Annotated in this window: 108 protein-coding genes and 11 tRNA genes (1 of these 119 only partly in view); 64 read left to right on the top strand and 55 right to left on the bottom strand. The window is 63.7% G+C overall.

Features of this window, described 5'->3' with window-relative positions:
• On the bottom strand, positions 1–685 hold the 5' portion of the coding sequence (locus ABDB87_RS00820) for a heavy metal translocating P-type ATPase (RefSeq protein ID WP_345923200.1). It extends 1,682 nt beyond the left edge of the window; 685 of the gene's 2,367 nt are visible here — the first part of the coding sequence; its start codon is at positions 683–685; the stop codon falls past the left edge of the window.
• Between the two features lie 215 nt (positions 686–900).
• Between ABDB87_RS00820 and ABDB87_RS00815 the strand changes: the two genes are divergently transcribed.
• A complete protein-coding gene (locus ABDB87_RS00815; protein ID WP_345923198.1) occupies positions 901–1,092 on the top strand; it encodes a heavy-metal-associated domain-containing protein in 192 nt (63 codons plus the stop codon).
• A 4-nt stretch (positions 1,093–1,096) separates the two neighbouring features.
• On the opposite strand, the gene ABDB87_RS00810 is transcribed toward ABDB87_RS00815, so the two are convergent.
• From ABDB87_RS00810 to ABDB87_RS00795, 4 genes are all read right to left on the bottom strand, one after another.
• Positions 1,097–1,618, bottom strand: a complete 522-nt coding sequence (locus ABDB87_RS00810; protein ID WP_345923196.1) for an RBBP9/YdeN family alpha/beta hydrolase — start codon at positions 1,616–1,618, stop codon at positions 1,097–1,099.
• 129 nt (positions 1,619–1,747) lie between these two features.
• Positions 1,748–2,239, bottom strand: coding sequence for a copper chaperone PCu(A)C (locus ABDB87_RS00805; RefSeq protein ID WP_345923194.1), 492 nt, complete (start codon positions 2,237–2,239; stop codon positions 1,748–1,750).
• 50 nt (positions 2,240–2,289) lie between these two features.
• Complete coding sequence (locus ABDB87_RS00800) at positions 2,290–2,814, bottom strand: YcnI family copper-binding membrane protein (protein ID WP_345923192.1); 525 nt, start codon at positions 2,812–2,814, stop codon at positions 2,290–2,292.
• Between the two features lie 111 nt (positions 2,815–2,925).
• The gene (locus ABDB87_RS00795; protein WP_345923190.1) at positions 2,926–3,345 is read right to left on the bottom strand and encodes a DUF2946 family protein; all 420 of its coding nucleotides are present in this window, start codon (positions 3,343–3,345) and stop codon (positions 2,926–2,928) included.
• Between the two features lie 58 nt (positions 3,346–3,403).
• Between ABDB87_RS00795 and pap the strand changes: the two genes are divergently transcribed.
• The 3 genes from pap (at position 3,404) to ABDB87_RS00780 (ending at position 7,682) form a co-directional block, all read left to right on the top strand.
• Positions 3,404–4,885: a polyphosphate:AMP phosphotransferase gene (pap, locus tag ABDB87_RS00790; protein ID WP_345923189.1), complete on the top strand. Its 1,482-nt coding sequence runs from the start codon at positions 3,404–3,406 to the stop codon at positions 4,883–4,885.
• A gap of 104 nt (positions 4,886–4,989) precedes the next feature.
• Positions 4,990–6,072 (top strand): 3-deoxy-7-phosphoheptulonate synthase AroG, encoded by a 1,083-nt coding sequence (aroG, locus tag ABDB87_RS00785; RefSeq protein ID WP_345923187.1) that lies wholly within the window; start codon positions 4,990–4,992, stop codon positions 6,070–6,072.
• Between the two features lie 173 nt (positions 6,073–6,245).
• Complete coding sequence (locus ABDB87_RS00780; RefSeq protein ID WP_345923185.1) at positions 6,246–7,682, top strand: tetratricopeptide repeat protein; 1,437 nt, start codon at positions 6,246–6,248, stop codon at positions 7,680–7,682.
• Positions 7,683–7,688: 6 nt separating this feature from the next.
• Here ABDB87_RS00780 and ABDB87_RS00775 read toward each other — a convergent pair whose 3' ends face one another.
• Positions 7,689–8,273 (bottom strand): hypothetical protein, encoded by a 585-nt coding sequence (locus tag ABDB87_RS00775; protein WP_345923184.1) that lies wholly within the window; start codon positions 8,271–8,273, stop codon positions 7,689–7,691.
• Entirely contained in the window at positions 8,270–9,892 is a 1,623-nt protein-coding gene (gene pgi, locus ABDB87_RS00770) for a glucose-6-phosphate isomerase (protein WP_345923182.1), read from the bottom strand. The genes ABDB87_RS00775 and pgi overlap by 4 nt, the downstream gene beginning before the upstream one ends.
• A 246-nt stretch (positions 9,893–10,138) precedes the next feature.
• Here pgi and ABDB87_RS00765 point away from each other — a divergent pair, with 246 nt between their 5' ends.
• Entirely contained in the window at positions 10,139–11,392 is a 1,254-nt protein-coding gene (locus ABDB87_RS00765) for an ankyrin repeat domain-containing protein (protein WP_345923180.1), read from the top strand.
• Positions 11,393–11,407: 15 nt separating this feature from the next.
• Positions 11,408–12,631 carry a hypothetical protein gene (locus tag ABDB87_RS00760; protein ID WP_345923179.1) on the top strand — a complete coding sequence of 408 codons (1,224 nt, stop codon included), beginning with the start codon at positions 11,408–11,410 and terminating at the stop codon, positions 12,629–12,631.
• Positions 12,632–12,661: 30 nt separating this feature from the next.
• Here ABDB87_RS00760 and panB read toward each other — a convergent pair whose 3' ends face one another.
• The 9 genes from panB to hda all read right to left on the bottom strand — a co-directional run bounded on the left by panB (position 12,662) and on the right by hda (position 20,145).
• Positions 12,662–13,477, bottom strand: coding sequence for a 3-methyl-2-oxobutanoate hydroxymethyltransferase (gene panB / locus ABDB87_RS00755; protein WP_345923178.1), 816 nt, complete (start codon positions 13,475–13,477; stop codon positions 12,662–12,664).
• Between the two features lie 91 nt (positions 13,478–13,568).
• Entirely contained in the window at positions 13,569–14,204 is a 636-nt protein-coding gene (locus ABDB87_RS00750; RefSeq protein ID WP_345923177.1) for a deoxynucleoside kinase, read from the bottom strand.
• 37 nt (positions 14,205–14,241) lie between these two features.
• Positions 14,242–14,583 carry a DMT family protein gene (locus tag ABDB87_RS00745; RefSeq protein WP_345923176.1) on the bottom strand — a complete coding sequence of 114 codons (342 nt, stop codon included), beginning with the start codon at positions 14,581–14,583 and terminating at the stop codon, positions 14,242–14,244.
• An 8-nt stretch (positions 14,584–14,591) separates the two neighbouring features.
• On the bottom strand, positions 14,592–15,083 hold the full coding sequence (gene folK / locus ABDB87_RS00740) for a 2-amino-4-hydroxy-6-hydroxymethyldihydropteridine diphosphokinase (RefSeq protein WP_345923175.1): 492 nt from the start codon (positions 15,081–15,083) through the stop codon (positions 14,592–14,594).
• Between the two features lie 3 nt (positions 15,084–15,086).
• The gene (pcnB, locus tag ABDB87_RS00735; RefSeq protein ID WP_345923174.1) at positions 15,087–16,433 is read right to left on the bottom strand and encodes a polynucleotide adenylyltransferase PcnB; all 1,347 of its coding nucleotides are present in this window, start codon (positions 16,431–16,433) and stop codon (positions 15,087–15,089) included.
• A 79-nt stretch (positions 16,434–16,512) separates the two neighbouring features.
• Complete coding sequence (locus ABDB87_RS00730; protein WP_345923172.1) at positions 16,513–18,231, bottom strand: NAD-binding protein; 1,719 nt, start codon at positions 18,229–18,231, stop codon at positions 16,513–16,515.
• A gap of 10 nt (positions 18,232–18,241) precedes the next feature.
• Positions 18,242–18,625, bottom strand: coding sequence for a DUF6394 family protein (locus ABDB87_RS00725; protein WP_345923170.1), 384 nt, complete (start codon positions 18,623–18,625; stop codon positions 18,242–18,244).
• 65 nt (positions 18,626–18,690) lie between these two features.
• Positions 18,691–19,401 (bottom strand): histidinol-phosphatase, encoded by a 711-nt coding sequence (locus ABDB87_RS00720; protein WP_345924651.1) that lies wholly within the window; start codon positions 19,399–19,401, stop codon positions 18,691–18,693.
• Between the two features lie 57 nt (positions 19,402–19,458).
• Positions 19,459–20,145 (bottom strand): DnaA regulatory inactivator Hda, encoded by a 687-nt coding sequence (gene hda / locus ABDB87_RS00715; RefSeq protein ID WP_345923168.1) that lies wholly within the window; start codon positions 20,143–20,145, stop codon positions 19,459–19,461.
• 237 nt (positions 20,146–20,382) lie between these two features.
• Between hda and ABDB87_RS00710 the strand changes: the two genes are divergently transcribed.
• The 3 genes from ABDB87_RS00710 to ABDB87_RS00700 all read left to right on the top strand — a co-directional run bounded on the left by ABDB87_RS00710 (position 20,383) and on the right by ABDB87_RS00700 (position 23,640).
• On the top strand, positions 20,383–21,492 hold the full coding sequence (locus tag ABDB87_RS00710) for an AIR synthase-related protein (RefSeq protein WP_345923167.1): 1,110 nt from the start codon (positions 20,383–20,385) through the stop codon (positions 21,490–21,492).
• A 5-nt stretch (positions 21,493–21,497) separates the two neighbouring features.
• Positions 21,498–22,580, top strand: a complete 1,083-nt coding sequence (locus ABDB87_RS00705; protein ID WP_345923165.1) for an alpha/beta hydrolase family protein — start codon at positions 21,498–21,500, stop codon at positions 22,578–22,580.
• A 130-nt stretch (positions 22,581–22,710) separates the two neighbouring features.
• On the top strand, positions 22,711–23,640 hold the full coding sequence (locus ABDB87_RS00700; protein ID WP_345923163.1) for an amino acid ABC transporter substrate-binding protein: 930 nt from the start codon (positions 22,711–22,713) through the stop codon (positions 23,638–23,640).
• Positions 23,641–23,709: 69 nt separating this feature from the next.
• On the opposite strand, the gene ABDB87_RS00695 is transcribed toward ABDB87_RS00700, so the two are convergent.
• The 17 genes from ABDB87_RS00695 to ABDB87_RS00615 form a co-directional block, all read right to left on the bottom strand.
• A complete protein-coding gene (locus ABDB87_RS00695; protein ID WP_345923160.1) occupies positions 23,710–24,384 on the bottom strand; it encodes a S1C family serine protease in 675 nt (224 codons plus the stop codon).
• On the bottom strand, positions 24,384–24,998 hold the full coding sequence (locus tag ABDB87_RS00690) for a hypothetical protein (RefSeq protein WP_345923159.1): 615 nt from the start codon (positions 24,996–24,998) through the stop codon (positions 24,384–24,386). The genes ABDB87_RS00695 and ABDB87_RS00690 overlap by 1 nt, the downstream gene beginning before the upstream one ends.
• 194 nt (positions 24,999–25,192) lie before the next feature.
• Positions 25,193–25,903, bottom strand: coding sequence for a S1 family peptidase (locus ABDB87_RS00685; RefSeq protein ID WP_345923157.1), 711 nt, complete (start codon positions 25,901–25,903; stop codon positions 25,193–25,195).
• Positions 25,900–26,502, bottom strand: a complete 603-nt coding sequence (locus tag ABDB87_RS00680; RefSeq protein WP_345923155.1) for a hypothetical protein — start codon at positions 26,500–26,502, stop codon at positions 25,900–25,902. Before ABDB87_RS00680 ends, ABDB87_RS00685 begins: the two co-directional genes overlap by 4 nt.
• A gap of 49 nt (positions 26,503–26,551) precedes the next feature.
• On the bottom strand, positions 26,552–27,928 hold the full coding sequence (locus ABDB87_RS00675; RefSeq protein ID WP_345923154.1) for a DUF58 domain-containing protein: 1,377 nt from the start codon (positions 27,926–27,928) through the stop codon (positions 26,552–26,554).
• 16 nt (positions 27,929–27,944) lie between these two features.
• A complete protein-coding gene (locus ABDB87_RS00670; protein ID WP_345923151.1) occupies positions 27,945–28,916 on the bottom strand; it encodes an AAA family ATPase in 972 nt (323 codons plus the stop codon).
• On the bottom strand, positions 28,913–30,172 hold the full coding sequence (locus ABDB87_RS00665) for a DUF4350 domain-containing protein (RefSeq protein ID WP_345923149.1): 1,260 nt from the start codon (positions 30,170–30,172) through the stop codon (positions 28,913–28,915). Before ABDB87_RS00665 ends, ABDB87_RS00670 begins: the two co-directional genes overlap by 4 nt.
• Positions 30,169–31,692 (bottom strand): DUF4129 domain-containing protein, encoded by a 1,524-nt coding sequence (locus tag ABDB87_RS00660; protein WP_345923147.1) that lies wholly within the window; start codon positions 31,690–31,692, stop codon positions 30,169–30,171. Before ABDB87_RS00660 ends, ABDB87_RS00665 begins: the two co-directional genes overlap by 4 nt.
• The gene (locus tag ABDB87_RS00655; RefSeq protein ID WP_345923144.1) at positions 31,682–32,668 is read right to left on the bottom strand and encodes a stage II sporulation protein M; all 987 of its coding nucleotides are present in this window, start codon (positions 32,666–32,668) and stop codon (positions 31,682–31,684) included. Before ABDB87_RS00655 ends, ABDB87_RS00660 begins: the two co-directional genes overlap by 11 nt.
• Entirely contained in the window at positions 32,665–33,351 is a 687-nt protein-coding gene (locus ABDB87_RS00650; protein ID WP_345923143.1) for an RDD family protein, read from the bottom strand. The genes ABDB87_RS00655 and ABDB87_RS00650 overlap by 4 nt, the downstream gene beginning before the upstream one ends.
• 34 nt (positions 33,352–33,385) lie before the next feature.
• Entirely contained in the window at positions 33,386–34,177 is a 792-nt protein-coding gene (locus ABDB87_RS00645; RefSeq protein WP_345923142.1) for a BPSS1780 family membrane protein, read from the bottom strand.
• A 132-nt stretch (positions 34,178–34,309) separates the two neighbouring features.
• The gene (locus ABDB87_RS00640) at positions 34,310–35,212 is read right to left on the bottom strand and encodes a 5'-nucleotidase (protein ID WP_345923140.1); all 903 of its coding nucleotides are present in this window, start codon (positions 35,210–35,212) and stop codon (positions 34,310–34,312) included.
• Positions 35,213–35,247: 35 nt separating this feature from the next.
• Positions 35,248–36,954, bottom strand: a complete 1,707-nt coding sequence (locus ABDB87_RS00635; protein ID WP_345923138.1) for a putative bifunctional diguanylate cyclase/phosphodiesterase — start codon at positions 36,952–36,954, stop codon at positions 35,248–35,250.
• Positions 36,955–36,994: 40 nt separating this feature from the next.
• Positions 36,995–37,420, bottom strand: a complete 426-nt coding sequence (locus ABDB87_RS00630; protein WP_345923136.1) for a response regulator — start codon at positions 37,418–37,420, stop codon at positions 36,995–36,997.
• Complete coding sequence (locus tag ABDB87_RS00625) at positions 37,389–38,879, bottom strand: sensor histidine kinase (RefSeq protein ID WP_345923135.1); 1,491 nt, start codon at positions 38,877–38,879, stop codon at positions 37,389–37,391. The genes ABDB87_RS00630 and ABDB87_RS00625 overlap by 32 nt, the downstream gene beginning before the upstream one ends.
• Positions 38,880–39,144: 265 nt before the next feature.
• Positions 39,145–40,056, bottom strand: coding sequence for a ribosome small subunit-dependent GTPase A (rsgA, locus tag ABDB87_RS00620; RefSeq protein WP_345923134.1), 912 nt, complete (start codon positions 40,054–40,056; stop codon positions 39,145–39,147).
• Positions 40,053–41,303 carry a M48 family metallopeptidase gene (locus ABDB87_RS00615; protein WP_345923132.1) on the bottom strand — a complete coding sequence of 417 codons (1,251 nt, stop codon included), beginning with the start codon at positions 41,301–41,303 and terminating at the stop codon, positions 40,053–40,055. The genes rsgA and ABDB87_RS00615 overlap by 4 nt, the downstream gene beginning before the upstream one ends.
• A gap of 72 nt (positions 41,304–41,375) precedes the next feature.
• Between ABDB87_RS00615 and orn the strand changes: the two genes are divergently transcribed.
• The 11 genes from orn (at position 41,376) to ABDB87_RS00560 (ending at position 49,737) form a co-directional block, all read left to right on the top strand.
• Positions 41,376–41,927 (top strand): oligoribonuclease, encoded by a 552-nt coding sequence (gene orn, locus ABDB87_RS00610; RefSeq protein WP_345923130.1) that lies wholly within the window; start codon positions 41,376–41,378, stop codon positions 41,925–41,927.
• Between the two features lie 45 nt (positions 41,928–41,972).
• Positions 41,973–42,049 (top strand) — tRNA-Val (locus ABDB87_RS00605).
• Between the two features lie 158 nt (positions 42,050–42,207).
• Positions 42,208–44,124 carry a threonine--tRNA ligase gene (gene thrS, locus ABDB87_RS00600; protein ID WP_345923128.1) on the top strand — a complete coding sequence of 639 codons (1,917 nt, stop codon included), beginning with the start codon at positions 42,208–42,210 and terminating at the stop codon, positions 44,122–44,124.
• A gap of 11 nt (positions 44,125–44,135) precedes the next feature.
• Complete coding sequence (gene infC / locus ABDB87_RS00595) at positions 44,136–44,675, top strand: translation initiation factor IF-3 (protein WP_428715113.1); 540 nt, start codon at positions 44,136–44,138, stop codon at positions 44,673–44,675.
• A gap of 147 nt (positions 44,676–44,822) precedes the next feature.
• Positions 44,823–45,020, top strand: a complete 198-nt coding sequence (rpmI, locus tag ABDB87_RS00590; RefSeq protein ID WP_345923127.1) for a 50S ribosomal protein L35 — start codon at positions 44,823–44,825, stop codon at positions 45,018–45,020.
• 18 nt (positions 45,021–45,038) lie between these two features.
• Entirely contained in the window at positions 45,039–45,398 is a 360-nt protein-coding gene (gene rplT, locus ABDB87_RS00585; RefSeq protein WP_101944211.1) for a 50S ribosomal protein L20, read from the top strand.
• A 96-nt stretch (positions 45,399–45,494) separates the two neighbouring features.
• Complete coding sequence (gene pheS / locus ABDB87_RS00580) at positions 45,495–46,529, top strand: phenylalanine--tRNA ligase subunit alpha (RefSeq protein ID WP_345923123.1); 1,035 nt, start codon at positions 45,495–45,497, stop codon at positions 46,527–46,529.
• 6 nt (positions 46,530–46,535) lie between these two features.
• Positions 46,536–48,911, top strand: coding sequence for a phenylalanine--tRNA ligase subunit beta (gene pheT / locus ABDB87_RS00575; protein WP_345923121.1), 2,376 nt, complete (start codon positions 46,536–46,538; stop codon positions 48,909–48,911).
• Positions 48,912–48,915: 4 nt separating this feature from the next.
• Positions 48,916–49,236, top strand: coding sequence for an integration host factor subunit alpha (locus ABDB87_RS00570; protein ID WP_345924647.1), 321 nt, complete (start codon positions 48,916–48,918; stop codon positions 49,234–49,236).
• On the top strand, positions 49,217–49,594 hold the full coding sequence (locus ABDB87_RS00565; RefSeq protein ID WP_345923119.1) for a MerR family transcriptional regulator: 378 nt from the start codon (positions 49,217–49,219) through the stop codon (positions 49,592–49,594). Before ABDB87_RS00570 ends, ABDB87_RS00565 begins: the two co-directional genes overlap by 20 nt.
• Positions 49,595–49,660: 66 nt before the next feature.
• Positions 49,661–49,737, top strand: a tRNA-Pro gene (locus tag ABDB87_RS00560).
• 558 nt (positions 49,738–50,295) lie between these two features.
• On the opposite strand, the gene add is transcribed toward ABDB87_RS00560, so the two are convergent.
• Positions 50,296–51,348, bottom strand: a complete 1,053-nt coding sequence (gene add, locus ABDB87_RS00555) for an adenosine deaminase (RefSeq protein WP_345923116.1) — start codon at positions 51,346–51,348, stop codon at positions 50,296–50,298.
• A 177-nt stretch (positions 51,349–51,525) separates the two neighbouring features.
• On the opposite strand from add, the gene ABDB87_RS00550 reads away from it, so the two are divergent.
• From ABDB87_RS00550 to ABDB87_RS00475, 16 genes are all read left to right on the top strand, one after another.
• Positions 51,526–52,503, top strand: coding sequence for a BMP family lipoprotein (locus ABDB87_RS00550; protein ID WP_345923114.1), 978 nt, complete (start codon positions 51,526–51,528; stop codon positions 52,501–52,503).
• Between the two features lie 52 nt (positions 52,504–52,555).
• Positions 52,556–53,566 (top strand): LacI family DNA-binding transcriptional regulator, encoded by a 1,011-nt coding sequence (locus ABDB87_RS00545; protein ID WP_345923112.1) that lies wholly within the window; start codon positions 52,556–52,558, stop codon positions 53,564–53,566.
• Between the two features lies 1 nt (position 53,567).
• Entirely contained in the window at positions 53,568–55,163 is a 1,596-nt protein-coding gene (locus ABDB87_RS00540; RefSeq protein ID WP_345923110.1) for an ABC transporter ATP-binding protein, read from the top strand.
• On the top strand, positions 55,160–56,320 hold the full coding sequence (locus ABDB87_RS00535) for an ABC transporter permease (protein ID WP_345923108.1): 1,161 nt from the start codon (positions 55,160–55,162) through the stop codon (positions 56,318–56,320). The genes ABDB87_RS00540 and ABDB87_RS00535 overlap by 4 nt, the downstream gene beginning before the upstream one ends.
• Positions 56,313–57,263, top strand: coding sequence for an ABC transporter permease (locus tag ABDB87_RS00530; protein ID WP_345923106.1), 951 nt, complete (start codon positions 56,313–56,315; stop codon positions 57,261–57,263). The genes ABDB87_RS00535 and ABDB87_RS00530 overlap by 8 nt, the downstream gene beginning before the upstream one ends.
• Positions 57,264–57,267: 4 nt before the next feature.
• A complete protein-coding gene (locus ABDB87_RS00525) occupies positions 57,268–57,693 on the top strand; it encodes a cytidine deaminase (protein ID WP_345923104.1) in 426 nt (141 codons plus the stop codon).
• Complete coding sequence (locus ABDB87_RS00520) at positions 57,690–58,493, top strand: purine-nucleoside phosphorylase (protein ID WP_345923102.1); 804 nt, start codon at positions 57,690–57,692, stop codon at positions 58,491–58,493. The genes ABDB87_RS00525 and ABDB87_RS00520 overlap by 4 nt, the downstream gene beginning before the upstream one ends.
• Positions 58,494–58,510: 17 nt before the next feature.
• The gene (gene deoC, locus ABDB87_RS00515; RefSeq protein ID WP_345923100.1) at positions 58,511–59,293 is read left to right on the top strand and encodes a deoxyribose-phosphate aldolase; all 783 of its coding nucleotides are present in this window, start codon (positions 58,511–58,513) and stop codon (positions 59,291–59,293) included.
• A gap of 10 nt (positions 59,294–59,303) precedes the next feature.
• Positions 59,304–60,629, top strand: coding sequence for a thymidine phosphorylase (deoA, locus tag ABDB87_RS00510; protein WP_345923098.1), 1,326 nt, complete (start codon positions 59,304–59,306; stop codon positions 60,627–60,629).
• Between the two features lies 1 nt (position 60,630).
• On the top strand, positions 60,631–61,851 hold the full coding sequence (locus ABDB87_RS00505) for a phosphopentomutase (RefSeq protein ID WP_345923096.1): 1,221 nt from the start codon (positions 60,631–60,633) through the stop codon (positions 61,849–61,851).
• A 34-nt stretch (positions 61,852–61,885) separates the two neighbouring features.
• Complete coding sequence (locus ABDB87_RS00500; protein WP_345923095.1) at positions 61,886–62,254, top strand: hypothetical protein; 369 nt, start codon at positions 61,886–61,888, stop codon at positions 62,252–62,254.
• Positions 62,255–62,275: 21 nt separating this feature from the next.
• A complete protein-coding gene (locus ABDB87_RS00495) occupies positions 62,276–62,689 on the top strand; it encodes an ExbD/TolR family protein (RefSeq protein WP_345923093.1) in 414 nt (137 codons plus the stop codon).
• The gene (locus ABDB87_RS00490) at positions 62,689–63,384 is read left to right on the top strand and encodes a TonB family protein (protein ID WP_345923091.1); all 696 of its coding nucleotides are present in this window, start codon (positions 62,689–62,691) and stop codon (positions 63,382–63,384) included. Before ABDB87_RS00495 ends, ABDB87_RS00490 begins: the two co-directional genes overlap by 1 nt.
• A gap of 74 nt (positions 63,385–63,458) precedes the next feature.
• Positions 63,459–65,774, top strand: a complete 2,316-nt coding sequence (locus ABDB87_RS00485; RefSeq protein ID WP_345923089.1) for a TonB-dependent receptor — start codon at positions 63,459–63,461, stop codon at positions 65,772–65,774.
• A gap of 28 nt (positions 65,775–65,802) precedes the next feature.
• Entirely contained in the window at positions 65,803–66,450 is a 648-nt protein-coding gene (locus tag ABDB87_RS00480) for a MotA/TolQ/ExbB proton channel family protein (RefSeq protein WP_345923087.1), read from the top strand.
• Between the two features lie 14 nt (positions 66,451–66,464).
• Positions 66,465–69,233 (top strand): S1/P1 nuclease, encoded by a 2,769-nt coding sequence (locus ABDB87_RS00475; RefSeq protein WP_345923085.1) that lies wholly within the window; start codon positions 66,465–66,467, stop codon positions 69,231–69,233.
• Positions 69,234–69,453: 220 nt separating this feature from the next.
• On the opposite strand, the gene ABDB87_RS00470 is transcribed toward ABDB87_RS00475, so the two are convergent.
• A complete protein-coding gene (locus tag ABDB87_RS00470; protein WP_345923083.1) occupies positions 69,454–69,729 on the bottom strand; it encodes a hypothetical protein in 276 nt (91 codons plus the stop codon).
• 49 nt (positions 69,730–69,778) lie between these two features.
• Between ABDB87_RS00470 and ABDB87_RS00465 the strand changes: the two genes are divergently transcribed.
• A complete protein-coding gene (locus ABDB87_RS00465; protein WP_345923081.1) occupies positions 69,779–72,199 on the top strand; it encodes an ExeM/NucH family extracellular endonuclease in 2,421 nt (806 codons plus the stop codon).
• A 159-nt stretch (positions 72,200–72,358) separates the two neighbouring features.
• Here the strand turns inward: ABDB87_RS00465 and ABDB87_RS00460 are convergent, their stop codons facing one another.
• The 8 genes from ABDB87_RS00460 to ABDB87_RS00430 form a co-directional block, all read right to left on the bottom strand.
• Positions 72,359–73,147 carry a hypothetical protein gene (locus tag ABDB87_RS00460; RefSeq protein ID WP_345923080.1) on the bottom strand — a complete coding sequence of 263 codons (789 nt, stop codon included), beginning with the start codon at positions 73,145–73,147 and terminating at the stop codon, positions 72,359–72,361.
• A 1-nt stretch (position 73,148) separates the two neighbouring features.
• Complete coding sequence (locus tag ABDB87_RS00455) at positions 73,149–73,670, bottom strand: GNAT family N-acetyltransferase (protein ID WP_345923079.1); 522 nt, start codon at positions 73,668–73,670, stop codon at positions 73,149–73,151.
• A gap of 145 nt (positions 73,671–73,815) precedes the next feature.
• On the bottom strand, positions 73,816–74,427 hold the full coding sequence (locus ABDB87_RS00450; RefSeq protein ID WP_345923078.1) for a hypothetical protein: 612 nt from the start codon (positions 74,425–74,427) through the stop codon (positions 73,816–73,818).
• 71 nt (positions 74,428–74,498) lie between these two features.
• Positions 74,499–74,933 carry a hypothetical protein gene (locus ABDB87_RS00445; RefSeq protein WP_345923076.1) on the bottom strand — a complete coding sequence of 145 codons (435 nt, stop codon included), beginning with the start codon at positions 74,931–74,933 and terminating at the stop codon, positions 74,499–74,501.
• Between the two features lie 106 nt (positions 74,934–75,039).
• A complete protein-coding gene (locus ABDB87_RS00440; RefSeq protein ID WP_345923074.1) occupies positions 75,040–75,396 on the bottom strand; it encodes a hypothetical protein in 357 nt (118 codons plus the stop codon).
• A gap of 356 nt (positions 75,397–75,752) precedes the next feature.
• On the bottom strand, positions 75,753–76,085 hold the full coding sequence (locus tag ABDB87_RS20545; RefSeq protein WP_428715118.1) for a DUF6980 family protein: 333 nt from the start codon (positions 76,083–76,085) through the stop codon (positions 75,753–75,755).
• A 152-nt stretch (positions 76,086–76,237) separates the two neighbouring features.
• Positions 76,238–76,600, bottom strand: a complete 363-nt coding sequence (locus ABDB87_RS00435) for a hypothetical protein (RefSeq protein ID WP_345923072.1) — start codon at positions 76,598–76,600, stop codon at positions 76,238–76,240.
• Between the two features lie 378 nt (positions 76,601–76,978).
• Positions 76,979–77,350, bottom strand: coding sequence for a hypothetical protein (locus ABDB87_RS00430; RefSeq protein WP_345923070.1), 372 nt, complete (start codon positions 77,348–77,350; stop codon positions 76,979–76,981).
• Here ABDB87_RS00430 and ABDB87_RS00425 point away from each other — a divergent pair.
• Both ABDB87_RS00425 and ABDB87_RS00420 read left to right on the top strand, forming a co-directional pair.
• On the top strand, positions 77,328–78,014 hold the full coding sequence (locus ABDB87_RS00425; RefSeq protein ID WP_345923068.1) for a DUF6250 domain-containing protein: 687 nt from the start codon (positions 77,328–77,330) through the stop codon (positions 78,012–78,014). The two genes, ABDB87_RS00430 and ABDB87_RS00425, sit on opposite strands and share 23 nt — an antisense overlap.
• 83 nt (positions 78,015–78,097) lie before the next feature.
• Positions 78,098–80,212, top strand: a complete 2,115-nt coding sequence (locus ABDB87_RS00420; RefSeq protein WP_345923066.1) for a rhamnogalacturonan lyase family protein — start codon at positions 78,098–78,100, stop codon at positions 80,210–80,212.
• Positions 80,213–80,520: 308 nt separating this feature from the next.
• Here the strand turns inward: ABDB87_RS00420 and metC are convergent, their stop codons facing one another.
• Positions 80,521–81,750: a cystathionine beta-lyase gene (gene metC, locus ABDB87_RS00415; RefSeq protein ID WP_345923065.1), complete on the bottom strand. Its 1,230-nt coding sequence runs from the start codon at positions 81,748–81,750 to the stop codon at positions 80,521–80,523.
• 137 nt (positions 81,751–81,887) lie between these two features.
• On the opposite strand from metC, the gene ABDB87_RS00410 reads away from it, so the two are divergent.
• The 3 genes from ABDB87_RS00410 to ABDB87_RS00400 all read left to right on the top strand — a co-directional run bounded on the left by ABDB87_RS00410 (position 81,888) and on the right by ABDB87_RS00400 (position 85,271).
• Positions 81,888–82,349: an Lrp/AsnC family transcriptional regulator gene (locus ABDB87_RS00410; RefSeq protein WP_345923064.1), complete on the top strand. Its 462-nt coding sequence runs from the start codon at positions 81,888–81,890 to the stop codon at positions 82,347–82,349.
• A 133-nt stretch (positions 82,350–82,482) separates the two neighbouring features.
• Positions 82,483–83,448: a TonB-dependent receptor plug domain-containing protein gene (locus ABDB87_RS00405; protein ID WP_345923062.1), complete on the top strand. Its 966-nt coding sequence runs from the start codon at positions 82,483–82,485 to the stop codon at positions 83,446–83,448.
• Positions 83,448–85,271, top strand: a complete 1,824-nt coding sequence (locus tag ABDB87_RS00400; RefSeq protein ID WP_345923060.1) for a M24 family metallopeptidase — start codon at positions 83,448–83,450, stop codon at positions 85,269–85,271. The genes ABDB87_RS00405 and ABDB87_RS00400 overlap by 1 nt, the downstream gene beginning before the upstream one ends.
• 335 nt (positions 85,272–85,606) lie before the next feature.
• Here ABDB87_RS00400 and ABDB87_RS00395 read toward each other — a convergent pair.
• The 3 genes from ABDB87_RS00395 to pgl all read right to left on the bottom strand — a co-directional run bounded on the left by ABDB87_RS00395 (position 85,607) and on the right by pgl (position 87,382).
• Positions 85,607–85,683 (bottom strand) — tRNA-Met (locus ABDB87_RS00395).
• 66 nt (positions 85,684–85,749) lie between these two features.
• Positions 85,750–86,721 carry a glucokinase gene (locus tag ABDB87_RS00390; RefSeq protein ID WP_345923058.1) on the bottom strand — a complete coding sequence of 324 codons (972 nt, stop codon included), beginning with the start codon at positions 86,719–86,721 and terminating at the stop codon, positions 85,750–85,752.
• On the bottom strand, positions 86,702–87,382 hold the full coding sequence (gene pgl / locus ABDB87_RS00385) for a 6-phosphogluconolactonase (protein ID WP_345923056.1): 681 nt from the start codon (positions 87,380–87,382) through the stop codon (positions 86,702–86,704). Before pgl ends, ABDB87_RS00390 begins: the two co-directional genes overlap by 20 nt.
• A 155-nt stretch (positions 87,383–87,537) precedes the next feature.
• On the opposite strand from pgl, the gene edd reads away from it, so the two are divergent.
• On the top strand, positions 87,538–89,364 hold the full coding sequence (gene edd / locus ABDB87_RS00380; RefSeq protein WP_345923054.1) for a phosphogluconate dehydratase: 1,827 nt from the start codon (positions 87,538–87,540) through the stop codon (positions 89,362–89,364).
• A 22-nt stretch (positions 89,365–89,386) separates the two neighbouring features.
• Here edd and ABDB87_RS00375 read toward each other — a convergent pair whose 3' ends face one another.
• The 5 genes from ABDB87_RS00375 to ABDB87_RS00355 all read right to left on the bottom strand — a co-directional run bounded on the left by ABDB87_RS00375 (position 89,387) and on the right by ABDB87_RS00355 (position 94,705).
• Entirely contained in the window at positions 89,387–90,139 is a 753-nt protein-coding gene (locus ABDB87_RS00375; RefSeq protein WP_345923052.1) for a hypothetical protein, read from the bottom strand.
• Positions 90,136–91,212: a hypothetical protein gene (locus tag ABDB87_RS00370; RefSeq protein ID WP_345923050.1), complete on the bottom strand. Its 1,077-nt coding sequence runs from the start codon at positions 91,210–91,212 to the stop codon at positions 90,136–90,138. Before ABDB87_RS00370 ends, ABDB87_RS00375 begins: the two co-directional genes overlap by 4 nt.
• Before the next feature lie 5 nt (positions 91,213–91,217).
• Positions 91,218–92,606: a glycosyltransferase gene (locus tag ABDB87_RS00365; RefSeq protein ID WP_345923048.1), complete on the bottom strand. Its 1,389-nt coding sequence runs from the start codon at positions 92,604–92,606 to the stop codon at positions 91,218–91,220.
• A 209-nt stretch (positions 92,607–92,815) separates the two neighbouring features.
• Positions 92,816–93,643, bottom strand: a complete 828-nt coding sequence (gene panC, locus ABDB87_RS00360) for a pantoate--beta-alanine ligase (RefSeq protein WP_345923046.1) — start codon at positions 93,641–93,643, stop codon at positions 92,816–92,818.
• Between the two features lie 294 nt (positions 93,644–93,937).
• On the bottom strand, positions 93,938–94,705 hold the full coding sequence (locus ABDB87_RS00355; RefSeq protein ID WP_345923044.1) for an outer membrane protein assembly factor BamD: 768 nt from the start codon (positions 94,703–94,705) through the stop codon (positions 93,938–93,940).
• Here ABDB87_RS00355 and rluD point away from each other — a divergent pair.
• Positions 94,692–95,681 (top strand): 23S rRNA pseudouridine(1911/1915/1917) synthase RluD, encoded by a 990-nt coding sequence (gene rluD / locus ABDB87_RS00350; protein ID WP_428715117.1) that lies wholly within the window; start codon positions 94,692–94,694, stop codon positions 95,679–95,681. The genes ABDB87_RS00355 and rluD overlap by 14 nt on opposite strands.
• 7 nt (positions 95,682–95,688) lie before the next feature.
• On the opposite strand, the gene ABDB87_RS00345 is transcribed toward rluD, so the two are convergent.
• Positions 95,689–95,907 carry a hypothetical protein gene (locus tag ABDB87_RS00345; protein ID WP_345923042.1) on the bottom strand — a complete coding sequence of 73 codons (219 nt, stop codon included), beginning with the start codon at positions 95,905–95,907 and terminating at the stop codon, positions 95,689–95,691.
• A 139-nt stretch (positions 95,908–96,046) separates the two neighbouring features.
• On the opposite strand from ABDB87_RS00345, the gene ABDB87_RS00340 reads away from it, so the two are divergent.
• The 16 genes from ABDB87_RS00340 (at position 96,047) to ABDB87_RS00265 (ending at position 106,220) form a co-directional block, all read left to right on the top strand.
• Positions 96,047–97,777 (top strand): PHA/PHB synthase family protein, encoded by a 1,731-nt coding sequence (locus ABDB87_RS00340; RefSeq protein WP_345923040.1) that lies wholly within the window; start codon positions 96,047–96,049, stop codon positions 97,775–97,777.
• Positions 97,778–97,869: 92 nt separating this feature from the next.
• A complete protein-coding gene (gene phbB / locus ABDB87_RS00335; RefSeq protein WP_345923038.1) occupies positions 97,870–98,610 on the top strand; it encodes an acetoacetyl-CoA reductase in 741 nt (246 codons plus the stop codon).
• 87 nt (positions 98,611–98,697) lie between these two features.
• A complete protein-coding gene (gene phbB, locus ABDB87_RS00330; protein ID WP_345923036.1) occupies positions 98,698–99,438 on the top strand; it encodes a beta-ketoacyl-ACP reductase in 741 nt (246 codons plus the stop codon).
• A 116-nt stretch (positions 99,439–99,554) separates the two neighbouring features.
• On the top strand, positions 99,555–100,103 hold the full coding sequence (gene phaR, locus ABDB87_RS00325) for a polyhydroxyalkanoate synthesis repressor PhaR (protein WP_345923035.1): 549 nt from the start codon (positions 99,555–99,557) through the stop codon (positions 100,101–100,103).
• A 130-nt stretch (positions 100,104–100,233) separates the two neighbouring features.
• The gene (gene rimO, locus ABDB87_RS00320) at positions 100,234–101,583 is read left to right on the top strand and encodes a 30S ribosomal protein S12 methylthiotransferase RimO (protein ID WP_345923033.1); all 1,350 of its coding nucleotides are present in this window, start codon (positions 100,234–100,236) and stop codon (positions 101,581–101,583) included.
• 2 nt (positions 101,584–101,585) lie between these two features.
• Entirely contained in the window at positions 101,586–101,963 is a 378-nt protein-coding gene (locus ABDB87_RS00315; protein ID WP_345923031.1) for a DnaJ family domain-containing protein, read from the top strand.
• Between the two features lies 1 nt (position 101,964).
• Entirely contained in the window at positions 101,965–103,374 is a 1,410-nt protein-coding gene (locus ABDB87_RS00310) for an FAD-binding oxidoreductase (protein ID WP_345924643.1), read from the top strand.
• A 114-nt stretch (positions 103,375–103,488) separates the two neighbouring features.
• Positions 103,489–103,564: transfer RNA gene (locus ABDB87_RS00305), tRNA-Ala, on the top strand.
• A gap of 23 nt (positions 103,565–103,587) precedes the next feature.
• Positions 103,588–103,663: transfer RNA gene (locus tag ABDB87_RS00300), tRNA-Glu, on the top strand.
• Positions 103,664–103,732: 69 nt separating this feature from the next.
• A tRNA-Asp gene (locus ABDB87_RS00295) sits at positions 103,733–103,809 on the top strand.
• A gap of 76 nt (positions 103,810–103,885) precedes the next feature.
• Positions 103,886–103,961, top strand: a tRNA-Glu gene (locus tag ABDB87_RS00290).
• 69 nt (positions 103,962–104,030) lie between these two features.
• A tRNA-Asp gene (locus ABDB87_RS00285) sits at positions 104,031–104,107 on the top strand.
• A gap of 43 nt (positions 104,108–104,150) precedes the next feature.
• A tRNA-Ala gene (locus tag ABDB87_RS00280) sits at positions 104,151–104,226 on the top strand.
• Between the two features lie 23 nt (positions 104,227–104,249).
• A tRNA-Glu gene (locus tag ABDB87_RS00275) sits at positions 104,250–104,325 on the top strand.
• Positions 104,326–104,394: 69 nt separating this feature from the next.
• Positions 104,395–104,471 (top strand) — tRNA-Asp (locus tag ABDB87_RS00270).
• 123 nt (positions 104,472–104,594) lie between these two features.
• Entirely contained in the window at positions 104,595–106,220 is a 1,626-nt protein-coding gene (locus ABDB87_RS00265) for a DUF6538 domain-containing protein (protein ID WP_345923029.1), read from the top strand.
• Between the two features lie 232 nt (positions 106,221–106,452).
• On the opposite strand, the gene ABDB87_RS00260 is transcribed toward ABDB87_RS00265, so the two are convergent.
• Both ABDB87_RS00260 and ABDB87_RS00255 read right to left on the bottom strand, forming a co-directional pair.
• A complete protein-coding gene (locus ABDB87_RS00260; RefSeq protein WP_345923027.1) occupies positions 106,453–107,010 on the bottom strand; it encodes a cyclin-dependent kinase inhibitor 3 family protein in 558 nt (185 codons plus the stop codon).
• Between the two features lie 136 nt (positions 107,011–107,146).
• On the bottom strand, positions 107,147–107,395 hold the full coding sequence (locus ABDB87_RS00255; protein WP_345924641.1) for a helix-turn-helix domain-containing protein: 249 nt from the start codon (positions 107,393–107,395) through the stop codon (positions 107,147–107,149).
• Positions 107,396–107,485: 90 nt separating this feature from the next.
• On the opposite strand from ABDB87_RS00255, the gene ABDB87_RS00250 reads away from it, so the two are divergent.
• From ABDB87_RS00250 to ABDB87_RS00235, 4 genes are all read left to right on the top strand, one after another.
• Positions 107,486–108,004: a hypothetical protein gene (locus ABDB87_RS00250; RefSeq protein WP_345923026.1), complete on the top strand. Its 519-nt coding sequence runs from the start codon at positions 107,486–107,488 to the stop codon at positions 108,002–108,004.
• Between the two features lie 1,020 nt (positions 108,005–109,024).
• Entirely contained in the window at positions 109,025–110,023 is a 999-nt protein-coding gene (locus ABDB87_RS00245) for a hypothetical protein (RefSeq protein ID WP_345923025.1), read from the top strand.
• Between the two features lie 149 nt (positions 110,024–110,172).
• Positions 110,173–111,552, top strand: coding sequence for a glycosyltransferase family 4 protein (locus ABDB87_RS00240; protein ID WP_345923023.1), 1,380 nt, complete (start codon positions 110,173–110,175; stop codon positions 111,550–111,552).
• Between the two features lie 196 nt (positions 111,553–111,748).
• The coding region (locus ABDB87_RS00235; protein WP_428715112.1) for a calcium-binding protein at positions 111,749–111,967 on the top strand (219 nt) is incomplete at its 3' end.

Here is a 111,967-nt window from a genome sequence, read left to right as displayed (position 1 = left end):
CGCTGGTGCCCAGGGCTACGAGCAGGTCCATGTTGCCGCTGCCCGCCTTGAGCGCCGGCCAGGCCGCGCGATAGAAACGCGCGCCGAAGACGAACTGCACCGGTGCGGCGAGCAGGAGCTGCAGCCATGCGGGCAGCATCCAGTGGATGCCAAAGAGGTCCAGCAGCATGGGGGCGACCAGGGGCAGGCTCAGCAGCGCACTGCAGACCAGCGCCAGTGTCTGCCGGCGCTGGCGGTCGGTCTGCTCGCGCTCGACTTCTTCCCGCGCCGGGCCGGTCAGCAGGCTGGCGTCAAACCCCGCGCGGGCGAGGGCGGCAACCAGCGCATCGGTGTCGGCATCCAGCCTGGTCTGGACGCGGGCGCTCTCGCTCGCCAGACTGACTTCCGCCTCGCTGACGCCTTCGACCTTGCGCAGGGCTTTTTCGGCGCGTGCCACGCAGCTCGCGCAGGTCATGCCCTGCACCGAGAGCTTCAGCGTGCGCAGCGGAACCTCGAATCCGGCTCGCCTGACGGTCGCCAGTACGCTGTCGAGCGGTGCGTCGCCGCGGACGCTGGCGCGCTCGCTGGCCAGATTCACCGAGGCTTCCGCAACGCCCGGCGTGGCCCGCAGCATTCTTTCAAGCCGGCCCGAGCAGGCGGCGCAGGTCATGCCTTCGATGGCGAGGGAATAATGCTGCTGCGACATGGTCAGGCTCCGGCAAGGATCGATGCGCCGACTTTAATGTCTCCCATCATGGAAGGGTCAAGCCTGCGGGAGGATTTTTTGACGGCGCGGAGGAATGCGCCGCAGGTCGCGGCACGCAGCGGGGGTTTCTGTTGACTCTCCCCCTGTGGGAGGGATGATCATGTGCCGGCGGCGACAGGTGCCGCCTTTCATTTCAGGCCAGAAGGGAGTCCAGCATGTACGAATTCACCGTGCCCGGCATCAGCTGCGGCGGTTGCGCGAAAACCATCACCCGCATTCTCGGCGAGCTGGATGCGGCCGCGAAGGTCGATATCGATGTGGCCAGCAAGCATGTCCGCGTCGAAACCAGCCAGTCCCGCGAGGCAGTCGTGGCGCGTCTGGCGGATGCGGGTTTCGAGCCGGCCTGATCGTTCAGGCGGCCACGGCGGCCTGCAGCTTGTGCAGCAGCTCCAGCCCTTCGGGCCAGGGGCCGTGACCCGATTCGGTGTTGATGTGGCCGGCGTGGCCCAGGTCGAGGAAGCTCGCGCCGATCCGGCGGGCCAGACCGCGGGCCTTGTCGAGCGCCAGCCAGGGATCATTCCGGCTGCCGACCAGGATGGCCGGCACATCGATCGGCTGGTGGGGCAGCAGGTGATCGACGCCGAACTTGTCGGGGTCTGCCGGGGCCACGAGCAGGATGCCTTCCACGCGGCCGGGCACGCGGTCCAGCGCGTGCAGTGTGGCCAGGGTGCCGAAGCTGTGGGCCACGATCCAGACCGGCTCCGGCGAGGCTTCGATGGCGCGGATCAGGCGCTGGCTCCAGCGCGGCAGATCCGGTGTCTGATTGTCGGCCTGCTCCACCCGCTCGCTTCCCGGCAGCCGGGCATGCAGCCAGCTTTGCCAGTGCGCCGGGCCGCTGCCGCGCAAGCCGGGAACGATCAGTACCTTGTCCATGGGAAGCCCTCCTCAAATTGCCCGCCGGGGCTGCCGGGCACGTCCCGGCTCATGGACTTACTGTAGCCTTCCGTAAAAGCTTTAAAGAGAATATGAATTGATATCCATATTCTCTTTTGTGCTTCAGGCTCAGTGCATATGCTTCGAATGGTCCATGCCGCCTGCGGCCGGACCGGCAGCACCGAGCGAGCCGATGTCCATGTCGACGCTGATTTCACCCGCCTTTTCGAAGCGCAGTTTCAGCGGGAAGCGCTCCCCCTCGCGCAGCGGGGCCTTGAGCCCGATCAGCATGATGTGAAAACCGCCGGGCTTGAGCTCCACCGAAGCGCCGGCAGGAATCTCGATGCCCTTGTCGAGCTTTTCCATGCGCATGATGTTGCCGTCCATGCGCATCGAGTGGAGTTCGACTTCGTTCGAGACTCCGGCGCTGGCCGAGACCAGCCGGTCTGCCGGGCCCTTGTTCTCGATCTTGAGGAAGCCGCCGCCACTGGCGGCGCCCGGTGCGGTCGCGCGCGCCCAGACTTGCGAGATGCGCAGGTTGCCGGTGGTGTAATCGGCCGCGTGTGCCGGTGTTGCCAGCCAGAGCAGTCCGGTGAGGACGGCGGGGAGAAGTTTCTTCATGTCGGTTCCTTTCTCGATTCGGGGACCCTTCCGGGCCCCCTGATACGTGTTCAGTGCTGATGGGCCGGTGTCTTGTCCGCAGGTGTCAGCTCGAGTACCGCGGCAGGGAAGGCGGGCCGGTCGCTGCCGGTCTGGATGGCTGCCCAGTCGTTGCTGCCTTCGGCACAGGTCTGCAGCACCCTGAAATAGAGCTTGCCGGTCGTGGCCGGCAGCGTGCCGCGCAGGACGAATTCATCATACTCGGCGTCGGCCAGCCTGCCGCCCTCCCAGTGGATCACTGCGGCGCGGTCGCTGACCGTGTTGCCGTGTGATGTGTAGGGAACGGTCAGCGGCTCGCGCTGGATGCCGAGTTGCCAGCCGGGCTTGGGCATGGGCTTGGCATCGGTGAAGCCGGGAGGCAGGAAGACGGTGATGCCGGTGGTTGGCGATCCGGCGCAGCCGTGGCCAACCCGGAAGACGGCCTTGTAGGGGCTGCCGGCGGTCGCGGTGGATTGTTCGAGGGTGACATGGGCCTGGGCCGGGCTGCAGAGCGCGGCCGTCAGCGCCAGCAAGGCGAAGCTGTTGCGGTAAATCATGGGTTCTCCTGGGCGGGCGGCAGGCAGGCGCGGGCGGCCCGCGGGTGGTGCGGGCGAGTGTCGTCCGGCAGCGTGCTGTCCTTGAATCGGTTGTCGGGTATGGCTGTCGATTCAGACCGGGAGAGGCGGCGCGCGGGGCTGGAAAGCCGAGGCAGGCCGGGGCAGGAAGGTGCGCCGGGCTTCACCTGAGGGCGCGACGTGCTGCAGGCCGGCGAGCAGCAGCGGTGCCGGGTTTGCCGGCGGCGTCAGGGCCAGATGGGCGCCTGCCAGGCAGAGCGGGCAGAGTGGGCGCAGCTCCTGCAGCGGGCTTTCACGCGGCTCGGTGTCGTCGATGCCTCCCAGCTGTACGAACACCGTGCGGCTGCCCTGCACGGAGCACAGCTTCATCATCATGCCGCCCGGCACCGGGGCTGCCATCAGCAGCGGCATGAGCGCGTGCACCAAGGTGGCGAAAATCGCCAGGCGCAGGATTCGGCAGGAGGGTCGTGTTGCGGTCAGCGGCATGCCGTGGGGATGATAACCGAGGCGCATCTTCCGCTGAGCGCAGGGTGAGGACTAAGCTCGTGCTTTGTCGAGACGGAAATCCGCCATGTTCGAATCTGCCGAAGCCGGGCACACCGTCAGCCAGAAGGCTTTCCGCAGGGAAGAGGCCGTGCTCCGCAACGAGTTGCTGCTGGCCCAGAACGCGCTGCGCAACGAGGCCGCCTTTCCTGTCCTGATCGTGATTGCGGGCATGGAGGGCTCGGGCCGCCGGGAAACGATCGCCTGTCTGCATGAGTGGCTCGACCCCCGGTTTCTGAGCACCGTGGCTTTCGTCGACGCGGACCGCGATGACCCCGACCATCCGCCCATGTGGCGCTACTGGCAAGCCTTGCCGCCGCGTGGCCGGATCGGCATTCTCGCCGACTCCTGGTATGCCGCGCCGATGGCGCAACGCCTGGCGGGCGAACTGAAGCGGATGCAGCTGGACGCACGACTCGAGCGCATCCGGCGGCTCGAGACGCTTCTCGTCAACGAGGGTGCGCTGCTGCTGAAATTCTGGTTTCACCTCGGCAAGGCCGCTCAGATGGCGCGCTACCGGCAACTCCGCGATCACCCGGAGACCGCCTGGCGAGTGAGCGCAGCCAGCCGGATGCGGCTCGGGCAGTACGACGCCGTGCGGAAAGTGGCCGCGCACGTCCTGCGCCTGAGCAGTACTGCCGAAGCGCCCTGGATCATTCTCGATGGCAGCGACGACAACTATCGCAAGCTCGCGGTGGGGCGGGCCTTGCGTGACGCGCTGGCGCAGCGCGCCGGACATCCGCCTCCCCGCATCCCGCACGCTGCGCCCCTGCAGACCGGGCGCGACCGGCGCAACGTGCTCTCCACCCTGGATCTGAGCCTGGCGTTGAGCGACCGGAAGTACGAGCGTGAGCTCGCGCGCCTGCAGGGGCGGCTGGCCGGGCTGATGCGGCACCGGCGCTTCGCCCGCCATTCACTGGTGCTCGCTTTCGAGGGCATGGACGCAGCCGGCAAGGGCGGCGCGATCCGGCGCGTGAGCGCCGCGCTCGATCCGCGCATCTTCCAGATCGTGCCGGTTGCCGCCCCTTCCGATGAAGAGCGCGCCCAGCCCTGGCTCTGGCGCTTCTGGCGGCGCGTGCCGGGCAAGGGGCGGGTCACGATCTTCGACCGGTCCTGGTATGGCCGCGTGCTGGTCGAGCGGATCGAGGGCTTCTGCAGCGAGGCGGACTGGCTGCGCGCCTATGCCGAGATCTGCGATTTCGAGCATGAGCTGGTGGAGGCTGGCGCCATCGTGCTGAAGTTCTGGCTGCAGATCGACAAGGCCGAGCAGCTGAGGCGCTTCAGGGAGCGCGAGCAGACCAGCTGGAAGCAGTTCAAGATCACGCAGGAAGACTGGCGCAACCGCGGAAAATGGGCGCAATACCAAGAGGCCGCGGTCGACATGATCGACCGGACCGGCACTGGCCGGGCACCCTGGATCACGATCGAGGCCAACGACAAGCGGCATGCCCGCATCAAGATCCTGCGCAGCATCTGCGAAGCCGTCGAGCATGCCATGGGCATTGACTGAGCCGGGGCCGGGCAGGCGCTGATCGGCCCGATAGCCGCATTGCCCGGGTCTGGCAGACTGATCCGGGCTAGAATGGCGCCTCGTCTGTAGTCCGACCCCAGATCATGAGTGCTTCCAACCTGCTGCATATCGACGACGTCCGCATCCGTGAAATCAAGGAGCTCGTCCCCCCGGCGCATGTGCTGCGCGAATTCCCCGCGACCGACAAGGCGGCCCGTTGCGCATTCGAGGCGCGTCAGGCCATCCACCGCATCCTCTGCGGCGCGGACGACCGCCTGCTCGCCATCATCGGCCCCTGTTCGATCCACGACACCGCCGCCGCGCTCGAATATGCCGCGCGCCTGAAGGAACAGGCCGCACGCCTCAAGGATGACCTGCTGGTGGTGATGCGCGTCTATTTCGAGAAGCCGCGCACCACGGTAGGCTGGAAGGGGCTGATCAATGACCCTGGCATGGACAACAGCTTCCGCATCAATGATGGCCTGCGCATTGCGCGCAAGCTGCTGTGGGAAGTGAACGAGCTCGGGCTGCCGGCTGCCACCGAGTTCCTCGACATGATCACGCCGCAATACATTGCGGATCTGATCGCCTGGGGCGCCATCGGCGCGCGCACGACCGAATCCCAGGTGCATCGTGAGCTGGCGTCGGGCCTGTCTTCTCCTGTCGGCTTCAAGAACGGCACGGATGGCAATGTGAAGATCGCCATCGATGCGATCAAGGCCGCAGCCGCGCCCCATCATTTCCTCTCGGTGACCAAGGCTGGCCATTCCGCCATCGTGTCGACCGGCGGCAACGAGGATTGCCACCTGATCCTGCGTGGCGGCAAGGAGCCCAACTACGACGCGGCCAGTGTCGACAAGGCCTGCAACGAGCTCGCCGCGAATGGCGTGGCGGCCCGCGTGATGGTTGATTTCTCGCATGCCAACAGCAGCAAGAAGTACGAGCGCCAGATGGTCGTTGCCGAGGACGTTGCCGCCCAGCTCGCCGCGGGGGACAGCCGCATCTTCGGCATCATGTGCGAATCCCACCTGGTCGCGGGCCGGCAGGATCTGGTGCCGGGCAAGGCGCTCGAGTATGGCAAGAGCGTGACAGACGCCTGCCTGGGCTGGGAAGACTCCGTGCGCATGCTCGACGTGCTCGCCGAAGGCGTGCGTCAGCGCAGGGTGGTTCGCGCCACCGCCGAATAAGGTCTGCAGCAGTCCGGAAGCAAGGCGGTTCGCGTGAGGGCGCGGCCGCCTTTTTTCATGGCGGCGGCCCGCTTGCCCCGGCGGCTGCCGGCGGCGGACAATCCTGCAGTCCCCATTTTCTTTCAGACGATCTCATCGCCATGGATGCCCTGCAGCAAGCCCGGAACCTTTTCATGGAAGCGCTCGAGGCGCAGGCCGCGGGCCAGCTCGAACTGGCCGAGACCCGTCTGAGGTCCGCGCTGATGCTCGCGCCCGGGCGGGAGTCCTTGCTCGTCAACCTGGCAGGCGTGCTGATCGAGGCGGGCAAGATCGACGCGGCCGTGCCCTGCTGCGAGCAGGTGCTGGCGGCCAACCCGGCGCATGCGCAGGCATGGATGAATCTGGCGCTGTGCCACTACCGCGCGGACCGCTCCGGGCCGGCACTGGAGGCCATCCGCCGCAGTCTGGCGCTGGAAGCCAGCGCAGCGGCTTTCGGCAATCTCGGCAACATCCTGATCGAGAGCGGCCAGACGGCAGAGGCGCTGGCGGCGTTTGATGAAGCCGTCCGGCTCGAGCCGGAGGACGCCGCCTGGCATACCGCACGCGGTACCGCGCTGCGCATGCTGGAGCGTCTGCCCGAAGCGGCGGCGGCTCATCACACGGCGCTGCGGATCGATCCGGACTGCGCCGATGCCCATTGGAATCTGGCCGGGGTGGATCTGACCGAGGGGCGCTACGAAGCGGGCTGGCGCGGTTTCGAATGGCGCTGGCGCACGACGGATCCGGTGCGTGCCGGCTATCACGGAACGGCGCCCCGCTGGCAGGGTCAGCCGCTCGCTGCCGGCGAAAATCTGCTGCTGTGGGCCGAGCAGGGGCTGGGGGACACGCTGCAGTTCTGCCGTTATGCCAGTGTGCTGGCGGGGCGGGGCTGGCGGGTGATCCTGCAGGTGCAGCCTCCGCTGCTGCGTCTGCTGCAGCGGATGGACCCGCGCGTCGAGGTGGTCTCCAGCGCGGTGCTCCCCCCGCGCCATGACTGGCAATGTCCGCTCATGAGCGTGGCGGGTCTCTGTGCCACACGAGCAGACAGCATTCCCGCCGCCGAGGCCTATCTGGCCGTTCCGGAGGCGAGCCTCGCCCTCTGGCAGGCAAGACTGGGCCCCGCCACGCGCCCGCGCATCGGGCTCATGTGGCAGGGCAATCTGCAGAACCGTACCGGCCGCGGTCGTTCCCTGCCCGCGGCGGCGCTGGCGCCGCTGATGGCGCTGCCCTGCGACTTCTTCTTCGTCGGCAAGGAGGCGGCCGCGCAGGATCTTGCCGAGCTGCGCCGGCATGGCACGCTGGCGGATCATTCGGCAGCGATCGCCGATTTTGCCGATACCGCTGCGCAGATCGCGCTGATGGATCGGGTCATCACGATCGATACCTCGGTGGCGCATCTCGCGGCGGGCCTGGGCCGGCCGACGCTGATCCTGCTCGGCGCGGGCGCGGACTGGCGCTGGGGCACGCCGGGCGCGCGTTCGACGCCCTGGTACCCGCGTCATGCCACGCTCTACCGGCAGCAGCCGGGTGCTGACTGGGCGCCTGCCGTGGCCGCGCTGACGGCGGATCTGGCCGCGTGGCTGTCGAGTTGAGGGGGCTCAGCAGCGCAGGCGGAAGGCTTCGTCGGTGAGCTGTCTGAGCTGCCGGTTGAGCGCGTCACCGCTTGCGGCCTCATGAGGCTGGCGCAGCGCTGATTTCACCCTGTCCTGCTCGCGCGCATTGAACGCACAGCGATCCGGTCTGCCGGTCTCGGGGCGCTCCGGTGCGGTGAAGGCCGCGCGATCCGGCGGCGGAGGCCGGCGAGCCTCGAGTTCCGCCAGCTGCGTCTGGAAGGGTCGGTCAGGACTCAGTCCGGCGGTTGGCGGCGGGCCTTCGAGCGGGCGGGCCCGGGCGTCCGCACAGTGTTCGTCGGGGTGGTCGGTATAGACCGTTCGGCCGTCTCGCTCGCATCTGAACAGACGGCCCTTGCCCAGGTCTGCCATGAGGGGCGGCTGGTCAGCGGTGAGCTTGGACTCCGGGCTTGGCGCCGGCTCGGCAGCGATCACCGGGCGGACCGGTTGTGCCGAAGGATCGGGCTCCCGACCGTATTCGAGTCCGATCCAGGCGGCCAGTGGCAGTGCGAAAGCGAGTCCGATGGCGAGCAACCGGCCGCTGTCAGCGCTGTCCTGACCGCCAGGTCTCATTGCGCGATGTACTTGAGCAAGGCTTCGGTCGAGCCGTCATAGGCCGGCCCGGTTTCGCCCTGCAGGCGCTTTTCGAGTCCGCTGGCCAGTTGCTTGCCCAGCTCCACGCCCCACTGGTCGAAGGAGTTCAGCCCCCAGATCGAGCCCTGCACGAAGACCTTGTGCTCATAGAGCGCGAGCAGGGCGCCAAGGATGCGGGGCGAGAGTTCGTCGAGCAGCAGGGTGTTGCTGGGCCTGTTCCCCGGGAAGACGCGGTGCGGCAGCAGCGCCTCGATCTCGGCCTCGCTGGCGCCGCGTGCGCTCATCTCGGCGCGGACTTCACCTTCCGTCTTGCCCTGCATCAGCGCGGCAGACTGGGCGAGGCAGTTCGCGATCTGGCTGGTCCGGTGCGGCTCGACCTGGCCCGGCTGGGAGAGCGCGAGGATGAAGTCGACCGGAATCGTGGCCGTGCCCTGGTGCAGCAGCTGGAAGAACGCGTGCTGGCCATTGGTGCCCGGTTCGCCCCAGATGACGGGCCCGGTGGCGTATTCCACCGGCTCTCCATCGGCACGCACACGTTTGCCATTCGATTCCATGTCGAGCTGCTGCAGAAAGGCGGGCAGGCGGTGCAGGGTCTGGTTGTAGGGCGCAACCACCTGGGAGCCGCAGCCCATGAAATCGACATACCAGATGCCCAGCAGCGCGAGCAGCACCGGCAGGTTTTCGGCCAGCGGTGCGGTGCGGAAGTGCTGATCCATCTCGGCCGCGCCGGCGAGCAGTTCCTCGAAACGCTGCGGCCCCACGCTCAGTGCGATCGGCAGGCCGATGGCGCTCCAGAGCGAGTAGCGACCGCCTACCCAGTCCCAGAAGCCGAACATGTTGGCGGTGTCGATGCCGAAGGCGGAGACCTTTTCGGCGTTGGTCGATACGGCCACGAAATGCCGCGCGACCGCGTTTTCGCCACCGGCAGCTACCAGCCAGCTGCGGGCACTGCGGGCGTTGGTCAGCGTTTCGAGCGTGGTGAAGGTTTTCGACGCGACCACGAACAGCGTGCGGGCCGGGTTCAGACCGGCCAGGGTCTGACCCAGGTGCAGGCTGTCGACGTTGGAGACGAAATGCACGCGTGGGCCATCGGCGTAGGGCTTGAGGGCTTCGCAGACCATCAGCGGGCCAAGGTCCGAGCCGCCGATGCCGATGTTCACCACATCGGTGATGGATTCGCCCGAAAAGCCTTTCCACTCGCCGCTGCGCACGCGCTCGGCAAAGGCGGCGCAGCGCTCACGGACTTCGCGGATGGCCGGAATCACGTTTTCGCCATTCACGAAGGTGTGCGCATCGCCCCGAGCGCGCAGCGCGGTGTGCAGCACGGCGCGGTGCTCGGTGTTGTTGATCGCTTCACCTTCGAACATGGCGAGGATGTGGCTGCGCAGGTCGCATTCGTCCGCGAGCGAGAGCAGGTGCCGCACGGTGTCGTCGGTGATGCGGTTTTTCGAGTAGTCGAGCAGGATGCCGCAGGCCTGGAGACTGAAGTGGGCCGCACGGGCAGGGTCGGCCGCGAAGAGGTCACGCATGTGGCGGGGGGCCAGGGACTGGGCATGGTCGCCCAGTTGTTGCCAGGCGGTGGTAAGGCTCGGATTCATGATGGTCTCGCTCTTATGGTTTTCGTCTGTGCCGGCCGCAGCGGGTGGCGCGCCGCCAATATGGCTGTCACGCCAGCAATTCGCATGCCGGAAAGCATGTCAGGCCGCTTCCTGCCGGAAAAGTTTCCTCGATGATAAGCCGGCTTCCGGCCCGGAGGGGCATTGCGCCCCCCGAAAGCCGCCGGTGCGCGACGCTTGCGCTGTCAGTATGATGTGCTCCGACTGTTACCTGAATCCTGTTGCCGGATGAATCCACCAAGCCAGACGATTGCTGCCGTCTCACCGCCTGCTTCGGCGCTGGCCCTGCCTGCGGAGCGCCAGGTGGCGCTGCTCATGCAGGATGAGGCCGGGTTTGTTGCACGCGGGCTGGCGATGCTCTGGCGCGAGCGCCTGTCGGGCGACCTGGCGGAGGAATATGCCGAAGCCTGCCGCTTGATCGCGGCGGGGGAAGCTGTCGCGCTTGCGTCATGCTTGCGGGATCAGCCGGAACTGGTCGAATACCGCAGTGTGCAGGACGGGCGCCAGCTTCTTCATGAAGCAGCCTGTCATGGCACGCCGGCCGTGATCCGTGTGCTGCTGGAGCAGGGCGCACCGGTTGATTCGCCCAGCGGGCGTTTGCTGAGCGGCACCGCCGGGCGTTTCGATCCGGGTGCAAGCCCCTTGCTGCTGGCCTGCGAGGCCGGCCGCTCGCAGCTGGCTCTGGCGCTCATGGAAGGCGGCGCCGATGTCTGCGCTGCATTGCCCGCCGGGCGCGAGACGCCGCTGCACTTCGCGGCGGCGCTCGGCATGGAAGGCCTGGCAGATGCGCTGATTGCGTCGGGCGCCGATGTCGACGCCCTGGCCAGCGCGCAATCCTATGACGATCAACTGGCCGACTACGCATTCAACACACCGCTGCATCTGGCTGCGCTCAACAATCAGGCCGAGCTCGTGAGCCTGTTGCTGAAGAGTGGCGCGCAGCGTGACCTGAGTGGCGTTGATGCACGCAGCGCCCTGCATTACGCCGCCGCACGTGGCTCGGTGGCTGCGCTGGAAGTGCTGCTCGCCGCGGGTGCGGATCCGGATGCCTGCGAGCACTGCACCGTGGGCAATGCGGTGACCCGGCTGAGCCCCTTGCACTATGCCGCGCTCAACGGCCACCAGGCGGCGGTTGCCATGCTGCTCTGCTATGGTGCCGACCCGCTCCGGATCGAGGCAGCCAGTGGCGAGGATGCCATCCGGATGGCCGAGCGCAGCGAAGACCCCGGATTGCTTGCCATGCTCGGCCGCGCCGCTAAAGGTGAGGCGCCCGAAGCCGTATTCAGCTATCTGGATGATCAGTACTTCAGCTGGCTGCCGGGGCAGTACGCCGAGATGCGTGCTTTCCTCGATCATCTGCTGTCCGAATTTCCGCTCGGCCAGCGCAGCCTGCTGACACTCAGTGACTGGTTGTCCGAAGTGCTGGGGCCTGAAAACCGGCCTTATCTCGCCCGGGCCTACCGGGCCAGGCAGAATCCATGAGGAGAGCGGGCCGACATGTTCAAGTGGCTCAACAGCAGCAAACCTGCGCCCGAAGCGCTGGAGCTGGAAACCAAGCTCGCGCAGCTTGAAGCGCTCGAAGAGCGCTATGCGGAAGTCCAGACCGAGTATGTGACCCTTCAGAACGCCCTGGCGGCGTTCAAGTTGCGTTACTGGCGGCGTGTGGGCGGGCTCTACGCCCGGCTTGACGCCCTGCGTGCCGAGGTGGCGGTGCTGCGCGCCCGCAATGCGCCGCAGGACGCGATGCGCCGGGCGGCCGTGCAGGCCACATCCAGCCAGGCGCGAGCCAGTGCGGAAGCCGCCCGCGAAATCGAGGCCGATCCGGGGCAGGAGGATTTTTCGCCGAGTGACGAGCTGCGCAAGTACTACCGCATGGCGGCGCGCATCGTGCACCCGGATCGTGCCGGCGACGAAGCGGACCGCAGCCTGCGTGACGAAATCATGGCGCGGGTGAATGTCGCCTATCGCGATGGGCATGTTCACACCATCCAGACCCTGATCGACGAATACCAGATGCGCAGCCAGCCGGGCGACGAGGATGCCGCCACCCGCCTGATCCGTACCATCCGGCTGATGTCACGGATACGCGAGCAGATCGCCGAGATCTCCCAGGCGAGTGCGAGCCTGCGCGAATCGGGGCTGTACCGGCTCTACAGAGCGGTGGAAGACGCCGAAGCGCGTGGCGAAGACCGGCTGCGTTCCATCGAAGCCGGCATCGAGCGCGATATTCAGCGCACCGAAGCCGAACTCAAGCGCTTGAGCCAGGTCGAGCCCACGCCGCCTGCAGTCGCCGCCGGGACGAAGCCGGAGGCCACGGAAGCGGCGGAGACAGATGCCGGCACAGCTGCGGAAACCCCCTCGCCACGAGCGACGGGAGCTCTTGTCTGCAGCCAGGCCGAGCTGGAGATTGCACGCCTGCTCGACGAGCTGGGGCTTGATTTTTCCTATCGCGAGCCGATTGCGGGCGTCGATCACTCCGAGGAGCGCGAGCCGGCCTTCACGATCCGAAACAGCCGCAAGGAGGCGATGTTCTGGGAGCATCTGCCGGTGCTCGACAATCCGGAAGCACGCGAGCGCTGGCAGGCGCGGCAGGGCTGGTTTGCCGCGCGCGGTTTCGAGACGGGCTTCAACCTGGTTGTGACGCGGGACGAGTCCGACGGCAGCTTCGATGCCCTGCGCCTGAAGCGGATGGCCGAGTATGTGCGCAGCCAGTGGTCCTGAGTGCTCGGCGCGGTTTTGCGCCGACCCGCCTCAGTAACAGTGCTCGGGTGCCGGGAAGCTGCCGTCCTTCACCGCGGCAGCATAGGCGGCCACCGCTTCGTCGATGCTCGCCGCGCCCTGCATGAAGTTCTTCACGAAGCGGGCTTTCCTGCCGGGGAAAACACCCAGCAGGTCATGAAGCACCAGCACCTGGCCGTCGCAATCCTTGCCGGCGCCGATGCCGATGGTCGCCATGCTGCGCAGCGAGGCGGTGATGCCGGCGGCCACGGTGGCCGGCACCATCTCCATCACGATCATGGCCGCGCCGGCCGCTTCGAGGGCCAGCGCATCGGCCTTGAGCTGGGCCGCCCCTTCTTCACTGCGCCCCTGGACGCGATAGCCGCCCAGCTGGTGCACCGATTGCGGCGTGAGGCCGATGTGTGCGCAGACCGGCACGCCCCGCTCGACCAGGAAGCGGACGGTATCGGCCAGCCAGGCGCCGCCTTCGATCTTGACCATCTGGGCGCCCGCCGCCATCAGGCGCGCGGCGTTGCGCAGGGCCTGTTCGCGGCTTTCCTGGTAGCTTGCGAAGGGGAGGTCGGCAATGATCCAGGCCCGCTGGCTGCCGCGCGCCACGCATTCAGTGTGATAGACCATCTGCTCGACGGTGACCGGCAGCGTGGTTTTCTGTCCCTGCACCACGTTGCCCAGCGAATCGCCCACCAGCAGCACATCGACGCCGTTGCGTTCGCAGAGTGTGGCAAAGCTGGCGTCGTAGGCGGTCAGCATGGCGATCTTCTCTCCGGCGGCGCGCATCCGGGCCAGTTCGGTGAGGGTGACGGGTTTGCTGTTTTCGAGGTAGCTCATGTCGGAATCCTGGAAGCGGAGATCGGTGACCGGGGCAGGTCTTGCAGGGACAATCCGGCGGTCGCGGGGTTCCCTAGTGCTGCCGCAGCGGTCAGGCGTAGCTGAAATATTCGCGATAACCGCGCATGGCCTGCAGGCGCTGGAGGATCAGCTCGAAGTCGTCCTCTTCCTCGACCGGATTGAGGACTTCGGCATTGATCACGAACAGCGGTGCAGCGGTGAAATCATGAAAGAAGCGCGCATAGCGCTCGGAAACGGTGGCGAGATAGCTTTCGGTGATGCGGCGTTCGGCGTCCATGCCGCGCCGGCGCACGCGCTCGATCAGCGTCTCGGGCTGAGCCTGCAGGTAGATGACCAGGTCCGGTGCACGAGGTGTCGGCCGCAATTGCGTGAAGAGCTTTTCGTAGAGCCGGGTTTCATCTTCGGAAAGATTCATCGAGGCGAAGAGCGGATCCTTCTCGAGCAGGAAGTCGCTGACCACGCGCTGGCCGCTTTCGAGCAGGCTGCCGGCCTCCTGCAGCAGGCCGGCGCGCTGGAACAGAAACTCGATCTGAGTGGCCAGCGCCCAACGCTCGCGTTCGGCATAGAAGCGGGACAGGAAGGGGTTGAGCTCGGGTTGCTCGAGGACCGGCCGGGCCTCGAGACGCTCGGCGAGCCGTCGGGCCAGGCTGGTCTTGCCGGCACCGATCGGCCCTTCGACGACGATGTACTGCGCTTTCTCGATCATGTTCCAGACTCTCCGGAAGCGTGAGGGGTGGCCGTGCTCAGCTGCGGAAGATGAAATACACCGCGCCGGCCAGACAGAGTCCGGCCCACAGGTAATCAAGCTTGAGCGGCTGGTTCATGTACCAGACCGAAAAGGGGATGAAAACGGCCAGGGTGATCACTTCCTGCATGATCTTGAGCTGACCGAGCGTGAGGGCCTGCGCACCGATCCGGTTGGCGGGGACCTGCAGCAGGTATTCGAACAGCGCGATGCTCCAGGCAATCAGCGCTGCGACGAACCAGGGCTTGCTGCCCAGGTGCTTGAGGTGGCCGTACCAGGCAAACGTCATGAAGACGTTCGAGGCGATGAGCAGGCCGGCAGTCTGGACCCAGATCGGCATGGCGGAAATCAGTCGCGGATGCGCTCGATGCGCTGGTCGGGCAGGGCGTCGAGCAGTTCCATGACCGGCCCGCGCCCCGGGATGTGTGCTTCCGGTGCCAGCTCGGAGAGCGGAATCAACACGAAGGCACGCTCATGCATGCGCGGGTGCGGCACATGCAGGCCGGGCATGTCGAGCACTTCGTGCGAGTAGAGCAGCAGATCGAGATCCAGCGTGCGTGCGGCATTGCGCTTGCTGCGCTGGCGGCCGAACCGCTGCTCGATGCCGAACAGGGCTTCGAGCAGCTCGGGCGCGGCCAGCTTGGTGTCGACCGCAGCGACCGCGTTGACGTAATCCGGCTGGCCATCGACATCCGGCCCCTGGGGCGCGGTGCGGTAAAGACTGGAGCGCGCGATCAGCTTGCAGCCCGGCAGCGCCGTGATGGCTTCGAACGCCTCATTGAGGGTTTTGACCGGGTCGCCGAGATTGGCGCCCAGTCCGATCCAGGCAAGAACGGCCACAGCTCAGTCTCCAGCGGGGGTTTCGGGAGCGCTTCCGGCAGGTTTGCGGCGGCGCGGCCGGCGCTTGCGTGTCGTGGCGTCTTTCTTGCCTGAAATGAGCAGAGCTTCGCGTTCCGGCGTGTCGGCTGAGGCGAAGGCATCCCACCAGTCGGGCAGCTCCATGTCGAGCTCGCCAGACTCGGCACGCAGCCGGAGGAAGTCGTAGCCCGCACGGAAGCGCGGCTGCTCGAGCAGGCGGAAAGGCGCTTTGCCGGAGCGCTTTTCGAAGCGTGGCTGCAGGGCCCAGATTTCGGTGATGTCTGCCGCAATGCGGCGGGTAATGGCGAGTTTTTCGGCTTGCGAAGCCAGCACTTCGTCCATGGCGTCAAACAGTGCCGGCTGGGCGTGCTCGCCGGCTTCCTTGCGCGCATTCCAGTTGGCCAGCACTTCATGCCAGAGCAGGGTGGCAAACATGAAGCCGGGTGAAATCGGCTTGCCGGCGCGCACGCGGGCATCGGTGTTTTCAAGCGCCAGCCAGATGAAACGCTCACCCATCGGCTGGGCCAGGATCGAGTCGAGCAGCGGCAGCAGGCCGTGGTGCAGGCCCTCGTCGCGCAGTCGCTTGAGGCTCACCACCGAGTAACCGGAGGAGAGCAGCTTGATGATCTCGTCGAAGAGGCGGGCAGCCGGCACATTGGCCAGCAGCTCGCACATTTCGCGGATCGGCTTGCGTGCTTCCGGATCAAGGATCAGGTCCAGCTTGGCCGCGAGGCGCACCGCACGCAGCATGCGGACCGGATCTTCACGGTAGCGGGTGGCGGGGTCGCCGATCACGCGCATGGTCTTCTGCTTCAGGTCCATGACGCCGTGATGGAAGTCGAGTACGACCTCGGTGGTCGGGTCGTAGTAGAGCGCATTGACCGTGAAATCGCGCCGGGCGGCGTCGTCCTCGATGGTGCCCCAGACGTTGTCCTGCAGCACGCGACCGTGCTCGTCGGTTTCGGTGTTGTCGTCGTGCAGCGCGCGGAAGGTCGAAACCTCGATGGTTTCCGGCCCGCTCATCACATGCACGATGCGGAAGCGGCGGCCGATGATGCGGGAGCGGCGGAACAGATGGCGCACATCTTCCGGCGTGGCGTTGGTCGCGACGTCGAAATCCTTGGGGTCGATGCGGGCGATCAGGTCGCGCACGGCGCCCCCCACCACATAGGCCTTGAAACCGGCTTCCTGCAGCACGCTGCACACCTTGCGGGCAGCGGGTGAGACCATTTCGCGGCGGATGCCATGCAGTTCGAGCGGAATCTCTGCTGCCTCGGCCCTTGGCCGTGATGGACTGAACTTGAATACCCTGCGCAGCAGTTTTCTGATCATGCTTGGGCTTGAGGACGATTGTCCGGTCAGGCGAACTTGGAGAGCCGCGAGTATACCGCTATCACGTGGCAACGCAGCATTATCTGGCGGCCTGCGCGCGGCGGCGCGCCGCGAGCTTGCGGAAGATCCAGCTGCGGGCAGGTTCGACACCGCTGCGCACGTATTCAAGCGGACTCGGATCAAGGTTGAAATGCCCCTGCAGACGTTCGACCCCCTCGCGTCCGGCAAACAGGATGCGGTCACCGTTCTGCAGGGGCATGCCGGTGGAGGGCAACATGTATTCCCGTTCGCCGTCATCCCCTGTCCGCAGCAGGAAGAGCGGTACGGCGGCCAGCGGCCGGGTCGGATCAAGCGGGCTGATCATCAGCTCGCCCAGCTGCAGCGGCGCTTCGGTGTGGCCGCGCAGCACGTCGCGCAGGCCGGGCTGCCGGTCGTCACACTCGAACACCCAGATGTAGGGCACGCGCTCTTCGAGTTCGGTCAGGAGGCGCACCGCGATCTGCTCGGCGAGTTTCACGCCATGGGCACGAACCTGCATCAGGAAGCGGTTGAGCAGCGGGGCGACGAGCAACTGCAGGCATTCGCGCACCATCAGCTCGGATTTCACGAAGCAGAGGTTGGCACGGGCCGCTTCGATCAGGCTGCGCTCGGCCACATGATTCTGGCGGATGATCACATGCAGGCCCGGCTTGAGTTTGCGCGCACGCGTCACCAGCGCCAGGTTCATTGCATCGCGGTCGGTGCAGGCCACGATGCCGACTGCGCGCTCGATGCCCGCGCTGGCCAGGCTTTCGACCGAGTTGTCGCTGTGCTGGAGATTGTCTTCGTCGGGCAGCGCGGGGTTTGCGTCCACAGCGGTCCAGGTGGAGCCGGTGAGTTCGAGTGCGCGGGCCACCGAGCGACCGAAGCGACCGTAGCCCAGGATCAGCCAGTGCCCGCGTGGGATCTGCGGCGGGATGGGGCAGACGCTCTCCGGCACGCTGGTGAGCCATTCCTCGACCCACAGGACGGCCGGCGCGGCCAGTGCGAGCTCCAGATTGGTCGCGAAGGTCGCGAAGGGATCGATGGCCGTGATGTTGGCAAAACCTTCCAGGTTGCCGGCGGCCAGCGTGCTGTGCACGCGGGCAAGGATGGGCAGCGCCGGATTCAATGCCGCGGCACCGATGGCAATCGCTTGCGCCGCTTCATCGTCGGAGACAAGCACGATCAGCGCCCGGCAGCGCGGGTGGCGCACGCCGGCGTCGATCAGCAGGTCGGGCCAGCGGGCGTCGGCGGCGAGGCAGCAGGGCGGGTCGCGATAGATTTCCACATCCGGGCGCGCGGCGCGCTCCGGCCGGCTTTCCAGGATCACGCTGCGGATGCCGATTTCATCCAGCGCGTGGGCAAGCGCGGTGCCGCTCTGGCCGTAACCGGCGATGACGCAGAAGGGCTCCTCCAGCCGGCGTACCCGCGCTGCGAAGGTGCTGCGCGCCACGGCGTTGCGGAACACCGGCTCCTGGACCAGCGCGAAGATGCTGCCGACCGCATAGGCCCAGCCGGTGACCGAGAGGTAGATCGAGAGCGTGACCCAGGCGCGCTGGGCATCGGTGAAGCTGCCCGGCAGCTCCCCGAAACCGATCGTGGTCGCGGTGTAGCTGATGACATAGAAGGCGTGGAAGAAGCCGAGCGAGGCAGGCTGGCCGTGTTCATCCAGCCCCGGCATCAGCACCAGCCCGCCTACCGAAATCGCATAGACGAGGATCAGCGTGATCAGCGGCGTGCGCAGCCGGCGCAGCGCAAGGAAGAGGATGTCACCCATCCGCGTTGGCTCAGCGGCTCTGCTTGAGCGTTTCGCCGATCAGCAGGATGACCGAGACCAGGTTGGCGAGCAGCGCGCCGCCCGAAATCGAGACCACGATCGAGATCGTCTCGCCATCCATCGGTTTCTGCGCGATGTAGAGGTGAGACATCCAGAACAGGCTCGCGGCCAGCAGTTGCAGCAGAGCTGCCAGACTGGTGGCGAGGTGGGTCGCGCCGATCTGGGTGCGGTCGCCGAACTTCAGTACGGTAGCGATCAGATTCACCACGATCGCGGCAAACAGCTCACTGGCGTGATGCAGCTCGGGCCGGTCGATGTCACCGATGAAGAAACCGAAATTGAGCGTGCAGGCCAGGATGATGAAGAAGCCGAAAATGACCTTCTCGAGATTCATGGATGCGTGTCTCCTTCAGGTTTTTTGGGGCCGGGCCGCGCGGGCGACCCGGCACGGGCCCGGGATCAGGCCTGGAGGATGATGCCGCTGCCGGCGCCGTCCTCATCGCGGTCGCGCAGGCTGATGATCGGCCAGCCTACCGTTTCCGCGCGCAGGCGCAGGGCCACGCAGGGGTCGACGGCCACCGGGCTGTTTACCTTTTCCAGCAGCGGAATGTCGTTGGCCGAGTCGCTGTAGAACCAGGTCTTCTCGAAGCTGGAAAAGTCCATCGCCATCGATTCCAGCCAGGCACTCACCCGTTCGATCTTGCCTTCGCGGAAGGACGGCGTGCCGCGGGCCTTGCCGGTGAAGCGGCCATTCTCGATGGCGGGTACGGTGGCGATCAGGTGCGGCACATGAAAGTGGTAGCGCACGATCGGTTCGGTCACGAAGGCATTGGTGGCCGTGACGATCGCGCACAGATCGCCCTGTTCGACGTGCCAGCGCACCAGAGCCTGGCCGAGCGGATTGACCATGTTGAACACCACATCGTTCATGAAACGGTCATGGAGTTCGCGCAGCTCTTCGCGCGAGCGGGTGGCGAGCGGTGCGAGCACGAAGTCGAGGAAGGCGTTGATGTCCAGGGTGCCGGCCTTGTAGTGCGCGTAGAACTCGTCGTTGCGAGCCTTGTATTCTCCGGCATCGACGACCCCCTGGTCGCACAGGAACTGGCCCCAGGCGTGGTCGGAATCGCCGTCGAGCAGCGTGTTGTCGAGATCGAAGAGTGCGAGATTCATCATGTTTTTTCGGGAGGATGAGGGATTCGGATCGAGCTGGCGCGGGCGGCGCGAGCCTCAGAAAGGTAGTTCAGGTTCGAAGTCTTCGCGCAGCACTTCGCGCAACAGCGGCAGTGTGACCGGGCGGGCCTGGATGAACGAAGCGTCGTCGAGTGCGTCGAGCACGCCCATGAGCCAGCGTGCATCACGACGGCCGTGCCGCAGCAGGTATTCGACGATGTCGGCGTCGAGCAGGATGCCGCGCGCCATCGCATGCTGGATCAGCAGCGCGCCCTTGGCATCGTCATCGAGCGGGCGGATCTCGAAAATCAGTGCCTGCCCGATGCGCGTGCGCACGTCTTCACGCAAGTGCAGTTGCCGGGGCGGCGCGTTGCCGGCCAGGATCAGGGTGCCGCGGGTTTCGCGGGCGCGGATCAGGGCACGGAAGAGCAGGGCCTGGCCGGCTTCGTCCAGCTGATCGACGTCGTCCAGCGCCACGAGTTCGTCCGGGGCGATCTCCAGCGAGCCCGCTTCCCGCGCGGCCAGCAGGCGTGCCGGGCGCCCTGCGGCCGCGGCTGCCGTGACGGCGGCCGCCAGCAGATGACTGCGGCCGGAGCCGCCTTCTCCCCAGAGATAGAGCCAGGAGCCGTCATGCGCAGCGATCTGCCGGCGCAGCGCCTGGAGCAGGGCCTCGTTGTCGCCGGCGACGAAGTTCTCCAGGGTCCGCGGCACGCGCGGGCGCACGTCCAGCGTCAGTTGCTGCATGACGCGGGCGAGGGAGCGGCGTGACAGGAGGATCGGTGCATCGGGCGTTCCGGCAGAAGGGCGAGGGCGCGATTTTACCGGGCGGGCAGTGGATCTCCAAAAGCCGCGCAGCCGGGCAGGCCCGGGACGTGGCTCGCGCGGGGCTGGCGCGCCACACACGATTCTTCAGGCAGCGGGGCAGGGAAGCGCGCGAGCGGGTAAAATGCCTGCCTTTCCCGAATGACCGAGTTCCTCCTCATGGCCCAGACCCCTCTCGATTACACCGCTGCAGGCGTGGATTACAGCAAGATTGATCCGCTCAAGATCCTTGCCCAGAAAGCTGCTTCGGCCACGGCCGGCAATCTTCCTTCGCACGGGGTATCGGAAATTCCGGGGTCGCGCGGCGAGTCGGCCTATGTGATGGATATCGGCGGCGTGCTGATCGCTTCGATCACCGAATGCCTGGGCACCAAGGCGCTGGTGGCTGACGCCGTGCGCCCGATCACCGGCAAGACGCATTACGACTCGATCGCGCAGGACACCATTGCCATGGCGGTGAATGATCTCATCACCGTGGGTGCCACGCCGCTTTCGATTCATGCCTACTGGTCCGCCGGTGGCAGCGAGTGGTTTGCCGACGAGCAGCGCATGGTCGATCTCGTCACCGGCTGGCAGAAGGCCTGCGACGTGTGCAAGGTGAGCTGGGGCGGCGGTGAAACTCCGGCGCTGGCCGGTGTGGTCGAAGCCGGCCGCATTGATCTGGCCGCGTCAAGCGTCGGCATCATCCCCTCGCGCGATCGCCTGACCCTGGGCGACAGGATGCAGGATGGCGACGCCATCGTGCTGCTCGCGTCCTCCGGCATCCACGCCAACGGCGTGAGCCTGGCGCGCAAGCTGGTCGAGCGCCTGCCGGAAGGCTATGCCTCGAAATTGTCGGATGGCCGCCTCTACGGCGAAGCCCTGCTGGATCCGACCACGCTCTATGTGCCGGTCACCGAAGCGCTGTTTGCCGCCGGCATCGTGCCGCATTACTCGGCCAACATCACCGGCCACGGCTGGCGCAAGATCATGCGTCACCCGGGCTCATTCACCTACCGCATTCACACCCTGCCGGATGTGCCGCCTGTGCTGGCCTTCATGCAGGAGCATGCCGGCATCGATGATCGCGAAGCCTATGGCAGCCTCAACATGGGCGCCGGTTTCGCATTCTATGTCGCGGCGGAACAGGCCGAAGAGGTGGCGCGCATTGCCCGCAGTCTCGGGGTGAAGGCCTGGGTTGCCGGCCGCGTCGAAGCCGGCCCGAAGCAGGTGGTGATCGAGCCGCTCGATCTGACCTACGCGGCCGACGAACTGCATCTGAGAGCCTGAGCATCGTGCGCGGCCTGGTCCTGCTGCTGATGCTGCTCATGCAGGGCGTGGCCGGGGCCGCAGCCCTGCGGCCCCAGACTCCGCAAGCGCCTTTTCCCTGGCAGGCGCAGGAACTGGCCTACGACAGCCCGACTGATCCGGGCGTGCATCTGACCGGCACGCTCGTGCTGCCCGAAGGCAAGGGGCCTTTCCCGGCAGTGCTGCTGGTGACCGGCTCCGGCCAGCAGGACCGGGACGAAACACTTTTCGGGCACAAGCCCTTTCTCGTGCTGGCCGATTTTCTGGCACGCCATGGCATTGCCAGCCTGCGGGTGGATGATCGCGGTACCGGTGGCTCGACCGGTGACGTCCTGCACGCCACGAGCGAGGATTTCGCCCGCGATGCACGGGCCAGCCTGGCGCACCTGCGCGCGGCCGAAGGGATCGACCCCGCGCGGGTCGGCGTCATCGGGCACAGCGAGGGCGGCCTGATTGCCGCGATGCTGGCCGCAGAGCCGGCGAATCAGGTGGCTTTCGTCGTGATGCTCGCAGGGCCCGGGCTGAGCGGCGCGCGCATCCTCTCTAACCAGGTCGAGGACATGGCCCGCGTGGGCGGCAGCAGCGGCCCGGCGCTGGCCGCCATGGTGGATCTGCAGGATCGCCTGCTCGCGCTGGCCATGCAGGGCGAGGAAGACCCCGAAGCACTGACCACGCGACTCGCCACCGAGCTTCGCAAGGCCGTGCCCGCCCTCTCTCAGGAGGCTGCACGTGCGAGAGTGGCCACTCTGGCTTCGCCCTGGTACCGCTATTTCCTGGCGACCGATCCGGCCGTTTTTCTGAGCCGGGTACGCTGCCCGGTCCTAGCGCTCAATGGCAGCCGCGATCTGCAGGTTCGCGCGGCCGACAATCTGGCCGCCATCGGCTCGGCACTCGGCCGGGCAGGCAATCCCGACGTGAGCCTTGAAACCCTGAACGGGCTCAACCATCTCTTCCAGAGCGCACAGACCGGCGCAGTTTCCGAATACGCGCAGATCGAGGAAAGCTTCGCGCCGGCAGCGCTCGAGCGGGTTGCCGGCTGGATCCGGTCGCGTGCGCACGGGCGCGATTAGACCCCTGCCTGCCATCACCCGGTGCGCCGTCTGACGGATAGCGCTTGTCAGTCGTCGGTGCATCGGCGATCTTGGTTGTACATAAAAACAATACACACCACACAACAACCGGGACTTTGGAGCGGCAGAGATGAATTTCGCAGTACGCAATATTTTCGCCATACGGACGATGACGTGCATCGGTGCTGTGCTCTCGATCTGCCTGGGCCATGCCGCCATGGCGGCCGATGCTCCGGCGGGAACGCTGGACAAGATCCGCAGCAGCAAGGTGCTGAAGGTGGGTGTGCGTGAAGACAACCTGCCGTTCGCGGGCTATCGCCAGGGTGTGGCTTCCGGCTACTCGATCGAACTCTGTGAAAAGGTGGCCGACCAACTCCGCAAGGAGCTCAAGCTGCCCGACATGCGGGTTCAGTATGTGGTCGTGACCGCCGCGGACCGGCTGCTCAAGGTCAAGAACGGCGAGGCCGACATCGAGTGCGGCACGACCGTGAATACCCAGACCCGCGCGAAGGACGTCGATTTTTCCTACGCCCACTTCATCTCCGGCACGCGCTTCATGAGCAAGAAGAGTGCGGGGCTGAACGACTACATGCAGCTTGACCAGCAGCCGGTCGGCATCGTGAAGGGCACCACGGCCGAGAAACTTTTCATCCAGCTGCATGAAGGCACACTCAAGTCGATGAAGCTGGTCGTCTTCCCTCGTAACCAGGAAGCGATGAAGGCGCTGGAAAGCGGTGCCGTCGTCGCCGTGGCCCAGCTCGACATCCTGCTCGAGGGCATGCGTATCCAGAGCACCCGGCCGGACCAGTACGTGATCAGCGCGAAACCGATGTCGATCGAGCCGATGACGCTGATGTTGCGCAAGGATGACGAGGCTTTCCGGGCCGTGGTCGACAAGACCCTCGCGAATCTCTACGCCTCGGGCGATATCAAGCCCATCTACGACCGCTGGTTCAAGACCGATACGCTCAACATGCCGGTCCCGCTGATGCTCTCCGAATGCTTCAGGCGCCCCTGTCGCAGCCAGGCCGCTGCGCTGGGGCTCGGGTATCAGCTCTGACACAGGCGCGGGTGAGCAAACGTAAGGGCCGGCTGCAGTGAGCCGGCCCTTTTTGCAGGTGAGGCGGGTTCAGCGTTTGCTGCTGCTCGATGAATAGTATTCGGCGAGCTGCTTCGCGCTGCGTGCGCGAACCTCTTTGAGCCAGTTCACCGGGATCGCGAAGTTGAGATTCTGCGCAACACCCGGCCAGTAGGTGGAGCTGGTGATGCCGATCAGCCGGCCAGTGTCGTCAAACAGGCCACCACCGCTGGAGCCGGGAGAGATGGGCGCCGAGGTCTGGATAGCCTCCAGCACGTTCTGCTTGTCCTCAACCAGACGCGAGAGCAGTCCGTCTGCCAGCGTGATTTCGAGCGCGGCCGGATTGCCGACGGTGAATACCCGTTGGCCAACAGTGAGCCTGTCGGAGTCGGCAATGTCGATCGCGGGAGCGTTGAAGCTGCTGTCATCCACGGCCAGCAGGCACAGATCGCGCTCCACGTCTGCGGCTTCAAGCCGTGCCGCGAAACGCTGCTTGCCCTTGACCAGGACGACAGTCGTTGCCCGCGCCAGTGCGTGACAATTGGTGATCAGCTCGCGCGGCGCGGTGACGACGGCAGAGGCCGATCCGACCGGTACCCCGGCCTGGTCTGCGGTACGCAGGAGCCAGACACTGGGCGCGATTTTCGGAAACAGCTGTTCGGAGCTCGCGGCGCTGACCACGCCAGGCAGGCACAGCAGAAGCGTGCCGAAGAGGGCTGCGCGCATCACTTTTCTTCTCCCGCTCTGGCCGGCCTGGGCAGCAGGGCGCGAAGGTCATCGAGCGATGTCGCACTGTGTGTCGCATTCTCGGCCTTCGCGAGTTCCGCCTGGAGATCTGCCGGCCGGCAATGAGAGCCGGTGATGTCGACGACCGAACGAATCGCCCGGTAGAACTGCTTCTTGACCGGCACCGGATCCACCGGATCCGTAATGTCGAGGAGCCCGAGCTGGCAAGCTTCGCGTTCGTTGTGGATCGTTGCCAGATAGTTGTGCTTCGACTTCGGCTCGAAGGTGATCATGATCCGGCAGGTCAGCTGCTGATCGATGGTGAAGGTGTTGAGCCACAGGGTTTCGGGCTGGTCGCCGCGCAGCGTGGTGCTGGCATTGATTTTCTTGCCCTGCATCACATCCTTGATGCCGGTGAGCTCATGCGGGTAGCGGCAGGCCTCCGCGTTGTCGAAGAGGTTGAGGAAGACATAGCCGGAGATCTGTTCGGAGCGGATCTGCAGTCCGGCCGTATTCGAGCCGGTGGGCGCGTTGTAGGGTCTTACGTCACGTGTGCTGGCGCAGCCTGTCATGGCGAGCAAGGACAGGAGCAGGAGCGTTCTGGTGTGTTTCATCGGCCTTGTATCGTGAAGTCATGAGTTTTCCTGTCGCCGGATTATAGGGAGAAGCATCATGACGATTGCTTATAGCTGACTTCACGGATTTCACAGGATGCTCCGGGTCCGCTGCGCCGGATCAGGTGCATATTCCTTCCGGCGCGATGCCGCTCAGGCCGAGTGGCCCTGCTGACAGCGCCGCAGGCCAGGCTTCACTGCTTTGCTGCGTTGCCCTGAGCGGCGGTCCGCCGGGTGGAATAGTGCTCGGCGAGCTGCTGATCGCTGCGGGCCTTGAGCTCGTCCAGCCAGGCGACAGGCAGGGCGAAGTTGAGGTTCTGCACGCCAATGCCCACGGCCTGACGCTGGGTGATGCCGAGCAGGTAGCCGTCGGTGTCGAAAAGCCCGCCGCCGCTGGAACCGAGCGAGATCGGCGCGGAGAACTGGATGGCGTCGAGCTGCTTGTCATCGTCATACTGAAGGCGTGAGATCAGTCCGTCTGTCAGCGACATCTCCAGCGCAGCCGGATTGCCGATGGTGACGATGTGCTGGCCGATGACCGGGAGCGTACCTGCGTTGTACCGGACGGCCGGCGCGCTGAACTTCTCGTCGTCGACCGCCAGCAGGCAGAGATCCCGCTCAAGGTCGACCTGATCGAGGCGGGCGGCGAAGCTGTTCTTGCCCTTGATCACCAGCACGGACGCGGCCTGTTTCAGGACATGACAGTTGGTCACCAGCCGGCGCGCGGCAATGACGACGGCAGAGCCCGCGGCAAGCGGCACGCCGCCCTTGTCGGCAGAGCGGACCAGCCAGACGCTGGGCTCGATCTTGCGGAAGAGCTGTTCCGTTTCGAGTGCCGAGGCGGACGTGGCCACGCCGCAGCAGAGCGCGAAGAAGAGGCAGGCTGACAGATCGGGTTTCTTCATTTTGCGGGCTCGGGCGGGAGGATGTCGGCGAGGTCACTCATCTTCATGTTGCTGCGGTTGGGCCGCGCTGCCTTGGCGAACTCGGCTTCGAGGTCAGCCTTCCTGCAATAGGCGCCCTGGTCCTTCGCCGGGATGAGGGTACGCAGTGCACGCCGCTTGACCGGTTTGAGCTCTGTCGGGTCGGTGATGTCGAACAGGATGAAGCCGCAGGAGGTGGCCTCGTTCGCGAAGGCTGTCGCGAGATAGTTTCGTCCGGCTTCAGGCACGAAGGTCATGGCGACGCGGCAGTGCTTCTTGGCCACGTTCCGGTAATGAAAGAGCAGGGTCGAGGGCTCTCCCGCTTTCAGCCGGCTGCTCGCGTTGAAGGCCTTTGTCGCGGTCGCCGAACTGGCGAGCTGATGAGGCCCGGTGCACAGCGCACCATCGTCGAATACATGCAGGAATCCGTTGCCTGCGAGTGCCGGCGAGCGCACCTGGATTTTCGCGCTGGCCGGGCCTTCGGGCGGGGCGACATAGTCGGGCACCTTGACGGGAGTGGGCGCGCAGCCTGCGCTCAGCAGCAGGGCAAGGGCGATCAACAAGGGCGCGATGGGTTTCATGATCTGTTCCGGAGAAGTCTGATCCTGTTCGGGACGCGGTCGGGTGAGCTCAGAGCCTGTGAGCGGCTTTCACCGCCAGATAGCGATTCACCGTTTCGATGGCGAGCTGGTCGGGACTGACATCCAGACACAGCACACCCTCGGCCTGCAGGCGTCGCAGCGTGGCTTCGCGCCGGCGCGCGTAGTCGATGGCGGCTGCCACGCGGGCGGCATCCTCTGCATGACGGATGGATTCCTCGCAGCTGGCATCGAGTACCGATTCGCGCAGGCTGGCGACCAGCACGAGATGGCGCCGGCCGAGCAGGCGGACGGCGCTGAGGAGGTTCTGGTCGTCCTCGTCGCGAAGGTTGGTCATCAGCACCACCAGCGCCCGCTTGCGTTCGCGCAGCAGCAGGGCGCGCGCCGCATGCTCGAAGTCACTGACCTGCAGCGTGGGCTGCAGGTCATAGGTTTCCTGCAGCAGACGGCTCACCGTAGCGGGCGAATGCTGCGCCGGCAGGTAGCGCTCGGGGCCGCCCAGGGTCATCAGACCGACACGATCCCCGTGAGAGAGCGCGACATAGCCCAGCATCAGCACCGCATCCAGCGCATGGTCGAAATGCGAGAGCCCGGCCTGCTCCGGCGTTGGCGCAGCGCTACGCGCGCTCCCCCTGGCGGCGTCGCCCGCCGCGGCCGGCTCCTGATCCCGGGCGCCCATGCGCCGGCCGCAGTCCACCAGCAGGAAAATGCGCTGATCGCGCTCATCCTGGTATTCCCGGGAAATCATCTTGCCCATGCGCGTGGTGGCTTTCCAGTCGATCTGGCGCATGGAGTCTCCCTCGCGATACTCGCGGAGCTGGGAGAAGTCCATGCCCTGGCCACGGCGGCGGCGCTGCTGCAGACCGAAGCGCGCATTGCGGTAATCCACCGCGCGCAGCGCATGGCGCGCCAGCGGCGCGAAGTTCGGGAACACGCGAACGTCCTGTGTCTGACCCGCCTCGAGCTGGCGTTCCCACGCGCCCCAGGCTGAGCGCTGGCGCAGCTGGATGCGGCCGAAAGCGTGGTCACCGCGTGCGAGCGGTCGCAGGCGATAGCGCAGTGCCTGTGCATTCTGCCCGCGCGTGTCGACAGCCGCGGGCAAGCCCTGCTGGGCAAAGGCCGGCGGATGCAGATCGAAGATCTTCACGGCGCCCGGCACGCGTGCCGGCCAGTGCAGGCGCAGCTCTACCGTGCTCCATTCCCCGACCGGCAGCGTGCTCTGGATGACGCGCTGGGCGGCCGGCGGCGCTTCGATGCTGGCGCGCAAGCCATCGACGGCAGCCCAGAGCAGCAGGAGCAGGCCGGCAAACGTATCCAGCGCGCTCAGTGTCGGCAGGAACAGGCTGGCGATCGACAGCGCCAGCCAGGCGGCCAGTGCGGCGAGAAGGGTGCGGGACGGAATCAGCATCGGCTGTGCGGAGGCTTCAGCTGCGGGGCGCGTCGGTTCGCGAGAGCAGCGTGCCGAGCACCTGGTCGACGGAGAGCCCTTCGATTTCAGCTTCGGGGACCAGGCTGATGCGGTGACGCAGGGCGGGCAGTGCCATGCGTTTGACATCGTCGGGGGTGACGAAATCGCGGCCTGCCAGCAGCGCGGAAGCCCGTGCGGCCCGCACAAGTGCGATGGCGCCGCGCGGGCCGGCACCGATCGCGATGCCATTCCATTCGCGCGTGTTGCGCACGATGCGGACGGCATAGTCGAGCACGCTGGCGTCGATCTGCAGGCTGGCGGCGATCTGTTGCAGCGCGATCAGGTGCTCGGGCGTGGCGACCTGCTGCACGGCTTCCACGTCGAGCTTGTCACCGGTGCGGCCGGCACAGGAAGCCGCGACCAGTGCGCGCTCTTCGTCGAGGCTCGGATAGTCGATCAAGACCTTGAGCAGGAAACGGTCGAGCTGGGCTTCGGGCAGCGCGTAGGTGCCTTCCTGCTCGATCGGGTTCTGCGTGGCGAGTACCAGGAAGGGCGGCGGCAGCGGCAGGGTCTTGCCCTCGATGGTGACCTGCGCTTCCTGCATCACTTCGAGCAGTGCGGCCTGGGTCTTGGCTGGCGCCCGGTTGATTTCGTCGGCCAGCACAAGATTGGCGAAAACCGGGCCACGACGGATCACGAACTGGCTGGTCCGGGTGTCGAAAAGCGTGTGGCCGGTGACGTCGGCGGGCATGAGATCGGGGGTGAACTGGATCCGCGAGAACTGGCCGCCGAAGCTTCGTGCGAGCGCCTTGACCAGGAGCGTCTTGCCGAGACCCGGCACGCCTTCAAGCAGGATGTGTCCGCCTGCGATCAGCGCACAGAGCGTGTGTTCGACAACGGACTGCTGGCCGACAAAGACGCGGCCCAGCGCCTGGCGAAGGGCGCCGGCGAGTTCGGTGGCTTGCTGGGGCGTGGTGGGCAGGCTCATGGATGGACTCCGGAGGGACGGGCCAGCTGGCGGCAGCGCTGGCGAAGGGTGGCAAGGGTGCGCGCGTGGCGCAGGAATTCATGGGGGCTGTCCGGTGCGGCGGTGAGGGCCCGCCGGATCTCGGCGGCCGCTATGCCGGATACATGCTCGCCGAGGCGCTCGCGGCTTTCGAGCTCGGGATGGCGATGTGCCAGCGCATCCAGTTGCTGGGCAACGCTCTCGCGCAAGGGTGCAAGCAGGGCTTCATGGCAGCCTTCACGCAGCAGGTACTGACCGCTTGCCGCAAGGTGTTCGCGCAGGCCGGGGCGGCTCGGCAGGGGCTCGGGCAGCAGTGGGCCGAAGCGGGGCATCTGCCGGCGCAGCCACGCGGCAAGCATCAGGGCAGCGATGAACAGCGCCTCCGGCGCATGCTCGAGCAGCCAGCGCCACAGCCCGTCATACGGAGTGAGCGTGATCATCGTGACCGTGCGCGGGCCGTCCGGCAGCGTCATCAGGCGCAGGAAGAGCGCCGCATCATCGTGGAAGTCCAGATGATCGTTGTCGAAGGGTTCAAAGCCGCCGGTGGTGACAAAACCCTTGCCGTAACGGAATCGGGCGAAGAGCAGGAGGTCTTCATTGCTGTCTGCCTCCTGGAGGTGGTCTTCCGGATCCTGGCCTTGCCGCGACGCATCCTCGACCGGATGGAAGGTGTCGTCATCGTCGTCCTTGAAATGGCCGCGGAGGGTGGTTTTCCAGATCAGCCTGTCGGCAGGCAGGCTGGTGTCGAACACGACCGCACCGGGCAGGATCGCGTCGTGCCCGGCCTGTTCGACCTGCAGCCGGCGTACCGGGCTGTTGCCTTCCGAGAGAAAGTTGCTGCCGCCTGGAAGCTGGCCGCGAATCTCCAGACCCAGCGTGTCGAGCAGTGCCTGCCCCTGATCCTCAAGACGCAGGGGGATCACCAGATGCCCACCTGCTTGGAGCCAGTGCAGCAAGGGTTCGCGCACTTCGGGGTCAGCCAGGCGCTCCAGTCCGGTGAGCATGAGCGTCTGCCTGTCCGGCAGGTCGTTGAGCTCATGGGCGCGACGGACGTATTTCGTCTGGATGCCGCTGGCTTCGAGCAGCAGGCGCCCTGCATGCCAGGGATTGGCCAGGGCTTCGGCCGAGGCCTTGCCGCGAATCTGCTCCTCATGCCATTCGAGATGGCGGACGACATAGCCCAGGCCCGCCGCGATGACGAGCAGGATCAGCAGCCACTTGAGCCAGCGACGATTCATGCGCGCCCGCCTTCGAAGGTCCTGCGCCAGTCATGGCACAGGGTTTCGACTTCCTGACTGGCGACCGACTGGTGCGCATAGGCCAGGCGCTGCCAGCAACCGAGCAGACGGGCGAGATAGGGGGCGAGCGCCGGCGCTTGCCGCAGGGTGCGTTCGAGGCAGTCGCCTTCGGTGTCACCACGGCCGAAGACGACCTGGCGCTGGTGGGCCAGGCGCGACAGGCTGCCCCGGAACAGCAGGCTCAGTGCTGCGCGCGTGTCTCCCGCCGCGAGCAGGGCGAGAGCGGATGCCGCCAGGTCGTCCGGCAGCGATTCGGGGCGGATGTCGAATCCTGCCAGTTCGGCAGGTGGCGCCGTGCGCCCGGTGCGTGCGCTGAACCATTCGAAGCGCAGGGCGAGCCAGGCCAGCAGACCGATCGCGGTCAGGATCAGCAGCCAGCCGCCGACCCGCCCGAGCAGTGCGACAAGCTTGCCCACACTGGCCAGACCGTGCTCGATGCTTCGCAGCAGATCGCCCAGCCAGTCGGGCAAGCTGAAGCGTCGCTTCGGGTCCGGCTGATCGTCCTTGCGCCAGCGCAGGCTGCGCACGGTTTCCTCCTGCCCCAGCGAAGGATCCTGCATGACGGCTTCGACCCGGCGGGCCGCGGCGGCAATCTGCTGCTCCCGCAGCTGGGCGCTGTCTGCTGCGAGTGCAGGCGTGGGCGTGAGGGCGCTGCCCAGCCACAGCATGCTGCCGAGCACCAGTGCGGCCAGCCCCTGGCGCAGGCTGTGCTGCCGCGCGAGCTGGCGGAACTGCAGCTCCACATCCCAGGCCTCCAGATCGGTGCGACGTTTGAGATAGAGCGCGAAACCGCCGGCCACATAGAGGGGTTCGAGCAGCAGGCTGCAGAGCAGCAGGGGCCAGTACAGCAGAATCGAAAACCATGCCGGCGCGTTGGTGAAGAGCTGCCAGAGCGTGCGCAAATCCGGCAGGCTGTCGTCCGGCACGATCAGGAACAGCAGGCCGGCCAGGCCGATCCACAGGATCGTTTCGAGATGCAGCCAGACCAGCGTCAGCCAGTTGGCCGCGCTGCCGACGCGCCGCGCAAGCAGGCGTTTGCGTTCGCGCCCGGCCTTGCCGCGCAGACCCTCGAGCTGGTCGACAGGCAGCTGCAGGCTGCGCGCGAGACTGAAACGTCCCCAGGTGAGAGCCGCCAGGAGTCGGGTGCTGCGCAACAGGCCGGGCAGGGCATGCAGCACCTCGCGCAAGGCGGGCTGCTCGCCGAACACTTCACGGCTCAGCACATGCAGGGCAATGCGGTCAAAGGCGGGCTTGAGCCACCACATGATGAGGCTGACCCAGCTGAGTTCGCCCAGCCACCCGCCGAAAACGAGACTCAGCAGCAGCATCACCGGCAGCGTGACGGCAAACCAAGCGGCATAAAGCGGACGCGCCCGGCTCAGCGCGAAGCGCACGCCCAGGTCGATGGCTTCCCAACTGTTGCGCGGGCGCAGGGCGATCGACAGGCGCTCAAGATCCATGGCGCCTCCCTGCAAGCAGGAAATACATCAGCGGTACCAGGATGAGAACGCCGCCCACGCCGATCTTGATCGGAAAGGCCAGGCGCAGCGGCGACCAGAAGGCTTCGATCAGGGCGGCGATTACCAGCATGACGGCCAGTCCGCAGACCATGCCGATGAGCTCGTGCGCTGCGTGGGCAAGCGCCACGCCTCGCCCGAGCTGGCCGGGTGCGAGCAGCGTGAAGCCCAGGCGCAGCCCGGCCGCACCGGACAGGATGATCGCGCCCAGCTCGAAACCGCTGTGGCCGATGACGAATGAATGGAAGTTCTCTCCCAGCCCGGCCTGGATCAGACGCATTTCCACCACCCCGAAATGCAGGCCGTTGCTGACCAGCGCGAAGACCGTCAGCAGTCCGGCGCTGATGCCGCCGGCAAAGCAGCGAAAGGCGATGCTGACGTTGTTGAAGATATAGAAGCCGAACATGTTGAAATCGGTCGAGGCGTCGCGGGCCACACGGCCCAGATGCTGTGCGTCGCTGCTGTACATCTGCTCGTAGTGCGCAAGCTGCTGCGGGTCGAGAACCAGATGCGCGAGATCGGGTTTCAGATGCACCGCCAGCATCATCAGCAATTGCGGACCGAAGAGCAGCAGGAAGGACGCCAGTACCCAGCCGCGATGGGCGCGCACATCGCGCGCGAAGCCCCCTGTGACATAGCGCCAGACCTTGCGGCCAACGCCCCCTTGCAGCCCGTAGAGATGATCGTGGCCGCGCTGGGCGAGCGCGTGCAGGCGTTCGACCAGCGAGAGGCCGTATTCCCGGTCGCGGGCCAGCGCGAGTTGCTGGCACAGATGCCGGTAGCGTTGCGGCAACTCTTGCGACGGGAAAGGCGCGTGGCGTGCGTCGCGCTGCCGCTTGGGCAGGGCCCGGTAATCGAGCCAGGCTTCGAACACGTCCCATTCTGCCGCGTGCAGGCGCTCGAATCCTTCCTGTTTCATGCCTGTCTTCCCGCCACGTGGTTGGCGAGGCCGAGCAGGCGTGCCGCACCCTGAGGGCCGCTAGGGGCCCTGGCAAGATGGGGCAGGAGCGCTGCCAGCTCTTCCTGCCGGGCTGGCGTGAGGGCAGGTGCCCGCTCCGCGAAGGCCAGCAAGGCGCGTTGCGTCGCCCGGTCAAGCGGCATGTGCGGTGTCAGCACTGCTTCATGCGCCGGATGCGCGCGCAACACGGGTTTCTCGCGATAGACCACCAGCGTGCCGGCCACGATGTCGCCGATGCGGCGGAACTCGCGATGCAGCAGCATGGAGACGATGCCGCAGCCGTAGGCGAAGGGCAGCAGGTCAGCCGTACGCAGCAGGTTGCGCGCGAGCGAGGCACTCCAGCCGACCGGTGTGCCATTGTCATGAACGACGATCAGCCCCAGCGTTTTCTTGCCCGGTGTGGCGCCGCCACGCCAGACTTCGAAGAAGACCGGATAGAACCAGTCGATCAGGAAGTAGCCCAGCAGCCACAGACCACTGCCCGCCCTGCCCAGATTGCTGAGGAAGGTGCCGAGCGCGATCAGCAGCGCGGCCCGGATGACGAAATCGATGCACCAGGCGAGCCCGCGTGGCAGCAGGCCGGCCGGGCGCAACTGGAGTTCGATCAGTTCGGGCGTGGTGACGTGACGGAGGGTGTCGAGCATGAAGGCAGGCCCCTGTCAGCGCAGGGGCCGGAAATCACTCTTCGAAATAGATGTCGCGATAGCCTGCGTAGACCGAGGCGGACAGCATCGGCATGACGACCAGAAGACCCAGCAGCAGCGGTATGGCGCCGATGATGAGCAGGAACAGCGCGCCCAGACCATATAGGAGGCCGGCCAGCGGATTGCGCCAGCACCCCCAGAAGCTCGCTTTCATTGCTTCCATCGGAGCCAGGTTCTGCAGGCAGATCAGGGCGGGTGCAAACCACAGCACCGACCACAGCACGCATCCGATGACCAGCATCAGCACGACCGCCAGCACGATGCCGCCGATCGAGAAAGCGCCGAGTGAGGGCAAGGCCGAAGCACCGAAGATGACCCCGAAAAAGCTCAGACCGAAGAGCAGCAGCAGCGGAATCATCGTCGCGAAGGACAGGCCGATCGAGATGAGTCCGACCAGGGCCAGCGGGCCGAGTTTTTCCCGGAACCCGGCGAAGAGATCACCGATGGCGAGGCTTCCGGTCTGACGCTGGTTTTCGCAGGCAATCATGATGCCGCCGGTGAAGACCGGGAAGATGATCCCTGCCAGGAAATTCACGCCCGGAATGATCGACAGCACGAACCAGAGGACGCCGAACACCAGGCTCAGGGCGATCCAGTTGAGCGCGCTCTGGGTGAAGAAGCGCCAGCCCGTGGCCAGCCAGCCCAGCCCATTGCCTGCCGGTACACGACGACCGCCGGGGATGAAGCTGCTGTTTTCGGTGGCGATCCGCTCGTCTTCGATGACGGCCGCTGGCGGCGTGTAGGGATTGTGTTCCGTGCTGCTCATCAGTGCGTGCTCCCGGGTCTTGCGTTGTCGTTGGTCCGGCTGTTGTTGGATGGCTTGCCGGGCATGTCGCAGCATGACTGATCTGCATGTCATGACGCAACCATACTTTGCCTGAAGGCGCGGGTTTGCGGCTCAGGGGGTGTTCTGGCGCCACGGCACATGGCCGCTCGCGACCAGCGGGGCCGCCGTATCCAGATGAACCGTCTGGTCGTCGAAGAAGATGTGCGCGCCGAAAGCCGCAAGCACTTCATGCTTGCTGACGCCCCCGAGGAAGAAGGCTTCGTCGACGCTCACATCCCAGTTGCGCAGGGTGTGCACGACGCGCGCATGCGCCGGGCTGGAGCGTGCGGTCACGATGGCGATGCGTACCGGGCAGCGCTCGGCGGGGAATTGTTTCTGCAGCGCGGCAAGCAGCTTGAGCAGACGGGCGAACGGCCCTTCCTGCATGGCTTCCAGCCGGTGGGCGCGCTCGTGTGCTTCGAAGGCAGCGAGCCCTTGCGCCTTGTAGATGGCTTCGGACTCATGCGAGAAGAGCACGGCGTCTCCGTCGAAGGCAATGCGGATCTGGTCCTGCGCATGACAGGGGTTGGCAGGCGGCGCATAGAGCCGGGCTGCTGCAATGCCGGCATTGATGCCGGCCTGGACGTCTTCCTCCGAGCGGGAGAGGAACAGGTCCACCTTGAACGCGTGCAGGTAGGACGCGATCGGTTTGCCGCCGGAGAATGCCGCGCGGGTGATCGGCAGGCCGTGATGCTCGATGCTGTTGAACACTCGCAGGCCGGTGTCCGGCGAGTTGCGCGACATCAGGACGACCTCCACCAGCTGTCTGCCGGGAGACAGTGCGTTAAGCCCCAGCAGGGCCTTGACGAGCGGTCCGGCGGTGCCGAATCCGAGCGGGGCGTCTTCGTGCTCGAGTTGCCATTGCCGGTAGCGCTCCACGCCCTGCTGTTCGTAGATCGCGTTTTCGGTTTCGAGGTCGAACAGGGCGCGCGAGGAAATGCCGATGACAAGCTTGTCGGTGAGATCGAAGGGCATGCGGTGTGGCCGGGAGACGCCCGGCAGCCGGGGGTTCAGATCGGAGGATTGTGCCTGCGCTGCTCGATCCAGGCCAGGATTTCGCCGGCGGGCATCGGTCGGGCGATGCCGTAACCCTGACCGAGCAGACAGCCGATGTCCACCAGGCGGCGGATGTGCTCGGCGGATTCGACGCCCTCTGCGATGACCTTGCGCTGAAAGGCTTGCGCGAGGCTGGTTACAGCCACCACGATGGCCTGATCGTCGGGGTCGGTGAGCATGTTGATGACAAAGCTCTTGTCGATCTTGAGCCGGTCGGCCGGCAGGCGCTTGAGGTGCGTGAGCGAAGAGTAGCCGGTGCCGAAGTCATCGAGCGCGATGGTGAGCCCCAGCGCCTTGCATTCGCGCAGGGTGTCGACGGCGCGGTTCATGTCGTCGATGGCGGCGGTTTCGAGGATCTCGAGATCGAGGCAGGCCGGCGGAATATGCGGATGGCTTTGCAGTGCGGTGCGCAGGTCGGCGCAGAAATCCGGATGCAGCAGATGATGCACCGAGATGTTGACGCCGACGGTGAGCCGGAGCCCCTCCACGCGCCAGGCTTCGATCCGGTCCAGCGCCTGTTCGATGACCCACTTGCCGAGAACGCGGCTGAACTTCTCGCTGTGCAGCGCCTGCCAGAAACTTTCGGGGGCCAGCAGGCCGCGCTCCGGGTGATGCCAGCGGATCAGGGCTTCGACGCCGATGACGTCGCCACTCAAGAGGTTGATCTGCGGCTGGTAGTAGAGCTCGAATTCGTCCCGCTCGAGCGCGCGCGACACTTCGTCAAGCTGGTGATGGATGCTGAGCAGGCTGCTCTCCGCCTGCGGATCGAAAAACAGGATGCCCTTGCGACCCGAATTCTTGACCTTGTACATCATGTGGTCCGCATGGCGGATGACGGTATCGGCCGTGGTCTGACTGTCCTGGATCAGCGCGACGCCGATGCTGGCCGTCACGCTGACGCTCACGCTGCCTGCATCAACCTCGAGCGTGATGGGTTCGCACAGGATCCGGCTGATGCGGCCGAGCATGATCTCGCAGGAGACCAGGTCGTGCATGTCGGTCAGCAGCAGGGCGAACTCATCACCGCCGAGGCGGGCGGCCGTGTCGGTGACACGCAGGGCGTGGGTCAGCCGCTCGGCCACGCGGATGAGCACCTTGTCTCCGGCGGCATGACCCCAGGTGTCGTTGATCGGCTTGAAGTTGTCGAGATCGATGTAGGCCAGCGCGGAGACGAGCGACTCCCGCGTGTAGCGATTGATCACCTGCTGCAGCCGGTCGACGAGCAGGGTGCGGCTGGCGAGGGTGGTCAGCGCGTCGTAGTAGGCCATGTCATGCAGGCGCTTTTCGAGCGCGGCGCGATGCATGGCGCCCGTTACCGACTGCATCAGGCGACCATTGTCGAGCTGGCCCTTGGTGAGATAGTCGCTGATGCCGGCGCGCACTGCGGCCCCCGCGATTTCTTCGTCACCCAGGCCGGTCACCATGATGGTGGCGCAGAAGCGGGGGACGACGGCTCTCACCTGGTCGAGCAACTCCAGGCCAGTGAGGTGGCCCAGGCGATAGTCCACGATCATGCAGTCGAAGGGTTGGCGTCGCAGCAGATCCATGGTGTCGGCCGGGCCGCTGGCCTCCGCGACATGCATGGTCGGATCACTGCTGAGCAGCATGCGGCGGACCCGCTCGCGATCAACGTCGTCATCATCGACGATCAGCAGGTGCAATCCGGATTCCGGGCTTCCCATGGCGAACCTCGCGATGCGTTCAGATCGGCAGGCACACCGACTGGTGGTAGGCGTCCATCAGTTTGATCAGATGTCTGAACTGTGGACCGGCGGCGGATTTCACCAGATAGCCTGCAATGTTCTCGTGGTAGGCGCGGCTGCGGTCCTTGTCCGAGTCCGAGGTGCTGAGCACGAAGACTACGGTGTCCCGCAGCTGCTCGTCGCTGCGCAGGTTCTCGAGAAACTCGAAGCCGTTCATGCGCGGCATGTTGAGGTCCAGCAGCACGATCAAGGGTTTGCGGATGCTGCGGGTGGGATGCCGGCTGCTGAGGATGTCGAGCGCTTCCGAGCCGTCTTCGGCGCAGACCGTGTCTATGGGCAGATCGTTGCGCGCGAAGCTGCGGATCACCGCTTCGCGCGCGACATCGTCGTCATCAACCAGCAGGACATTGATTCGGGTTTGCATCGCTGACGTCCTTGCGAAGGAATCGGGGCCACCAGACGTGGAAAGTCACGCCGCGCCGGCCGGTGTTGGCGGTGACGCTGAGGCGGCCGCCATGGCTTTCCGTCATCCGCCGGGACACGGCAAGTCCGATGCCGGTGCCACCGTCCGCGGCGTTGTTGAGGGTCTGGAACAGTTTGAAAATGCGTTCGTGTGCCTGGGCCGGAATGCCCGGACCATCGTCGCAGACCGTGATGTGGCAGAAACTGCCATCGTTTTCGGCGCGGACTTCGATGTGCCCGCTTGGCTGGTCGTGATGCTTGATGGCGTTGCCGATCAGATTCCGCAGCACCGTTTCCAGCGGCGTCAGGCTGCCGGTGAAGCGGCTGGCGCTGATCTGGCGCGTGAGACTGAAACCGGGCGGAAGGCTGCTGAGCTCTTCGATCCGGTCCAGCATCGAGGGCAGGTCGATCAGGCTGGTTTCGCCGGTATTCCGCCCGGCCCGCGCATAGGCCAGCAGGTTGTCGATCAGCTGCTCCATGCGGCGCACGCGGAGCGTGATGCGCTCGAAGTTGCGCAGCACGTCGGCCGAGACGCCTTCGCCGAGATCTTCCTGGACCCAATTGAGCAAATCGCCGATGCCGCGCAGCGGGGAGCGCAGGTCATGCGAGGCGACGTAGGTGAACTCCTCGAGATTCGTGTTGACCCGGCGAAGGTCCAGCTCCATTTTCTTGCGCTCGGTGATGTCGATCACCGCCGCCAGCGTGCAGGCTTCGCCCTCGATCTCGATGGGGCTCAGACCGATCTCGACGGGGAACTCGCTTCCGTCCCGGTGCTGTGCGGTCAGGTCTCGTCCCGGACCCATCCTGCGGATTTCAGGCGAGCTTTCATAGGCCGCGCGAAGCGCGATGTGCGCGCTGCGATAGCGCTCCGGCAGCAGCATCTCGATCGACTGGCCTTCGAGCGCCGCCTTGTCATAGCCGAACATGACCGGAAGATGCCGATTGACGAGCATGATCCGGCCGCGGCTGTTCATGATCAGGATGCCGTAGGGGGCGCTGTCGACCATCTGGCGAAACAGGAGGTCCGCCTTGCGCGCTGCGCTGACGTCGACCAGGGTTGCCAGCACCCGCAGGCCGTCCGGCGTATTGAGCGGATTGAGTCCGATCTCGATCGGAATTTCCGAGCCATCCGCGCGCCGCGCGAAGAGCGCCTGGCCGGCGCCCATCGTGCGGCGTGCAGGGGCTTTCATGAAGCGGGCGATGAGCAGCGCATGCTGCGGGCGCAGCCGCTCGGGCAGGAGGTGGTCGAGCGATGAATCAACCAGGCTTGCCGTGTCGTACTGGAGCAGGCGGCCGAGTTCTTCATTCACGGCGCGGATCACGCCGCATTCATCGATGACGAGCGCGCCGGCCGGAATCGCGTCGATGAGCGTGCGCAGGGCCACGCTGTCGAGCGTGGCAGGCGCTTGCACTTCTCCCATGGCGACTCCTCCTGCACAAGACTGAACCGTCGGGAAAGCCGGAAATGGTTCATCCGTTCGCTAACGGATGGCACTGCCGGGCCTTGAGACGGGCGCGATGGCGCCGCCGGCAGGCTGGAGGGAGCCCGCGCTGTCGCGACGCTTGCTGCTCAAGGTACAGGCTGAAGCCGGTGTCGCTCCGCCTTCAGGGAATGAGACGCAGTGATTTTCCCGTAAGTCGGTAAAGCCATTTCCCGCAGCAGGGTCAGCCGCCGCGGCACCGGGTTCAGTGCTCCAACCGGTGTTTGCGGGCTACTTCATGCTCGTCGAGCAGCTGGAGCAGGGTTGCGTAACGGCGCTCGTCAAAGTGGCCGGTTTCGCGCGCCTGGCGTATCGCGCAATCGGGTTCGCGGATATGGCCGCAATCCCGGAAACGGCAACTGCCCAGCAGATCACGGATTTCAGGGAAGCCGCATTCGATCTCGTTGCGGCCGAGGTGCGCCAGACCAAAACTCTGCAGGCCGGGGCTGTCGATCAGCGCGCCGCTTTCATTCTCCGCGGCGGGCAGGGGATAGAGGCGGGCATGGGTCGTGGTGTGCTTGCCGGAATCCAGCACCACCGAAATCTCGCGCGTGCGGGCGTCCGCTTCGGGGATCAGGGCATTGGTCAGCGTGGATTTGCCCATGCCGGATTGCCCGACCAGCAGGCTGATGTGCCCGCCCAGTCGCGCCCGCAAGGTGCCCACATCGCCTTTTGCCGAGAGCTCGAGCACTTCATGCCCTGCCCGAGTGAAGACTTCGAGCTGGCTGCGTGCCCTGTCGAGGCCTGCCGGGATGTCGCATTTGTTGAGGAGGATCAGCGCCGGGATGTCCTGGGCGTCGGCCGCCACCAGGCAACGGGTTACCAGTTCGTCCGAAAAGCCCGGCTCAGTGGCGACAACCACCACGACCTGGGTCACGTTGGCGGCGATAAGTTTCTCTTTCCACTGATCCGCCCGGTAGAACAGGCTGGTCCGCTCGCCGATCTTCTCGATCACGCCCTGGTCGGCGCTGGTCAGCGCGAGCTCGACCAGGTCTCCGCAGGCCACTTCGCTTTTCTTTGCGCGCGGTACACAGAGCAGTTCGCGGCCATCGTCCAGGCGCACGGCATATTGGCGCCCGAAGGCGGCGACCACCCTGCCGATCAGCCGGGCGCTCATGCCGCGGCTTTCAGGTGAGCGATGCGGATGGCGGCGGGCGGATGCGAATCGTAGAACAGCGAATGCAGGGGGTCGGGCGTCAGCGTGGAAGCGTTGTCGCGGTAGAGCTTCACGAGTGCCGATACGAGGTCGTCGGCGCGGGCGTGGGCTACCGCATAGGCGTCTGCCTCGAACTCATGCTTGCGTGACCAGTAGCTCATCAGTGGCGTGAGCGGGAAGGTGAAGGGCGCGAGCAGCAGCGAGAACAGGATCAGGGTGAGTGCTTCGCTGCGACTGCTGACGCCAAGGCCGTTGAAGAACGCGTCCTGCTGACCCAGCCAGCCCAGCAAGGCGAACAGGATGAAGGAGAGCAGCGCAAACACTGCCACGCGCTGAACGATATGGCGATGCTTGAAATGTCCCAGCTCATGGGCCAGTACCGCTTCGACCTCGTCCGGATTGAGTGTTTCGAGCAGCGTGTCATAGAAGACGATGCGCTTGGCAGCGCCGAAGCCGGTGAAATAGGCGTTGCCGTGCCCGCTCCGGCGGGAGCCGTCCATCACGAACAGCCCCTTGGCGCGAAATCCGCAGCGGCTCAGCAGCTGGGTAACCCGGGCGGCCAGGGCTTCGTCCTTGAGCGGTTCGAACTTGTTGAAGAGTGGCGCAATGAAGACGGGGTAGATGACCATCGCGGCCAGATTGAAAGCGATCAGCACGCCCCAGGTCCAGATCCACCAGTGGGCCCCCATGCTGCGCATGAGCCAGAGCACACACCACAGCAGTGGCGCTCCGATCAGCACCGAGATCAGGGTGCTTTTCGCGAGGTCGCTCAGAAAGAGCGCGGCGGTCGTCTTGTTGAATCCGAAACGCGCCTCGAGCGAGAAGGTGTAATAGAGCGAGCCGGGCAGCTCCCACAGAAAGCCGCTGACCGACAGCAGGCCGAAGAGTGCGATACCGTGCCAGAGTCCGGTCGGATCGAACACGGTCGACACGGTGTCATGCATCAGCTGCAGACCGCCTCCCAGGGTCAGCAACAGCACCCAGACAAGGCCCCAGGCCAGATCGAAGCGGCCATGACGTCCCTTTGCGAGCGTGTAATCCGCCGCCTTCTGGTGTGAGGCCAGATCGATCCCGCCTGCGAACTCCACCGGCACCGCGTCCCGGTGTCCACGTACATGTGCCGCCTGGCGCAGGCTCAGCCACAGCCGGATGCCACTGGACAGCAGCAGCGCGGAAAGAAACAGGGCGGTCATCGTGAGGTGTGTCATCCGGGAGGTCTGCGACGGGAAAGTGGAGGAGGACGTGCGAGAATCCGCGCTTTGAAAGCGCTGGAGGATTATATGGCACAGGACGCCAACAGCCTGGTCTGGTTGGATATGGAAATGACCGGGCTCGAGCCCGATCGGGACCGGATCATCGAGATCGCCATGATCGTGACCGACGTGAATCTCGAAGTCATTGCGGAGAGCCCGGTCATCGCGGTTCATCAGTCCGACGCGGTACTGGATGCGATGGATGACTGGAACAAGAACACGCATGGCAAGTCCGGCCTGATTGACCGCGTGCGTGCCTCAAGCGTGGATGAGGCGGCTGCCGAAGCCCTCTATCTTGAGTGGATGCAGCAATACGTGCCCAAGCGCAGCACGCCGATGTGCGGCAACACCATCGGACAGGATCGCCGCTTCATGGCGCGCTACATGCCGACACTGGAAGCCTGGTTCCATTACCGGAACCTGGATGTCTCCACGCTCAAGGAACTGGCGCGTCGCTGGAACCCTGCCGTGTTCGCCGGCGTGAAAAAGAGCGATGCCCATACGGCCCTGGCTGATATACGCGAGTCGATCGAGGAACTGAAATACTACCGTGCGCATTTTTTGAAGCTTCCCGAATAAAAGTTTTGACACGCGGAAAAATATCTCTATAATGCGCAGCTCTTCAGGCGCGTAGCTCAGCTGGTTAGAGCACCACCTTGACATGGTGGGGGTCGTTGGTTCGAGTCCAATCGCGCCTACCAAATTCCTGAAGGGGAATGCAAAGATGTTTCGAACTACCACGACTCTGATTGCTTGTTAAGCGCATCGAGTCGCGCATTCCCGGTAGAAGACTGAAAAAGTGCGGCTCACCCCGCACTTTTTTTTTGTCTTTTCCTCCTGCATCCGCGAGGCCCCAGTCATGCCGAATATCACGCTCCCCGACGGCTCAGTCCGCAGTTTTGAATCTCCTGTTTCGGTAGCGCAGGTCGCCGCGTCGATCGGTGCCGGTCTTGCCAAGGCCGCGTTGGCGGGCAAGGTTGATGGGCGTCTGGTCGATACGTCGCATGTCATGAGCGAGGATTCGGCGCTTGCGATCGTTACCGAGAAAGATGCTGACGGGCTTGAAGTCATCCGCCATTCAACCGCGCACTTGCTGGCGTATGCGGTGAAGGAGCTCTTTCCCGAGGCGCAGGTCACCATTGGTCCGGTCATCGAGAATGGCTTCTACTATGACTTCGCCTACTCGCGTCCCTTTACGCCGGAAGATCTGCAGGCGATCGAAAAGCGCATGGCCGAACTGTCGAAAAAGGACATCGGCATCAGTCGCGAAGAGTGGGATCGGGATGATGCAGTGAAGTTCTTCACCGGTCTCGGTGAAAAGTACAAGGCCGAGCTGATTGCGGCCATTCCTGCCGGCCAGACGATTTCGCTCTATCGCGAAGGGGATTTCATCGACCTCTGTCGTGGTCCTCACGTGCCTTCGACCGGCAAGCTCAAGCATTTCAAGCTGATGAAGGTGGCCGGAGCCTACTGGCGGGGAGATGCCAAAAACGAGCAGCTTCAGCGCATTTACGGCACAGCTTGGGCGAAGAAGGAAGAGCTTGAGGCTTACCTTCATATGCTTGAAGAGGCCGAGAAGCGTGACCATCGTCGCCTCGGGCGGCAGCTGGATCTGTTTCACATGCAGGACGAAGCGCCAGGCATGGTCTTCTGGCACCCCAAGGGCTGGACGCTCTGGCAGGCTGTTGAGCAGTACATGCGCGCCCGTCTGAATGCTGCTGGCTATCAGGAAGTCCGCACGCCCATGGTGATGGACCGCACGCTGTGGGAAAAATCCGGGCACTGGGAGAACTACCGCGACAACATGTTCACAACCGAGTCGGAAAAGCGCGACTACGCAGTGAAACCGATGAACTGTCCGGGGCATGTCCAGATCTTCAACAATGACTTGCGTTCCTATCGCGATCTGCCGCTGCGTCTGGCTGAGTTTGGCTCCTGTCATCGTAACGAGCCGTCCGGTGCACTGCATGGTCTGATGCGCGTCCGCGGTTTTGTGCAGGACGATGCGCACATCTTTGCCACCGAAGATCAGATCGAATCAGAGGCCATGGCCTTTGATGCGCTGCTGATGAGTGTGTACAAGGATTTCGGTTTTCATGATGTGGCGGTCAAGCTGGCACTGCGTCCGGAAAAGCGGGCCGGGTCGGATGAAATCTGGGACAAGGCTGAAGATGGTTTGCGCGCTGCGCTGCGTGCTTCCGGCAAGGAATGGGAAGAGCTGCCTGGCGAGGGAGCCTTCTACGGACCGAAGGTTGAGTACCACATCAAGGACGCGCTGGGGCGTTCCTGGCAGTGCGGCACCATCCAGCTCGATTTCGTTCTGCCGGAGCGGCTCGGTGCGGAATATGTGGCCGAGGACAACACCCGGCGGCGTCCGGTCATGCTTCACCGTGCCATTCTCGGGTCACTTGAGCGTTTCCTCGGGATTCTCATCGAAAACCATGGTGGAGCCTTCCCGTTGTGGCTTGCGCCGACCCAGGCCGTGATCATGAATATCTCCGAGGCGCAGTCGGAATACGTCGCCCAGCTAACCGCCGACCTGCGGCGTCAGGGCTTCCGTGTTGAATCCGATTTGCGGAACGAGAAAATTACCTATAAAATCCGCGAACATAGCTTGCAAAAGCTGCCCTACCTGCTTGTTGTCGGCGACAAGGAAAAAGAAGCCGGCAAGGTCGCTGTGAGAATGCGCGGCGGTCAGGATCTGGGGCAAATTTCCATCACGGAATTGGTCGAGCGCTGGCGCGGTGAGCTTGAAGCTCGCGGCGGCAACGCTTAGTTTTTGTTTTTTTGGAGGTTTCTGCCATAGCTCAGGAAAAGAACTCGCATCGCATCAACCGTGAAATCGGTGTGCCAGAGGTGCGGCTGGTAGGTGAAGACGGCGAAGCACTGGGTGTTGTTCCGACGCATCAGGCTCTGGCCATGGCGGAAGAAGCGGAAGTCGATCTGGTTGAGATCGCACCGCAGGCGAAGCCGCCGGTTTGCCGCCTGATGGATTACGGCAAGTTCAAGTACCAGGAGCAGAAGCGGGCTCACGAGGCCAAGCAGAAGCAGAAACAGATCCAGGTCAAGGAAGTCAAGCTGCGTCCGCAGACGGACGAGAATGACTACCAGATCAAGATGCGCAACATGGTTCGCTTTCTGGAAGAAGGCGACAAGGTCAAGGTCACGCTGCGTTATCGTGGTCGTGAAATGGCTCACCAGGAGTTTGGTATCCGCCAGCTTGAGCGGATCAAGGCGGATCTGGTCGAGCTTGCAGTCGTCGAGCAGTTCCCGAAGCTTGAAGGGCGCCAGCTGATCATGGTGATCGCCCCCAAGAAGAAGGCCTGAAGAATCGGGTGACACCCTCGGGTGTCGCCGGGGGTGCAGCAGCCCCGCCAGTTCATCGGCACTGCTGCAAAACAAGTGGTATCCCGGTAGTCAAAGCATCCCGTCAGGGGTCACCAGGTACCACATCTAAAATCGTTGGAGTATCAAATGCCCAAGATGAAAACCAAGAGCGGCGCTGCCAAGCGCTTCAAGGTTCGTGCGGGTGGCAGCGTCAAGCGCGGCCAGGCGTTCAAGCGCCACATCCTGACCAAGAAGACCACCAAGGCCAAGCGCCATCTGCGTGGTGTGACGGGTGTTCATGACACCGATACGGCACGCGTTACCGCGATGATGCCTTACGCTTGATCAGGAAGGAGATAAAACATGCCTCGCGTTAAACGTGGTGTAACGGCTCGCGCCCGTCACAAGAAAGTCCTCGACAAAGCCAAGGGTTACCGCGGCCGTCGCAAGAACGTCTACCGTATCGCCAAAGAAGCGGTGATGAAGGCCGGTCAGTATGCCTACCGTGACCGTCGTCAGCGCAAGCGTCAGTTCCGTGCCCTGTGGATTGCCCGTATCAACGCGGCAGCCCGTGAAGTCGGTCTGACCTACAGCCGCTTCATGAACGGTCTGAAGAAGGCTGCGATCGAAGTCGACCGCAAGGTTCTGGCTGATCTGGCTGTGTTTGACAAGCCCGCTTTTGCGGCGCTGGCCAATCAAGCCAAGGCACAGCTCGGCGCCTGAGCTGTACGGAAGTAAAGAAAGGAGGCGCAAGCCTCCTTTTTTCTTTTATGGCCCGTGCAAGACGGGTCCTTGAACTGAAGAATTGCGGGTGTTGGCGTGGAAAACCTCGATCAAATGCTCAGGGATGCTGAAGTGGCTTTTGCTGCCGCAGCGGACATGAATGCACTGGAACAGGCCAAGGCGGTTTTCCTTGGCAAGAGCGGCAGCTTGACCGAATTGCTCAAGGGACTTGGCAAGCTGGATCCGGAAACGCGCAAAAGCGCGGGCGCTGCGATCAATCGCTGCAAGGCTTCCATCGAGGGTGTGCTGGAGGCTCGGCGCGAAGCTTTGCGCAATGCGCAGCTTGAAGCCCAGCTCGCAGCCGAAGCGCTCGATGTGACGCTGCCCGGTCGTGGTGCCGGGCGTGGTGGTCTTCACCCTGTTGTACGCACCCAGGAGCGTTTCGAGGCGCTTTTCCGATCCATCGGTTTCGAAGTGGCAGACGGCCCCGAAATCGAAGAGGACTGGTTCAATTTCACCGCGCTGAATACGCCGGACAATCACCCCGCACGCTCGATGCATGACACCTTCTATCTCGAGGGTGCCAAGGATGTTCTGCTGCGTACCCACACGAGCCCGGTGCAGATCCGTACCATGAAGGCTCACGCGGCACGCCATGCCGGCGCTGCCTCGATGCCCGAGCTGCGCATCATTGCGCCCGGCCGTGTGTATCGCGTGGATTCGGACGCCACCCATTCGCCCATGTTCCATCAGGTTGAAGGCCTGTGGGTCGGCGAGGACATTTCGTTCGCGGCGCTTAAGGGCGTGATCATCGATTTCCTGCAGCGTTTCTTCGAAACCGATGAATTGCAGGTGCGTTTCCGCCCGTCATTTTTCCCATTTACCGAGCCCTCTGCAGAAATCGATTTTGCGTTCATGAGTGGCCCGAACAAGGGGCGTTGGCTCGAAATCGCCGGCTGCGGCATGGTCCATCCCGACGTGCTGAGAAACGGCGGTATCGATCCTTCCCGCTATACCGGTTTTGCTTTCGGCATGGGGCTGGATCGCCTCACCATGCTGCGCTACGGCGTCAATGACCTGCGCTTGTTCTTCGAGAATGACCTGCGCTTCCTTGCCCAATTCCAGGATTGATGAATCATGCAGTTTTCTGAAAGCTGGTTGCGTGCCCTGTGTAATCCACCCATGGATTCGGACGCGCTCTGTCATCTGCTGACCATGGCGGGCCTCGAAGTGGAAGAGGTCGAAGCTGTGGCGCCGCCTTTCACCGGTGTGGTGGTGGCCCGGATCGTCTCCTTCGAAAAGCACCCCAATGCAGACAAGCTGAAGGTGTGTGCGGTTGATGTGGGACAGGGCGAGCTGCTCCAGATCGTTTGCGGTGCGCCGAACGTGGTGGCCGGAATGAAGGCGCCGTGCGCCATGGTGGGCGCAAAGCTGCCGGGTTTCGAAATCAAGGCCGCCAAGCTTCGGGGTACGGAATCTTTCGGCATGATGTGCTCGGCAGATGAACTCGGCATGAGTCAGGCGCATGATGGCCTCATGGTGCTGCCTGAAGATGCGCCGGTCGGCGCCAATCTGCGCGAGTTCCTGTCGCTTGATGACAGGAAGATCACCATCAAGCTGACGCCCAATCGTGCCGACTGCCTGAGCCTGACGGGCGTGGCGAGAGAGCTTGCCGCGCTTACCGGTGTTCCGGCCCAGCTTACCCCGCCGCGCGACGTTCTCGCCACGCTTGATGAGACCCGGCCCGTGCAACTGGATGCGCCCCAGGCTTGTCCGCGTTATCTCAGTCGTGTCTTCCGGGGCGTGAACGCGAAGGCTCCGACACCTGACTGGATGAGAGCCAGGCTCGAGCGTTGCGGTCTGCGCTCGATCAGCGCGGTTGTCGACATCACGAACTATGTGATGCTTGAACTCGGGCAGCCCCTGCATGCCTTCGACAACGATCAGCTTTCCGGTGCGATCCATGTCCGTCTTCCGCTTGCGAATGAGCAGATCACCCTGCTGAACGGGCAGGCAGTTCAGCCGGCTGCCGATACGCTGCTGATTGCCGACGAAATCCGGCCGCTTGCGCTTGCCGGCGTCATGGGCGGCGACAGCAGTGGCGTGACCGACGATACGACGGCCGTATTTCTGGAGTCCGCCTTTTTCCAGCCGGACGCCATTGTCGGGCGCGCTCGCGAACTTGGTTTTTCTTCAGACGCGTCGCATCGCTACGAGCGCGGTGTCGACTTCGAACTGCCTTCCCGCGCCATGGCGCGGGCAAGCCAGTTGCTGCTGGATATCTGCGGCGGCGCAGCGGGCCCGGTTATCGAAGCGGTTTCGAGTGCTCACCTGCCGCAACGCGCTGCGGTCATGTTCAGGCCTTCGCGTGCCCGCAAGGTGCTGGGCTTCGAAGTTGCGGACGATGTCATCAAGGCTTCGCTGGAGCGCCTTGGCATGACTGTTTCCGGAGAAGGTGATGTCCTCAGCATTACACCGCCGAGCTACCGTTTCGACATCTCGATCGAGGAGGATCTGATCGAGGAGGTCGCCCGTGTCTATGGCTATGACAACATCAAGCCGCTGCCGCCGCGGGCGCCGGTCACGATGCTGCCCAGCACCGAGCACCAGCGGCCGGTTCATCGTGTGCGTCGCCAGCTTGCCGCGCAGGATTATCAGGAAATCATTTCCTACGCTTTCGTCGAAGAAGCCTGGGAGCGGGATTTCGCCGGCAATACGAAGCCTGTTCGGCTCGCCAATCCCATCGCCAGCCAGATGAGCGTGATGCGTTCGAGCTTGCTGGGAGGGCTCGTTGGTGCGCTGGAGTCCAATCAGCGGCGTCGCGCCAATCGTGTCCGGCTCTTCGAGGTCGGTCGTTGCTTTGCGTCCGATGCCGCGCAGGCGCCGGTCAGTGCGGCCTCTCAACCCGTCCGCGTCGCAGGTCTTGCCTGGGGGCTGGCGCTGCCGGAGCAGTGGGCTGCGGATTCCCGCAAGGTCGATTTCTTCGATGTGAAGCACGATGTGGAACTGCTGCTCGGCAAACGTGTCGAATTCGTCGCTGACACGCATCCGGGCCTGCACCCCGGCCGCTGCGCGCGGATAATGCTGGGGCAGGTCGTGGCCGGGTATATGGGGGAACTGCATCCCGCGCTCGTGCAACGATATGGCCTCGGCAGCGCGCCGGTTGTCTTTGAACTCGAGCTGGAGATCGTACTCGCGGCGACTGTGCCCGCATTTGTCGATCTGCCCCGCCATCCGTCGGTTCAGCGTGACCTCGCGATCGTGGTAAAGAATACGGTGACGGCAGCGGAGTTGTTGCGTGTCCTGCGTGCTGCAGGGAAAGACATCGTGCGTGCGATCGACGTGTTTGACGTCTATTCGGGAAAGGGGATCGATCCGGACAGCAGGAGTATTGCGCTGCGCGCAGTGCTGCAGCATCCTGAGCGCACTCTCGAAGAGGCGGAGATCGACAATGCCATGCGTGCGCTGGTGAGCGCCGCCGAACGTGAGCTGGGAGGGCAGTTGCGTGCCTGAAGTAATGAAGAATGGCGGCGTAACGCTGACCAAGGCGGAACTGGCTGACCTGCTTTTTGATCGCGTAGGTCTCAACAAACGCGAAGCCAAGGACATGGTCGAAGGTTTCTTCGAAGAGATCAGGAACGCGCTGGAACGCGGCGAGGAAGTGAAACTTTCCGGATTCGGAAATTTCCAGCTTCGCGACAAGCCCCAGCGTCCCGGTCGCAATCCGAAGACTGGCGAGGAAATCCCGATTACCGCGAGGCGGGTCGTGACTTTCCATGCCAGCCAGAAACTGAAGACCTCAGTCGAACAACTCAGTGATGGACAACAACCCGCTTGAAGATTTCGGAGAACTTCCGCCCATTCCCGCCAAACGGTATTTCACGATTGGCGAGGTCAGCGAGCTGTGCGGCGTCAAGCCGCATGTCCTGCGCTACTGGGAGCAGGAGTTCACCCAGCTCAAGCCGGTCAAGCGTACGGGTAACAGACGCTACTACCAGCGGCATGAAGTGCTTCTCGTGCGCCGGATTCGCGAGCTGCTGTATCGCGAAGGATTCACCATCAGTGGTGCGCGCAACAGGCTGGAGGAGTACCAGATCCTGAAGCGCGAAACTGACGAACTGGTCGAACGCGGCAAAGCCAGTAACGCTCAGATTCGTACCGAGCTTGAAGAGATTCTGGCCATCCTGCGAGCGTGAAGTCTCAAAAAATATGGCAAGACACTGGAAAATCCGGAAAGTCCTGCTATAATTTCGTTTCTGTGTCGGGGCGTAGCGCAGCCTGGTAGCGCACTTGCATGGGGTGCAAGGGGTCGCGAGTTCGAATCCCGCCGCCCCGACCAACAGAATCAAGCATCTAGGCCACTCTTGCGAGTGGCCTTTTTGTTTTTGGGTCTGCAAGCTTGCGGGCCGCCATGCCCCCCTTTTGGTGACTCTCGGGCTGTGATCCGGGTTTTGCCGGAGGATCCGGTGTCCGAAGTCGTCCTGTCGGGTTTTCCGGGTTTGCTTCCAGTCATCGTTTGTCTAGGTTTGGGCGCCTTCGCGCTGAACGCCGGTTGGAGCGGGTCTGTCGCCGCTGCCTTGTCCCGCGATGTACCGGGCGTTCTTGCTTTGGGTACAGGCGGGCGATGAGCGTTTGCGCTTTGATCATTTCGCCGGCGATTCACTCTGGCAAGCAGGGTCTGCTTCCGCTTTCAGGTGGCAGGCGAGCGATCCGGACTGCTGGCTCCAGCGTTTTGATTGCCAGAGCCTGAATCCTGACGACTTTCATCCCGGCACTTTTTTCTGCCTGATCGCCCCCGGCTTGCTGCAGGCACCGGAGCACTGCTGCGCGCACCATAATCGTTCCTGTTTTCACTCGATTGGTGCGCGCAATCGTTTGCGCAAACGATTTCCTCGGCTCAAAGCGAGTTGACGTAATTTCCCGGGAGCGCATTCCGCCAGGAGGCAATTGCTCGGCCGGCACGCTCACGACTGTCGGCCGGGAGGAAAGAGGCTTTCGCCGCGTTGAGCATCAACTGGCTCGCTTCGTCCGCTTCCAGGCCGAGATGCTCATGCAGACGACGAAACTCGTCGCTCAGTGTGACACCTGACATCAGCCGGTTGTCGGTCGAACAGGAGACTGAAAGCCCCGCCCGCAGCATGGCCAGGATGGGGTGAGCGGCCAGCGAGGGCGCAGCGCCGGTATGCACGTTGCTGCTCGGGCAGACCTCGAAATGCAGGCCGAGGCGGCGGGCTTCTTCCAGCCAGGCCTCGCCTTCCGTGGGGGAGGGGGCTTTCATGATGTTTACGCCATGCCCGATGCGGGTCGCGCCCAATGCGGCTGCTTCGAGAACCCTGATGCCCGCATCGGCTTCGCCGGCGTGGCAGGTCAGGCCCAGGCCTGCTTCACCTGCCAGCTTCAGCGCGGATGCGTGCAGACCGGGTGGATAGCCGAACTCGGCTCCGGCCAGATCGAAACCGACAACGCCTTGACCCTGATAGCCGCCAGCAATCCGCGCTGCGCGCAACGAGGATTCTGCGCTGTCGGTGCGCATTGCGCAGACGATCAGGCCACTTTCAAGGCTGCTGCGTGCGAGACCGGCGCACACCGCTTCAATGACCGCTTCGGGGGCCAGGCCAAAAGGCTCAAGCAGCAGTGGCGCCATGCGGAACTCGGCCAGCACGCAACCATCGAGGCGGGCGTCTTCGGCCGCCTCGAAAGCCACGCGTTCGCAGGCATCCAGTGTTGCTATGGCATTCACGGTGAGCGCAAAGCCCTGCAGGTAACGCACCAGACTGCCGGAGTCGGCATTGGCCTGCATCCAGGCGGCCAGCGCGGGGGCGTCGGGGGCGGGCAGGGGGATGCCCTGCGCAGTGCAGAGCTCCAGCAGGGTTTGTGGGCGCAGGCCGCCGTCCAGGTGTTCGTGCAGCAGAACCTTGGGCAGGCCTTGCCAGTCAGTCAGGGTATTCATGGGAGTCCTTTGAACAGTCACGCCTCGTCCGGGCGCTGGAAGCTCCCCGAGCAGTTTTCGGGCCAGCGCTGTCATGCATCTGTCACGAAAGTTGGCATGCCGTGTGCTTATACTTTGTCGCATGCAAACGTTTGCAGTGCAACACGCTAACTGAATTTCCTGACAGGAAGGCTACAGATGAGCAAGACATTCAAACTCCTTCGCCAGGTCGGCCTGATGCTGGCAGCGCTGGAGTGCGGCATGGCCGCTGCGCAGCCCGGCATCGTCTATGAGTTGGGCGGCAAGTTCGACAAATCCTTCAACGAAAGCGCCTACCAGGGCATCGAGCGCTGGAAGAAGGAAACCGGACAGAACGTGCTGGAGTTTGAAATCTCGTCTGAAACGCAGCGTGAGCAGGCACTGCGCCGCATGGCCGAACGTGGTGCAAACCCGCTGATTGCCGTGGGTTTTTCGCAGCAATCCGCGGTCACCAAGGTCGCAAAGGATTTTCCCGATCTGCGCTTCGTGATCATCGATGAGGTGGTGAAGTTGCCGAACGTGGAATCGGTGCTCTTCAAGGAGCACGAAGGCAGTTTCCTGGTCGGTGCGCTGGCTGCGATGGCCAGCAAGACCGGCAAGGTCGGTTTTGTGGGCGGCATGGACGTCCCGCTGATCCGCAAGTTCCAGTGTGGATATGAAGCCGGCGCGAAGCATGTGAACGCGAAGATCGAAACCTTCGGCGCCATGACGGGCACTACCGGAGCGGCGTGGAATGATCCGGCACGCGGGGGCGAACTGGCCAAGGCCCAGTTCGCGCGCGGCGCTGACGTGATTTTCGCAGCGGCGGGGGGCACCGGAACCGGTGTGTATCAGGCGGCGAAGGATGCAGGCAAGTTTGCCATCGGCGTCGACAGCAATCAGAACTACATGCAGCCGGGCACCATGCTGACCTCGATGATCAAGCGTGTGGATGTGGCCGTGTATCGGGCGCTCAAGGGCAATGAAACCGGTGTTCAGGTGCTGGGCCTGAAGGAGGGCGGTGTCGATTACGCGCTCGACAAGTACAACCAGAAGCTGATCAGCGGCGAAATGAAGCGCAAGGCAGAAGTCATCGCGAACGACATCATCGCGGGCACGATCAAGGTGCCGGAATACTCCGGCGGTGCCTGCAAGTGAGTTTGACGGCCATCCTGTCCGAACCGGCTGACATGACAAACGGGAATCCGGCATGAGCACCATCAAGGATGTGGCTGCCCGCGCGGGCGTCTCCTTCACCACCGTGTCACATGTGCTTAACGGCACGCGGCGGGTGAGTGACGAGGCGCGCGCACGGGTGGAGCAGGCGGTGGCCGAAATGGGCTACGCGCCGAGCGCGGTGGCCCGCGCGCTGAAAACGAGCGAGACCTTCGTGTTCGGTGTATTGGTGCCCAACATCACCAACCCCTTCTTTGCCGAGCTCACGCGTGGCATCGAGGATCGCTGCCAGCAGACGGACTACTCGGTCTTCCTGTGCAACTCCGACGATGAACCCGAGCGGCAGAAGCAGTATCTGCAGACCCTGCTCGAGCGCCGCGTGGATGGCCTGCTGCTGGCTGCAGCCGCGGATCAGGACGAGCCGCTGGTCAAGCGTCTGGCGTCTGCCCGCGTGCCCACCGTGGTGGTCGAGCGCCGGATCCCCGGCCTTGCTGCCGATCTGGTCCGGGTGGATCACGACGCTGGCGCGCGGCTGGCTGCACGCCATCTGATCTGCCAGGGGCATCGCGCAATCGCCTGCCTCTCCGGCCCCTCGCGTTTCGAGGTCAGCCGCGAGCGTACGGCGGGCTGGCGATCAGCGCTGCATGAAGCCGGTATCGTGCCGCCGGCCGAATGGATGCTCGAAGGGGACTTTTCGGCCTCTGCCGGCTATGAACTCGCCCATGGGCTCCTGAAGCGTGGCGAGGTGACCGCGATCCTCGCCGGGAACGACGTAATGGCCATCGGCGTGTTGCGCGCGGCAGCGGAGCTCGGCGTGTCGGTGCCGGGGCAGCTCTCGGTCATCGGTTTTGACGGCATCGATCTGGGCAGCTATGTGTATCCCGCGCTCACCTCGGTCGGCTATCCGATCCGTGAGCTGGGCGAGATGGCGGCCTCCGTGCTGCTGGATCGCCTGAGCGCGCGGATGGGCGAGCGGCGCGAGGTGGTCCTGCCGCCCCGCCTCATCGAGCGCGCCTCGACCGGCCCGGTACGCAAGGCGGGCTGACATGCAGACTGGAAGCAATACGGAAATGGTACAAGGCACGAACGGCGCAGCGCTCGCCGTATGCATGCAGGGCATCCACAAGCATTTCGGTGCGGTGCATGCCAATGACGGCGTCAATCTCTCGGTGCGTGCCGGCAGCATCCATGCACTGGTCGGTGAGAACGGTGCCGGCAAGAGCACGCTGATGTCAGTGCTCTACGGTTTCTATACCGCCGATGCCGGCAGCATTGCCATCGATGGTCGTGCAGTGGAGATCCGCAACGCGCAGCAGGCGATCGCGCTGGGGCTGGGCATGGTGCATCAGCACTTCATGCTGGTCGATTCGCTCAGCGCGCTCGACAACGTGCTGCTGGGCAGCGAGCGCAGCATGTGGCTGCCGCGCGCCCAGGGCTCGGCCCGCAGCCGTCTCGAAGCGCTGATGGCGAGCAGCGGTCTGCGGGTGAATCTCGATGCAGTGGTGGCAGACCTCTCGGTCGGCGACCGGCAGCGTCTGGAAATCCTCAAGGCGATCTTCCGCGGTGCGCGCATCCTGATCCTGGATGAGCCGACTGCCGTGCTGACGCCGCAGGAAACCGCGCAGCTCTTCGAGGTGCTGGCCCGCCTGCGCGAGCAGGGCAGCACCATCCTGCTGATCACCCACAAGCTCAAGGAAGTGATGCATCTGTGCGACCAGGTCACTGTCATGCGAGCCGGGCGGGTGGTGCATGAGTGCGCGATCGCGGAAACGTCGATCGAACGCCTGGCCGAGGCCATGGTCGGACGCAAGGTCGCCAGTGGCCGCGTGGCTTCCGCGCGGGAGCCGGGCGAGGCTCGTTTGCAGGCTGAGGGTCTCCAGGTGCTCGACGCGATGGGGGTGGCGCGCCTGCGCGGTGTGAGCCTCTGCCTGCGCGCAGGCGAGATCGTGGGTATCGCCGGCGTGGCGGGAAATGGCCAGAGCGAGTTGCTGGAAGTGCTGTCCGGCCTGCGCAAGCCCGCTGCGGGAACGCTCCGTGTCGGGACGCAAACGTTTGGCTCTGACGCGGGCGCCTCATGGCTGACGCCGCACGAGGCTCGCCGGTTGCGCCTGGCACATGTCCCGGAAGACCGCCATGCACGGGCGATGGTGATGGGCTTTCCGGCCTGGGAATCGGCGGTGCTCGGTTACGAGGCGCTACCGGCCTACAGCACCCGCTTTGGCTGGATGCGACTGGGCGCGATGCGTGATGCAACCCGCGCGATGATGGCCCGTTTCGACGTGAGGCCGCAGAACCCCGAGCTTGGCAGCGCGAAGTTTTCCGGTGGCAACCAGCAGAAGCTGGTGCTCGCACGCGAGATCGGCCAGGCGCCGGAGATCCTGCTGGTGGGGCAGCCCACGCGCGGCGTTGACATCGGCGCCATCGAATTCATCCATGCCCGCCTGCGCGAACTGCGCGATGCTGGCTGTGCGGTGCTGGTGGTCTCCAGCGAGCTGGACGAAATCCTCGCGCTCGCCGACCGCGTACTGGTCATGAATGACGGACGCATTACCGGCGAAATGCCGGGCGATGCCTGTGATGAAACACGGATCGGTCTCCTGATGTGCGAAACGACCGGTCAGGAACAAGGAGTGTCGGCATGAGTGCGCCGAAAGGCAAATCCGCTGCGGCCGTGTTGCCGCGCTGGGCTGATGTGGGCCTGATGCCGCTGATCAATCTGTGCATTGCGCTGCTGGTGGCGGCCATCGTCGTCGCGCTCATCGGCCAGCATCCGCTGCAGGTGCTCGACATGCTGGTGCAGGGCGCATTCGGCAGCAAGCGTGGCCTCTCTTACACGCTGTACTACACCACCAGCTTCATCTTCACCGGGCTGGCGGTGGCCGTCGCCTCGCATGCCGGTCTCTTCAACATCGGCGCCGAAGGCCAGGCCACGCTGGGCGGTCTGGGCACCGGGCTGGTGGCGCTGTGGCTGTCGAACAGCCTGCCGTCCTTCGTGCTGTGGCCACTGATGCTGGGGGCCGGCATCCTTTTCGGCATGGCCTGGGCGGCAGTGCCCGGCTATCTGCAGGCGTGGCGGGGCAGTCATGTGGTGATCACGACCATCATGTTCAACTTCCTAGCCAGCGCGCTCCTGAGCTATCTGCTGGTGCATCCTCTGAAGGCCGGTGAAGGCATGGCGGTGGAAAGCGCCGGCTTCGGCCCGGCCGCGCATCTCTCCGGCATCCATCAGGTGCTGGCGCTGATCGGCGTGAAGTGGCCTTCCTCACCCCTGAACCTCAGCTTCGTGCTGGCCCTGCTCGCGGCCGCCGCGATGCAGGTCTTCCTGTGGCGCACGCGGGCAGGCTACCGGCTGCGCACGGTGGGCTCCGGCCCGGGGGCTGCCGAGTATGCCGGGATCAATCCGCGCCATCAGGTGCTGCTGGCGATGGCGATTTCCGGCGCACTGGCAGGCATGGTCGGCATGAACGAGATCGCCGGCGTGAATGACAAGCTGCTGCTCGACTTTGTCGCCGGCGCCGGTTTCACCGGCATCGCGGTGGCGGTGATGGGGCGCAATCATCCGGTCGGCATCCTGATGGCGAGCCTGCTCTTCGGCGCGCTCTTCCAGGGCGGCGCGGAAGTGGCTTTCGAAGTGCCCGGCTTCAGCCGCGACATGGTCGTGATGCTGCAGGGCCTGATCGTGATGGTGTCCGGCGCGATGTCGCATGTGGTGGCGGGCCCGGTGGCACGCCTCATCGCGGGCCTTGCCGCGCGTGGCCCGCAGACGGCAGCGGTGGGCAAGGAGGTGAAACATGGATGATTTCCTGATCGGAACCCTGATCGGCTCGACGCTGCGGGTTGCCACCCCGCTGATTTTCTGCGCGCTTGCAGGTGTCATATCCGAGCGCTCCGGTGTGATCGACATCGGCCTGGAAGGCAAGATGCTGGCGGCAGCCTTTGCGGCTGGTGCAGCGGGCGCGGTGACCGGTTCGACCAGCCTCGCGCTGCTCGCCGCAACGGGTGTGGCAGTGCTCTGCTCGCTGCTGCACGGCTATGCCTGCGTGAGCCATCGCGGCGACCAGGTCGTCTCCGGCATGGCGATCAACATCATTGCGGCCGGCACCACGGTCGTGCTGGGCATTGCCTGGTTCGCCCAGGGTGGACAGACCCCGGCGCTGCCCGACAGCGTGCGCCTGCATGCCCTGTGGCCGGAGGCCGCCGCACGGGTCGGTGATCTGCTTGGCAACGGGCTGCTGGGGCATTCCGGCATGGTCTATCTCGCGCTGCTCCTGGTGGCCGGCGTGTGGTGGCTGCTGCAGCGCACCTCGATCGGCCTGCGCCTGCGCGCGGTGGGTGAGAACCCGCACATGGTGGATGCTGCCGGCGTATCGGTGCTGCGCCTGCGCTACGGCGCGCTGATGCTCAATGGCGTGCTCTGCGGTCTGGCTGGCAGCTATCTGGTGATGGCGCAGAACGCCGCCTTCTCGCCGCACATGACGGCCGGCCGCGGCTACATGGCGCTTGCCGCGATGATTTTCGGCAAGTGGCGGCCGGTGCAGGGCTTTGCTGCCTGCCTGCTGTTCGGATTTCTCGATGCGGTGGCGATCCGCCTGCAGGGCGCGGTGCTGCCCGGCATCGGCGAAGTGCCGGTGCAACTGATCCAGGCGTTGCCCTATCTGCTCACCGTGATCCTGCTTGCCGGTTTCATCGGCCGCACCCGCGCGCCTTCCGCGCTGGGGCTGCCCTATCTCAAGGAGCGTTGAAACGATGTCCGTACCGATACTGGATGCCGGTCTGGAAAGCCGGCTCTGGCAGGCTGCGCTGGCCGCACAGCAGCGCGCCTACGCCCCTTATTCGAAGTTTCTGGTCGGTGCTGCGGTGCTCGACACCGCTGGCGAGATCCATGCCGGCTGCAATGTGGAAAACGCGGCCTATCCGCAAGGCGTGTGTGCCGAGGCCGGTGCGCTGAGCGCGATGGTGCTTGCCGGCGCGCAGACGCTCCGCGCCGTGCTGGTGCTGGGCGATGGCGCCGGGCTGGTCACGCCCTGCGGCGGCTGCCGGCAGAAGCTGCGCGAATTCGGCGGCCCCGACACCCTGATTCTGATCGCCGACCGGAAACAGATCCGCGCCCGCTTCACGCTGGCGCAACTTCTCCCCGAAAGTTTTGGCCCTGATCATCTGACGACAACATGACGACTGAAACCAACGCAGCGCGCCAGGTGCGCGCCAGAGCACCCGGGGCCAGACCCCGCATTGCCGTGGTGCTGGGCTCGGGCTGGGGCGGCCTGACCGATCATCTTGCCAATGCCATCCGCATTCCCTACAGCGAGCTGGAGGGCTTTCCGCAGGCCACCGTGGCCGGGCACAGCGGCGAGCTGTGGCTGGGCGACATCGCCGGGCATGAAGTTGCCGTGATGAGCGGGCGCAAGCATGCCTACGAGACCGGCGAGGTCAACGGCATGCGGGTGCCGCTTGAAACCCTCAAGGCACTCGGCTGCGACACGGTGGTACTGACCAATGCCGCAGGCAGCCTGAAGCCGGGCATGGGAACGGGCAGCCTGATGGTCATCAATGACTACATCAACGTGACCCAGCGCTCGCCACTGGTGGGCGAGGGCGGCTCCGAGCGTTTCGTGAACATGACGAACGCATTCGATCCGGCTCTGCGCGTCATCGCGCACGACGTGGCGCGGGATGCCGGCGTCAGCCTGCATGAAGGTGTCTATCTCTGGTGTTTCGGCCCCCAGTTCGAAACGCCGGCCGAGATCCGCATGTTCGAGCGCCTTGGTGCCGATGCCGTGGGCATGAGCACCGTGCCCGAAACCATCATTGCGCGGCATATCGGGCTCAAGGTCATCGCTTTCTCGCTGATCACCAACATGGCCGCGGGCATGTCGGCTGAAGACCTGAGCCACCAGCACACGCTCGAGCAGGCCCGTGCCGCGGGCGCGACGGCCGGCATGCTGCTGGCCCGCGTGATCACCCATATCTGACATACGGAGCTGTTTCCATGAATCCTGAAACCGATCTGCAGACTGCCGCGCGCACCGCGCTGGCCTGCCTGGATCTCACCACCCTCAATGACGCCGATACGCAGAACGATGTTGCGCGCATCTGCGATCGTGCCCAGGGCCCGCATGGCAATGTGGCCGCCGTGTGCGTGTGGCCGCGTTTTGCGGCCTTTGCGCGCAAGCGGCTGCCTGCATCGATCAGCGTGGCCGCCGTGGCAAACTTTCCCGACGGCAGCGGCGATGTGCCCCGCGCCGTGCGCGATACCGAAACCATCGTCCAGGCGGGGGCGCAGGAGGTGGATGTCGTCCTGCCCTGGCAGCATCTGCAGCGGGGGGATGAAGCGACCGTCAGTCTCATTCTCCAGTCGGTGCGCAAGGCGAGCGACGGACTCGTGCTCAAGGTGATCCTCGAGAGCGGCATGCTGGCAAGCCCGGCACTCATTGCGCGCGCAAGCCGCCTGGCGCTCGACGCCGGAGCGGATTTCCTCAAGACCAGTACCGGAAAAACGCCGGTGAGTGCCACACCGGACGCCGCGAAGATCATGCTCGAAGCGATTGCGGGCGGCGGAGCGGCCGCCTCGCATGTCGGCTTCAAGCCCTCCGGTGGCATCCGCACGGTGGCCGATGCGGCCGCCTACATCGCGCTGACGCAAGCGATGCTGGGCGAGGCCGCCGTCAATCCGGCGCGCTTCCGTCTGGGGGCGAGCAGCGTGCTGGATGACATCGAGCGCGTGCTCTCCGGCCAGGCTTCCGCGAGCACGGCAGCGCCCGGCGCCTACTGAGGACATCAGCATGCTTGCCCAGGAAATCATCCGCCACAAGCGTGACGGGCTCCCTCTCTCCCCTGAGGAGATCAATCATTTCGTGAGCGGTCTGGCCGGCGATTCGTGGAGCGATTCACAGGCCGCCGCGATGGCCATGGCCTGCTTCCTGCGCGGCATGAGTCAGGACGAAAAGGTCGCCCTGACGCTCGCCATGATGCGCTCGGGCGAGGTGCTGGACTGGCGCAGCGAGAACCTGCCCGGCCCGGTGCTCGACAAGCATTCCACCGGCGGCGTGGGCGACAAGGTGAGTTTGCCGCTGGCACCGATCCTCGCCGCCTGCGGCGCCTTCGTGCCGATGATCTCGGGCCGTGGCCTGGGGCATACCGGTGGCACGCTCGACAAGTTCGACAGCATTCCCGGCTACCGCACCGCGCCGTCGCTCGGCGAGTTGCGCACGGCCCTGCGCAGTGCCGGTTGCGCCATCATCGGCCAGACCGCCCAGCTCGCACCGGCCGATCGCCGGCTCTATGCAATCCGTGACGTGACCGGCACGGTCGAATCCATCCCGCTGATTACCGCGAGCATCCTGTCCAAGAAACTGGCGGCTGGTCTGCAAGGGCTGGTGATGGATGTGAAGACCGGCAACGGCGCCTTTGCCGCCGAAATGACAATGGCAAGCGAGCTGGCGCAGTCGCTGGTCGAGGTGGCCGTCGGTGCCGGCCTGCCCACGCGTGCCTGGATCACCGACATGAACCAGGTGCTGGGCTGGAGTTGCGGCAACGCGCTCGAGATGCATGAGGCGCTGGCTCTGCTCAAGGGCGAAGCGGCCGAGCCGCGTCTGCTGGAAGTGACCCGCACGCTGTGCGCCGAACTGCTCGGCATTGGCGGATTGGTCGCCAGTCTTGAAGACGGGCTGCAGCAGGTCGACCGGGCGCTCGCCAGTGGTGCCGCGCTGGAGCGTTTCGCACGCATGGTCAGCGCCTTGGGCGGGCCCGTCGATTTCATTGAGCGCGCCGCGCACTACCTGCCGGCCGCTCCGGTCGTACGCCCACTGATTGCCAAGCGCGGCGGCTGGGTGAGTCAGATGGCCACCCGTGACATCGGGCTGCTGCTGATCGAGATGGGCGCAGGGCGTCGCCAGAGCACCGATCGAATCGACTACCGCACCGGCCTCAGTGCGGTCCGCGGTGTGGGCGAGCGTGTCGAGCCGGGTGAGCCGATCGCAATGATTCACGCGGCGGACGAGGCCAGCGCCGAGCTCGCCGAAGCCCGGCTGTGCCGGCTCATCGGACTCAGCGAGGAAGCCGTGCCGGCACGCCCGGTGTTGCTGGCGCGCCTGGGGAACGGAGTCTGAGATGGGGCGCGCAATTGTCGTCATTCTGGATTCCTTCGGTCTGGGCGCGACGCCGGATGCCGCGGCCTATGGCGACGCTGGCGCCAACACGCTGGGCCGCATCGCGAACTGGTGCGCAGCGCAAGGCGAGCCGCTGAGCCTGCCGAACCTCTGCCGGCTTGGGCTTCCGCAGGCTGCCCATGCCGCGAGCGGTGAATGGCCGGCGGGCCTCGATGTGCAACCCTGGCCGCAGGCGGTGTACGGGGCGGCGCGCGAGGCCAGCCTGGGCAAGGACACTCCCAGTGGTCACTGGGAGCTCATGGGTTGCCCGGTTGCCTTCGACTGGGGGTACTTTCCGCGTCGGCCCGACAGTGCCGAATCCGTGTTTCCCGAGGCTCAGATGAACCGCTGGCTTGAGGCGTGCGGCCTGACCGGCAGCCTGGGCAATACCCATGCAAGTGGCACTGAAATCATCGAGCAGCTGGGCGAAGCCCACATCCGCAGCGGCTGGCCGATTTGCTACACCAGCAGCGACAGCGTTTTCCAGATCGCGGCGCACGAAACGCACTTCGGTCTCGAGCGGCTGTATGACATCTGCGAGAAAGCCAAGCGCGTGTTCGACGAACTCAATATCGCACGCGTGATTGCCCGTCCTTTCGCGGATGCGCCCGCAGGCTCGGGCCTGCGCTTCCGCCGCACCGGAAACCGGCATGACTACACCACGCCGCCTCCTGCCGACACCCTGCTGGACGTGCTTGCCGGGGCAGGGCGTGAAGTGCATGGGGTCGGCAAGATCCGGGACATCTTCGCGGGCCGTGGCGTGAGTCATCATCATCCGGCAGAAGGCAATGCGGCCTTGTGTGAAGCCACGCTCGTCGCAATGGACCAGTGTCATGACGGCGGCATGGTGTTCGCCAATCTCGTCGACTTCGACATGCTCTACGGCCATCGTCGTGACATTGCGGGCTACGCTGCCGCCCTGCGGGCCTTCGATGCTTTTCTGCCGCAGCTCCTGGCAGCGTTGAAACCGGGTGACCTGCTGGCGCTCAGTGCCGATCACGGCTGTGACCCCGGCTGGCCAGGCAGCGACCACACGCGCGAGCATGTGCCACTGATCCTGACCGGACCGGCTTGCACGGTGAGCAAGGCTGCCGGCGTGAGCACCTCCTTTGCGGATCTGGGCCAGACGCTCGCCCGCCACCTCGGTGTGCCAGCCTTGGCGCATGGCCAGGCGATGTGGTGAGCGCATGCACCAAGTCAGAAGAAATTGCACCAGGATGAACGGGCAGAACCGGCCCGTCGCCTGCCGCATTCCTCCCGAGTCGGCAAAACGCCCTCTGGTGAGCGCTGTCGATTCATTCTTCTGTAACAGCACGCTGGCATTCTTTTTGCTGAATCAGGACATGCCAAACGATTTCTTCCTGCAAACCCGACAACCGCAAACGTTTGCCTGTGATTTTTGTGGCAATCCGGCGCCCCGCTTTCGCGCTGGAGAAGTTCTTGATGGTGCAGGGCATGCGTCGGAGGCGGTGCTGAATGAATATTTTCCGGAGCTCATCCATACGGCACCGGACTGGCAAGCATCTTGCTGTATGAACAGTGAAGTGCTGGATGGAAGTTTACTTCCGCAAACGTTTGCTAATTAACTTTTAGAAGCTGATCCCATCATGTTGCATTTTGAAGAGCCGGTTCAACGCAAAGCCCGCATTGAAATCATCCCGATGATCGACGTGATGATGTTCCTGCTGATCTTCTTCGTTCTGATCAGCCTGAACGTGATCCCTGCTTTCGGGCTCAAGACCTCGCTGCCGGACAGCACGACCGCGCCCCGCGCGGTGAACAGCAAGCCTCCCTTCGTGGTTTCCCTGCAGGCCGATGGCAGCGTGGCGCTCGATGGCCAGCACCTGTCGATCGAGCAGCTCGGTGCCGCGGCGCTTGCCGCGCACAAGCAAGAGCCCGAGAAGCGATTCATCATCAGTGCGGATCAGGAAGTCCAGTGGCGGAACATCGTCAATGTGATGGACGCCATTCGCGGTGAGGGCATCGAGTCCGTGACCTTTGCGACCAAGCGGGTGAACTGATGGTCTTCGATGATCTTTACGAACGGCGGGATCCCGCAGCTGCCGGTGGCGCCGTCCTCGTCATGATCGCCCTGTGGCTGAGCTGGCATCACCTGCCGGCCCCGGCACCCAAGGCGGCCCTGCAGGACGAAACCGTGATCACCATGGAAGAGCTGCCGCCACCTCCGCTGCCCGAGCCGCCTCCGCCACCCAAGCCCGAGCCGCCGCGCCCGCCCGAGCCCAGGCCTGTGGTTCGGCCGGTTCAGGCCCAGACGCCGACGCCCGCGCCGCAGACGCCCGTGCCGAGCCTGACCGCAACACCGGATCCGGCGCCCGCTCCGGTCCAGCCTGCGCCGCAGCCGCCCGCACCGCCGCCCCCGGCGCCCGCACCGCGGCCTGCCGCGAACGCGAACCTTGAGAGTTCCTACGCCGGTCAGCTGCGTGCCTATGTCAATAGCATCAAGCGTTATCCGAACAGTCGCGAGGCGCGTCAGCTCCGGCCCACCGGCACGGTGAAGGTCTGGATGGAGATCGATCGCCAGGGCCAGTTGCTGGATGCCGGCGTGGAGCAGGGCGCGGATTCGCCCCTGCTCGACAAGGAGGCGCTGCGCACGGTGCGCGGCGGTCACTACCCGTCTTTCCCGCCAGACGCTTTTGCAGGGAAGTCCTCTCACCGTTTTGTCATCGCCATCGAGTATCTGCTGGAAGGCAGCTGATACCCGATACGAATCGTTCAACACACCCAACCACCCAACCCATCAGCTCCCACATCTATTGAAGGCAGCCAATCATGCGGACATTCAAACTGAAACCCCTGAGCCTTGCGGTCATTACCTTCCTCGCGGCAGGACAGCTCTACGCACAGGAATCCACTGACGCAGGCAAGGTGACCGTGACCGGCGAGGGCGACAAGCTCGGCACCGGCCTGCTGGTCGATGAGGACACGCCCAAGGGCAAGAGCACGGTGACCCGCTCACAGCTGGAAAAGTCGCGGCCGACTGCCAATGCTTTCCAGAGTCTGAACCTGCTGCCGGGCGTGAATGCGATGTCGATCGACGGCACCGGCATGTGGGGGGGCTCGCTGCGCGTACGCGGCTTCAACAGTGACCAGATGGGTTTCACCATCGACGGCGCGCCGGTCAATGATTCGGGCAGCTTCGCGGTCTATCCGCAGGAGTTCACCGACAACGAGAATACCTGCGAACTCTTCGTGACCCAGGGCGGTACCGACAACGAAGCACCGCACGTGGGCGCCTCCGGCGGCAACATCGGCATGTCGTCATGCGGCGCCGAAGACAAGCGCCGCTTCCGCGTATCCCAGTCGCTTGGCCAGCTCGACTATCGCCGCACCTTCATGCGCTATGACACCGGCAAGATCGGCGATTTCAAGGGCTTCATCTCCTACTCCACCACCGCTGCCGACAAGTGGAAGGGCGAGGGTGAAGCACAGCGCGAGCACATCGACGCCAAGGCTGAATACGATCTGGGCAAGGGCTCCAAGCTCAGCAGCGGTTTCATGTACAACTGGATGATGAACCACAACTACATGAGCCAGACGCCGGCCGTGTGGAACACCACCGGCTACAAGTATGACTACGGCTACACCCAGTTCGCCAGCGGCACGACGCCCAGCTCCAACTACTACGACACCGCACGCAACCCCTTCGAGAACTTCCTGATCACCCCGAAGGCCAACCTCCAGCTCACCTCGACAACCCGCCTCGACATCGAGCCGTATTACTGGTGGGGCTACGGTGGTTCGACCGGCCTGTATTCCCTCAAGGAAGGCACCAGCAGCACCTCTACCAGCGCTTCGGCCAGCACGCTCGTCCATGGCGGCATTGGCGACCTCAACGGCGACGGTGACCGGCTCGACACGGTTTATGGCGTGCGCAGCAGCGTGACCGAAACCAATCGCCCCGGCATCACGACGAAGGTGACCCATACGCTGGACAATCACCAGATCATGTACGGCGTCTGGGCCGAGCGTGCACGTCACCGTCAGACTCAGCCTTACACCAAGCTGGATGCTTCCGGCACCTTCGATCCCTGGATCGAGGCCAATCTCTACAACATGGCCGATGGCACGCCTGCACAGGGCCGTGACTGGAAGACCATCACCAATGCACACAGCGTGTTCGCGCAGGACACCATCGACCTGATGAACAGCCGCCTGCAGATCACCCCCTCGCTGAGCTGGCGCGAAGTACGCCGTGACTTCCAGAACTACCCGAACCTCGGCTACTCGGGCTCCTACTCCGGCAACTACTACTACCGCATCCAGGAGAGCTATCGCCAGTTCCTGCCGGGCCTGTCGGGTTCCTTCAAGTTCACCGACCGGACCCAGGGCTTTGCGAGCGTGACCCGCAACTTCAAGACGCCGGGCAACTTCGACTACGGCAACCTGGCCATCAACGCGACCAAGACCGCACCGCTCAGCGTGAAGCAGGAAACCACCACCAACTACGAGATGGGTACGCGCTTCTCGGGTGACTGGTACAAGGCTTCGGCGACGGTCTTCTACATGGACTACAAGAACCGCATCGCTTCGAGCTGGGATCCGGTCGAAGGCATCACGCACGACTGGAACGTGGGGGATTCCACCGTCAAGGGCGTCGAGCTCGAGGGTGGCACTTCGCCCTGGAACGGCCTGAGTTTCTACGGCTCGCTGAGCTACACGAAGTCGACCATCAATGACAACATGCTGGCCAGCGCCACCAGCTACTACGCCACCGCAGGCAAGCAGTTCCCGGACACGCCCAAGCACATGGCTTCAGCCTCCGTGCAGTACGTCACCGGCCCGGTCCTGCTGAACCTGACGGCGAAGTACACCGGCAAGCGCTTCCTGACCATGGTCAATGACGCTGAAGTGAAGGGTTACACCCTGCTCGACTTCAACGCGGCCTGGAAGATCGCCAACAACGTCGAAGGCTACTTCAAGAACCCGATCCTGCGCTTCAACGTCAGCAACCTGACCAACCAGAAGTACTGGGTCACCAGCCTGGGCAGCGGTTCCAGCGTCCAGATTTCCTCCACGACCGGCAGCACCTACGTTTATGCAGGTGCTCCGCGCTTTGCCAGCGTGACCTTCCAGGTCGATTACTGAGTCACCGATTCATCAGGAACCAAGCATCATGAACTTCAATCTACTGCACGAAATCGTTCTGGGCTTCATGGTCGTGCTGCTGCTCGTTGCAGTGGCAGTGATCATCGAGCGCTTCATCTACTACAGCTACATCGAGCGCTCGCGCAAGCGTCTGCTCGGCCTGCTGGCCAAGGGTGACGAACAGGCCGTTCTCAAGGAAACCAAGGGTTCGTCCTGTCCGCATGCCCGCCTGATCGGTGGCATGCTTGCGCTCAAGGGGCTCGAGAAGGATGCCTTCGAGAGCAAGGTGCAGGCGCTCTACCTCACCCAGCAAGCCGGGGTGAAGCGCCTGCTGTGGATGGTGGATACCACCATCACGCTCTCGCCGTTGCTCGGCCTGCTCGGTACCATCCTGGGCATCATCGACACCTTCAACGCGCTGGCTTCCCAGGGCGTGTCCGATCCGCAGGCGGTGAGCCAGGGGATCGGCACCGCACTGTTCGCGACCGCGGCAGGTATCGGGATCGCCGTGGTCTGCCTCGTGTTCCACAACTACTTCAGTGAACGCGTGGAGCGTATCAACGAGCAGCTCAAGGTCATGGCGCTGGATCAGGCCGGTGCGGTGGCAGGTGAAGGCTCGGGCGTCCGGGGCGGTCGCGAGCCCGCACGCATCCAACCCCAGGCTGCTGCAGCCTGAACGTGGAGAAAGCGATGAAAGCGAAAATGCTGCAGGTTGCCGGTGTCATGACGCTGGCCCTGTTCCCGGGGGTCGTGCTGGCCTGGAGTTCGGCCGGCCACCAGGCGGTGGGCGCCATTGCCGACCGCCTGCTCGAAGGCAGCCACGCCGGCGAGATGGTGAAGAAGACCCTGGGCGGGATGACGCTCGAGACCGTGGCGGTCTGGGCGGATTGCGTGAAGGGCACGACTTCGAAGGATGGCGTGAATTTCAGCTATCAGACCAACCCGCAGCGCTTTGCCGAATGCATGCCTTTCAGCACGCGGGAGGAAGAGGCACGCATCATCGCTTTCGTGAAGGCCAACTGGACGCAATGCGGCAGCGCAGAGGGCAACGAGTGGTGTCACAGTCAGTACCACTATGCCGATATCGCGCCGCAGCGCGACCATTACGACGCGCATTTTGCCGGCGCGAACGATCATGACGTGGTGCATGCCATCAGCGCCATGATCACCAAGCTCAAGGGCGGCAAGCCGCCCGCACCTTTCTCGATTGCCGACAAGCGCGAGGCACTGATGCTGCTCGCGCATTATGTGGGCGATCTGCACCAGCCGCTGCACATCGAATCCATTTACCTGGATGCGCAGGGCAAGCCGGTGGACCCGGACGCAGGCGGCATCGATCCGCTGACCGACTCCGCCGGTGGCAACAAGATTTATGACGGCGGCAAACGTTTGCACGCCTACTGGGACAGCATCCCCAAGCGGCTGGAAAACGGTGGCGAGTCTTTCGCTGAAACGCTAGCGCGTGCGCGCCAGGTTGCGGTGAGCCCCGGCGATGTTTCGGGCTGGGCCCAGCAGTGGGCCAGCGAGGTCGTTGAAACCGGCAAGACGGCTTATGCCGGCCTGAGCTACACCCCGCGCGCACCTCAGGAAAGTGGTCCCTCGGTGCCGAACTGGGATGCCGTCGGCATGAACGATGCCTACTTCAAGCGGGCCGAGCAATACAAGCAGGCAGAGCTTGCACTGGCCGGCGCGCGTCTGGCGCAAGCCATCAAGGCTGTCTGGCCTGATCCGGTCAAGTCGGCAAAGGCCGGCGTGCCGTTGCGCCTGATCGCCTTCAATGATTTTCACGGCAATCTCGAAGGCGGAGACCTCACCCTGTCGTGGATCGACCAGGTCATCCCCGAGCAGCGCTTCCGTCTGCCGGTGGGTGGCGCTGCCGCGCTCTCCGGCATGATCCACGAATTGCGCAAGGGGGCTGCCAACAGTCTTGTCCTCTCGGGGGGCGATCTCTTCGGTGCCTCACCCTTGCCTTCCACGCTCTTCCGTCACGAGAGCACCGTCGAGGTGATGAACCGCATCGGTGTGGATGTCGGCATTGTCGGCAATCATGAGTTCGATGCCGGTCTGGCCGAAATCAAGCGTCTGGAGAAGGGCGGCTGTGCCGCGACCCGACCCAATGACGTTGCCGCCACCTGTGCCGACGGTCGCTACACCGGGATGCATTTCCCGCTGCTCGGCGGCAACGTGATCCAGGCGGACAACGGCAAGCCGGTATTCGCGAGCTGGACCATCAAGCGCGTGAAGGGCATTCCGGTCGCGTTCGTTGGCGTGGTGACGCGTGACGTGCCGAATGTGGTGGTCAAGAGCTCGATTGCCGGCCTGCGCTTCGATGACGAAGCCGAGACGATCAACAAGGCGGCCGCCGTGCTCAGGAAGCGCGGCGTGAAAGCCATTGTGGCGATGATTCACGAAGGAGGCGATACCGGATCGGAAGCGAAGCCTGCCGACTGGAACGACACCCGCTGCCCGGACGCACGAGGCGAGATCTTCGACATCAACAAGCGCCTGAGCCCGGATGTGGACGTCGTCTTCTCTGCCCACACTCACAAGGGTTACCGCTGCCTGATCGATGGCCGTGTGGTGATCCAGGCCACGAACTACGGCCGCGGCGTGTCGGTCGTGGATCTGGTGCTTGATCCGCGCACGCAGGATGTGGATCGTCAGCGCAGCACCAGCATCAATCTGCCGGTGGTGAGCGAGCGCACCAGCAAGCTGCAGCGCCTGCAGGTCGCGCGCCTGCTGCCGCCCGCTTACAGCCCGGTCATCCTGGCCAGCCAGCCCGATGCGGTGATCGCCGGACAGGTGGCGTCCTATGTGGCAGCGGTCGCACCCAAGGCCGGCAAGACCGTGGCGCGCATCACGGCAGATTTCAAGCGTGGCGATACGCGCTCCGACAGCAGCATCGGCCGCCTGATCTCCGACGCACAGCTGGTGGCAGCCAGCCCCGCTGACAAGGGTGGTGCGGTGATTGCCTTCCTTAATGACGGAGGCATTCGTGCCGATCTCGAATGCAAGGGTGCGTCGCCCTGTGCGGTGGGCTATGGTCAGGTGTTCTCGACCCAGCCTTTCGGCAACACCCTGGTCGTGATGACACTCACCGGCGCCCAGATCAAGGCGGTGCTGGAGCAGCAGATGACAGCCGGCATGAATTCGCCGCGCTTCCTGCAGCCCTCGAAAGGCTTCACCTATGTCTGGAAGGATTCTGCTCCGGCGGGCGAACGGGTGAGTGCGATCAGCCTCAATGGCAGCCCGATTGATCCGGCCGCGAAGTACCGGGTGGTGGTCAACAACTTCCTCTCCGAAGGCGGCGACGGATTCCTCGTATTCCGTGACGGTACCGAGCGGGTTTCGGCCGGGCAGGATATCGATGCCCTGCTTGATTACCTCAAGCCCAGTCTCGATTCAGATCAGGCCATCTTCTCGCCGGACCCGGTTCCGCGCGCCAGCAGACAGCCCTGAGCAGTACAGGCTGCCGGTTTCCCGACCGGCAGCCGCAGCAAAGCCCTCATCCAGTCCAGCGTCCTGATCCGCGCGGTGTCTTTCACCGCGTGAGGATTCCTGCGCGCCGGATTTGTTGATCAGAGGGGCCGCCGAGCCTCGATTCGTTTGTCAGAACCGCAACTGGCTGCACGCCAGTCCATTCCTCATCCAGACAGAGAATGACCATGACATACAGAGATCAGACAAAGCGCGCCCGGGGGCGCACCAGTTTGCTGTGCCTTGCACTGCTGGCCCTGACGGCCTGTGGCGGCGGTGGCGAAGGCGCCGATTCCACGAGCGCCGGGAGCTCCGGCAGCTCAAGCGGCACAGGCAGTTCGACGGCATCCGGCACTTCGAGCGCATCGAGCACATCCAGCGGCTCCAGTGCGGCCAGTGCTTCCAGCACCTCCAGTGCGTCCAGCAGCGTCACGCTGCCAAGCTGCATCAGCGCACTGACCAATCCGCTGCAGTCCATCACTTCGATTCAGGGCACGACGGATACCAGCCCGCTTGCCGGTCAGCTCGTGACCGTGCGTGGCATCGTGACCGGTGCCTTCCAGGGGAACGCAGAAGACAGCAGCAATACGCAATTGAACGGTTTCTTCATCCAGCAGCCGGTCGCGGATGCCGATCCGCTGACTTCGGAAGGTTTGTTCATTTACGCGCAGAACGCCACCGTCAAGGTGGCCGTGGGGGATTATGTGCAGGTGGCGGGCAAGGTCGCCGAGTACAAGGGCACCGGGGACACGCGAACGCTGACCGAGCTTTCTGAGGTCAGCGCGATCAGCGTGTGCGGATCCGGGCTTTCCGTGACCCCCACCACCCTGACGCTGCCCCTGGCCAGTGCGGAGGCGCTTGAGGCCTATGAAGGCATGCTGGTCCGATTCGAGCAGACGCTGACGGTGACGGATGTTTCCGATTTCGGCCACTATGGCTCGATCGGTCTCTCGAACGGCCGGCTGTGGGAGCCCTACAACCATCCTTCGATGACACCCGCTGCGGTGGTGGCGGCCAATGCGCTCAACCGCATCATTCTGGACGACGGCAGCACCAAGTCCTATCCGAACATGAGTGTCACGCCGATCAAGAGCTACCTGTCTTCGGCCAGTGGCACGCGCAGGGTGGGGGACACCCTTACCGGCGTCAGCGGCCCGCTGACCTGGAGTGCCAATGCCTGGCGCTTCCATCCTGTCGGCACGGTCAGCTTTGTCGACGCCAATCCCCGCACTGCGGCCCCGGCCTCCGTGGGAGGTTCGCTTAAGGTTGCGCACTACAACGTGGAGAACTTCTTCACCACGCTTGGCTCACGCGGTGCCTCCACCGCGACGGACTTCGCGCGTCAGCGCAAGAAGCTGGTCGCGGCCATCGCGGCGATCGATGCGGATGTCATCAACCTGATCGAAACCCAGAACGATGCCGGCGTGACGCTCGCGAATCTTGTGACCGCGCTGAACGAGAAGGTTGGCGCAGGCACCTACAGCTATGTCGATGTCGGCATTGCCGGGACCGACGAAATCATCCAGGCCATGCTCTACAAGCCGGCAAAGGTGAAGACCGTGGGCAACCCGCAGATCATCACCGATACCAACTTCGCGGTATCCGGTGGCATGCGCCCGTCGATTGCGCAGCGCTTCGCGTCTGTCGCCAACGGCGGTGGATTCTGGATGGTCGCCAATCACCTCAAGAGCAAGGGCTCCTGCCCGAGCAGCAGCTCCAGCGCCGATGCGGAATATGGACAGGGCTGCTGGAACGCTTCCCGCACGACCCAGGCCAAGGCCCTGCGTGACTGGGTGGCCGGGCTGGTGAGCGCTTCGGGCGAGAGCGACGTGCTGATGATGGGGGACTTCAATGCCTACATTGACGAAGATCCGCTCAAGGTGCTGGAGAGCGCCGGCTACGAAGCCCTGCTGCGCAGGCTCCCGGCCAACCAGCGCAACAGCTACCAGTTCGATGGTGAAACCGGTGCGCTGGATCACGCCTTCGCCAGCAGCCTGCTGAAGAGCCAGGTCAGCGGTATCACGGTGTGGCACATCAACTCGGAGGAGCCGGAGATCATCGACTACACCACCGCGAACAAGAATCCCGATCTCTATACCGAAACGCCTTATCGGGGCTCTGATCATGATCCGGTTGTGGTCGGGCTGAACCTGAATGCCGATGCCGCCGTCAGCGTTGCAACCCTTTCGGCCAACGTGCCGACTGCCGCGACCGTGGGCACCTCGGTCAGCATCACCAATCTCCTCGTCAGCAATGGCACGGCACTCACGGTGAGCTGGGGTGATGGCAACAGCGAGTCGCTGGCGCTTGCCGCAGGTTCGGCCAGCCACACCTATGCGAGTCCGGGCACCTACACCATTACGCTCACGCTGACCGGCTCGGGCTTGCCAGCCACGCGCAGCAGCACGATCAAGGTCACGGCCTCGAGCAGTGGCGGTAGCGTCAGCGGCCCTGAGCTCTTCTTCAGCGAATACATCGAAGGCACCAGCAACAACAAGGCGCTGGAGATCTACAACCCGCTGTCGACGAGCGTTGATCTGTCCGCCTACACCGTGAAGATCTATGCCAATGGCTCGGCCACCTCGACCGGCAGTCTTGCGCTCAGTGGCACGCTCGGCGCGGGTGAGACCCTTGTCATACGGCATTCCAGCTTCACCACAGCGTTCACTGGATTCCCGGCAACGGCGATCAGCAACAGCACGGTGGTCAATTTCAACGGCGACGACGCCGTGACCCTGGAGAAGAACGGCAGCACGATCGATGGCATCGGCGTCGTCGGCACGGACCCGGGTACGGAATGGGTCAGCGGTACGGTCAGCACGCTGAACAAGACCCTGCGCCGAAAAAGCGGCATTACGCAAGGCAGCATCCCTGGCACCAGCTGGGATGTTGCAACCGAGTGGGACGTCTATGACGTCGACACCTTCAGCGGACTGGGAAGCCGCTGAAGCGCGTGCCATGCGGAGCCGGGGAAGAGGGCCCCTGGCTCCGCGTGCGCCGCATGCAGGAAAGCAGAAAGGCACTCCGGTGCCTTTTTGCCTTTTCAGGGCGCGTGGCGTCCCTTGCCCGGCGCCTCGTTGCCGCGGGACACCACATGGCTTGAGTGCTCAGCTTGCTGACCTGGCCTGGAATGCACTCAGGATGCGGCTGATCATGCCGCCAAAACTGTAGAAGACCGGAGCATCCGGTACCGCAGGCAAGCGGATGTCTGTCGCCATGCCCAGCACCGCGAGCGACTTCCAGGGATTGCTTCGCTCATCCTTGGGAAAGGCGCCGAATACGGAAGCGGGGCCGGCGCCCGAGTCGAGCGCGAGCGGCGCGCTGTCAAAAGCATCGGCCGGGAGTGGTGTGCCGGGCAAGACCGGCATGGGGAACACGCAGAAGATCGGTTCGACGCTTTTCTCGAGCTCGCGGTAGGCGAGCAGCACCAGCGGCAGGTTCAGGCTTTCGCTGACCGGCAGCAGAAAGACCGTGCCGATCCCGGCTGTCATGCGGATTTTCTTCGGGCGCTCGCGCGGCACGCGCAGCTCGAGGGGCTTGGGCGCGGGCGGCGTGCTGTGTAGCCGGGCTTCGAGCCGTTTGAGCGCCTGCTTTCTGGCCGGTACGGCGGACGGCGCATCCGCTGCCCAGTGCGCCAGATCCGCACCGTTCCGGATCAGCGTCAGGGCGCGATCCCTGATGGGGGGCTGCAGTCTGCCGTATTGCCACTGGGTGTCCGCCAGCGGCAGGATGACCAGGCATTCAAGCTGCCTGTCACCGATCAGATCCGCAAACCTTGCAAGGATCGCTTCAGTCGCTTCCTCGCTGGAGCGTCCGGATTTCAGCTGCTCAATGTAATCGTTGCGCACATCGCACGCGGTGTCGTCCGAATACAGTCCGGTTCCCCATGTTCCCATTTCAGTCTCCGGCGCCGGCTTGCCAATGGAATGCTCTGGTCTGCGTGCCGTCCGGATCCTGGAGCAAGTCGCCACAACGCATGCCGGCCTTGAGCAGAACCCGGTGCGAAGCGAGATTCGCCGGTGCAATCGTGGCGATGAGAAAATCGATGCCGAGCCTGCGGTGTGCGTGGTCGATCAGGCCACGCACCGCTTCGGTGGCAAAACCCTGGCCCCAGTGCGAGCGTCGGAGCGCGTATTTCACCTCGGGCTCGATCTGCCCATCGGGATGAACGATGCCGCAGAAACCGATGACGCCCGGCTGCGCGCGCAACTCTATGGCAAACATGCCGTAGCCGCGCTTGAGGTAGTTGTTGCGCGTCACCGCCAGCCAGCGAACGCAGTCGTCACGCGAGATGGCATGACCGTCGCCTACCCAGCGCATCGCGTCTTCGTCACCATAGACCTCATGCAGCGCGTCTATGTCGTCGTCATTCCAGCGGCGAACCAGCAGGCGGTGGGTCAGAAATTCGGCTTCCGGCATGTTTCGGTGGGCTCCTTGGGTCTCTTGCAGACAGGCTGCAGTCTGCACGAAATGCCTGATTCCGGCATCAGCGCCGCACGCCCCGAAAAAGTTGCCCTGGCGCGGCAAAAACGGTCTGGCAGGATGCCTCCCGCTGGCCCGGGAGTCAGAGGGCGGAGGGGTAGGCTATCCCTTCGGTCTCGGCATGCACCTGCGTCACATCGGCCTCCGGGTTGAGCGCGAGAATCAGCGTCCCGGTGAGAGGCTGATGTGCAAACACCGCAGTCACGGCGTCCAGTGGAACAGGACGCTCATAGTAGTCTTCAGCCCAGGCCTTGTAGGCTGCCGGGCCGTTTGCCAGCAGCGCGAGCATCTCGTCCGAGCCATCCTCCGCAATCGTGCTCTCAAGCTTGTGCCAGACAGCGTCGTGCGTTCCGCGCCAGAAGCAGAAGCTCGCGTTCTCCATCGAGAATGCCGGCTCGGCCAGAAAGGATGAGAAAGCCGCCGGCAGCTGCAGCGGGATGCTCCGGGCCAGTTCCGGATCATGGGCGAGTTCGTGGGCGAAGCCCTTGAGCGTGGCGCCCGCCGGGTCCAGCAGCAGGAACCAGTCGTCCCCCGAGCCGTTCCGCATCGAGGCCATTTCCTCTCCCGGGCCCCACTGGCTGTCGAAGCTGTAGTAGCGGTATGGCCACTCCGGGCAGAGGATCGCGTCCAGCATCGCCAGCGATTGGGCGCGCAAACGGATACTGGGAATCGAGGGAAGCGAGTCAGGGGACATGGCAGGCCCGGAGTTCAGGTGAAGTGCGGCATTTTCGTCGTGCGCGGCGCACGCTCATTCTGTGAGCGGATTCATGCTGTCACGTCCGGATGAGAGCCTTCGTCGAGGCCGATGAGTTTCAAGGCCTGTCTCCGTTCAATGCCCAACAGCATGAAGCCGGCATGCTCGTCCGCCGGTTCAGGGTCATGTACGAAGAGCACCAGGGACCCGAAGCCGGATGAGCTGTGGGCGAGTTCGGCGGCGTCGAGTTCGCGGACGGCGCGAACCCGGTCCACGCGAAACCACACCGTTCCCCAGCCTGGATACGGGACTTCACTGAAAAGATGCTTGCCCAGCGCCGCCACAATCTCCGGGACCGGCCTTCCCTTGATGTTTCGCTTGTATCGCCGCTGCTTGCCCGCGTCATGGAGCAGCACGAAGGGCGGTTCTGCCGATACGGCACAGCGGCCCACCAGGAAGACCTGCCCGCCATCGACGGGTTTTCTGGCTCCGATATCGAGATCCATGCTGCAGCACTCAGAGAGGGGTTGTTTGAGCCCTGATGGTAAGCATGAACCGGACGGAAGTCAGCAGGTCAGGGCAAGCCCGCCTGCGCGTGCCTTGTGGCGCGGTTTATCCGCCCGTGATGCGGAGGCTGACGAGCTCGGTGCCGCGCGCATCCTCGGCGTCCGGATTGGTGATCACCAGCTCTCCTGGCCGGGAGAAAAGACAGGTCTGCCAGAGCGAACGCACCGCTTCGGATGCCGTTGTGCAGCTGTAGCTGTTTTTCCACTCAACGATTACGCCATGGGTGCTGGCAGACAGTTGCAGGGAGTAACGACCGGTATGAGGCAGGGCATAGCTGACCGACCGGCCGTCAGCAATCATGACGGCGTCCTGAAGGTCAAACCCTTCGGCCTCGCCGCCACCCCCGCCGCAGGCCGCAAGCGTTGCAAGGCCGGCGAGACCGATCAGGTGCTTCGAGTTCATGCCCGGCCTCCCGTGGCCACCCGGCCGTCTGCCGGGTTCAGGGGTTGGGCCCGTTGTCTGCCATCCGGAGCGTTCAGCAGCGCGCACGGATGCTTGCCATGCGGGCCGGGTGTTGAGAGAGGCAGGCTCTGCGGGGAGTGCCGGGCATGTCGCGTGCGTGGGGAAGCCGAGGCCAGAACAGCCGCGATGGCAAGGGTGAATCTCATGAGGAACAGCCTGGGGAAGCGAATGAGCGGGGCCGGAATTCTTGCATTCCCCCGGAATTTTTATGCGGCATCCGGTCTTGTGTTTTTCGGGATTTTCACGTTGTACCGACGAGACAGCCTGCCCGGAATGTTTCGCAAGGCTGAGCCCGCTCAACTGCCGGCTTGCAATGAGCAGGAAACGAAATCGGGGTGACGCAGAAACCGCGCTGTGGTGGTGTGGTCCTCGCAGGCGCGCACGCAGGAGATCGCCCGGGGGCGTTCTGCTGACTTCATCTGCGCAGGCCGCTCAAGGGCCGGGCGTGTCGGCGTGCCGGTGGAACAGAGGATGAGGTGGCGGGGGCAATCCGGCTTATTCAGCCTGATGTCGCACCCGGGGCAGAGCCCGATCCTGACGAACGCAGATCCGCCGTCATGAACGATCACGCCGCAAACGTGCGATCGGGCGTCGAAGTCAAGGAGGTGGTCAGGAAAGGAGAAAATCATCATGCTTTCGGCATGTGCGGTTCGCCCATCAAGTCAGGGTGTCACAGCAGTATCGGATCATGATGGTATGGACTGGAGTGGCGATCCTGTCGATTGAAAGCCCGGCGTCTGTCGCGGGTACACGTCAAATTACAAGGCAGGAGTATTGGTGTTCATATCCAGCGGCCGCACTCGCTCAGCGGGCCGCCGCAGAAGGCATTCCGTCCCATGGTCAGCAGGATGACGGCAGAAATGCACAGTGCGATGAGGGAGGAGGCCAGCAGCGTAAAGACAAGAGCAGGCCGTCGGCCGGTTTTGAAGTCTCTGTAGAGTACCGGCAGAAGCAGGAGGAAGCCGAGCAGGCCTGTGAAACCTGTTCCCAGGAAAAGCAGGATGCCATCGCCGTCCCGCAGGCGGATGGCGGTCGCCTGATAAAGCAGGTCGGTCAGCAGTTCGCAGGCAAAGGGCAGCAGCAGGGCTGAGCTGCACAGGATGACTGCTGCGTTCTGCGAACACTTTTCGGTGATGCGTTTCATCGGAAGCAGAAGCCTCTGGAGGGGCTGTCCCGGTCATGGCGTGACAGCGTGAGTTTTTCGGTGTTGTTTCGCAGCATTTGCAGGAGTGGATCGGGCTGTCCGGGCGCTCGCAGGGCGAGTGTCCGGAAATATTCAGGCCAGAGCAAGCTGCGGGACGCAGAGCAGGCTCAGGGGCTGTGTGGATGGATGGTGACCGGGGCGCGTTCGGTGGCCGTGGCCGATGCATGAGGCCTGCGCAGCGAGGCGGATGAACCCGTCGTATCCATGGCCGAGGATCCGGCGTGGTATCCGTTATGCATATCGTTCTGAAGAATTGTTCGTTTGGAATCCGCCGCCCGCGTCCGACCATGCGGTGAGCCCGCAGAGGCTCATGCGACATCAAGTCATCCAAGGACATTCAATGCACACATCCAGAAAGAACACCCTGCCGGTGAGGGCGGGGGCCCTCGTTTCCGTTTTGCTGCTCGGGCTCCTGTCCGCATGCGGCGGTGGAGAAGGAGAGGTGACGACACCTTCTTCAGCAGCGCCGGCCGTGGCCGCTTCATCGTCTTCAATCGCCACTGCGTCGAGTGCGTCGAGCGTTGCCTCCAGCACCTCAAGCCGTTCGTCGACGGCCACGCAGTCCTCGAGTTCTGCCGCCGCGTCGAGCCTGGCTTCGAGCAGCGCCAGCGCGGTTTCGTCCAGCAGCAGTGCGGCGTCCTCTTCGACGGCTCCGGTCGCCGGGACCGTGCTGGCTTCTGACGATTTCACCGCCGGTCTGAGCCAATGGAAGGTCGAGCAGGAGAACGCTGCCGGCACGGTCACGGTGAGCAATGGCGAGCTGGACATCGTGCAGCCCGCGGGCGCCACGCTGTGGTTCCGGCAAAAGTTCTCCGGCAATTACGAAATCCGTTTTACCGCCACACCGGTGCCCTACACCGTGACGGTGGGAACGAAAAGCTATACCGACCGCATTTCTGACCTCAACATGTTCTGGAACGCGACAGCACCTTCCCGCACGGATGGTGATCCAACGCAACTGGGGCTGGACGGCAAGCTGGCGTCCTACAATCCGCTCACGCTGTATTACGTCGGCTTCGGCGCCAACGGCAACAGTACGACGCGCCTGCGCAAGTATGACGGCACCGATGCCCGGCCGCAGATCACCGGTTACGCCACGGCTGCGAGCCGCACGGCAGACGACACCGCGGGGGACATGACCACTGCGACTTCGCTCGCTGCGAACTCGCCGGTCGCGGTGCGCATCGTGTCGCGTGCCGCCACCGCGGATGATCCGGTCACGCTGCGCTGGTATGCCAATGGCGTGCTGATCTTCAGTCATGCCGACAGCGCATCCCTGCTCTCCGGCTGGTTCGGCTTCCGGACCACGGTGAGCCACTGGAAGCTTTCGGGCTTCTCGGTCCGCGCGCTCTAGTTCAGCAGCTTTCATTCCTGTCTGCCCTGTTCCTGCCGTGAAAGACCGGCGGGCAGGGCGATGCCTGCCCGGAGATTCCTTTCATGCAGAACCCCTTTGTGCTCAGGCCCGCCGCAGCGGCCTTGAGTTTCACGGTCTTCCTTGCGGCCTGCGGTGGCGGTGAGCTTGCCGACAGCGCTTCATCCGCGAGCGCCTCTTCAGTCGCGTCAGCCTCTTCAGCCGCGTCCGCCGCTTCATCGTCACGCGCGTCGAGCTCGGCTTCGTCCTCGGCCTCCTCGTCGCTTGCGTCCAGCGCAGCGGCGTCCAGTGCGGCTTCCTCTGACGCCTATGTATACAGCGATACGGTTGAGACCGAAACGACGCATGCCACGCACCTCGATGCCGGCTCGCGCATCGTCGAGGCGCTCGACCGAGGCCTGATTGCGGTGCCTTCGGGCTCCGGCTGGCTGCTCTCCTGGCGCCTGCTGGGTACCGAATACGGCAGCCGGGTGGCCTTCAATGTGTACAAGGATGGAAAGCGTCTCAACAGCACGCCGATCACCGATCGCACCAACTATCTGGACGAGAGCGCGGGCGAGGGTGTCTATACCGTGCGTGCGGTGTTCGATGATCGCCGCGTGCTGGCTGGCAGCAAGTCCGCGCTGAAGCTCGCCAATGGCTATCTGGAGATTCCGCTCAAGGCGGTGCCCACCGGCGTGCCGGCCGACTATTACGTGCAGCATGCCTGGCCGGCCGATCTCGACGGCGACGGTCGCTACGAATTCGTGATCTCGCGGCTGCCGTATAACGACAAGGCCGGGCTGCCCTGCTATGTGGAGGCCTACACGCTGGAGGGACGCTTCCTGTGGCGGGTGGATATGGGCGTGAATTCCTACACCCAGGCCGCGGGAATCGGGGCCAATGATTCGCCACCGGCCTCGATCAGCGGCTACGGCAACATTGCCGGCTATCGCAACGACGATATGCTGACGGTATTCGACCTGGATGGTGACGGCAAGGCCGAGGTGCTGGTGCGCACAGCGACCGGCACGAGCTTCGCGGATGGCAGCACGATCAGCTCGGCCGGCGCGAGCGATCAGTTCATCTCGGTGATCCAGGGCAGCAGCGGCAAGGAGCTGACCCGTACGGCGATCACCGATCTGCTGGAGCACGGCCCAGTGGGCGGACAGTTCGGCATTGCCTATCTCGACGGCGTGCATCCCAGCCTGGTGACGCAGCTCACCACCCGCGGTCTGCCAGCCAAGAAGGGGATCTTCCACTTCATGGTCTCGGCCTGGGATTTCGATGGCAAGACGCTGACGAACCGCTGGAAGTGGTTTGCCGACAATGAGAAAGCGGTCACGACCGTCCCCGAACGCTTCCACCAGATCCGCGTCGTCGATCTGGACGGCGACGGCAAGGATGAGTTCATCGGCGGCAACTACGCGCTCAACAGTGACGGCACGTTGCGCTACGTGATCGATGGCGTCGGCCACGGCGACCGCTTCCACATCGGCGACTTCGATCCCTCGCATGCCGGGCTGGAAGGCTTCGGCATCCAGCAGTCCGAACTGGGCGTCTGGAGCAAGTTCCCCTGGTATTTCTACGACGCGTCCTCCGGTACCCGGCTGATCACTGGCCAGCATCCGCCCTATGTGGCCGAGGTGGCCTACGACGTTGCGCGCGGCACCGCGGCGGACATCGATCCGCGTCATCCGGGCTATGAGTTCTGGACCAGTCTGACCGATCCGGCGCTGCCTTCGTCCGGCCTCTTCAATGTGAAGGGCGAGCGGCTCACCTACAAGGCTCCGGGGGCGAATTTCCGCATCTGGTGGGATGGCGACGAAGGTTCCGAGCTGCTCGACGGCGCGCAGCAGGGCGCGGCCTATGTCGGCAAGTGGGACCCGGCCACCGAGTCGGTGCAGCACCTCTTCGACCCAACCGGTGTGATCCTCTCCTGGCGTGCGGCGCCGCCCTTCTATGGCGACGTGCTGGGCGACTGGCGCGAGGAAATTCTGCTTGAGACGAGTGATCGCACCGCACTGCGTCTCTACAGCACACCGCTTTCGTCCGCGCGGCGCTTCTACACGCTGGCCCACAATCCGGAATACCGGCTGAGCCTCACGGTGCGCGGCTACCTGCAATCCACCCTGGTGGATTACTACCTCGGCTACGGCATGAGCGAGCCGCCCGTGCCGCGTGTACGAAGCCGGCGCTGAGCACGAGGGGCGCGAGCGGGTGAGGGTGCGGAGTGGGGCCGTGCTGTCACTTCGCTGACCTGGTTGCACAAACGGCAGAAGCCCCTCCGCCGGGTGTGGTGGAGGGGCTGTTTCCATGAGGCAGCCTGCCGATGCCAGCCACGTTTTCTATCCGCTTGCTGTGGGCCTGGCGCGATGATTCGCGCAATGTTTCGCGACGCGCGCGCCTGCCGGTCAGGAGGCGTGATTTCTCTTCTGCCCGGGCCGTGAGACGAAGTGGCCCGGGTGTGCCTCGCGGTGGAGATGGCATCCTGGCAGTGGCGCGCTGTTCAGCGCAGGGCTCCGGCGGGCTCGGCCTGCCGGCTCGGGGCGATGCCGGCGCCGCGCGCATGGGCAATGTCGAGCGCCGCGAGCATGTCGTCGAGCAGATCCTGCGCATCTTCCAGCCCGGCATGGACGCGGATCAGCGTGCCGGCGTGCTCCCACGGGCGGGCGGTACGCAGCGGCCTGCCCACCGGCAATGCAAGGCTTTCGAATCCGCCCCAGGAGAGGCCGATGCCGAAATGCTTCAAGGCGCCGAAAAAGGCGGACAGCACTGCCTGCTTCTCAGTGGCCAGCACGAAGGAGAAAAGACCACTCGCGCCGAGGAAGTCGCGCTTCCAGACTGCGTGACCGGGGTCTTGCGGCAATGCCGGGTGCATGACGCGGCTGACTGCCGGATGGGCGGCCATGGCCTGCGCCAGTGCCAGCCCGGTCTGCCAGTGCTGGCGCAGACGCACGCCGAGCGTGCGCAGCCCGCGCAGGGCGAGGTAGACGTCCTCCGGACCTGCCGTTTCTCCGAAAAGTCGTGCGCGCGGCAGGAAAATTTCCCAGGCATGCTCATTGCATGTCACAGTGCCCAGAAGGGCATCCGAATGCCCGAGAATGTATTTGGTGGCGGCCTGGATCGAGATGTCCGCGCCGTGGGCAAAAGGCTTGAAGTAGAGGGGAGAGGCCCAGGAGTTGTCGATGGCGACCAGCGCTCCGGCCGCATGCGCGACACGGGCTATCGCCGGAACGTCGGCCATTTCGAAACTCAGCGAGCCTGGAACTTCGAGAAAAACCAGTCGGGTCTGTGGCCGCATCAGCGCATGGATGCCAGCGCCGATGGCCGGATCGAAATATTCCACCTGAATGCCGAAGCGCGCGAGCTGCCCGTCGGCAAAGCTGCGTGTGGGCCCATAGACATTGTCGGTGATGAGCAGGTGGTCGCCTGCTTTCAGGAATGCCAGCAGGGTGTGGGTACAGGCCGACAAACCCGACGGAAACACCTGGCAGGCATGGCCGCCCTCAAGCTGCGCGATGGCTTCCTCGAAGGCCCGGATCGTGGGCGAGCCGAAGCGGCCGTAGTTGCCGTAGGGGTTGTCGGTCTTCTTGGCGGACTCCCAGGCTTCGTAGCTCTCGGCCATGATGGTAGAGCCGCGAAACAGCGGCGGATTGACGTAGCCCGACTGCTTGCCGGGGTCGCGGCCGGTGCGGATGAGGAGGGTGTCGGGCAGGCTGGGGACAGGGGATTTCATGGCGGCACAGGGGGCTGGGGGACGACCAGGAATAGCCTAGCGCTGAGGTGATGAAAATTTTTACCTGAATTTTTTGTATTGAAGCCTGTTCGTAGAAAAATATTCCGTAATGAATTTGCACAACGAGATTTTGAAGTATGGATAAGTTTGATATCGCAATTCTCTCCCGTCTTCAGGCGGATTGCTCGGTTTCGCTCAACGATCTGGCCGAGGAAGTGTCGCTTGGCTCTACCGCCTGCTGGCGTCGCGTGCAGAAGCTTGAGGAGAGCGGCTACATCCGCGGGCGGGTGGCCGTGCTGGATCGCCGGAAACTCAATGTGGGCGTGTCGGTGTTCGTGTCGGTCAGCACGAGTCAGCACAACCAGGCCTGGATCGATCGTTTTCATGAAATCGTGTCGGAGATCCCGGAAGTGGTGGAGGTCTATCGCATGGCGGGCGATACCGATTACCTGATGCGTGTGGTGGTGCCCGACATCGAGGCGTATGACGGCGTCTACAAGCGATTGATCCAGGTGCCGGGCCTGTCTGACGTGAACTCGGCCTTCGCGATGGAGCAGATCAAATACACCACCGAGCTGCCGCTCAAGTATGTGAAGTAAGCGCACGGCAGGCGCTGCATGCGCGCCTGCCGAAAAATCTCTTGCGCCGGCTGTCACTTTTTCTCCGCTGCTGCACATACGGCATGAAGGAATTGCCTTCATGACAAACGAACCGTGACGCAGGAGAAGGATTTTGGACGCGCAAAAAGCCCCGTTTGCCGGCAGGCCCAGCCCCCTGGTGCTGGCCTTGTCGATTGCCGTTGCAGGCAGCTTCCTGGTGATGCCGGCTGGCGCGATGGCGCAAAGCGCCGGCACTGTCGCCGCAAGCATCAGCTATTCGATCGAGCAGGGACCGCTGGAGCAGACCTTGCTTGCGATCGGCCGGCAGTCCGGTCGCACCATCGTGTTTGATCCGGCCGTCGTGCGCGCCGTGACGGCGGCGGCCGTCAAGGGCTCACTGAGCGCGGAAGACGCCGTGCGCTCCGCGCTCCGGGGGACTGCGCTGGCCCTCTCGATCAAGGCAGACGGCACGCTGTCGGTGCTGCAAGCGCCGGCTGCTGCGGAGCAGGCCGCACCGGTCGCGAGCCTCAAGGCGATCACCGTGGTGGCCGAGCGGGACCAGGCCGAAACCAGCTTCAAGGTGGACCGCACCAGCACTTCGACCCGCAGCGACACTGACCTGATGGATGTGCCGGCCTCGGTGACGGTGGTGACCGCCAAGGTGCTCGAAGCGCAGCAGGCCCGGTCGGTGGAAGATGCGATCAGCCAGGTGGCCGGCGTGATCTACACCAAGAGCCCGCAGGGCACGCCCAGCTACTCGATCCGCGGCTACGGCCAGACGGCGGTGACGAGCAATGGTCTGGCGAACTCCGCAGCAGCGAACACCAACATCGCAGGTGTGGAGCGAATCGAAGTGCTCAAGGGGCCGCAGGCCATCCTGGCCGGCGCGGGCTCCAGCGGTGGAGCATCTAACCCGGGGGCGCTGGGCGGCGCGGTGAACGTGGTGAGCAAGAAGCCCCAGGCCGAAACCCTGCGCGAGCTGACCGTGCAGTACGGCAGTTATGGCGACAAGGTGCTGTCGGGGGTCGTGCTGTCCACGGTACAGGGAGGTGGCCTGAACAAGATAGACTTCGTTACCGACTCACCCGGAGCACATTGATGCAGATGAATGCAGCACAGACCCAGGATTCCCCTTCCATGCGCCTTGCCCGGTTGCGTGCCGCCATGCAGGCCGCCGGCGTGGCCGCCGTGATCGTTCCTTCCTCCGACCCGCACATGTCGGAATACCCGCCGGCCCACTGGGCCACGCGTGAATGGCTGTCCGGCTTCAATGGCTCGGTCGGCACGGTTGTCGTGACAGGGGCGGATGCCGGGCTGTGGGTGGATAGCCGCTACTGGGAGCAGGCCGAGCGCCAGCTTGCTGGGTCGGGCATCGGTCTGCAGAAGCAGGGCGCGCCTGGCACACCGCCCATGGAAGACTGGCTGGCTGCACGCCTTGCCCAGGCAGATCAGGTTGCGGTGGATGGCGCGGTGCTGGCCTGGTCGGAAGCGAAGCGACTGCGCGAAGCGTTCGTCCGCAGCGGCATCACGCTGCGTACCGATCTCGACCTGACCGGCCCGCTGTGGCAGCAGCGCCCGCCATTGCCTGCCAACCTCGTTTTCGAGCAGCCGGTCAGCCATGCCGGTGAGGCGCGTCAGGCCAAACTCGAGCGCTTGCGTCAGCGCCTGAGTGCAGCCGGAGCGGACAGCCTCTTCCTGTCAGGTCTCGACGATATCGCGTGGCTCTTCAACCTGCGTGGCGACGACGTGCCCTACAACCCCGTATTCGTCGCGCATGCACAGGTCGACACCCATCAGGCACGCCTGTTCATTGATGAAGCCAAGCTGCCCGCCGGGCTGCGCGACAGCCTCCGGCTCGACGGCGTACTGGTCGAACCCGCCGCGCGGGCAGCAGAAGTAGTTGCGGCCATGCAGCCAGGCGAGCGCCTGCTGATTGACCCGGATCGCTGCGCGGCCCGTCTGGTCGAAGCGATCCCGGCAGGCGTGAATCGTGTCGAAGCCACGAGTCCGGTCGTGTTGATGAAATGCCGCAAGAATGCCTGCGAGCAGGCGCATGTACGTGATGCCATGGCGCATGACGGCGCGGCGCTTTGCCGCTTCATGAGCTGGTTCGACCAGGCGCATCGCAGCGGTCAGCTCAGCGAACTCGATGTGGTGGCGCGCGTGCGTGCCGAGCGAGCCGCGAATCCGGGATTCATCAGCGAAAGCTTCGGCACCATTTCCGCCTTCAACCCCAACGCGGCGCTGCCCCACTACCGCGCCGAGCCGGCAACGGCCGCGCGCATCGAGGGCAACGGCCTGCTTCTGCTCGATTCCGGCGGTCAGTATCAGGGCGCGACGACGGACATCACCCGCATGCTGCCGGTGGGCGAGGTGTCTGCCGAGCAGAAGCGCGACTGCGCACTGGTGCTGCGCGCGATGATTGCCCTCTCCAGAGCCGCCTTTCCCGCCGGCATCGGCGCGCCGATGGTCGACGCCATCGCGCGGGCGCCGATGTGGGCAGAGGGGGTCGATTACGGCCACGGTACCGGCCATGGCGTGGGCTGCTTCCTGCATGTGCACGAAGGCCCGCAAAGCATCGCCTGCCACGCCCGTCCGCGCCCGCACAACACGCTCGAAGAAGGCATGATCACCTCCATCGAGCCGGGCATTTACCGGCCCGGCCTGTGGGGCGTACGCATCGAAAACCTCGTGCTCGCAAGCGAGTTCCGCAGCACCGCCTTCGGCCGCTTCCTCCATTTCGAAACGCTGACCCTCTGCCCGATCGATTTGCGTTGCATCGACACCACGCTGCTGAAGGAAGACGAAATCGCCTGGCTGGACGCTTATCACCAGGAAGTGCGACGTCGCCTTGATCCGCTGCTGGGAGGCGAGGCGCGCGAGTGGATGCGCCGCAGGACCGCGCCAGTCGGCAGCCTCTGATCCCCGGCGCGACAAAACAGCAAGGGCTTGCGCTGTCTGGCAAGCCCTTGTCCATTTTCGACTACGCGCCTGCTGCAGCGATACTCACTGCGGCAGAGCGGCTTGGTTGAAGAGCCGCTTTCAGCACAACGTGACGTGCTTTTCACATGCATCGATGGATGCAGCAGGCCAGTCATGCAATGCTGTGCCAGCGCCGAAGCCTGTAGGGGAAATGAGTTGTGTTGGGTGGAGCTGACAAGAACCGGAACTGAAAACAAAAAAGGCCAGCATGTCTGCTGGCCTTTCCCCGATTCCTGCTCTGACCCCCGGGCTCGTCTCCGGAAGCGAAATAAATGTGGTTGCGGGGACAGGATTTGAACCTGTGACCTTCGGGTTATGAGCCCGACGAGCTGCCAGACTGCTCCACCCCGCGTCAGAGAAGCGAAAGTATGGCAGCTCTATCGGAGTCTGTCAATCCGACTTTGACTGATACGGAGTGTCACGGTAGGGCATCCAGCGCTGCGGCGGCACCTGTCAAGGCCGGGTTGGCTGCGATGATGAGTTTTGTGGGGATGTTCGCGAGGTATTTCTGGAAACGTCCCTTGGCTTCGAAGCGTGCGCGGAAGGGGCTCTGGTCGAAGAACTTTCCGAGTCGGGGAATGATGCCGCCGCCAATGAAAACGCCGCCGCGCGCGCCGAGTGTGAGGGCCAGGTTGCCAGCCGTGCTGCCGAGCAGGGCGCAGAACATGGTGACGGTCTCGACACACAGAGCGTCGAGACCGCAGATGGCGGCCTCAGTGATCTGGCTGGCATCAAGCTCTTCTGCGGGCTTTTCTTTCACCTTGCCAAGCGCGCGATGCAGACTGGTGAGACCCGGGCCGGAGAGGACTCGTTCGGCCGACACATGGCCGAACTCCTGCGTCAGGAAGGTGGTAACCGCCATTTCCTCGGGTGTCTGGGGGGACAGACTGACGTGTCCGCCTTCTCCCTGCAGCGGGATCCAGCCCGAGGCTGAAGGAACGAGGCCCGAAACGCCCAGCCCGGTTCCGGGACCAATGACGCCAATGGCTGCATCCGTGACCGCGGTGCCGCCGCCGATGCTGCGCAGATCATCCGGCGCGAGATGAGGCAGCGAGAGCGCAAGTGCGGTGAAGTCGTTGATGAATATGAGGCGATCGAGTCCGAGCGCCTGTCTCAGGACCTCCACCGAGAATGCCCAGTGGTTGTTGGTCATCTGCAGCCAGTCGCCGGTGACCGGATTGGCGATGCCCACGGCTGCGCGTTTCGGGCGAACGCCGGTCGCCTGCAGGTAATGCATCGCGGCATCCTGTGGGCCGGGAAAGTCTGCGCAGGCGAAATTCCGGATGTCGGAAATCGGGGCGCCGGGGCTCCTGATCAGCGCAAAGCGGGCGTTGGTGCCGCCGAAGTCGCCCAGCAGGCGGGGAAACGTGTCAGAGGGTCCAGAAAACATGGGCGGGAGTGGTCCGGTGGTTCAGGAAGTAACTGATCGGTTGCTGAGCGCCAGGCGCAGCGGCGGCCTGACCCAGCACCTGCCATTTTCCGATGCCGGTGATGTGGATGAACAGCATGCGGGTGGCGAGCAGGCGGCGTGCACTCAGCGTCAGCCGCTCGCGAACGGGAGGTTTGCCTTCGGCGGCCAGTATGTCCGGCGCATCCGGCGCCAGGGCCGCGTCGCGTTGAGGACTGTCAGGAAAGATCGATGCGGTGTGTGCGTCGTCACCCATGCCGAGCACGACGGCGTCGAAACGGGCGGGGAGTCGTCCGATCCGTTCGATCATGGTGTCGCGATTTTCGCCGGGGATATGGAGCGGAACGAAGCGGGCTGCCGAAGCCGAGCCTTGCAGCAGGTTTTCGCGCACGCTGCGCGCATTGCTCGATGGGTCGGATTCCTCGACGCAGCGCTCGTCTGCAAGTGTCACCGTGACGCGTGACCAGTCAAGCTCATGGCGGGACAGGGCGCGGAAAAAGCCGCCGGGGGTCCGGCCACCCGAAACGGCGAATGTTGCCTCGCCATTGAGTGCGAGTCCTTCGTTGAGGGTTTCCGCCAGACGCCCGGCCAGTGCCAGGTCGAGTGCGGTGGTGTCGGGGTAGGCGTTCAGTTCGATCGTCACTGCTTCACCTGAAGGCTGTGGTTTGCCTCTGAGTTTAGGTAATTCGGCCTCGTCTGGCTATCGCCGGGATGGCACCGGTTTGTGCCCGGAGCTTGTGCGAGCGGCCGCATTCCTCTACTTTCGGATTCTCGTTCCCGCTTTCCAAGGTGAGCAACATGGCTCTTCATCCGATCCTCTCCGACGTGACCGAACGCATTGCTGCACGCAGCAAGGAGCGCCGGGCACGTTACCTGGCACACATCGAGGCCGCGATTCCGGGCTCACCCTATCGCGGTCAGCTGGGCTGTACGAATCTTGCTCACGGTTTCGCCGCCAGCCCGGCTGACGACAAGCTGCGCATCATGTCCGTCAAGGCGCCAAATCTGGGCATCGTGACGGCCTACAACGACATGCTCTCCGCTCACCAACCCTACGGCGTGTATCCGGATGTCATCAAGGCTGCTGCGCGAGAGGTCGGCGCAACAGCGCAGGTTGCGGGCGGCGTGCCCGCGATGTGCGACGGGATCACCCAGGGCCTGCCCGGGATGGACCTCTCCCTGTTCTCGCGCGACGTGATTGCGATGAGCACGGCCGTCGCACTCTCGCACAACATGTTTGATGCGGGGCTCTGCCTCGGTATCTGCGACAAGATCGTGCCCGGACTGCTCATGGGGGCCTTGCGATTTGGTCATCTGCCCTTCATCTTCGTGCCGGCAGGGCCGATGCCGACGGGGATTTCCAACGATCAGAAGGCCAAGGTCAGGCAGCTCTATGCTGCAGGCGAGGTGGGGCAGGAGGCCTTGCTGGAGAGCGAGGCAAAGTCCTATCACGCTCCTGGCACCTGCACGTTCTACGGCACGGCCAACAGCAACCAGATGATGATGGAAATGATGGGACTGCATCTGCCCGGGGCTGCCTTCGTGTCGCCCGGCACACCGTTGCGCGAGGCGCTGACACGCGCTGCCGCGCAACGTGCCGTGAGCATCGCGGCCAATGGCGGCGAGTTCACACCGCTCGGACGGATGATTGACGAGCGCAGCATCGTCAATGCGATCATCGGACTGCTTGCCACCGGAGGGTCCACCAACCACACCATGCACCTTGTCGCCATGGCGCGCATGGCGGGCCTCATCATTGACTGGAGCGATTTCGAGGCCCTCTCCAAGGTCATCCCGCTGCTCGCACGGGTCTATCCGAACGGTGGTGCGGACGTGAATCAGTTCCACGCAGCAGGCGGCATGGCCTGGGTGATTCACGAGCTGCTGTCCGCCGGCCTGCTGCATGACGATGTGCAGACTGTTGTTGGTAAGGGCATGGCGGCCTATGCCAGAACGCCGGCACTTGATGGGGACGGCAGCCTGGTCTGGAAGGATATTCCCGCTGAAAGCGGTGATGATGCGGTGCTGGCCAGTGTTGCCAGACCTTTCAGTGCAGACGGCGGCTTGCGTTTGCTGACCGGCAACCTTGGTCGCGCGGTGATCAAGGTGTCTGCCGTGAAATCCTCGCATCGTCTGGTGCGCGCGCCGGCCGTGGTTTTCGAAAGTCAGGACGCCTTGCTGGCTGCGGCCAAGGCCGGCAGCCTTGAAAAGGACTTCATCGCCGTCATCCGCTTTCAGGGGCCTATGGCGATCGGCATGCCGGAGCTGCACAAGCTCACGCCCACGCTCGCCAACCTGCAGGACAAGGGCTTCAAGGTGGCACTGGTCACCGACGGCCGCATGTCGGGAGCATCCGGCAAGGTACCGGCGGCCATCCATGTCACGCCGGAAGCCTTGGCCGGGGGCGCGCTGGCCCGGGTCAAGGATGGCGACATGATCGAGCTGGATGCCGAAGCGGGGGTGTTGCGCATCGAGGTGGATGAGGTTGCATTTGCTGCGCGGCCCCTTGCCGTATTTTCAGGACAGGCTGAGCAGCGCGGTCTGGGACGCGAGCTTTTCGGTGGCATGCGCGCGGCGGTCAGCGGCGCCGAGCAAGGGGCGACGGTCTTCAACTTCGAGGAGTAAGTGCGCGCTCCCGACCTCAGGGTCAGGGGCTTGACCTGCGCCAGCTCGCCACCCAGCTGTGAAGCGCGATGAGCGCGAGCAGGTCGAGCGCTGGCCCGAACGCGAGGAACAGCGTAGGCAGGGCAAGCGGACCCATCAGGTCGGTCGCCAGCAGGTGACCGACCAGTTTTACCGGATGAGCCAGCACCAGATAGCTGCTGGCCGCAAACCAGGTGAGCAGGCGGCGTGAGAACACCGGTTCGATGATCGAGTGCGTCAGGCAGAGAAAAACCGGGAGTGCCGCGATCAGGCACAGGGTGAGGACGCCCAGCGCGGCGCTGTGACGCGCGAAGGCGTCGGCATCTGCCGCGGCGACGCCAGCCATGATCACGAAAAGTCCGTGCAGGACGCACAGCGTGCGGATTAGCGTCCGGCGTGAAGCGGGCAGCAGGCCGGCCAGCAGGAAGACAAGGCTCGCTCCGCCGAGATTTGTCAGCCAGTCCCGATTTTCCATCATGCCAAGCGGGTGCTCGATGATCGGCACCTGCAGGGGGGGCAGACCGGGAATCAGCAGCGGCATCTGCATGACGGATACATGCTGAATGCCGGCAAGGCTGGTGAGCCGGGCGAGCGCTTCCGACCAGAGCATCAGGATGCCGGGAACGAGCATCCCCGCAAGCAGCAGCAGACTTGCCATGAGGAGGCTGGCTGCCATGATGTCGCGCCAGTTGCGGCGAATGACGTCTCTCAGGCGGCGCCGCAGCGGCAGTTTTTCGGGCTTGCCGGAAGCGCTCATGCGCCGCTCCGTTCCGCCAGCACCTCGCCGTGCCGGAGGGCGTGAACCGTTCCGTGAGCGAGGCTTGCTTCTCCGATCAGGATGGTTTCGGCGCTGACCGTACAGGGATCCTCCCTGCTTCCGAAGACGCAGCCGGGGTCCGCGTGAATGCCTGCCGACGAGATGACCGGGCCACTGATGCTGCAGCGAGCACCGATCCGGATATCGCCACCTGCGTGAATGGCGCCTTCCACCCGCACGTCCTGACCCAGCACGATGCCTTTGTCTGCGCGGATGCGACCGATGAGATGACAGCCGTCTCCGACCGTCAGCACGCCAGACAGCACCAAGTCACCTTTCATGGTGTGTTGCGCCGGGATCTGCAGATGGTGTCCGTTGCCGGGTTGCTCACCGCTGCGCGCCGGTGGCGAAAAGGAGCCGATCGTGTCGGGGGCATTGCGGGTGTCGCCAGCTTCGCGCTGGCGTCCGAAACGGATTTCCGGCGCCAGTACCTTGCGGAAACGCGCGCGCCGGGCCAGCACGACTTCGATGCCCGCACTCGCCCAGCCTTTGATGCTTGCGGCCTCGGCGATATCGAGGCGACGGTCGCTGCGTACCCAATGGGTGACGCGGGCGCGCGGACCGATCGCAATGTCACGGTGAGACAGCATGGCCTTGGCCAGCGCATGGTGCCCGAGATTGATCCGTCCTTCGGCAAAGAGTTCGCGGTCGCAGACGAGTTCTCCCGGGATATCAAGATGACCGCTGGCAATCACGCAACTGCGCAGTCGTCTGGAGTCGGGAGCAAGGTATTGGGCCAGATGGCTCTGGAACCCGAGCACGATATAGGGCTGGCCATGATCATTGGTGCCCCGGATGGTGCCGTTGGTGCGTGCCAGGTTGATCAGGCTGGCAAAACGGCTTTCGACGAGACTGCGAAAGCTCTCGCACTGTGCGCTGGAGTCTGCGGTCCCTTGCGCTCCGGTGGTGCTGCGAGGGAGCTTGCGTGCTGCCAGCAGGGCCGGCAGGAAAGGCAGTCCGCAGATCGCGATGCACAGCGGAATCAGCAGGAGGCCATCGGGCAGGTCGTTCATCCGGGTCAGAAAGATTCGGCAGGCAGGGTGGAAGGTGTGTCCGGCTCAAGAGCCTGGTCGCGGGGCGTGAGCTGCCGCACCGGCAGCAGCCCCTGCACTTGCCGGGCGAGATAGCACATTGGCATCAGGGCAAGCAGGCATGCATCTTCCCGCTGAGCACCTTCAGGAGGCAGGATGGCTGCCCGCAATGCCGAGTCGGGAACGCCATGGGAATCGAAAGCGGTGAATGCGCAGAGCATGACAGCGACACCGGCAGCAAGAGGCTCTCCGAGAAAGTAGAGCACGATGCCGCAGAGGAACATGGCTTGCCAGCCGAGCATGGCCAGCGCAGTGCCCAGCGCCGCGCGGATCTGTCGCCGTGCCATGGCGGGAAAGCGCGGCTTCAGGAAGCCAGAGATCAGGCCAAGGCAACGGATGGCCGTGCCAAAGCGCAGCCCCTGGCCGATGGCGTCCTTTCGGTAGCTCAGGCCATCCAGCAGCGCCGCTTGCCAGCCTTGTCCCGCGAGTTCGAGCGCGATGCGTTCCTCGCTCAGGGCTCGTCCCTTCAGCCGGGTGGTCCTCAGCGCCTGGCGACGCAGCGCACGGATCCGTGCCTTGCCCGCCAGAAGTCGGGCCAGCGCGTCTGACTGCGTCACGATGCGTGCGTCCGCTTGAGCCGAAAGCATTTCCAGGCGAGCAGCGGCGCCGGCCTCGGGTGCGATTCCCACGCAGCGGGCGACGACGATCGCCGTTGCCGGATCGAGCAGGGGGGACACCGCGCTGCGCAGCCAGTCAGCCGGTACGGGGAGATCCTGATCCAGCAGGACCAGCGCGTCGCCTGCCGAGCAGGTCATGGCGGACTCGACGAGTCCTGACAGGCCCTGCTCGCCTGCAGGCGGACAGGGCAGAGGATGGACACGGCCCTCTCGCTGCTTGCGCAGCTCCTCGATGGCATGAATCAGCATGTCATCGTTTTCGGGGTGGGCGATCACGAAATGGATGCGCTCGGCGGGATAGTCGAAATCGGCCTCTGCAAGTTCGCGGACCCGCTCGATCCGGGCGCGCGCATTGCCTCGCGGGGGAATGAGGATCGAGATGACTGGCCAGTTTGCATGGGTCATGACGGCGGGTTGAAGTGGCCGCTCGGCGCGACGCCGCAGCGCAATCATCCACCCGGCCAGACTGTTGAGCAGGGTGAGTGCTGCGAGCATGGCCAGAAGACCAAGTGCGGCATCACGCAGCCAGGCGCCTGCAAGCTTCCCTGAAAGCCCTGAACCGACGATTGTCTCGGGATGACGTTGTCCTTCCGGCGGGAAGGCGCGCGTGAGCCGCAGCGGCAGGGTGTCATGTGCCGTCGAGCGTGCGGGGGCGCTGGCTGTCGGCACGGGGCCGGCGCCTCCGAGTGTCGGGGTCATGACCAGCTCTCGCGATTCGACTGCCGCGGAGGCTGCCGGCATGCCACCCAGTGCGAGCAGAAGTGCTGGAAGCAGACAGGCTGATCGGGCCAGAGTCATGTTCTCCGTTCGTGCATGCATTGTGCGCAATGCCACGATCTGAACACATCGTTCGCATGCTGTGGCATTTGCGTAGACAAAATGCCACAGAGTTCGCTTGCAGGTCCGGCTCAGCCGATCTCGAGATTGTCGAGCAGACGGGTGGCGCCCAGTCGGGCCGCCGCGAGTACTACCAGTGTCTCGCTCTCGCGCGGCGCCTGCAGGTCACTGCGATTGCGGATCGCAACGTAGTCCGGCTGCCAGCCATGCTCTTCAAGGGTCTGCCGGGCGCGACTCTCCAGCGCTTCGTAGTTGCTTCCGCCTGCCAGAACGGCGTCTGCCACGGTGCGCAGCACGGCGGCCAGCCGTGGCGCTTCCGCGCGTTCCGCGGGTGACAGATAGCCGTTGCGCGAGGAGAGCGCCAGGCCGTCTTCCGCCCGCACCGTTTCGCAGCCGATGATCTCGATCGGCATGTTGAGCTCGCGCACCATGTTGCGGATGATCATCAGCTGCTGGTAGTCCTTCTTGCCGAACAGCGCGACATCGGGCCCTACGATGTTGAACAGTTTGTTCACGATGGTCGTCACGCCCTGGAAGTGTCCGGGTCGGACCGCGCCTTCCAGAATGGAGTCGTGTGCGTTCGCCGGTCTTACGAAATATTGCTGGGGCGACGGATAGAGTTCCTGTTCGTCTGGCGCGAAGACGTGATGAACACCATTGGCCTCCAGCTTTTCGCAGTCCGCCTGGAAGGTTCGCGGATAGCGGTCAAAGTCTTCGTTGGGCCCGAACTGGATGCGATTGACGAAGATGCTTGAAACGATCGTGTCCGCATGAGCCTGCGCATTGCGCATGAGGCTGATGTGGCCTGCATGGAGGTTGCCCATGGTCGGGGCAAAGGCAATCCGGCCTGAATCGGCAAGCGCTGCCTGAAGGCTGCGGATGGTGGTGTGGATCTGCATGACAGGTGCTGGAACTGGATGAGTCGCGCAGAATGCACCACGCTGGCTGCGAGTGCAAACCCCGCGGGGTTCGTTCATGTTGGGACTCGGAGGGCCGGCTTGCCCTCCGGGGGAAGGTCTCGCAATGGCTGCGACGGCGGTATCCGGAACGGCAAATTCAGCCAGTTCGGGTGTCTGCGGCCTGTATGGCTGGATGAGTCATGTGCCCAATCCTCGCCATATCAGGCCATCCCCGGGAATGCCCGGATAAGCGGTTTGCGGGCGTGGGCCGGCAAACCGTCATGGCCGCCGGGCTTAGTTTTGTGCCAGGAATCTGCTTTGCGGATAATTCTGGCGAAGAACCCGTTCGGCGTCGTTCCGGAGCTTGTCGAGTTTCAGCGTGTCGTAACTCTTGACCAGGATCGCAAGTGCCTCTTCGACCGCTGGCGAGTTCGAGTAATTCACGATGATGTACTGGGCACGATTGACCGCAGCGACCGGCGCACGCCGCTTCAGGTAGTAGTTCGCCGCGTTCAGCTCATGAGTCGCCAGCGCCTCGACGAGTTCGGCCATGCGCTTGCGCGAGTCTTCGGCATAGCGGCTGTCGGGATAGTTGGTCACGAGCTGGCGGAAGGTGTCGAACGCGTTCTGGGCGCCCTTGGCATCGCGCTCGGAGAGAGGCTGTCGTGGCAGGAAGGGGAGCCATTCGTCCGTCTTCGAGTTTTCGTAGGCCAGACCTTTGAGGTAATAGGCGTAGTCCGCTGCAGGATGATTCGGGTGCTGACGGATGAAACGATCGGCCGAGGAGACGACAGACTCCATTTCACCAAGCTTGTAGTGGGCATAGATCGTGTCGATCTGGGCCTGCTGGGCGTAACGGCCATAGGGGAAGCGGGCTTCAAGCTGCTCGAAGGCCGTAATGGCCGAGTCGTAGGAACCGTCGTCAAGCAGATCCTTGCCCTCCTTGTAGGCCGACTGGGGATCCTTGGCCGTGGAGCCCGGCTTGGGGGGGGTATATCCACACGCAGCGATGAAGCAAAGTGCGAGAACTACCGGTAGACTACGCAGGGTGGACTTGATCATGCCGACACCATCCGAAAACAATGAGCCCGATTATAGCGGAAGGGCTGCCCCCGACATCCGGATTCTCGTCATTCCAGGTAAAGCTGGTGGACAGAGACTGGATGCCACGCTTGCCGGACTGATTCCGGAGTTTTCCCGCAGCCGTCTCCAGGCCTGGATTCGTGACGGGCTTGTGCTGTGTGAGGGCCGGGTCCTGAACGATCCGAAGATGCGCCTCAATGGCGGCGAAAGGCTGGAGGTTCGCGCAGCGCCTCCGCCAGAGGCCCTGGCGGACGCGCCGGAGGCAGATATTCCGCTGGAGGTCGTGTTCGAGGATGAACACATCCTCGTGATCAACAAGCAGGCCGGCCTGGTGGTCCATCCGGGAAGCGGCAACTGGAGCGGCACACTGCTCAATGCGCTGCTGGCGCATGATCCGGCACTGGCTGAAATTCCCCGGGCGGGCATCGTGCACAGGCTCGACAAGGACACTTCCGGACTGATGGTCGTGGCCAGAACGCTTCAGGCGCAGACGGACCTTGTTCGCCAGCTTCAGGCACGTACGGTCAAGCGCCACTATGCTGCGCTGGTCATGGGCAATCCGCCTCCTCAGGGCACCATCGACGAGCCGATAGACCGTCATCCCGTCCACCGGACGAAGATGGCAATCATTGCGGGTGGTCGTGAAGCCCGGACGCATTTTCGCGTGCTTGAGCGCTTCCGGGGGTGCGCGTGGGTCGAGTGCATTCTCGATACCGGCCGTACACACCAGATCCGGGTGCATATGGCGCATCTGGGATTTCCGCTCATCGGAGATCCGGTCTACGGCCTGCGCCGCTCGTTGCCGATCGCGGAAGGCTTCAACCGGCAGGCTTTGCATGCGTTCCAGCTCGGACTGAGACATCCGGAAACAGGCCGGGAGTTGCTCTGGAAAGTTCCTCTGGCTGAAGATTTTCAGACCTTGCTCAGCGCTTTGCAGCAGTCGCTTGCGGACTGAGGCTTTATCAGACGGAGCGGTCTTCCTGGGCGGTCTGCTCACTCACGCTCGTCCTTTCACGCCGAGCTTTTCGGCGCAGCCGGGCAGGAGTGCCGATCAGCCAGAGAAGAAGGCATAGCGGCAGCAGTCCCCAAAACAGAAATGTCAGCACGCCCGCAACAACAGAGCTCTGACCGATCGACAGCAGTGAGGCCGTAAAGAGCCATGCAATGGCAATGATGTACATTCGGGTAGCGCCTTGACGCTTGGTTTTGTGCAGGGCAACAATCTTTTTGCCTTCATTTTCGGGGCAAGCAGGGTCTGGCAGCAAGGTGTCCGCCCCGTGCGGACATCCTCACGCAAATTTTCCCGGGGAGTGCCCGTCGATGAGTCCGGAGCAATCGAAAGCCGCGGCAGAAGCCTGGATGCAGGCGAGCCAGAATTTCGTACAAGGGGTGTTCAGTCAGTTCGGCTCGCGGGATGTCCGCAGCATGCCGGTGTTGCCCGGTTTGCCCGGCGTACCACCCGAAACGGCGGAAAAATGGGCCGCCCTGAATCGCGAGCATGCAGAGATGCATGCGAAACTCTGGGAGTCCATGCTGCATCGAAAGCAGGGGGAGAGCGTTGCCCCGGTCGTCGCGATGCCTGCCGGAGACCGTCGTTTCAATGCTCCCGAGTGGGCTGACAGCCCGCTTCATGACTACATGCGTCAGGCCTATCTGCTCAATGCGCGGTTTCTGGGCAACGTCGCCGAGATGCTGCCGATTCCGGACAGTAGCGCCCGGAATCGCATGCAGTTCATGATGCGACAATGCATTGATGCACTGGCGCCCTCGAACTTTGCGGCAACGAATCCGGAAGTCGTGCGCAAGGCCATCGATACCGGTGGCGAGAGTCTGACCCAGGGATTGCTGAATCTGATTGCGGACCTTGAAAAGGGCCGCATATCGATGACGGATGACAGTGCGTTCGAGGTTGGAGGGAATCTTGCCACCACACCGGGTTCGGTCATCTATCAGAATGAAGTGATGCAGTTGCTGCAATATGCGCCGCTGACAGAAAAGGTCAGCCGCCGTCCGTTGCTGATCGTCCCGCCCTGCATCAACAAGTATTACATCCTTGATCTGCAGGCGGAAAACTCCTTTGTGCGGTATGCGGTGGAGCAGGGCGTTACCGTGTTTCTGGTCTCCTGGCGGAACCCGAAAGCCGCGCAGTCTTCCCTGGGCTGGGATGACTATCTCGACAAGGGCGTGCTACAGGCGATCGAGGTTGTGCGCCGTGTCAGCAAGGTCGAGAAACCCAACGTGCTCGGCTTCTGCATCGGGGGCACGCTGCTGGCCGCTGCGCTGGCTGTTGCGCGGGCTCGCGGAGAAGATCTGGCAGAGAGCGTGACCTTCCTGACGACCATGCTCGACTTTGCCGAAACGGGGGATATCTCCTGTTATGTAGATGAAGCGTCGGTAGCCTCGAGCGAGGCCGGCATCGGCAAAGGAGGGCTCATGACGGCCCGCGAGCTTTCGCAGGTTTTTTCAAGCCTGCGGCCGAACGACCTCATCTGGAACTATGTCGTCGACAATTATCTGAAGGGCAACAAGCCGACCGCGTTTGACCTGCTCTACTGGAATTCCGACAGCACGAACCTGCCCGGACCTTTCGCGGCCTATTACCTTCGCAATACCTATCTCGAAAACAATCTGCGCGTGCCCGGCAAACTTACGATGCTGGGCCAGTCGGTCGATCTGGGGCGCATTGCGTGCCCTGCCTACTTCATCGCCGCCAGGGAGGATCACATCGTCCCCTGGAAAACGTCCTATCTCGGTCGACGCCTGCTCTCGGGGGAGACCACGTTCGTGCTGGGTGCCAGCGGCCACATCGCGGGCGTGGTGAATCCGGCATCGAAGAACAAGCGGAGTTACTGGACCAATGAAGATTCAGCGGCTACGAGCGATGAATGGCTGGCTGGGGCGGTGGAGCAGCGCGGGAGCTGGTGGCCGCACTGGATGGCGTGGCTGGCACGGCACAGCGGTGACCAGATTGCCGCCCGCAGCAAGCTTGGCTCACGCGATTACAAACCCGTCGAAGCGGCTCCCGGCTGCTATGTGAAGGAGCGTGCCTGAACGAGCAGTGTGATTCACTGATTGCGGGCCACAGCCCGAAACCCGCAACCAGATTAGAAACGGGCAAGCCTGATGAACAAAGGAGAGGATGCATGCCGCATGTGGCACTGGTAACGGGAGGTATGGGCGGGCTGGGCGAGGCGATCTGCATGAAGATGGCAGCACTGGGCTACCGGGTGGTGGCCACTTACTCTCCTTCGAATGCTTCCGCGCAGGAGTGGCTGACGAAAATGCATCACCTTGGATATGGCTTTATCGGAGTTCCCTGTGATGTGACCCACTTTGATTCCTGTGCAGCATGTGTGGCGCAGGTAGAAAAAGAGGTGGGGCCCGTCGATGTGCTGGTCAATAACGCCGGCATCACGCGTGACATGACCTTCCGCAAGATGACCAAGGCCGACTGGGATGCCGTGATGCATACCAATCTGGATTCGGTGTTCAACATGACCAAGCAGGTCATGGACGGCATGACGGCCCGCAAGTGGGGACGCGTCATCAACGTTGCATCGGTCAACGGACAGAAGGGGGCGTTTGGCCAGACGAACTATGCGGCGGCCAAGGCCGGCATGCATGGCTTCACCAAGTCGCTTGCCCAGGAGGTGGCCAAATTCGGGGTGACCGTGAACACCATCTCGCCGGGTTATATCGGAACCCGCATGGTGACCTCCATTCCGCATGAAATCCTGGAATCGAAGATCCTTCCGCAGATTCCGGTGTCGCGACTGGGCAAGCCGGAAGAAGTCGCAGGGCTGGTCGCCTATCTCGCCTCGGACGAGGCGGCGTTTCTGACCGGCGCGAACATATCCATCAACGGGGGGCAGCACATGTACTGATGGTGCGCTGGCCGCGGCCACGCATCGGTTGCCGGTATGCCTTCCCCAGCGTACCGGCATGTGTAGCGGACTTGGAGGTGATACGAGATGGCAAAAAACGTGGCATTGGTGACGGGTGGCATGGGCGGTCTCGGTACAGCGATCTGCAAGTCGCTGGCCCATGACGGCTGGAAGGTCGTGGCAAACTGCTTGCCTGCATTCCCGCCCGCAGCGGAATGGCTGGCCAAGTGCAAGGCAGAGGGGTATGACTTTGCCATCGGAGAGGCGGACGTTACCGATTACGACCAGTGTGTCGCGATGGTAAAGAAGATCGAGGCGGAGCTCGGGCCCATTGATGTGCTGGTCAATAATGCCGGCATCACGCGGGATGCGATGTTCCGCAAGATGGACAAGGGGCAGTGGGATGCCGTGCTCTCGACCAATCTGGATTCCGTTTTCAACGTCACCCATCCACTGCTGCCTCTGATGGCGGAACGCGGTTTTGGCCGGGTGATCAACATTTCATCGGTCAACGGCGTCAAGGGCCAGTTCGGTCAGGCCAACTATTCCGCCGCCAAGGCGGGGATTCTCGGTATCACCAAGGCGCTGGCCCAGGAGGTGGCCAAGAAAGGCGTCACCGTGAATGCGATTGCGCCGGGCTACATCGGAACGGACATGGTGATGGCGATCAAGGAAGAGGTGCGCGAGCAGATCGTGGCCACGATTCCTGTCGGCCGGCTGGGAAGGCCGGACGAGATCGGAGATCTTTGCGCCTACCTCGCATCCGACAAGGCCGGCTTCATCACCGGGGCGACCCTCAATATCAACGGCGGCCTCCACATGTGTTGAGTCCCGTAGCTGTTTGCGCAACAACCCCGCAATCCGTTGCGGGGTTGTCATTTTGTGCACTGCTATAATTTCATGGCAGCCACATATAAACGACAACACGCTGGGGACGACACGACATGGCCGACCAACTCCGACTGATCAAGAAATACCCCAATCGCCGTCTCTACGATACGGCCTCCAGTTGCTACATCACGCTCGCCGACGTTCGCGATCTTGTCCTCAGTCAGGAAACCTTCCAGGTCGTTGATGCGAAGTCCGGCGAAGACATCACCCGCAGCATCCTGCTGCAGATCATTCTGGAAGAGGAGAGCGGCGGCGCGCCCATGTTCACCAGCGATCTGCTGGCCCAGATGATCCGTTTCTACGGTAACGCCATGCAGGGATTCATGGGGCGTTACCTCGAGAACAACATTACGGCCTTTACCGACATGCAGGCCAAGCTGCAGGAGCAGACCAAGAGCCTGTACGGCGAAAACAGCCCCATGAGCAAGGATCTCTGGACACAGTTCCTGAATTTCCAGGGGCCCGCCATGCAGAGCATGATGGGTACCTACATGGAGCAGAGCAAGCGCATGTTCACCCAGATGCAGGAACAGATCGAAAACCAGACGCGCAACATGTTTACCAACTTCCCTTTCCCGGGAAACGATCCGGACAGGAAATAAGCTGCAGGTTCCACGGTGTCCAGGGACGCCGTTTTGTCGTCTGCAGTGTTTTGCGGGCCAACTGCTAGAATGGCGGACTATGAAGGCGTAGCCAGCTGGCTGCGCCTTGTGTTTTCAGAGAGCCCCATTCATGAGCAAGAATTCTGTTCCTCGCGTCGGTTTTGTGAGCCTTGGCTGTCCCAAGGCGGCTTCCGACGCCGAAAGCATCCTGACCCGACTCCGTGCTGAAGGCTATGAGGTGGCGTCGCAATACGATGGCGCTGATCTCGTTGTCGTGAACACCTGCGGTTTCATTGATGCTGCCGTCGAAGAGTCACTTGATGCGATCGGCGAAGCGCTGGCCGAGAACGGCAAGGTTATCGTGACCGGTTGCCTGGGCGCGAAGAAAGACGGCGATGGTCGTGGCATCGTTGAACAGGTTCATCCGAAGGTGCTGGCCGTTACCGGGCCGCATGCCACGGAAGAGGTCATGACGGCAGTGCATCAGTACCTGCCCAAGCCGCATGACCCTTTTACCGACCTCGTCCCGCCCCAGGGCGTGAGGCTGACTCCGGATCACTACGCTTACCTCAAGATTTCGGAAGGTTGCAATCACCGTTGCAGTTTCTGCATCATCCCGTCCCTTCGCGGTGATCTGGTCTCACGGCCTATTCACGACGTGTTGCGCGAGGCCGAAACGCTGGTGAATGCCGGCGTGAACGAGCTCCTCGTGATTTCGCAGGACACCAGCGCGTATGGGGTGGATGTGAAGTACAGGACCGGGTTTGTTGAGGGGCGTCCGGTCAAGACCAAGCTCTACGACCTCTGCCGCGAGCTTTCACAACTGGATGTCTGGGTGCGCCTGCATTATGTGTATCCCTATCCCAGCGTGGATGACATCATTCCGTTGATGGCCGACGGTCTGATCCTGCCTTACCTTGACGTGCCCTTCCAGCATGCCAATCCGCGGATCCTGAAAGCCATGAAGCGGCCGGCGAACGCCGAGAACAACCTTGAGCGGATCCGGCGCTGGCGCGAGATCTGCCCGGACATCACCATCCGCTCCACCTTCATTACCGGCTTTCCCGGAGAGACCGAGGCCGAGTTCGAGGAGCTGCTGCAGTTCCTTGAAGAGGCCAAGCTTGATCGCGTCGGCGCTTTTGCATATTCGCCGGTGGAAGGCGCAACCGCGAACGAACTGCCCGGCGCCTTGCCGGACGAAGTGCGGGAAGAGCGCAAGCGGCGTCTGATGGAGTTCCAGGAGGACATTTCCACGCAGCGACTCGAAGAGAAAATCGGGCGGGAGATCGTCGTAATCGTGGATCAGATCGATCCGGAAGAGGGCGCAATCTGCCGCTCCGAAGGCGATGCGCCTGAAATCGATGGTCTGGTGATCGTACCTGAAGGTGGAGACATGGAAGTCGGCAAGTTCTACCAGGTCCGCGTCACGGACTGCGATGTGCACGATCTTTACGCCGAGCCTGTCTGGGCTGAGGAGTAAGCGTGCTACTGCTCGATCTTCTGGCCGAGCAGCGGATTACCCGGGCGATGGAGGCGGGCGCTTTCGATCATCTCGAAGGCGCTGGCAAGCCCCTGCCCGAAGAGGATCTTGGTCTGGTGCCGGAAGAACTCCGGGCCGGCTACCGCGTTCTGCGTAACGCGGGTTTCATCCCGCCGGAGCTGGAAATGCGCAGGGAAGCCGTCGCGATTGCGCTCCAGCTTGCGGCCCTGGGCGAAGCGTCGGGCGCGGCAGGGCTGCCCGCACAGCGTGCGGGTCTGCTGGATCGCCTCAACCGGATCAATCTCATGCTGGCCGAGGCCGGCCGCCCTCAGCTTGTCATCCCGCTTGAGTACGTCCATAAACTGGTCGGAAAGGTCTGACGTGCAGGATTTCGTGGAGTCACTGAGCGCGATCGTCGGGCGTGAAAATGTGCTGACAGCCGAGGCGCAATGCGCTGCCTACGAAGAGGACTGGCGCGGGCGTTACAAGGGGCGGGCACGCTGCGTCGTTCGCCCGGCGGATGCCGGAGAGGTCGCCGCAGTCGTGAAGGCCTGTGCCGAGGCCGCGGTTCCGCTGGTGCCTCAAGGGGGGAACACCGGATTGGTAGGCGGCAGCGTGCCGCATCCGGACCAGTCGGAAGTCGTGGTTTCACTCAGCAGACTGAACCGGGTCCGGGATCTTGATCTCGACAATTCGACCATTACGGTAGAGGCCGGTTGTACGCTCGCCTCGGTTCAGGCTGCTGCAGCCATGCAGGGGCGACTGTTTCCGCTGTCTCTGGCATCCGAGGGCAGTTGTCAGATCGGAGGCAATCTCTCAAGCAATGCTGGCGGGGTACAGGTACTTCGCTACGGCAACATGCGCGAGCTGACACTGGGGCTCGAGGTTGTGCTCCCTGACGGCCGCATCTGGAACGGCTTGCGGGGCTTGCGCAAGGACAACACCGGCTATGACCTCAAGCAACTCTTCATCGGCGCCGAAGGAACGCTCGGAATCATCACCGCAGCAACACTCAAGCTCTTTCCCCCCCAGGCCAGCCGGGTGGTGGCGTGGCTGGCAGTGCCCGACGTGCGTCGCGCCATCGCCCTGCTTGGGCTTTTGCGTCAGCGGACCGCAGAGCGCCTGACGGCGTTCGAGATCGTCAGTTCGGCGGCGCACGAGCTCACCCTGAAAAAAATGACGGGTCTGGTTCGCCCGCTGCAGGAAATCTCCTCCTGGTACGTCCTTGCCGAACTGGCAGACAGTGACCCTCAGGCGGATCTTGCAGGGCAGATGGAGGCGGTGCTCGCCCAGGCGTTCGAGGCGGATCTCGTGCTTGACGCAGCCATCTCCGCCAGCGAGGCGCAGGCCCGCTCGCTCTGGGAGCTGCGCGAAAACATTTCCGAAGCGCAAAAAAAGGATGGGATCAGCATCAAGCACGACATTTCGGTGCCGGTGAGCCGGATACCGGACTTCATCGAAGAGGCCGATGCTGCATTGAGTTCCGCGTTCCCTGGCGTCCGCATTGTGGCTTTCGGCCATGCCGGTGACGGCAATCTGCACTACAACCCGTCGATGGCGGAGGGGGGAGCGTGCAATGCAGCTTTCATCGACCGAACGCCCGAGGTCAACCGAATCGTGCACGACATTGCTCATCAGCTTGGAGGCTCGATTTCCGCGGAGCATGGTCTCGGCCAACTCAAACGGCAAGAAATCCGCCGTTACAAGAGCGAGGTCGAGCTTGATCTGATGCGGGCAGTGAAGCGGGTCTTCGACCCTGCCGGCATCATGAATCCTGGCAAGGTGTTGTAATTTCATTTTGAATTCAGATGCATATTGCATCCATGTACTTTTTCATCAAATTCTTTGGTTTGAATGCTTGACGTAGCCAAGGTCGTTGTCTAAAATTCGGCTTCTTCGTTGGACGGGGGTATAGCTCAGCTGGGAGAGCGCTTGCATGGCATGCAAGAGGTCATCGGTTCGATCCCGTTTACCTCCACCACTCCTGCGAAGAAAGTAGTTCAGGTCCCCATCGTCTAGAGGCCTAGGACACCGCCCTTTCACGGCGATAACCGGGGTTCGAATCCCCGTGGGGACGCCAGATTCGAAAAGCGTTGCAGCAGTTCGCAGCGTGAAGCAGTGCAAGGCCTGTTGCTCCGGCAGCAGGCATGGAGTGGTAGTTCAGTTGGTTAGAATACCGGCCTGTCACGCCGGGGGTCGCGGGTTCGAGTCCCGTCCACTCCGCCAACTCGCGAAAGCCGCCTCAGGGCGGTTTTTGTTTCTCAGGGTGGAAGCCTTGAGTACCGCAGGCAACTGCGGCTAGGTCCCCATCGTCTAGAGGCCTAGGACACCGCCCTTTCACGGCGATAACCGGGGTTCGAATCCCCGTGGGGACGCCAGATTCGAAAAGCGTTGCAGCAGTTCGCAGCGTGAAGCAGTGCAAGGCCTGTTGCTCCGGCAGCAGGCATGGAGTGGTAGTTCAGTTGGTTAGAATACCGGCCTGTCACGCCGGGGGTCGCGGGTTCGAGTCCCGTCCACTCCGCCAACACCGGCACTTTCGCAAGGAAGTGCAGGAGTTCTGTCTGCAAGGGGGTATAGCTCAGCTGGGAGAGCGCTTGCATGGCATGCAAGAGGTCATCGGTTCGATCCCGTTTACCTCCACCACTCCTGCGAAGAAAGTAGTTCAGGTCCCCATCGTCTAGAGGCCTAGGACACCGCCCTTTCACGGCGATAACCGGGGTTCGAATCCCCGTGGGGACGCCAGATTCGAAAAGCGTTGCAGCAGTTCGCAGCGTGAAGCAGTGCAAGGCCTGTTGCTCCGGCAGCAGGCATGGAGTGGTAGTTCAGTTGGTTAGAATACCGGCCTGTCACGCCGGGGGTCGCGGGTTCGAGTCCCGTCCACTCCGCCAAAAAACATTAACGCCTTGTAGAATCGTGGTTTCCACGGGATTGCAAGGCGTTTTGTTTTGAAAGTGCTACACAAAGGTGTTACACAAGGCGAGAAGAAGGACGGACTCCACGAGGAGCCCGAAGTGCCTGCACTGCCAACCAATCTTGCGCGAGTCGGCGCGATCTACAAGTTTCGTGCGCGTATCCCGACTGATTTGTTGCGCTTCTATCACCCGAAGCGCGAAATCACCGAATCCCTGCGCACCAAATCGCTGAGCGAAGCGCGTCGGCTATTGCCTGCCGTACAGCTCAAGTACCAGCAAGAATGGGCAAATCTGCGTGCGGCCGCGACCGATGGCTTGACCGACCTTGCCCTCAACGATGCGGGCATCGCCTACGTCGTCGCCATGGTCGAGCACGAATCGCTGGCTGGTGACGAAATCATCCGTAGCGGCGGCCATTACGACATCGAAGAAATCCGTGAGTACCGTGAGCGGCTGGCTGACAGCATCAACACTCTGCGGGACGCTGCCGCCATTCGCGACCTCGCACTGATCCGGCCGGCCGTCGAAGAATACCTGCGGCTCAAGAAACTCAATCCTGTTGGACGCCCTGAAGACTTTGACCGTCTGGCTTTGGCCTATCTGCACGGCGCCATCCGCACCAACGAAGCCTTGCTGGCCCGCATGCGTGGCGACCCTGTTCCCGTCAGCAGCGCACCGCCCACACCGCCGAATCGCGTGCTTCCCGCGATCCCCGCGCAACCAAGCACACACTCCGGCAGTGCAGGCAACGGCACCTCGCTCTACAGCCTCTTCGAGTACTGGCGCGACGCCGTGCCCGGTCGGCCACAACGCACCATCGACGACTTCGAAAAACGCGTGCGTGCCTTCGACGTCCTGAGCAAAAGGAAACCCGCCGAACAGCTGCTCAAGGCCGACTTTGTCGCCTACCGCGACGCCCGCCTCAAGGAAGTCTCCCCGGCGACAGTCGAAAAGGACCTCTCCTTCCTCAAGGCCATCATGCAGTTCGCCTTCGACTCCGACAAACTCCCCGCCAACCCGGCTGCAGGCATCAAGGTCCCCAAGAACGACATGGACAGCACGCGACGGGATCTCGAAGTCGAAGACCTCAACACGCTCCTCGCGTCACGCATCTACACTCAGGCTCACCGCCCGCGTGCGGGCGGCGGCGAAGCCGCAGCATGGCTTCCGCTCCTGGCGCTTTACAGCGGCGCCCGACTTGAAGAACTGTGTCAGCTCACCCTCGCTGACATCAAGACCGAAGCCCGTATTCCGTACCTGCGCATCCTGGACCTCAAGGACGAGAATGCCGACAAACAAATCAAGCGGCTCAAGAACGTCGGCAGCCGGCGCGAAATTCCCATCGCCCAGAAGCTGATCGACCACGGTTTTCTCGACTACATCCGGCATCTTCGGCATCAGAAACAAATCTGGCTGTTCCCTGAGCTCAAGCCCGACCCCAAGTACGGCCGTCGCGGCGCCAGCTGGGGCAAATGGTGGGGGCGCTGGCGCACCGCCCTTGATGTGGGCGGTCGCGAAAAGTGTTACCACGCCTTCCGTCACGTCTTCAAAAGTGCCTGCCGCGCCAGCGGCGTAGGCGAAGACATTCATGACGCCATCACTGGCCACAGCACGAACCACATCGGACGCGACTACGGCAAATTTCCGCTCGAAGCCCTCAAGCCTGGCATCGACCTGGTGGCCTATCCCGAGCTCAAATTCACCTGGGTCTGGAAGCCGCAATAAGCCACATGAGCGAATCACTCCGGATGAGTCGTCTCAGCGGATACGTGGAGATCCCGAGGGGAGGGAGTCTGCTCCTCGGCCTTGTGTGGAGTGCCACATGAGGCCGAGTTCCAGGCGCTGAGGCCGGGATACGCAGAGGAAGCGACGGCCTCCTTCCTCTTCAGCGGAGACAGTTGCGCGACTGTGAGAGCCCTTTACGCCCTGATCGTCATGGCCATGCTTGCCTGCCCGCTTAGCGAGGCAGGGCACGTAGATAATTTTCCTGCTCAAGGGTCTCAACGGCCCCCTCTCTCGCTTCACGCACATTTTGGATAGCGAGATCGGCGTCTGCTCCACGTTCAATCAGCAGCTTCGCAGCCACAGTTCCGGTGCGCCCTCTGCCCCCCAGGCAGTGAATCAGCACCGATCCTCCTGCATCCAAAAGCCTGTGAATCGCTTTGCCGTGTCGACTTGACCACGCCTCATCCCAGTCAACGCTGGGAGCAGCGCCATCCACGATGGGCAAGTGAAACCATTGCATACCGAGACCTTCAGCAGCCGCCCCCAGCTGGCTGACACCATATTGACGAAGCTCCCATTCTTCCATCAAGGTCACGACAGCTTGCGCGCCCCAAACACGGATGGCCTCCAAGTCGATACTGAGGTCGCGCGCCCAGGGGTGCCCGCCGATTGAGGTAGGCGCACACTTGCCCGGACAGATCGTCATTCCAATCCGCCCTGCAGACGAGAGCGTAAGAACGCTTAGCCGCAGCGGAGAGTCCAGACTGGTTTTCGCAGCAATTTCTGTCATCTAAGCACGTTCCCGGTCCTTGCCTCGGTTTCCGAGTTTCCCGCCACTATAGTCCGGAAGAGTGTCTCATTGGATGAGGGGTTTAGCGTGACTGCTTCTTAGAGGCCTATCCTTCCTTTGAATTTACGGCGGATACCTATATGGCTGATTTGTCCCTGTCTGCCAACAAAGCCCCTGGCGTTGTCCCCAACGCCGTCGCCAGACGTTCGATGTTGTCGATGGAGATATTCCTCACCCCGCGCTCAACGTGCGCAACGAAGGTGCGGTGCAAGCCGGCCTCAAAGGCTAAGGTCTCTTGCGACCAGTCTTTTTGCGAGCGAAGCACCTTGATGTTCTCCGCGAGGATTTGCCGCGCCGTATGCACTGTATCCGCCCATCGCTTCATTGATATGTGCGAATAGTCTTCGGATGCATCTTTTGGGTCAGCCGCGTTTACGTCACAATCAGATTCCGACCATTCCCGAGCGAGATCCATATGCCGCTGAACACCCTTGCTGGAGCATTCCCCATGGTGCCTTTCATCAACTATGAGGAATGGAGTGTCTGGGACTTATCGGACGAGGTCATCCTGCCGGCGATTCCAAGTGAGCTGCCTTGCCTGAATGGCGTCTACCTGCTCGAAGGCCAAGTCGATCCGTTCTACTTCGGGTCCAGCAAAGATGTTTGCCGCCGCATCAGGAATCATCAGCAGCATTGGCAAGATGGCCTCTGTATCACGCGTGGCAGGGACATGCTTGAAGAAGAGGAGCGTCAAACCCTGGAGTTCGTTACAGGCTTGATGCTGCTGCTGACGGGAGCGGCGACCCGGAATCGCCGGCTGGACTACCCGTTGCCCGGCACTGTCAATACTGACTTCGCCCTCTCTTTTTTATACAAGGCGCTTGTGCCACTCTGGAATGAGTTCGGTCATCAAATTGGCCTGCCGAAGAAAGATTATCTTGCGGCGGCCAAGCAGGTCGCGGCCCTGATTTCGTGTGAAAACTTTCGGCAGTGAGTGCGTGCGACGGGGCTGTACGTACCAGATCAGCCCGGACGACAACGATTTAATCGCGCTTGAAGCCCGCAACCTGGGCATCGACTAGGTGGCGTCCCAAAAGACAACGGCCACCATTGGTGGCCGTGCATGCGAGATTCTCTTTCCCTGAGGATACCCACTCCAGGTGGGGCTTGGCAGAGCCAAGCGGCACTACGTTTTTACACTCGCCAACGTAGCTTTTCTGAGCGGGAATCTTAACCTGCATACCGTTCTGCATCAACCGTTTTAAGTATCGGGGCAGGGGGCTTGGGCATCATTTGCGGCGCGACGGCAGTCTCAGGGAGTCCGTTAGGCCACCAGCGTAACGGCCGCAAGAATCGTCACGCAAGGGGGCGCCGACCACGACGCGAAGCGGCCCCACCGGACCGAGCGTAGCGAGGGAAAGGGCCGCGTAGTCGTCGGGGTTGGGGGGCGGGATCGCCCCCGGGTCGAGGGCAGCCGCCCTCGTGGGTCCAGGGCAAAGCCCGGTGGGGGAGCCGCCGAAGCAAGGAGGCCATTTGCGAGCGCAGCGAGTCGGCCGACGCGTCGAGGTGGGGGCAAAGCCCGCGGCCGAGGTCCCACCAGCGCAGCGGGCGGGCCACCGGGTTTTGAGGGCAGGCGAAGCCCGGGCCGGGGAACTGCGCAGCAGGAACCAGGGACGCCGAAAAAGCCGGTGGCCCGCCCGCAAAGCGCCCCTTGGGGTGACCGCAGGTCAGGTGGGGACTTGGCCGCCCACAAGGCGCCGCAGGCGACGCTGTAGCCGCAGCGCAGCGCGGCGTGAAGGGTCACCTGCCGTCCAGAGCGCAGCGTCGGCAGGTGGCCGCAAGGGGGCGTCAGCCACCGCGCAGCCGGTCCAAGGGGCCGCAGGCGCCCCGGCGAAGTCGTTCCCGACCTGTCTAAATCTCTTGCGCGCCATAGACGCGTCATTAGACAGGTCAGATGCATGCCTGATCGCGCTATACGTCATGGGCAAGGTCGCCCGGACGAATGGGGCAAGGCATGGCGACAGGGTTTGAACAGCGCCACGAGAACGACGTAGCAGGGCTGCTGTGGATACACCGTTTCGGGTGGCTGCGCAGCCTCGAACTGGGGCGCCTCATGTGGCCGCGTGACAGCTACTCACGCACACGCGCCGACAGGATTATCCGCGGGTGGCTGGCGAGGCGCCTCGTCATCGCCCGCCAACTACCCGACGGCGCCCGCCGCTCAGTCGTCCTCTCGGAGTCTGGCGCGCGGCTGCTGCAGGATGCGGGTTACACCTCTGCCAGAAGCGGCAAGGACTGGGGCGAGACCGACGGTAAGCGCTGGTGGCCGAACCACACCTGGCGTCACGACCTGCTCGCGGCCGGCATCCTCAGTTTGCTCTTCGAAGGCGGCTACGCCATCCATTCCGAGAAGATGCTCCGGCGTGACAACCCGGATCTCACGAAGATTCCCGACGGGATGGCGTCAAAGGGCGAGCGCGTCATCTGGCTGGAAGTTGAATCCACACGCAAAACAGGCAAAGCGATGCGCGAGCTCGCCAGTGCCCTCGACGTCGTCGCGAGCGGCGAATGCGGCGCCGTCAGCGGCATCCAGCCAAACGTCGCCATGGTGGCTTACGTGGAGTCCGTCCCCGATGAACGCGGGTATGGATTGAATCACCGCCAGCGCGTCATCACGGCGATCCAGAAAACATCCCGTCAGGATGTCGAGGTGACTTGGGCCCGGTGCCAGCTTGTCGGCTGCGGCGTGGCGGGCATTACGGTCGAGAAGGCGTTGGTCCCCGTCGACAAAGCGAGCCGCATCCTTGAAGTGCTCAACGCCAACGGCTGGACGAAGGAGACCAATGGATGCCTTGTTGCAAACTATGAAGGCATCCGAGCCATCGTATGGGAGGACGAAGTCATGGGCTGGTCTTACCTGCTCGAAGGCGAAGATGTGCCGTATTCCGCTGAACAGGCCGACAACATGACGGCCGCTAAGCGTGGCTGCGCGAGTCTGCTGGCGGCACGGTGAGCGGCCTTGTTCGCAACCCATAGATATCGCCGTGCTGAAGCCTGCCTCTCAGCGGAACATGCCCTTGCGGGCAAAATTCTTGGATACCCAGAACAGGTTGACGAGGGGCGAGAGCGTTCTTGTTTTAATCTGTTAAATTGTGCAAAAGAATGACAAATAGGTTTCTTGGTTTGTGTGCTCAATTTGCGGGGGAGCGGTGGGTGGCAGAGCGGGGGCGTGTCAGCGTTGAGAGTTTGAGGGGCGTACGGGCATCAGGTTTCGAGGCGCATTCGGAGCAATCGGCGCTGAAGCGCCGCCGCATCCTCATCATCCATCAGAACTTCCCCGGCCAGTTCCGCCACATTGCGCGGCATCTGGCTACCCGCCCTGATGTAGAAGTCGTCGGTCTGGGGCGCAATACCGCGCCCGGCCTGCCAGACTTCCCCTGGTTCAAATACAAACTCCACCGCGAAGCCAAGGCTGAAACCCACCCCTACCTGCGCCAGATGGAAGCGGCTGTGCTGCACGGCCAAGCTGTGGCGCGGGCGCTGGCGGCGCTCAAGCGCAAGGGTTTCGTGCCCGACGTGATCCTTGCCCACCCCGGCTGGGGAGAAACCCTCTACGCAAAAGAGATCTACCCGCAGGCCCGGCTCATCCATTTCTGCGAGTGGTACTACGCCACGACCGATGCAGACTTTGGCTTTGACCCGGAGTTTCCGCCCACGCTCGATGATCGCCTGCGTATCAACACCTGGAATGCCTTGCATCTCCTGAATCTGCAAAACTGCGATGCCGCGATTGCGCCGACGCAATGGCAGAAGAGTCGCTTCCCCGAGGCCTATCAGGACAAGATCCAGGTCATTCACGAAGGTATCGACACCGAAAACCTCGGTCCTGATCCATCCACCTCGCTCACGCTGCCGGATGGCACGACGCTCAAGGTGGGCGATCCCGTAGTCACCTATGTTGCCCGCAACCTTGAACCCTATCGCGGCTTTCATCAGTTCATGCGTGCACTGCCCGCAGTGCTCAAAGCTCACCCCACCGCACAAATCCTGATTGTTGGCGGTGACGGCAAGAGCTACGGTTCCTTGCCCAAAGATGCCCCGCACTGGCGAGCGAAGATGCTGCGCGAGTTACGTGAAACGCATGGCGAGCAGCTCGATCAATGGCTGCCCCGGATCCATTTTCTGGGGAAAGTGCCTTATGAGACTTACAAGACAATCCTCCAGGTCTCGGCTGTACACGTCTATCTCACCTATCCCTTTGTGCTGTCCTGGTCCTTGCTCGAAGCCATGGCTAGCGGCTGCCGAATTATCGCCTCGGATACCGCTCCGGTGCAGGAAGTCATTCGAGATCGCCAAAATGGCGAACTGGTGGTTTTTTTTGATCTGAGTGCTCTCAGCCAGAAAATTCTGCGCGCGCTGAATGATCCCGCCAACGGCCAATTTTTTCGCGATGCTGCAAGAGCCGATGCCAAGTCCTACGACCTTTATTCTGGCCTGCTGGCTTACGAAAACACACTGCGTTTGAGCCGAGTTCAGGAGTAATGAATACGTGTCATGCCGATCGATAAATTGCAAACAACCCATAGACGCAAATCAATTGGCGGACAAGGAACGCAGAAATTGGACTGCTAGAAGCGTAAAGCAGTAGCAGGATTTTTAAGCGCTCACAAATTTTCGCAGTATGAGCGTAACGCCAAGACCACTGACTCATAAGAGAAGTTTTAGTAAAGGATTTCATATGACTGTAGTTGCCGGGTCTGTAGCAAGTGATTTTCTGTCTGGAACGACGGAGGATGATGTGCTTAAAGGTTTTGAGGGTCAGGACACGCTCGACGGCGGCGACGGCAATGACGCGCTCTATGGTGGCGCGGGGAATGATCTGCTTGTCGGTGGCACGGGGAGCGACACCTACTACTTTGGCCGGGGAGATGGGCAGGACACCATCACCGACGGCGCC

Origin of the sequence: Uliginosibacterium paludis (genome assembly GCF_039631355.1) — a bacterium.
Classification (GTDB): Bacteria; Pseudomonadota; Gammaproteobacteria; order Burkholderiales; family Rhodocyclaceae; genus Uliginosibacterium; species Uliginosibacterium paludis.
The sequence above is the reverse complement of the archived record's forward strand: the minus strand, read 5'-3'. Positions and strand labels throughout refer to the sequence as shown.

Bases quoted from the DNA above. Each gene is read 5' to 3' on its own strand.
- rplT (WP_101944211.1), top strand. From the start codon at position 45,039: ATGCCTCGCGTTAAACGTGGTGTAACGGCTCGCGCCCGTCACAAGAAA.
- ABDB87_RS00765 (WP_345923180.1), top strand. From the start codon at position 10,139: ATGAATCCACCAAGCCAGACGATTGCTGCCGTCTCACCGCCTGCTTCG.
- ABDB87_RS00255 (WP_345924641.1), bottom strand. From the start codon at position 107,395: ATGAAGCGATGGGCGGATACAGTGCATACGGCGCGGCAAATCCTCGCG.
- thrS (WP_345923128.1), top strand. From the start codon at position 42,208: ATGCCGAATATCACGCTCCCCGACGGCTCAGTCCGCAGTTTTGAATCT.
- ABDB87_RS00400 (WP_345923060.1), top strand. From the start codon at position 83,448: ATGCAGATGAATGCAGCACAGACCCAGGATTCCCCTTCCATGCGCCTT.
- ABDB87_RS00570 (WP_345924647.1), top strand. From the start codon at position 48,916: ATGAAGAATGGCGGCGTAACGCTGACCAAGGCGGAACTGGCTGACCTG.
- rimO (WP_345923033.1), top strand. From the start codon at position 100,234: ATGAGCAAGAATTCTGTTCCTCGCGTCGGTTTTGTGAGCCTTGGCTGT.
- ABDB87_RS00450 (WP_345923078.1), bottom strand. From the start codon at position 74,427: ATGTCCCCTGACTCGCTTCCCTCGATTCCCAGTATCCGTTTGCGCGCC.
- ABDB87_RS00670 (WP_345923151.1), bottom strand. From the start codon at position 28,916: ATGAGCCTGCCCACCACGCCCCAGCAAGCCACCGAACTCGCCGGCGCC.
- ABDB87_RS00710 (WP_345923167.1), top strand. From the start codon at position 20,383: ATGGCCCAGACCCCTCTCGATTACACCGCTGCAGGCGTGGATTACAGC.
- ABDB87_RS00720 (WP_345924651.1), bottom strand. From the start codon at position 19,401: ATGAATCTCGCACTCTTCGATCTCGACAACACGCTGCTCGACGGCGAT.
- ABDB87_RS00750 (WP_345923177.1), bottom strand. From the start codon at position 14,204: ATGATCGAGAAAGCGCAGTACATCGTCGTCGAAGGGCCGATCGGTGCC.
- ABDB87_RS00345 (WP_345923042.1), bottom strand. From the start codon at position 95,907: ATGTACATCATTGCCATTGCATGGCTCTTTACGGCCTCACTGCTGTCG.
- ABDB87_RS00250 (WP_345923026.1), top strand. From the start codon at position 107,486: ATGCCGCTGAACACCCTTGCTGGAGCATTCCCCATGGTGCCTTTCATC.
- ABDB87_RS00365 (WP_345923048.1), bottom strand. From the start codon at position 92,606: ATGACCCCGACACTCGGAGGCGCCGGCCCCGTGCCGACAGCCAGCGCC.
- ABDB87_RS00745 (WP_345923176.1), bottom strand. From the start codon at position 14,583: ATGCCGATCTGGGTCCAGACTGCCGGCCTGCTCATCGCCTCGAACGTC.
- ABDB87_RS00545 (WP_345923112.1), top strand. From the start codon at position 52,556: ATGAGCACCATCAAGGATGTGGCTGCCCGCGCGGGCGTCTCCTTCACC.
- hda (WP_345923168.1), bottom strand. From the start codon at position 20,145: ATGCAGCAACTGACGCTGGACGTGCGCCCGCGCGTGCCGCGGACCCTG.
- ABDB87_RS00655 (WP_345923144.1), bottom strand. From the start codon at position 32,668: ATGAAACAGGAAGGATTCGAGCGCCTGCACGCGGCAGAATGGGACGTG.
- ABDB87_RS20545 (WP_428715118.1), bottom strand. From the start codon at position 76,085: ATGATTTTCTCCTTTCCTGACCACCTCCTTGACTTCGACGCCCGATCG.
- ABDB87_RS00695 (WP_345923160.1), bottom strand. From the start codon at position 24,384: ATGCGCGCAGCCCTCTTCGGCACGCTTCTGCTGTGCCTGCCTGGCGTG.
- ABDB87_RS00455 (WP_345923079.1), bottom strand. From the start codon at position 73,670: ATGCCGGAAGCCGAATTTCTGACCCACCGCCTGCTGGTTCGCCGCTGG.
- metC (WP_345923065.1), bottom strand. From the start codon at position 81,750: ATGAAATCCCCTGTCCCCAGCCTGCCCGACACCCTCCTCATCCGCACC.
- ABDB87_RS00645 (WP_345923142.1), bottom strand. From the start codon at position 34,177: ATGAGCAGCACGGAACACAATCCCTACACGCCGCCAGCGGCCGTCATC.
- ABDB87_RS00800 (WP_345923192.1), bottom strand. From the start codon at position 2,814: ATGATTTACCGCAACAGCTTCGCCTTGCTGGCGCTGACGGCCGCGCTC.
- phaR (WP_345923035.1), top strand. From the start codon at position 99,555: ATGGCCGACCAACTCCGACTGATCAAGAAATACCCCAATCGCCGTCTC.
- ABDB87_RS00420 (WP_345923066.1), top strand. From the start codon at position 78,098: ATGCAGAACCCCTTTGTGCTCAGGCCCGCCGCAGCGGCCTTGAGTTTC.
- orn (WP_345923130.1), top strand. From the start codon at position 41,376: ATGGCACAGGACGCCAACAGCCTGGTCTGGTTGGATATGGAAATGACC.
- ABDB87_RS00495 (WP_345923093.1), top strand. From the start codon at position 62,276: ATGTTGCATTTTGAAGAGCCGGTTCAACGCAAAGCCCGCATTGAAATC.
- phbB (WP_345923038.1), top strand. From the start codon at position 97,870: ATGCCGCATGTGGCACTGGTAACGGGAGGTATGGGCGGGCTGGGCGAG.
- ABDB87_RS00500 (WP_345923095.1), top strand. From the start codon at position 61,886: ATGAACGGGCAGAACCGGCCCGTCGCCTGCCGCATTCCTCCCGAGTCG.
- ABDB87_RS00630 (WP_345923136.1), bottom strand. From the start codon at position 37,420: ATGCAAACCCGAATCAATGTCCTGCTGGTTGATGACGACGATGTCGCG.
- ABDB87_RS00675 (WP_345923154.1), bottom strand. From the start codon at position 27,928: ATGCTGATTCCGTCCCGCACCCTTCTCGCCGCACTGGCCGCCTGGCTG.
- ABDB87_RS00240 (WP_345923023.1), top strand. From the start codon at position 110,173: ATGACAAATAGGTTTCTTGGTTTGTGTGCTCAATTTGCGGGGGAGCGG.
- ABDB87_RS00490 (WP_345923091.1), top strand. From the start codon at position 62,689: ATGGTCTTCGATGATCTTTACGAACGGCGGGATCCCGCAGCTGCCGGT.
- ABDB87_RS00435 (WP_345923072.1), bottom strand. From the start codon at position 76,600: ATGAAACGCATCACCGAAAAGTGTTCGCAGAACGCAGCAGTCATCCTG.
- ABDB87_RS00485 (WP_345923089.1), top strand. From the start codon at position 63,459: ATGCGGACATTCAAACTGAAACCCCTGAGCCTTGCGGTCATTACCTTC.
- ABDB87_RS00520 (WP_345923102.1), top strand. From the start codon at position 57,690: ATGACGACTGAAACCAACGCAGCGCGCCAGGTGCGCGCCAGAGCACCC.
- pap (WP_345923189.1), top strand. From the start codon at position 3,404: ATGTTCGAATCTGCCGAAGCCGGGCACACCGTCAGCCAGAAGGCTTTC.
- ABDB87_RS00375 (WP_345923052.1), bottom strand. From the start codon at position 90,139: ATGAGCGCTTCCGGCAAGCCCGAAAAACTGCCGCTGCGGCGCCGCCTG.
- edd (WP_345923054.1), top strand. From the start codon at position 87,538: ATGGCTCTTCATCCGATCCTCTCCGACGTGACCGAACGCATTGCTGCA.
- ABDB87_RS00660 (WP_345923147.1), bottom strand. From the start codon at position 31,692: ATGGATCTTGAGCGCCTGTCGATCGCCCTGCGCCCGCGCAACAGTTGG.
- ABDB87_RS00340 (WP_345923040.1), top strand. From the start codon at position 96,047: ATGAGTCCGGAGCAATCGAAAGCCGCGGCAGAAGCCTGGATGCAGGCG.
- ABDB87_RS00535 (WP_345923108.1), top strand. From the start codon at position 55,160: ATGAGTGCGCCGAAAGGCAAATCCGCTGCGGCCGTGTTGCCGCGCTGG.
- ABDB87_RS00525 (WP_345923104.1), top strand. From the start codon at position 57,268: ATGTCCGTACCGATACTGGATGCCGGTCTGGAAAGCCGGCTCTGGCAG.
- ABDB87_RS00725 (WP_345923170.1), bottom strand. From the start codon at position 18,625: ATGAATCTCGAGAAGGTCATTTTCGGCTTCTTCATCATCCTGGCCTGC.
- ABDB87_RS00700 (WP_345923163.1), top strand. From the start codon at position 22,711: ATGAATTTCGCAGTACGCAATATTTTCGCCATACGGACGATGACGTGC.
- ABDB87_RS00410 (WP_345923064.1), top strand. From the start codon at position 81,888: ATGGATAAGTTTGATATCGCAATTCTCTCCCGTCTTCAGGCGGATTGC.
- ABDB87_RS00680 (WP_345923155.1), bottom strand. From the start codon at position 26,502: ATGAAACCCATCGCGCCCTTGTTGATCGCCCTTGCCCTGCTGCTGAGC.
- ABDB87_RS00640 (WP_345923140.1), bottom strand. From the start codon at position 35,212: ATGCCCTTCGATCTCACCGACAAGCTTGTCATCGGCATTTCCTCGCGC.
- ABDB87_RS00690 (WP_345923159.1), bottom strand. From the start codon at position 24,998: ATGAAACACACCAGAACGCTCCTGCTCCTGTCCTTGCTCGCCATGACA.
- ABDB87_RS00685 (WP_345923157.1), bottom strand. From the start codon at position 25,903: ATGAAGAAACCCGATCTGTCAGCCTGCCTCTTCTTCGCGCTCTGCTGC.
- ABDB87_RS00260 (WP_345923027.1), bottom strand. From the start codon at position 107,010: ATGACAGAAATTGCTGCGAAAACCAGTCTGGACTCTCCGCTGCGGCTA.
- ABDB87_RS00460 (WP_345923080.1), bottom strand. From the start codon at position 73,147: ATGGGAACATGGGGAACCGGACTGTATTCGGACGACACCGCGTGCGAT.
- ABDB87_RS00355 (WP_345923044.1), bottom strand. From the start codon at position 94,705: ATGATCAAGTCCACCCTGCGTAGTCTACCGGTAGTTCTCGCACTTTGC.
- ABDB87_RS00540 (WP_345923110.1), top strand. From the start codon at position 53,568: ATGCAGACTGGAAGCAATACGGAAATGGTACAAGGCACGAACGGCGCA.
- ABDB87_RS00480 (WP_345923087.1), top strand. From the start codon at position 65,803: ATGAACTTCAATCTACTGCACGAAATCGTTCTGGGCTTCATGGTCGTG.
- pcnB (WP_345923174.1), bottom strand. From the start codon at position 16,433: ATGATCAGAAAACTGCTGCGCAGGGTATTCAAGTTCAGTCCATCACGG.
- ABDB87_RS00370 (WP_345923050.1), bottom strand. From the start codon at position 91,212: ATGAACGACCTGCCCGATGGCCTCCTGCTGATTCCGCTGTGCATCGCG.
- ABDB87_RS00775 (WP_345923184.1), bottom strand. From the start codon at position 8,273: ATGAGACCTGGCGGTCAGGACAGCGCTGACAGCGGCCGGTTGCTCGCC.
- ABDB87_RS00390 (WP_345923058.1), bottom strand. From the start codon at position 86,721: ATGTTTTCTGGACCCTCTGACACGTTTCCCCGCCTGCTGGGCGACTTC.
- rpmI (WP_345923127.1), top strand. From the start codon at position 44,823: ATGCCCAAGATGAAAACCAAGAGCGGCGCTGCCAAGCGCTTCAAGGTT.
- ABDB87_RS00445 (WP_345923076.1), bottom strand. From the start codon at position 74,933: ATGGATCTCGATATCGGAGCCAGAAAACCCGTCGATGGCGGGCAGGTC.
- ABDB87_RS00625 (WP_345923135.1), bottom strand. From the start codon at position 38,879: ATGGGAGAAGTGCAAGCGCCTGCCACGCTCGACAGCGTGGCCCTGCGC.
- ABDB87_RS00565 (WP_345923119.1), top strand. From the start codon at position 49,217: ATGGACAACAACCCGCTTGAAGATTTCGGAGAACTTCCGCCCATTCCC.
- ABDB87_RS00795 (WP_345923190.1), bottom strand. From the start codon at position 3,345: ATGCGCCTCGGTTATCATCCCCACGGCATGCCGCTGACCGCAACACGA.
- ABDB87_RS00760 (WP_345923179.1), top strand. From the start codon at position 11,408: ATGTTCAAGTGGCTCAACAGCAGCAAACCTGCGCCCGAAGCGCTGGAG.
- ABDB87_RS00805 (WP_345923194.1), bottom strand. From the start codon at position 2,239: ATGAAGAAACTTCTCCCCGCCGTCCTCACCGGACTGCTCTGGCTGGCA.
- ABDB87_RS00505 (WP_345923096.1), top strand. From the start codon at position 60,631: ATGGGGCGCGCAATTGTCGTCATTCTGGATTCCTTCGGTCTGGGCGCG.
- ABDB87_RS00730 (WP_345923172.1), bottom strand. From the start codon at position 18,231: ATGGGTGACATCCTCTTCCTTGCGCTGCGCCGGCTGCGCACGCCGCTG.
- ABDB87_RS00530 (WP_345923106.1), top strand. From the start codon at position 56,313: ATGGATGATTTCCTGATCGGAACCCTGATCGGCTCGACGCTGCGGGTT.
- ABDB87_RS00615 (WP_345923132.1), bottom strand. From the start codon at position 41,303: ATGACACACCTCACGATGACCGCCCTGTTTCTTTCCGCGCTGCTGCTG.
- panC (WP_345923046.1), bottom strand. From the start codon at position 93,643: ATGCAGATCCACACCACCATCCGCAGCCTTCAGGCAGCGCTTGCCGAT.
- rsgA (WP_345923134.1), bottom strand. From the start codon at position 40,056: ATGAGCGCCCGGCTGATCGGCAGGGTGGTCGCCGCCTTCGGGCGCCAA.
- deoC (WP_345923100.1), top strand. From the start codon at position 58,511: ATGAATCCTGAAACCGATCTGCAGACTGCCGCGCGCACCGCGCTGGCC.
- ABDB87_RS00815 (WP_345923198.1), top strand. From the start codon at position 901: ATGTACGAATTCACCGTGCCCGGCATCAGCTGCGGCGGTTGCGCGAAA.
- ABDB87_RS00550 (WP_345923114.1), top strand. From the start codon at position 51,526: ATGAGCAAGACATTCAAACTCCTTCGCCAGGTCGGCCTGATGCTGGCA.
- ABDB87_RS00470 (WP_345923083.1), bottom strand. From the start codon at position 69,729: ATGGACTGCAGCGGATTGGTCAGTGCGCTGATGCAGCTTGGCAGCGTG.
- phbB (WP_345923036.1), top strand. From the start codon at position 98,698: ATGGCAAAAAACGTGGCATTGGTGACGGGTGGCATGGGCGGTCTCGGT.
- ABDB87_RS00810 (WP_345923196.1), bottom strand. From the start codon at position 1,618: ATGGACAAGGTACTGATCGTTCCCGGCTTGCGCGGCAGCGGCCCGGCG.
- aroG (WP_345923187.1), top strand. From the start codon at position 4,990: ATGAGTGCTTCCAACCTGCTGCATATCGACGACGTCCGCATCCGTGAA.
- deoA (WP_345923098.1), top strand. From the start codon at position 59,304: ATGCTTGCCCAGGAAATCATCCGCCACAAGCGTGACGGGCTCCCTCTC.
- ABDB87_RS00245 (WP_345923025.1), top strand. From the start codon at position 109,025: ATGGCGACAGGGTTTGAACAGCGCCACGAGAACGACGTAGCAGGGCTG.
- ABDB87_RS00475 (WP_345923085.1), top strand. From the start codon at position 66,465: ATGAAAGCGAAAATGCTGCAGGTTGCCGGTGTCATGACGCTGGCCCTG.
- ABDB87_RS00440 (WP_345923074.1), bottom strand. From the start codon at position 75,396: ATGAACTCGAAGCACCTGATCGGTCTCGCCGGCCTTGCAACGCTTGCG.
- ABDB87_RS00650 (WP_345923143.1), bottom strand. From the start codon at position 33,351: ATGCTCGACACCCTCCGTCACGTCACCACGCCCGAACTGATCGAACTC.
- ABDB87_RS00665 (WP_345923149.1), bottom strand. From the start codon at position 30,172: ATGAATCGTCGCTGGCTCAAGTGGCTGCTGATCCTGCTCGTCATCGCG.
- pgi (WP_345923182.1), bottom strand. From the start codon at position 9,892: ATGAATCCGAGCCTTACCACCGCCTGGCAACAACTGGGCGACCATGCC.
- ABDB87_RS00780 (WP_345923185.1), top strand. From the start codon at position 6,246: ATGGAAGCGCTCGAGGCGCAGGCCGCGGGCCAGCTCGAACTGGCCGAG.
- pheT (WP_345923121.1), top strand. From the start codon at position 46,536: ATGCAGTTTTCTGAAAGCTGGTTGCGTGCCCTGTGTAATCCACCCATG.
- add (WP_345923116.1), bottom strand. From the start codon at position 51,348: ATGAATACCCTGACTGACTGGCAAGGCCTGCCCAAGGTTCTGCTGCAC.
- panB (WP_345923178.1), bottom strand. From the start codon at position 13,477: ATGAGCTACCTCGAAAACAGCAAACCCGTCACCCTCACCGAACTGGCC.